The sequence below is a fragment of the Cellulomonas sp. GbtcB1 genome, from assembly GCF_019091725.1.
Lineage (GTDB): Bacteria > Actinomycetota > Actinomycetes > Actinomycetales > Cellulomonadaceae > Cellulomonas.
The window spans coordinates 1-103,556 of sequence record NZ_JAGXJG010000009.1 but is presented as its reverse complement, the minus strand read 5'-3'; the positions used below and the strand labels follow the sequence as shown (position 1 = coordinate 103,556).

At 70.8% G+C, this 103,556-nt stretch carries 81 protein-coding genes and 1 pseudogene; 46 read left to right on the top strand and 36 right to left on the bottom strand.

All coding sequences use genetic code 11. The annotated features are described in order from the left end of the window. A pseudogene (locus KVT14_RS05420) lies at positions 1-420 on the bottom strand (alpha-glucosidase/alpha-galactosidase); the annotation flags it as partial. Between the two features lie 173 nt (positions 421-593). Here KVT14_RS05420 and KVT14_RS05415 point away from each other — a divergent pair. The 5 genes from KVT14_RS05415 to KVT14_RS05395 all read left to right on the top strand — a co-directional run bounded on the left by KVT14_RS05415 (position 594) and on the right by KVT14_RS05395 (position 7,773). After that, positions 594-2,384, top strand: a complete 1,791-nt coding sequence (locus tag KVT14_RS05415; protein WP_217614736.1) for an ATP-binding protein — start codon at positions 594-596, stop codon at positions 2,382-2,384. Between the two features lie 175 nt (positions 2,385-2,559). Beyond that, complete coding sequence (gene uxuA, locus KVT14_RS05410) at positions 2,560-3,741, top strand: mannonate dehydratase (protein ID WP_217614735.1); 1,182 nt, start codon at positions 2,560-2,562, stop codon at positions 3,739-3,741. A 20-nt stretch (positions 3,742-3,761) separates the two neighbouring features. After that, entirely contained in the window at positions 3,762-4,793 is a 1,032-nt protein-coding gene (locus tag KVT14_RS05405) for a LacI family DNA-binding transcriptional regulator (RefSeq protein WP_217614734.1), read from the top strand. 128 nt (positions 4,794-4,921) lie between these two features. Further along, positions 4,922-6,358: a glucuronate isomerase gene (gene uxaC, locus KVT14_RS05400; protein ID WP_217614733.1), complete on the top strand. Its 1,437-nt coding sequence runs from the start codon at positions 4,922-4,924 to the stop codon at positions 6,356-6,358. Then, complete coding sequence (locus KVT14_RS05395) at positions 6,355-7,773, top strand: mannitol dehydrogenase family protein (RefSeq protein ID WP_217614732.1); 1,419 nt, start codon at positions 6,355-6,357, stop codon at positions 7,771-7,773. Before uxaC ends, KVT14_RS05395 begins: the two co-directional genes overlap by 4 nt. A 172-nt stretch (positions 7,774-7,945) precedes the next feature. Here the strand turns inward: KVT14_RS05395 and KVT14_RS05390 are convergent, their stop codons facing one another. The 6 genes from KVT14_RS05390 to KVT14_RS05365 all read right to left on the bottom strand — a co-directional run bounded on the left by KVT14_RS05390 (position 7,946) and on the right by KVT14_RS05365 (position 16,052). Then, a complete protein-coding gene (locus tag KVT14_RS05390) occupies positions 7,946-10,054 on the bottom strand; it encodes a beta-galactosidase (protein WP_217614731.1) in 2,109 nt (702 codons plus the stop codon). After that, complete coding sequence (locus KVT14_RS05385) at positions 10,047-10,742, bottom strand: DUF624 domain-containing protein (RefSeq protein ID WP_217614730.1); 696 nt, start codon at positions 10,740-10,742, stop codon at positions 10,047-10,049. The genes KVT14_RS05390 and KVT14_RS05385 overlap by 8 nt, the downstream gene beginning before the upstream one ends. Next, the gene (locus KVT14_RS05380; RefSeq protein ID WP_217614729.1) at positions 10,739-12,295 is read right to left on the bottom strand and encodes a xylan 1,4-beta-xylosidase; all 1,557 of its coding nucleotides are present in this window, start codon (positions 12,293-12,295) and stop codon (positions 10,739-10,741) included. Before KVT14_RS05380 ends, KVT14_RS05385 begins: the two co-directional genes overlap by 4 nt. Positions 12,296-12,379: 84 nt before the next feature. Further along, positions 12,380-14,020: an extracellular solute-binding protein gene (locus KVT14_RS05375; protein ID WP_217614728.1), complete on the bottom strand. Its 1,641-nt coding sequence runs from the start codon at positions 14,018-14,020 to the stop codon at positions 12,380-12,382. A 56-nt stretch (positions 14,021-14,076) separates the two neighbouring features. After that, positions 14,077-15,000: a carbohydrate ABC transporter permease gene (locus KVT14_RS05370; RefSeq protein ID WP_262348154.1), complete on the bottom strand. Its 924-nt coding sequence runs from the start codon at positions 14,998-15,000 to the stop codon at positions 14,077-14,079. Continuing rightward, complete coding sequence (locus KVT14_RS05365) at positions 14,997-16,052, bottom strand: sugar ABC transporter permease (RefSeq protein ID WP_217614727.1); 1,056 nt, start codon at positions 16,050-16,052, stop codon at positions 14,997-14,999. The genes KVT14_RS05370 and KVT14_RS05365 overlap by 4 nt, the downstream gene beginning before the upstream one ends. 267 nt (positions 16,053-16,319) lie before the next feature. Here KVT14_RS05365 and KVT14_RS05360 point away from each other — a divergent pair, with 267 nt between their 5' ends. The 3 genes from KVT14_RS05360 to KVT14_RS05350 are packed head-to-tail and all read left to right on the top strand — an operon-like array spanning position 16,320 to position 20,867. Then, entirely contained in the window at positions 16,320-17,348 is a 1,029-nt protein-coding gene (locus KVT14_RS05360) for a LacI family DNA-binding transcriptional regulator (RefSeq protein WP_217614726.1), read from the top strand. Next, positions 17,345-18,793: a serine hydrolase gene (locus KVT14_RS05355; protein WP_217614725.1), complete on the top strand. Its 1,449-nt coding sequence runs from the start codon at positions 17,345-17,347 to the stop codon at positions 18,791-18,793. Before KVT14_RS05360 ends, KVT14_RS05355 begins: the two co-directional genes overlap by 4 nt. A gap of 22 nt (positions 18,794-18,815) precedes the next feature. After that, on the top strand, positions 18,816-20,867 hold the full coding sequence (locus tag KVT14_RS05350; RefSeq protein ID WP_217614724.1) for an alpha-glucuronidase: 2,052 nt from the start codon (positions 18,816-18,818) through the stop codon (positions 20,865-20,867). Positions 20,868-21,225: 358 nt separating this feature from the next. Here the strand turns inward: KVT14_RS05350 and KVT14_RS05345 are convergent, their stop codons facing one another. Next, entirely contained in the window at positions 21,226-21,585 is a 360-nt protein-coding gene (locus KVT14_RS05345; protein ID WP_217614723.1) for an SseB family protein, read from the bottom strand. A gap of 221 nt (positions 21,586-21,806) precedes the next feature. Between KVT14_RS05345 and KVT14_RS05340 the strand changes: the two genes are divergently transcribed. Together KVT14_RS05340 and KVT14_RS05335 are read left to right on the top strand one after the other, a co-directional pair. Further along, positions 21,807-22,418 carry a hypothetical protein gene (locus tag KVT14_RS05340; protein WP_217614722.1) on the top strand — a complete coding sequence of 204 codons (612 nt, stop codon included), beginning with the start codon at positions 21,807-21,809 and terminating at the stop codon, positions 22,416-22,418. Between the two features lie 210 nt (positions 22,419-22,628). Further along, a complete protein-coding gene (locus KVT14_RS05335) occupies positions 22,629-22,994 on the top strand; it encodes a hypothetical protein (RefSeq protein WP_217614721.1) in 366 nt (121 codons plus the stop codon). A 21-nt stretch (positions 22,995-23,015) separates the two neighbouring features. Here KVT14_RS05335 and KVT14_RS05330 read toward each other — a convergent pair whose 3' ends face one another. Genes KVT14_RS05330 through KVT14_RS05320 form a run of 3 tightly spaced genes read right to left on the bottom strand, consistent with a single transcriptional unit; the run spans position 23,016 to position 24,899 of the window. Beyond that, positions 23,016-23,426, bottom strand: coding sequence for a hypothetical protein (locus tag KVT14_RS05330; RefSeq protein ID WP_217614720.1), 411 nt, complete (start codon positions 23,424-23,426; stop codon positions 23,016-23,018). A gap of 1 nt (position 23,427) precedes the next feature. After that, positions 23,428-24,609 (bottom strand): putative T7SS-secreted protein, encoded by a 1,182-nt coding sequence (locus tag KVT14_RS05325; RefSeq protein WP_217614719.1) that lies wholly within the window; start codon positions 24,607-24,609, stop codon positions 23,428-23,430. Beyond that, positions 24,606-24,899, bottom strand: coding sequence for a hypothetical protein (locus KVT14_RS05320; protein ID WP_217614718.1), 294 nt, complete (start codon positions 24,897-24,899; stop codon positions 24,606-24,608). The genes KVT14_RS05325 and KVT14_RS05320 overlap by 4 nt, the downstream gene beginning before the upstream one ends. A 272-nt stretch (positions 24,900-25,171) precedes the next feature. On the opposite strand from KVT14_RS05320, the gene KVT14_RS05315 reads away from it, so the two are divergent. Next, complete coding sequence (locus tag KVT14_RS05315) at positions 25,172-25,558, top strand: hypothetical protein (protein ID WP_217614717.1); 387 nt, start codon at positions 25,172-25,174, stop codon at positions 25,556-25,558. Positions 25,559-25,619: 61 nt separating this feature from the next. Here the strand turns inward: KVT14_RS05315 and KVT14_RS05310 are convergent, their stop codons facing one another. Next, positions 25,620-27,038: a glycoside hydrolase family 1 protein gene (locus KVT14_RS05310; protein ID WP_217614716.1), complete on the bottom strand. Its 1,419-nt coding sequence runs from the start codon at positions 27,036-27,038 to the stop codon at positions 25,620-25,622. 445 nt (positions 27,039-27,483) lie between these two features. On the opposite strand from KVT14_RS05310, the gene KVT14_RS05305 reads away from it, so the two are divergent. Together KVT14_RS05305 and KVT14_RS05300 are read left to right on the top strand one after the other, a co-directional pair. Further along, positions 27,484-29,382: a beta-glucoside-specific PTS transporter subunit IIABC gene (locus tag KVT14_RS05305; RefSeq protein WP_217614715.1), complete on the top strand. Its 1,899-nt coding sequence runs from the start codon at positions 27,484-27,486 to the stop codon at positions 29,380-29,382. Positions 29,383-29,462: 80 nt separating this feature from the next. After that, positions 29,463-30,317, top strand: a complete 855-nt coding sequence (locus KVT14_RS05300) for a CAT RNA binding domain-containing protein (protein WP_217614714.1) — start codon at positions 29,463-29,465, stop codon at positions 30,315-30,317. Positions 30,318-30,416: 99 nt separating this feature from the next. On the opposite strand, the gene KVT14_RS05295 is transcribed toward KVT14_RS05300, so the two are convergent. From KVT14_RS05295 to KVT14_RS05275, 5 genes are all read right to left on the bottom strand, one after another. After that, positions 30,417-31,271: a hypothetical protein gene (locus KVT14_RS05295; protein ID WP_217614713.1), complete on the bottom strand. Its 855-nt coding sequence runs from the start codon at positions 31,269-31,271 to the stop codon at positions 30,417-30,419. Positions 31,272-31,294: 23 nt separating this feature from the next. Further along, positions 31,295-31,489 carry a hypothetical protein gene (locus KVT14_RS05290; RefSeq protein WP_217614712.1) on the bottom strand — a complete coding sequence of 65 codons (195 nt, stop codon included), beginning with the start codon at positions 31,487-31,489 and terminating at the stop codon, positions 31,295-31,297. A 173-nt stretch (positions 31,490-31,662) separates the two neighbouring features. Continuing rightward, the gene (locus KVT14_RS05285) at positions 31,663-34,077 is read right to left on the bottom strand and encodes a hypothetical protein (protein ID WP_217614711.1); all 2,415 of its coding nucleotides are present in this window, start codon (positions 34,075-34,077) and stop codon (positions 31,663-31,665) included. Positions 34,078-34,304: 227 nt separating this feature from the next. Continuing rightward, positions 34,305-34,928: a DUF47 family protein gene (locus tag KVT14_RS05280; RefSeq protein ID WP_217614710.1), complete on the bottom strand. Its 624-nt coding sequence runs from the start codon at positions 34,926-34,928 to the stop codon at positions 34,305-34,307. After that, complete coding sequence (locus KVT14_RS05275; protein ID WP_217614709.1) at positions 34,925-35,884, bottom strand: inorganic phosphate transporter; 960 nt, start codon at positions 35,882-35,884, stop codon at positions 34,925-34,927. Before KVT14_RS05275 ends, KVT14_RS05280 begins: the two co-directional genes overlap by 4 nt. Positions 35,885-36,109: 225 nt before the next feature. Here KVT14_RS05275 and KVT14_RS05270 point away from each other — a divergent pair, with 225 nt between their 5' ends. From KVT14_RS05270 to KVT14_RS05250, 5 genes are all read left to right on the top strand, one after another. Further along, entirely contained in the window at positions 36,110-37,027 is a 918-nt protein-coding gene (locus KVT14_RS05270) for a carbohydrate ABC transporter permease (RefSeq protein WP_217614708.1), read from the top strand. Continuing rightward, a complete protein-coding gene (locus KVT14_RS05265; protein ID WP_147795638.1) occupies positions 37,027-37,845 on the top strand; it encodes a carbohydrate ABC transporter permease in 819 nt (272 codons plus the stop codon). Before KVT14_RS05270 ends, KVT14_RS05265 begins: the two co-directional genes overlap by 1 nt. Beyond that, positions 37,842-39,206 (top strand): ABC transporter substrate-binding protein, encoded by a 1,365-nt coding sequence (locus tag KVT14_RS05260; protein WP_217614707.1) that lies wholly within the window; start codon positions 37,842-37,844, stop codon positions 39,204-39,206. The genes KVT14_RS05265 and KVT14_RS05260 overlap by 4 nt, the downstream gene beginning before the upstream one ends. Positions 39,207-39,299: 93 nt before the next feature. After that, positions 39,300-39,926: a 2'-5' RNA ligase family protein gene (locus KVT14_RS05255; protein WP_217614706.1), complete on the top strand. Its 627-nt coding sequence runs from the start codon at positions 39,300-39,302 to the stop codon at positions 39,924-39,926. A 52-nt stretch (positions 39,927-39,978) separates the two neighbouring features. After that, positions 39,979-41,001, top strand: coding sequence for a LacI family DNA-binding transcriptional regulator (locus tag KVT14_RS05250; RefSeq protein ID WP_217614705.1), 1,023 nt, complete (start codon positions 39,979-39,981; stop codon positions 40,999-41,001). A 40-nt stretch (positions 41,002-41,041) separates the two neighbouring features. Here the strand turns inward: KVT14_RS05250 and KVT14_RS05245 are convergent, their stop codons facing one another. Continuing rightward, positions 41,042-43,474, bottom strand: coding sequence for a glycerophosphodiester phosphodiesterase family protein (locus tag KVT14_RS05245; protein WP_217614704.1), 2,433 nt, complete (start codon positions 43,472-43,474; stop codon positions 41,042-41,044). A 402-nt stretch (positions 43,475-43,876) separates the two neighbouring features. On the opposite strand from KVT14_RS05245, the gene KVT14_RS05240 reads away from it, so the two are divergent. Together KVT14_RS05240 and KVT14_RS05235 are read left to right on the top strand one after the other, a co-directional pair. Further along, on the top strand, positions 43,877-44,488 hold the full coding sequence (locus tag KVT14_RS05240; protein ID WP_217614703.1) for a hypothetical protein: 612 nt from the start codon (positions 43,877-43,879) through the stop codon (positions 44,486-44,488). Between the two features lie 86 nt (positions 44,489-44,574). Further along, positions 44,575-45,252, top strand: a complete 678-nt coding sequence (locus KVT14_RS05235; protein WP_217614702.1) for a hypothetical protein — start codon at positions 44,575-44,577, stop codon at positions 45,250-45,252. Between the two features lie 46 nt (positions 45,253-45,298). Here the strand turns inward: KVT14_RS05235 and KVT14_RS05230 are convergent, their stop codons facing one another. The 8 genes from KVT14_RS05230 to KVT14_RS05195 form a co-directional block, all read right to left on the bottom strand. Beyond that, complete coding sequence (locus KVT14_RS05230) at positions 45,299-47,377, bottom strand: DEAD/DEAH box helicase (protein ID WP_256447955.1); 2,079 nt, start codon at positions 47,375-47,377, stop codon at positions 45,299-45,301. A 3-nt stretch (positions 47,378-47,380) separates the two neighbouring features. Beyond that, positions 47,381-48,715, bottom strand: coding sequence for a BREX system ATP-binding protein BrxD (gene brxD, locus KVT14_RS05225; RefSeq protein WP_217614700.1), 1,335 nt, complete (start codon positions 48,713-48,715; stop codon positions 47,381-47,383). Then, complete coding sequence (locus KVT14_RS05220; protein ID WP_217614699.1) at positions 48,712-49,704, bottom strand: hypothetical protein; 993 nt, start codon at positions 49,702-49,704, stop codon at positions 48,712-48,714. Before KVT14_RS05220 ends, brxD begins: the two co-directional genes overlap by 4 nt. A gap of 19 nt (positions 49,705-49,723) precedes the next feature. Further along, positions 49,724-52,432: a BREX-2 system phosphatase PglZ gene (gene pglZ / locus KVT14_RS05215; RefSeq protein ID WP_217614698.1), complete on the bottom strand. Its 2,709-nt coding sequence runs from the start codon at positions 52,430-52,432 to the stop codon at positions 49,724-49,726. Next, positions 52,429-56,271, bottom strand: a complete 3,843-nt coding sequence (locus tag KVT14_RS05210; RefSeq protein WP_217614697.1) for a hypothetical protein — start codon at positions 56,269-56,271, stop codon at positions 52,429-52,431. Before KVT14_RS05210 ends, pglZ begins: the two co-directional genes overlap by 4 nt. 60 nt (positions 56,272-56,331) lie before the next feature. Continuing rightward, positions 56,332-59,937 (bottom strand): BREX-2 system adenine-specific DNA-methyltransferase PglX, encoded by a 3,606-nt coding sequence (gene pglX / locus KVT14_RS05205; protein ID WP_217614696.1) that lies wholly within the window; start codon positions 59,935-59,937, stop codon positions 56,332-56,334. Beyond that, positions 59,934-64,115 (bottom strand): BREX system serine/threonine kinase PglW, encoded by a 4,182-nt coding sequence (gene pglW, locus KVT14_RS05200; protein WP_217614695.1) that lies wholly within the window; start codon positions 64,113-64,115, stop codon positions 59,934-59,936. Before pglW ends, pglX begins: the two co-directional genes overlap by 4 nt. 300 nt (positions 64,116-64,415) lie before the next feature. Further along, positions 64,416-65,612, bottom strand: a complete 1,197-nt coding sequence (locus KVT14_RS05195; RefSeq protein WP_217614694.1) for an aldose epimerase family protein — start codon at positions 65,610-65,612, stop codon at positions 64,416-64,418. A gap of 224 nt (positions 65,613-65,836) precedes the next feature. Between KVT14_RS05195 and KVT14_RS05190 the strand changes: the two genes are divergently transcribed. Beyond that, positions 65,837-66,889, top strand: coding sequence for a hypothetical protein (locus KVT14_RS05190; RefSeq protein WP_217614693.1), 1,053 nt, complete (start codon positions 65,837-65,839; stop codon positions 66,887-66,889). A 44-nt stretch (positions 66,890-66,933) separates the two neighbouring features. Here the strand turns inward: KVT14_RS05190 and KVT14_RS05185 are convergent, their stop codons facing one another. Next, a complete protein-coding gene (locus tag KVT14_RS05185) occupies positions 66,934-67,824 on the bottom strand; it encodes a hypothetical protein (RefSeq protein ID WP_217614692.1) in 891 nt (296 codons plus the stop codon). Between the two features lie 228 nt (positions 67,825-68,052). Between KVT14_RS05185 and KVT14_RS05180 the strand changes: the two genes are divergently transcribed. From KVT14_RS05180 to KVT14_RS05115, 14 genes are all read left to right on the top strand, one after another. After that, on the top strand, positions 68,053-68,805 hold the full coding sequence (locus KVT14_RS05180) for an EcsC family protein (RefSeq protein ID WP_217614691.1): 753 nt from the start codon (positions 68,053-68,055) through the stop codon (positions 68,803-68,805). 192 nt (positions 68,806-68,997) lie between these two features. Further along, positions 68,998-69,882 carry a nuclease-related domain-containing protein gene (locus KVT14_RS05175; protein ID WP_254630433.1) on the top strand — a complete coding sequence of 295 codons (885 nt, stop codon included), beginning with the start codon at positions 68,998-69,000 and terminating at the stop codon, positions 69,880-69,882. A gap of 96 nt (positions 69,883-69,978) precedes the next feature. Then, a complete protein-coding gene (locus KVT14_RS05170; protein WP_217614690.1) occupies positions 69,979-70,299 on the top strand; it encodes a hypothetical protein in 321 nt (106 codons plus the stop codon). After that, positions 70,296-71,666, top strand: coding sequence for a putative T7SS-secreted protein (locus KVT14_RS05165; protein WP_217614689.1), 1,371 nt, complete (start codon positions 70,296-70,298; stop codon positions 71,664-71,666). The genes KVT14_RS05170 and KVT14_RS05165 overlap by 4 nt, the downstream gene beginning before the upstream one ends. Beyond that, positions 71,663-72,199: an SMI1/KNR4 family protein gene (locus KVT14_RS05160; RefSeq protein ID WP_217614688.1), complete on the top strand. Its 537-nt coding sequence runs from the start codon at positions 71,663-71,665 to the stop codon at positions 72,197-72,199. Before KVT14_RS05165 ends, KVT14_RS05160 begins: the two co-directional genes overlap by 4 nt. After that, the gene (locus tag KVT14_RS05155) at positions 72,196-72,348 is read left to right on the top strand and encodes a hypothetical protein (protein ID WP_217614687.1); all 153 of its coding nucleotides are present in this window, start codon (positions 72,196-72,198) and stop codon (positions 72,346-72,348) included. The genes KVT14_RS05160 and KVT14_RS05155 overlap by 4 nt, the downstream gene beginning before the upstream one ends. Next, complete coding sequence (locus tag KVT14_RS05150; protein ID WP_217614686.1) at positions 72,345-72,929, top strand: hypothetical protein; 585 nt, start codon at positions 72,345-72,347, stop codon at positions 72,927-72,929. Before KVT14_RS05155 ends, KVT14_RS05150 begins: the two co-directional genes overlap by 4 nt. A 781-nt stretch (positions 72,930-73,710) precedes the next feature. Then, positions 73,711-74,772: an ATP/GTP-binding protein gene (locus tag KVT14_RS05145; protein ID WP_217614685.1), complete on the top strand. Its 1,062-nt coding sequence runs from the start codon at positions 73,711-73,713 to the stop codon at positions 74,770-74,772. An 11-nt stretch (positions 74,773-74,783) separates the two neighbouring features. Beyond that, positions 74,784-75,296, top strand: coding sequence for a hypothetical protein (locus tag KVT14_RS05140; protein WP_217614684.1), 513 nt, complete (start codon positions 74,784-74,786; stop codon positions 75,294-75,296). A 113-nt stretch (positions 75,297-75,409) separates the two neighbouring features. After that, on the top strand, positions 75,410-76,585 hold the full coding sequence (locus KVT14_RS05135; protein WP_217614683.1) for an ROK family transcriptional regulator: 1,176 nt from the start codon (positions 75,410-75,412) through the stop codon (positions 76,583-76,585). A 16-nt stretch (positions 76,586-76,601) separates the two neighbouring features. Continuing rightward, positions 76,602-77,408 (top strand): ATP-binding cassette domain-containing protein, encoded by an 807-nt coding sequence (locus KVT14_RS05130; RefSeq protein WP_217614738.1) that lies wholly within the window; start codon positions 76,602-76,604, stop codon positions 77,406-77,408. Between the two features lie 259 nt (positions 77,409-77,667). Then, complete coding sequence (mmsA, locus tag KVT14_RS05125) at positions 77,668-79,215, top strand: multiple monosaccharide ABC transporter ATP-binding protein (protein WP_217614682.1); 1,548 nt, start codon at positions 77,668-77,670, stop codon at positions 79,213-79,215. 32 nt (positions 79,216-79,247) lie between these two features. Further along, on the top strand, positions 79,248-80,543 hold the full coding sequence (gene mmsB, locus KVT14_RS05120) for a multiple monosaccharide ABC transporter permease (protein WP_217614681.1): 1,296 nt from the start codon (positions 79,248-79,250) through the stop codon (positions 80,541-80,543). A gap of 119 nt (positions 80,544-80,662) precedes the next feature. Further along, the gene (locus KVT14_RS05115) at positions 80,663-81,775 is read left to right on the top strand and encodes a sugar-binding protein (protein WP_217614680.1); all 1,113 of its coding nucleotides are present in this window, start codon (positions 80,663-80,665) and stop codon (positions 81,773-81,775) included. Between the two features lie 101 nt (positions 81,776-81,876). On the opposite strand, the gene KVT14_RS05110 is transcribed toward KVT14_RS05115, so the two are convergent. After that, complete coding sequence (locus tag KVT14_RS05110) at positions 81,877-82,599, bottom strand: hypothetical protein (RefSeq protein ID WP_217614679.1); 723 nt, start codon at positions 82,597-82,599, stop codon at positions 81,877-81,879. After that, positions 82,596-83,228, bottom strand: coding sequence for a helix-turn-helix domain-containing protein (locus tag KVT14_RS05105; protein WP_217614678.1), 633 nt, complete (start codon positions 83,226-83,228; stop codon positions 82,596-82,598). The genes KVT14_RS05110 and KVT14_RS05105 overlap by 4 nt, the downstream gene beginning before the upstream one ends. Positions 83,229-83,429: 201 nt before the next feature. On the opposite strand from KVT14_RS05105, the gene KVT14_RS05100 reads away from it, so the two are divergent. The 3 genes from KVT14_RS05100 (at position 83,430) to KVT14_RS05090 (ending at position 87,970) form a co-directional block, all read left to right on the top strand. Next, positions 83,430-84,062, top strand: coding sequence for a hypothetical protein (locus tag KVT14_RS05100; protein ID WP_217614677.1), 633 nt, complete (start codon positions 83,430-83,432; stop codon positions 84,060-84,062). Positions 84,063-85,166: 1,104 nt separating this feature from the next. Then, positions 85,167-87,032, top strand: a complete 1,866-nt coding sequence (locus tag KVT14_RS05095) for a hypothetical protein (protein ID WP_217614676.1) — start codon at positions 85,167-85,169, stop codon at positions 87,030-87,032. Positions 87,033-87,385: 353 nt separating this feature from the next. Further along, a complete protein-coding gene (locus KVT14_RS05090; protein WP_217614675.1) occupies positions 87,386-87,970 on the top strand; it encodes a hypothetical protein in 585 nt (194 codons plus the stop codon). Positions 87,971-87,982: 12 nt separating this feature from the next. Here KVT14_RS05090 and KVT14_RS05085 read toward each other — a convergent pair whose 3' ends face one another. Then, on the bottom strand, positions 87,983-89,251 hold the full coding sequence (locus KVT14_RS05085; RefSeq protein ID WP_308160900.1) for a low temperature requirement protein A: 1,269 nt from the start codon (positions 89,249-89,251) through the stop codon (positions 87,983-87,985). Between the two features lie 165 nt (positions 89,252-89,416). Here KVT14_RS05085 and KVT14_RS05080 point away from each other — a divergent pair, with 165 nt between their 5' ends. Then, the gene (locus KVT14_RS05080) at positions 89,417-90,166 is read left to right on the top strand and encodes a hypothetical protein (protein ID WP_217614674.1); all 750 of its coding nucleotides are present in this window, start codon (positions 89,417-89,419) and stop codon (positions 90,164-90,166) included. A 48-nt stretch (positions 90,167-90,214) separates the two neighbouring features. Here KVT14_RS05080 and uxuA (KVT14_RS05075) read toward each other — a convergent pair whose 3' ends face one another. From uxuA (KVT14_RS05075) to KVT14_RS05060, 4 genes are all read right to left on the bottom strand, one after another. After that, on the bottom strand, positions 90,215-91,414 hold the full coding sequence (gene uxuA / locus KVT14_RS05075) for a mannonate dehydratase (protein ID WP_217614673.1): 1,200 nt from the start codon (positions 91,412-91,414) through the stop codon (positions 90,215-90,217). Positions 91,415-91,509: 95 nt separating this feature from the next. Further along, positions 91,510-92,814 (bottom strand): ABC transporter substrate-binding protein, encoded by a 1,305-nt coding sequence (locus tag KVT14_RS05070; RefSeq protein WP_217614672.1) that lies wholly within the window; start codon positions 92,812-92,814, stop codon positions 91,510-91,512. A 77-nt stretch (positions 92,815-92,891) separates the two neighbouring features. After that, positions 92,892-93,692, bottom strand: a complete 801-nt coding sequence (locus KVT14_RS05065; RefSeq protein WP_217614671.1) for a carbohydrate ABC transporter permease — start codon at positions 93,690-93,692, stop codon at positions 92,892-92,894. Positions 93,693-93,695: 3 nt separating this feature from the next. Continuing rightward, the gene (locus KVT14_RS05060; RefSeq protein ID WP_217614670.1) at positions 93,696-94,565 is read right to left on the bottom strand and encodes a carbohydrate ABC transporter permease; all 870 of its coding nucleotides are present in this window, start codon (positions 94,563-94,565) and stop codon (positions 93,696-93,698) included. A gap of 214 nt (positions 94,566-94,779) precedes the next feature. Here KVT14_RS05060 and KVT14_RS05055 point away from each other — a divergent pair, with 214 nt between their 5' ends. Genes KVT14_RS05055 through KVT14_RS05045 form a run of 3 tightly spaced genes read left to right on the top strand, consistent with a single transcriptional unit; the run spans position 94,780 to position 96,879 of the window. Beyond that, entirely contained in the window at positions 94,780-95,772 is a 993-nt protein-coding gene (locus tag KVT14_RS05055) for a LacI family DNA-binding transcriptional regulator (RefSeq protein ID WP_217614669.1), read from the top strand. Positions 95,773-95,827: 55 nt separating this feature from the next. Beyond that, a complete protein-coding gene (locus tag KVT14_RS05050; RefSeq protein ID WP_217614668.1) occupies positions 95,828-96,142 on the top strand; it encodes a hypothetical protein in 315 nt (104 codons plus the stop codon). Further along, on the top strand, positions 96,139-96,879 hold the full coding sequence (locus tag KVT14_RS05045; RefSeq protein WP_217614667.1) for a type II toxin-antitoxin system RelE/ParE family toxin: 741 nt from the start codon (positions 96,139-96,141) through the stop codon (positions 96,877-96,879). Before KVT14_RS05050 ends, KVT14_RS05045 begins: the two co-directional genes overlap by 4 nt. 84 nt (positions 96,880-96,963) lie before the next feature. Here KVT14_RS05045 and KVT14_RS05040 read toward each other — a convergent pair whose 3' ends face one another. Then, positions 96,964-99,936 carry a glycoside hydrolase family 2 TIM barrel-domain containing protein gene (locus tag KVT14_RS05040; protein ID WP_217614666.1) on the bottom strand — a complete coding sequence of 991 codons (2,973 nt, stop codon included), beginning with the start codon at positions 99,934-99,936 and terminating at the stop codon, positions 96,964-96,966. Between the two features lie 178 nt (positions 99,937-100,114). On the opposite strand from KVT14_RS05040, the gene KVT14_RS05035 reads away from it, so the two are divergent. Further along, positions 100,115-101,632, top strand: coding sequence for an alpha-N-arabinofuranosidase (locus tag KVT14_RS05035; protein ID WP_217614665.1), 1,518 nt, complete (start codon positions 100,115-100,117; stop codon positions 101,630-101,632). Between the two features lie 143 nt (positions 101,633-101,775). Next, complete coding sequence (locus tag KVT14_RS05030; protein WP_217614664.1) at positions 101,776-101,928, top strand: hypothetical protein; 153 nt, start codon at positions 101,776-101,778, stop codon at positions 101,926-101,928. A gap of 29 nt (positions 101,929-101,957) precedes the next feature. Here the strand turns inward: KVT14_RS05030 and KVT14_RS05025 are convergent, their stop codons facing one another. Next, complete coding sequence (locus KVT14_RS05025) at positions 101,958-102,110, bottom strand: hypothetical protein (RefSeq protein WP_168216978.1); 153 nt, start codon at positions 102,108-102,110, stop codon at positions 101,958-101,960. A gap of 190 nt (positions 102,111-102,300) precedes the next feature. Here KVT14_RS05025 and KVT14_RS05020 point away from each other — a divergent pair, with 190 nt between their 5' ends. After that, a complete protein-coding gene (locus tag KVT14_RS05020) occupies positions 102,301-102,714 on the top strand; it encodes a hypothetical protein (protein ID WP_217614663.1) in 414 nt (137 codons plus the stop codon). A 79-nt stretch (positions 102,715-102,793) separates the two neighbouring features. Further along, positions 102,794-103,132 (top strand): cytotoxic translational repressor of toxin-antitoxin stability system, encoded by a 339-nt coding sequence (locus tag KVT14_RS05015; RefSeq protein ID WP_308160899.1) that lies wholly within the window; start codon positions 102,794-102,796, stop codon positions 103,130-103,132. Positions 103,133-103,556 lie beyond the last annotated feature (424 nt).

Genomic DNA, 103,556 nt, shown 5'->3' with positions numbered 1-103,556 from the left:
GGCGTCGGGGCAGACCTCGCGCACGTCCCGGGCGATCTCGGAGATCACCGGGAAGGTCCGCAGCCCGCGGAACACGCCACCGACGCCGGTGGTGTCGCCGATGGTCTGCCGCAGCCCGTAGCGGGCGGGGATCTCCAGGTCCTTGCGCGTCCCGTCGACGCCGCCGACCTGGATCATGATGACGACCGCGGTCGCACCCTCGAGCATCTCGCGCCGGTCGAGCGACGCCGTCACGCGCACCGGCTTGCCCAGGCGCTGCGCGACGTGCTCCGCGGTGCCGCGGGCGATCGCGAGGCGGTCGGGGTCGATGTCCTGCAGGGCGATCTCCAGCTCGGGGAGGTCGTCGTAGCGCAGGATGTCGACGAGCAGCTGGCGGGTGAACACGGCGGATCCGGCGCCCAGGAACGTGATGCGAGTCATGCGTGCCATCCTCGGGGCGCGACCCGCGTTTATGCAAGGACCTGACGCGATCTGCAGGTTTCGCTCACGATCACGCATCACAAGGACCCGGGTTCGGCGACGACCGCATCGGCGGGACAGAGGTGTTTTGCAGTGTCTTGCACTCGCGCGACAGGTTTGCCAAACTGCAAAACATGGATGAGGACGCCGTCCGGGCGCAGGTCGAGCGGCTCAGACGGCTGGGCGCGGAGCCGACCGGTATCGAAGTGAAGGCCGCTGTCGGCGGGCTCCCGAAGACGACCGGCGAGACGCTGTCGGCGTTCCAGAACGGCTCCGGAGGGGTGCTGCTTCTCGGCCTCTCCGAGTCCGATGGGTTCGTCCCGGCTGCCGGGTTCGACGCCGCGCGCATCAGGGACGCACTGGCCGGTCTGTGCCATGAGGACATGGAACCCCCGATCCGCGCCGACATCGAGATCGTGCCGTTCGAGGACGGTCGGCTCGTCTACCTCGAGGTGCCTGCACTCGATCCGCTGCGTCGTCCCAGTCACATCCGCCGGAGAGGCCCCTACGGCGGGTCCTTCATCCGGAGCGGCGATGGCGACCGGCACCTCACCTCCTACGAGGTGACCCAGCTGCTGTCCAACCGGACACAGCCGGTCGACGACCGTGAGCTCGTCGTCGGAGCGCAGATGGCCGACCTCGACGCGGACGCCGTGGCAGCCTTTCTCCGCAGGCTCCGCCAGCTCCCGAACCGCGCGTTCCGCGATGTGACCGACGAGGTCGCGCTGACGCGGACCGGTGTCGTGGGTCCGGCGGACGACGGCACGATCCGCCCGACGCTTGCCGGCCTGCTCTCGCTGGGCAGCTACCCGCAGCAGTTCCTGCCGCAGCTCTTCGTCTCGTTCGTCGCGCTCCCCGGCCTGTCGCTGGGTGAGACATTGCCCGACGGGACGAGGTTCCTCGACAACGTCACCTGCGACGGCACCATCCCGGAGATGCTGGACGGCGTGATCGCGGCAGCACGGAAGAACATGCGGAAGGCCGCCGTCATCATGGGTGCGGGACGGGAGGACCGTTACGACTACCCCGTCGACGTCATCCGTGAGCTGGTGGTGAACGCGCTGCTGCATCGTGACTACTCCTCCGGCGCGCGCGGTATGCAGGTCCAGGTCGAGCTCTATCCGGACCGCCTCGTCGTGAAGAGTCCGGGTGGTCTCTTCGGTGACGTCGTCCCCAGTCAGCTGGGAGTCGAGGAGGTCTCCTCGACCCGCAACGCGACGCTCGCCCGCATCCTCGCCGACCTGCCTGGAGCCGACGGCATGCCGGTGAGCGAGAACCGCGGGTCCGGGCTGGCCCACGTGCTGCAGCGGCTGCGGCGCGCCGGCATGAGCCCGCCGACGTTCGATGTCACCCCCGGGCACGTCCACGTCACCGTGCCGCAGCATGCCCTGCTCGACCCAGATACCGTCGCGTGGATCAGCGCCCTCGGAGCGGCGAACCTGACGGACGAGCAGCACATCGCGCTCGCTCTGATGCGCAACACGGGATCGGTCTCGAACGAGATGCTGCGCGCATGGGGAGTCGAGTCGCACGCAGCGACGGCAGCCCTCCGAGGCCTGGTGCATCACGGGCTCGCGCTGAAGACCGGCGGACGTCGGTACGCGGCGTACGAGCTGGCGGACGTGGACGACGAGCCCGGGCTCTTCGCGGGACTCGACGACGCCGCTCCACCTCCGTCGTCCTCGTCGGGATCCCGACCTGCCGACGGTGCCCGCCAGGACAGCTCGCTCGAGGCGGTGGTCCAGGCCATCCGGGCGGGAGACGTCACCACGAAGGCGATCGCCGCTCGGCTCCGGATCAGCTACTGGACGGCGACCCGCCGGATCAACACCTTGCTGGAAGCGGGTCGCATCGATCAGACGGCCCCGCCGCACAGCCGGATGCGCACGTTCGTCGTGCGGGAGGGTGCCGACCCGACCTCGTGATCGGCGCCACGCACGCCCGCGAGGTTGTCGGACATGGCCACGTGCGTGCACGCACGCGCTGCCCAGGGCGCCGAGCAACTTCCGGCAACCGGTTGCCCCTCACCCTCCGCCCCGACGACGCTGCTGACCACGCGGGGCGGCACCGGCGCCGCCCCACACCCCGGGAGGGACGGCGATGGAGCACACCTGGCGCTGGTTCGGCGACCGCGACCCGATCACCCTGGCGCAGGTCCGCCAGACCGGCGCGACGGGCGTGGTCACCGCCCTGCACGACGTCCCGAACGGCGAGGTCTGGCCGGTCGAGGCGATCGAGGCGCGGCGCGCGCAGATCGAGGCGGCGGGCCTGGTGTGGTCGGTCGTCGAGAGCGTCCCGGTGCACGAGGACGTCAAGCGCGGCGGCCCGCTGCGGGACCGCGCGGTCGCGGCGTACCAGCAGACGATCCGGAACCTCGCGGCCTGCGGGATCGACCTGGTCTGCTACAACTTCATGCCCGTCCTGGACTGGTCGCGCACGGACCTCGGGTACCCGCTCGAGGACGGGACGTGGGCGCTGCGGTTCGACGCCGACCAGCTCGCCGCGTTCGACCTGTTCCTGCTCCGCCGACCCGGCGCGGCGGCCGAGTACGACGCGGAGCAGACCGCCCGGGCGCGCGCCGTGCTGGACGCGATGGACGACATGGCCCGGGAGCGGCTGGTCGACACGATCCTGCTCGGGCTGCCCGGCTCGGAGGAGCGGTACACGCTCGACGAGTTCCGCACCGCCCTCGCCACCTACGACGACGTGGACGCCGACGCGCTCCGCGCGAACCTGTCGTCGTTCCTGCGCGAGGTCGTGCCGGTGGCCGAGGAGGTAGGCCTGCGGCTGGCGATCCACCCGGACGACCCGCCGCGCCCGCTCTTCGGGCTGCCGCGGGTGGTGTCGACCGCCGAGGACGCGCAGCACCTGCTCGACGCGGCGCCCTCCCCCGCGAACGGGCTGACGATGTGCATCGGCTCCTACGGGTCGCGCGCGGACAACGACGTGGTCGCGATGACCCGGCGGTTCGCGGACCGCATCTACTTCGCGCACCTGCGGTCGGTGCGGCTGCAGGACGGCGGCCGGAGCTTCTACGAGGCCCCGCACGTCGCCGGCGACGCGGACATGGTCGCGGTGATGGCGGCGCTGGTTGCCGAGGAGCGCCGGCGCGAGCGCGAGGGCGGGCCGCGGCTGCCGATGCGGCCGGACCACGGGCAGCGGATGCTCGACGACCAGTTCCGCGAGACCTACCCGGGCTACTCGCTGATCGGCCGGCTCAAGGGGCTGGCGGAGCTGCGCGGGGTCGAGCAGGCGGTCCGCTCGCTGCTCCCGGCGGCGTAGCCGCACCCTACGATCGCGGCATGGTGGAGGCCGACGGGGGCAGCGAGCCGCGGGCGACCCGCGCGCCGACGATCTACGACGTCGCGCAGGCGGCCGGCGTCGCGGCCTCGACGGTGTCCCGGACGTTCGCGCGGCCGGGCCGGGTCAACTCGCAGACCGCGGAGCGGGTGCGCGCAGCCGCCGCGGCGATCGGCTACCGGGCGAACCCCGTCGCCCAGGCGCTGTCGACCGCCCGGACCCGGATGATCGCGGTCCTGGTGTCCGACCTGGCCAACCCCATCTACGCCGAGCTGCTGCGCGGCGCGCAGGTCGCGGCGTCCGCGGCCGGGTACGGGGTGCTGGTCGAGGACACCCGGGAGGACGCCGGGATCGAGCGGGAGACCGCGGAGCGCATCCTGCCGATGGTCGAGGGTGTGCTGCTCACGTCGTCGCGGATGTCGGACGCGGCGATCCGCGGCGTCGCCAAGCAGCGGCCGCTGGTCGTGATGAACCGCGGGCTCGCCGACGTGCCGTGCGTCGTGGCGGACGAGCAGCGGGGCGCGCGGCGCGCCGTCGAGCACCTCGGCGAGGCCGGGCACCGCGACCTCGTCTACGTCGCCGGCCCCGATGCGTCCTGGCCGAACGGCGCGCGGTGGCGGGCGTTCAGCGACGCGTGCCAGGAGCTCGACATCACCGGCCGGCGGCTCGGGCCGTTCGAGCCGACGTTCGCGGGCGGGTTCGAGGCGGCGCTGGCGCTCGGCGGCTCGCGGGCGTCCGGGGTGCTGGTGTTCAACGCGCTCATGGCGGTCGGGGTCATCCGCGGGCTGCAGCAGGCCGGGCTGCGGGTGCCCCAGGACGTGAGCGTGGTCGGGTTCGACGACGTGCTGATCGGCCAGATCGTCTCCCCCGCGCTGACCACGGTGTCGTCGCCGCTGCAGGCGATGGGCGCCACCGGACTGCGGAACCTGCTCGCGCTGGTGAACGGCGCGCGGTCCCGCGGGGAGCCCGTCGTGGTCCCGGCGCGGCTGGTGGTGCGGGAGTCGTCGGGGGCCGTGGCGGCACGCGCGGGCTGACGCCGGCCCGCCGGGCGGGACGGTCGCCGCGGGCGTCGCCGTGCGCCCGCCGCGGGTCGCCGCCCGACACCGGGGCAACTCATGGCAACCGCTTGCAGCCCCGCCCCGCCGCCTCGAACCATGGCCGCATGACAGCGCTGTCGACCCCCGTCGCCCCACCCCGGCTCGCGCCACACCCCGACCGGCTGCTGCCGGCGGACCCGGCGACGCGGTCGGTCGCCCGCGAGCTCTACGCGGCGGTGCGGGACCTGCCGATCGTGTCCCCGCACGGGCACGTGCCGGCCCGGTGGCTGGCCGAGGACACCGCGTTCCCCGACCCGACCGCGCTGCTCATCACGCCCGACCACTACCTGACCCGCCTGCTGCACGCGCGCGGCGTGCCGCTCGAGGACCTCGGCGTCGGGGTGGCCGACCCGACGGCCGCGCAGTCCCGGGCCGCGTTCCGGCTGCTGTGCCGGCACTGGCCGACGTTCCGCGGCACGCCGGTAAAGCTCTGGCTGGAGCAGGTGCTGGTCGAGGTGCTCGGCGTCGACCTGGTGCCGTCCGAGGCCACCGCCGACGACCTGTACGACGCGATCGCCGCCCGGGTCGCCGAGACGCGGTTCCGGCCCCGGGCGCTGTACGACCGGTTCGGGCTCGACGTGCTCGCCACGACGGACGACCCCTGCGACGACCTTGCGCACCACGCCGCGCTGCGCGCCGACCCGACCTGGCACGGCCGGGTCGTCCCGACGTTCCGCCCCGACCGGTACCTGGAGGCCGGCACCCCGGGCTGGGCCGACCGCGTCGACGCGCTGGGCGAGGTCGCCGGGACCGACACCGGCACGCTCGCGGGCTGGGTCGACGCGATGGAGCGGCGGCGCGCGCACTTCGCGGCGCGCGGCGCGGTGTCGTCCGACCACGGCCACCGGGACGCGGCGATGGCCCCCCTCGACCCGGCCGACGGCGAGCGGCTGTACGCCGCGGCCCGGGCCGGGACCGCGACCGCCGTGGAGGCCGAGGCGCTGCGCCGGGGCCTGCTGTTCGAGATGGCGCGGATGTCGAGCGAGGACGGCCTCGTGATGACGCTGCACCCGGGCGTCCGCCGCGACCACCACGCGCCGTCCCGCGAGCGCCTCGGCACCGACATCGGCGCCGACATCCCCGTGACCGTCGAGTTCACCGACGCGCTGCGCCCGGTGCTGCACGCCTTCGGCACGCACCCGCGGTTCCGGCTGGTCGTGTTCACGATCGACGAGACGACGTTCTCCCGCGAGCTCGCGCCGCTGGCCGGCTTCTACCCGTCGCTCTACGTCGGGGCGCCGTGGTGGTTCCTCGACGCGCCCGACGCGATGGAGCGGTACCGGGCGGCCGTCACCGAGACGGCCGGGTTCGCCAAGACCTCCGGGTTCGTCGACGACACCCGCGCCTACCTGTCCATCCCCGCCCGGCACGACGCGAGCCGGCGCGCGGACGCCGCGTACCTGGCGCGGCTCGTCACCGACCACCGGCTGACCCTCGACGAGGCGCACGAGACCGCCGTCGACCTCGTCACCACCATCCCGAGAGAGTCGTTCCGGCTGTGATCACCCTCCCCGAGCACCGCCTGACCACCCCCACCGGCCTGCGGCTGTCCCGCGCCGCCGGCCACGGCCGCCCCGCCGCGCCCGTGCGCGTCGTGCACCTGGGGCTGGGCGGCTTCTTCCGCGCCCACCAGGCCTGGTACACCGACAACGCCCCCGACGCCGCGGGCTGGGGCATCGCCGCCTTCACCGGTCGCTCCCGCACGCTGGCGGAGGCGCTGGCCCCGCAGGACGGGCTGTACACGCTGGTCACGCGGGCCGCCGACGGCGAGCGGTTCCGCGTCGTGTCGAGCGTGTCGGCCGCGCACGGCGGCGACGAGCACGACGCCTGGCTGGGCTACTGGGCGGACCGCGCCGTCGCGGTCGCGACCTTCACCGTGACCGAGGCCGGCTACGTCCGGACCGCGTCCGGCGCGCTCGACACCGACCGCGGCGACGTGCGGGCCGACGTGGCCGCGCTCCGCACCGACCGGCACGGGCCGGTGCGGACGGTCCCGGGCCGGGTGGTCGCAGGTCTGCGGCTGCGCCGGGCGACCGGGGCCGGGCCGATGACGCTGCTGCCCTGCGACAACCTGCCCGAGAACGGCGCCGCGCTGCGCCGGGTGGTGCTGGAGCTCGCCGACCTCGTCGACCCGGCGCTCGCCGAGTGGATCGGGGACCACGTCGCGTTCGGCACCACGATGGTCGACCGGATCACGCCCGCCACGACCGACGCCGGGCGCGAGGCCGTCCGCGCCGCGACCGGGCTCGCCGACGCCGCCCCCGTCGTCACCGAGCCGTTCTCCGAGTGGGTCGTCGCCGGGGAGTTCCCCGGCGGCCGGCCGGCGTGGGACGACGCGGGCGCGCAGCTCGTCGAGGACGTGCTGCCGTTCGAGCAGCGCAAGCTCTGGCTGCTCAACGGCGCCCACTCGCTGCTGGCCTACGCGGGCGGCGCGCTCGGGTACCGGACCGTGGCGGACGCGATCGCCGACCGCCGGCTGCGCGGCTGGGTCGAGACGTGGTGGGACGAGGCCGCCCGGCACCTGGACCTGCCCGCCGACGAGGTCGGCGCGTACCGGCGCGCGCTGCTCGACCGGTTCGGCAACCCGCGGATCGAGCACCTGCTCAGCCAGATCGCCGCCGACGGCTCGGAAAAGCTGCCGGTCCGGGTGGCGCCGGTGCTGGTCGCCGAATGCCGGGCGGGGCGGGTGCCGGCCGGGGCCGCCACGACGGTCGCGGCGTGGGCGCTGCACCTGCGCGGGCAGGGCGGTCCGGTCACGGAGGCGCGCCCGGAGCGGGTGGCGGGCCTGGCGGACGGCGACCTCGCGACGTCGGTCCGCGCGGTCCTGGACCGGCTGGACGCCGGGCTGGGCGGCCACGAGCCCCTGGTCGCGGCGGTCCTGGACCAGGCCCGCGCCCTGGAGTTCCTGGCCGCCTGACGCGCGCGGCTCCCGTCGCGGCGCGTCCCTCGCGCACTCCGCCGCCCTCGCGCGCTGACCCCCCTCGCGCGCTGACCCTCCTCGCCGAAACTGCATCTCGCGTCTGTGCGCGGACGCCGTCGCACAGTCACGAGATGCAGTCTCGGCGGAAGGGGGCCCGGGGCGGCGGGCGTCAGCTCCGGCGGAGGACGACCACGGCCGCCGGGGCGAGCGTCACGCGCTCGCCCGCCGTCCACCTGCGGTCCGTCAGGAGGTCTGTGCCGTCGGCGTGCGCCTCGATCGTCACCGGCTCGGTGCCGTGGTGCAGGAGCAGGTCGACGCGATCGCCGGTCGTCGTGATGCGGGTCGCGAGCTCCAGGCCCGGGACGTCGGCGTACGGGCCGAGCAGGTCGTGCCGGGCCAGCGCCGCTCGGACGACGTGGGCCAGGCCCTCCTGGGCGAGCTCGGTGCCGAGGTACCAGACGTGGCCCTCGGCGCCGCCGGCCGCAGCGCCCAGCACCGGCACCCGGTTCCGGGTCACCGCCGGCTCGCCCGCGTAGAAGTCGGCGCCGTACCGGGCCATGACCTCGGCGCCCTCGGGGACGAGGACCTCGAAGACCATCGACCCGTCGACGGTCGGCGCCCCCGCCCCGACGAACGCCACCGGGTTCACCACCCCCGGCTCCGCCGCGTCCGTCTCCGCGACCCGCACCCCCGCGAGCCCCGCCAGCGGCCCGGGGACGTCGGCGAGGAACCGCCGGTCGTCCTCGTCGACCCGCCCGGACAGGTACCCGGTCAGCACGGTCCCGCCGCGCGCGGCGACCTCCGCGAGCCGCGACGCCAGGTCGCCCTTGACCATGTGCAGCAGCGGCGCCGCCACCACGTCGTACCCCGACAGGTCGGCGGTCACCGGGACGACGTCCACCTGCGCGCCCGCGTCCCAGAACGCCCGACCCCACTCCAGCAGCGTCGGCAGGTACTCCACGAGCCGGTTCGGCCCGTCGGCCATCTCGACCGCCCACCACGAGTCCCAGTCGACCAGCAGCGCCGTCCGCGCCGGCGTCCGCGCACCGAGCAGCACATCACCGAGCCGCGAGAGCTCCTCCCCCAGCCCCGCCACCTCCCGGAACGCCCGGGTGTCGAGCCGGCCGGAGTGGTCGAGGACGGCCCCGTGGGTCATCTCGCACGCACCGCGGGACGCCCGCATCTGGAAGAACAGCACCGAGTCGGCCCCGTGCGCGACGGCCTGCCAGGACCACAGCCGCATGATCCCCGGCCGGCGGACCGGGTTGACGTCCCGGGACGCGGTGACCGTCGGGGTCTGCTCCATCAGCCAGAACGGCGCGCCGTCCTTGAGCCCGCGCATCAGGTCGTGGGTCAGCGCGGTGCGCCAGGGCTCGTCGCTGCGCGGCGGGTAGTTGTCCCAGGACGCGAAGTCGAGGTGCGGGGCCCAGCGGTGGTAGTCGAGCGGCTGGAAGAAGCCCATGAAGTTGGTGGTCACCGGCAGGTCCGAGTGCGCGCGGATGGCGGCCTTCTCCTCGGTGAACTGGCGGATCGCGTTGTCGGTGCTGAACCGGTAGTAGTCGAGCGTGATGCCCTGGAACGCCGTGTACCCGCGACCCTTCCAGTGCTCGGTGAGCGCGCTGGGCGGCTCGATCTCGTCCCAGTCGGTGAACCGGTGCGACCAGAACGTCGCGTTCCACGCCTCGTTCAGCGCGTCGAGCGTGCCGTACCGGGCGCGCAGCCAGAGCCGGAACTCGGCGGCACACAGGTCGCAGTAGCAGGCCCCGCCGTCGCCGCCGTACTCGTTGCCGACGTGCCAGGCGATGACGGCGGGGTGGTCGGCGTACCGCTCGGCGACCCGGCCCGCGATGCCCGCGGCGAGGCGCCGGAACGCCGGGGACGACCAGCACGCGTTGTGCCGCTGGCCGTACCGGTGCTTGCGCCCCTCGAAGTCGACGCGCGTCACCTCCGGGTACGCCCGGGCGATCCACGGCGACAGCGCGCCGGTGCCGGTCGCGAGGCAGACCTGGCGGCCCTCGTCGGCGGCGCGCTGCACGATCTCGTCGAGCACGGTGAAGTCGAAGGTGTCCTCGGCGGGCTGGGTCAGCGACCAGCTGAACACCCCGAGGGTCACGGTGGTGATCCGGGCGGCGTCGAACGCGGCGTAGTCGGCGTCCCAGACGTCCTTGCCCCACTGCTCGGGGTTGTAGTCGCCGCCGTAGGCGATCGACGGGGTGCGCGGCAGCCGCGCCGGGGTCGGTGCGGGCGCGGGGGTGCGCAGCGGCGTGGCGTCAGACATGGACGGTGAACCTCTCGGTGACGTCGGCGACGAGCGGGCGGGCCATGGCGTGCAGCAGCAGCACGCCGGCCCAGGCGAGCAGCACGGTGACCACGTCGAACGCCAGCACGGTGACCGCGGCGCCGACCAGGAGCAGGCACAGCACGCCGAGGCTGAACCGCCACTGCGGCACCATCTCGGCGAGCGCGATCCGCACGGCGTCCCGCAGCCGGAACGCGAACCGCGCCTGCAGCACGGCCAGGTGCCCGCCGACGACGACGAGCAGCGCCGCGAGCACCAGGCCCGCCGGGCGCAGCGCGGCGCCCCCGGGCACGACCTCGGCGTGCGCGGCGTTCACCGCCAGCACGGCGAGGACGGCCAGCAGCGGCGCCCACCAGGCGAGGGTGCCGAGGGCGTCGCGCCGGTACGCCCGCCAGAACCCGCGCGCGGGCGACAGGTCCGGGTCGACCTCCCAGGCGCGCGCGGCGGCGAGCCCGGCGACCACCGCGGGCCCGACGGGCAGCAGCGCGGCGGCGAACAGCGGCAGGTTGGCGGCGGACCGGTCGAGCAGCACGACGAGCACGGCGGTCGGCAGGGTGGTCAGGATGAGCAGCGCCTCGAGGACGAGCACCCGGTAAAGGGCGGCGGCCCCGCGGGACAGCGGGCCGCGCCCGACCTCGTCGTCGGTCCAGACCCGGGCGGCGCTCACCGCGCACCCCCGGCGCCGTCGGCCCCACCCGGCGACGCAGCAGCCCCCAGCAACCGCGCGTCGTCCGTCCACGCCGGCGCCTGGTCCGGCGCCCCGGCCACCTCGACCAGCGCGATCCCGTGCCGCCCGAGCGCCACGTCGACCACCCACCGCCCGGCGGACGCCGACACCCGGCGCACGGCCAGCGCCGGCACCGACGCGTCGTGCAGGTCCGCGAGCGCCCGGTGGTCCGGCGCGAGCGGGCTGCCCATCGCCTGCCAGGCGGTGCGCACGTTCCCCCGCTCGGCGTCGACGTGCCGCTCGGTGACGACCGCGGGGCCGGCGCCGGGCAGGTCGAGCCGGACCCGGTGCCCCGCCTCGGCGGGGGCGGCGCCGTCGAGCGGCTGCCAGAGCAGCGCCGTCACGCGCCCGTCGGGGTGCCGCGTCACGAGGTGGTCGGCCCCCCGGGCCAGCACCGCAGACCCGAGCCGGGCCAGGAAGGCGTACAGGTGGAACACCGGCTTGCGCAGCTGGCGGTGCCCGAGCAGGCCGAACCCGCCGTGCAGCGGCGCGGTCGGGATGCCGACCTCCTCGAACACGTCGCAGAGCGTCCAGTAGGAGAACGAGTCGACCAGGTCGCCGCCGCCGGCGAGCACCGGCGCGAGGTAGGCGGCCTGGTACGCGGTGTCGTGGATCGGGTTGTCCGGCCGGTACGACGAGGAGAACTCCGTGATGTGCACCGGCAGCCCGGCCAGCGCGGTCCCGGCCAGCAGCGACCGCGGCGTGGCGAACTGGTCGAGGAGGTCCTGCGGCGGCCGCAGCGTCTGGTAGGTCCCGAACGGCACGTGCTGCGCCGGCCCCGAGGTGTACGCGTGCTTGCTGACGAAGTCGCACGGCACCCCGGTGTCGGCCACGTGCTCGGCGAACCGCGGCAGCCAGTCGTCGGCGCCGGGCGACACCGCGGGCCCGCCGACGGGGATATCGGCGTCGACGTCCTTCACGGCGCGCGCGGTCGCGTCGTACAGCCGGTGGTAGGCGGCCTCGTCGGCGCCCTGCCAGAAGAACGGCAGGTTCGGCTCGTTCCACACCTCGACGGGCCAGGTGCGGACGGTCTCGATCCCGTACCGGTCGACCAGGTGCCGCAGCAGCGCGCGCACCAAGTCGGCCCACGCGTCGTGGTCCCGCGGCGGCGTCACGTTGCCGCGCCACCAGAACTGCGTCTGGTCGCCGGACGCCAGCGCGGCCGGCATGAACCCGAGCTCGAGGAACGGCGCCATGCCCGCGTCCAGCCAGGTGTCCACCACCAGGTCGAGGTAGGCGAACCCGTACCGGGTCCCCGACCGGCCCTCGTGCGACCAGGGCTGCACCAGCCCCATGTCGTCGTGCAGGATGCCGTGCGCCCGGGTGGCCCCGAACCCGATCTCGTCCTGCACCACCGCGAGCGAGTCGCGGTAGTCGGCGTGCAGCACCTCGCGGGTGCGGCCGGTGCCGACGCAGGCGCGCCAGGCGGGCGGCAGGGTGCCGACGGGCTCGGACGGGACGACGACGGCGGCGGGTGCGCCGGTGCTGGTCATGGTGGCTCTCCGGTCGGGGGTGGGGACGAAGCTCGCCGCCGTCCCGGGCGCGAGGGCAGTGGCGCCCGGGACGACGGCGAGGGCTCAGCCGTTGTCGGCCACGTAGCGGTCGCGCGCGCCGTTGACGACGTCGACGTACTGCGTCGCGCCCTTGCCCTCCAGGTCGGCGACGAACGCGTCCCACTCGGACAGGTCGCGCTGGCCGAGGATGAACTGGATCGTGCCCTGCGAGACCGCGTCCCGGAGCGTGGTGTCGATCAGCGTCAGCTGCTCGTTCTCGGCCTCGTCGAGCGGGGCCGGCGGGGCGAGGTCGATCATGTCGTAGTCGGCGATCGACTCCTGGAACGCGACCTCGGCGTCGGAGAACGTCGACCACAGCAGCTCGGTGGCGCCGCCGTAGGCGAAGTTGCCGCCCGCGAACCCGAAGTCCTTCTGCAGGTGCTTCGTGCCCGACGGGTTGAGGCCCACGTAGTCGACGTCCGCGGCGAGGGTGCGGGTGCCGTCGGCGGCCTTCTCGAAGGTCGTCCCCTCGACGCCCCACTTGGTGAACTCCTGGCCCTCGTCCGAGTAGAACAGCCAGTCGATGAACTGCATCATCGCGACGAAGTTCGGCGAGTCCGCCGCGTCGGCGTTGATCATGATGCCGTTCTCGGTCTGGGTGACCGGGTTCAGCACGCAGCCGACCGGGCCGCACGGGAACGGGATCTTCGCGACGGTCGCGTCGGGGTCGTTGGTCGCGAGCCCGGGCTCGTACTCGTTGACGACGCTCTGCGCGTTGGTGCCGATCGCCACCGACTTCCCGGTGACGAACTTCTGGATCGCGCTGTCGTCGTCCTGGGTGAAGCTCTCGGGGTCCATCAGGCCGTCGGCGACGAGGTCGTGGAAGTACTCGACCATCTCCTTGTACTCGGGCATCGCGGCGGTGGCGACGAACTCCTCGGCGTCGCCGTCCCAGGTCGCGTTGTTGTAGCCCCATCCGGCGGAGGTGCCGAAGCCGAGCGCCGCCATGTTGAGCAGGTTGCCGCCCGGGTAGGTCTCGGAGAACCGGTCGGAGAACGGGTACTCGCCCGGGCGGGCCTCCTTGATCGCCTCCAGGGTGGTGCGGAACTCGTCCCAGGAGGTCGGGGCGTCGAGGCCGAGGTCGGCGAGCACGTCCGTGCGCATCGCGATCGTGTAGTCCTGCCACGGCGCCTCGTGCAGGCCGGGCAGCACGTAGTACTTGCCGTCGGCCTGCCGGAGCTGGTCGATGTTGTCCTCGAGGCCCCAGTCGGCGACCTTCTGCTGGTAGTTCGGCATCAGGTCGACGTAGTCGGACACCGCGAGGATCGCGCCCGAGGACACGAACGCGTCCTCCTGGCCCGGGTAGGTCTTCGCGATGATCGACGGCGCGTCGCCGGCGCCGATCAGCAGGCTGCGCTTCTGCTCGTAGTCGGACATCGGCACGAGCGTCGGGTCGAGCGTGACGTTCGTGCGGTCGGTGATCTCCGACCACAGCAGCCAGTCGTCCTGCGACGGGTAGTTCGGGTGGTCGGAGAACAGCATCGAGAAGGTGAGCGGCTCCGTCGCGGTGAACTGGTCGCCGGCGGCGTAGTCCTCCATCGCCCCCGTGCGGTTGTCGAGGCCCGAGGTCTCCTCGTCGCCGTCGGAGCCGCCGGAGCAGGCGGTCAGGGCCAGGGCGAGGGCGGCTGCGGCGGCGAGGCCGCGCGCCCGCGTGCGCTGGGACATGGCATTCCTTTCGTGACGAACATCGTCGTTGGTCGCGGGAGGGGGAAGAGCGGGGGTCAGCCCTTGACGGAGCCGAGCATCACCCCCGAGACGAAGTACCTCTGGACGAACGGGTAGACGCAGAGGATCGGGAGGACGGTGAGCACCATCGTCACGGACTGGATGTTCGCGGAGACCTGCGCGACGTCGGCGGCCGCGGCGCCCGTGGACTGCGCGGTCGACGACCCGGCGATGAGGTTCCGCAGGTAGACCGTGACCGGGAACAGCTCGGACTTGTCCATGTAGAGGAAGGCCGCGAACCAGGAGTTCCAGAAGCTGACCGCGTAGAACAGCAGCATCGTCGCGATCACCGCCTTGGACAGCGGGATGACGATCTTCCACAGGATCCGGTAGGTGCCGAGGCCGTCGATCTGCGCGGCCTCCTCGAGCTCCAGCGGGAGGTTCTCGAAGAACGCCTTCATCACCAGCAGGTTGAACACGCTGATGGCGTTCGGCAGCACGATCGCCCACAGCGAGTTCTTCAGCCCGAGACTCGTGATGAGCACGTAGTTCGGGATCAGGCCGCCGTTGAAGAACATCGTGAACACCGCGATGCCGATGAGCACCGAGCGCCCGCGCAGGTGGTGCTTCGAGATGACGTAGGCGTAGCAGGTGGTGAGCACCAGGGCGATGGCCGTCGCGACGACGGTGTAGATCACGGTGTTCTTGTAGTTGGTCCAGAACATCGCGTCGTTCATCACGAGCTGGTACGTCGTGAGGTTGAACCCGACCGGCCAGATGTTCACCTGGCCCGACCGGATCGCGGTGTCCGAGCTGAACGACCGCGCGATGATCATGAGGAACGGGTAGAGCGTCACGGCGACGACGCCGAGCAGCGCCACCACGTTGAACGCCCGGAACACCTTGTACCCGCGGGTCTCCCGCAGCAGGCTGCCGGTGCGCGCGGGCAGCGGGCCCGCGGAGGTCTCGACGGTCGTCACCACAGGCTCGCTCCCACCGCTCGCTTCGAGATCGCGTTCGCGGAGAGGATCAGCGTCAGGCCGATGATCGACTCGAACAGCCCGATGGCCGCCGCGTACGAGAAGTTGTTGGACACCAGGCCGACCCGGTACAGGTACGTCGAGATGACGTCGGCCGTGGGATAGGTCAGCGGGTTGTAGAGCAGCAGGACCTTCTCGAACCCGACCGCCATGAAGGTGCCGATGTTGAGGATGAGCAGCGTGACCATCGTCGGCCGGATGCCCGGCAGCGTGATGTGCCAGGTCTGCTTCATACGGTTCGCGCCGTCGATCCGCGCCGCTTCGTAGAGGCTCTCGTCGACCGTGGTCAGCGCCGCGAGGTAGAGGATCGTGCCCCAGCCGACGGTCTGCCAGACCTCGCTCGACACGTACACCGCGCGGAACCACTCGGGGCGTTGCAGGAACGGCACCGCGTCCCCGCCCAGCGCCGTGACGACCTGGTTCACCGTGCCCTCCAGCGAGAGCAGCTGGAACAGCATGCCGGCGATGATCACGATCGACAGGAAGTGCGGCAGGTAGGACACCGACTGCACGAACCGCTTGAACACCCGCGAGCGCAGCTCGTTCAGCAGCAGCGCCAGCACGATCGGCAGCGGGAAGCAGAACAGCAGCGTGAGCGCCCCGATGACGAGCGTGTTCCGGAAGACCATCCAGAACGTCGGGTCGGACAGGAACATCTCGACGTAGCGGAAGCCCACCCACTCCTCGCCGAAGATGTTGCCGCCGGCGCGGAACTTCCGGAACGCGATGACGTTGCCGAGCATCGGCGTGTACCGGAACACCGCGAAGAAGATCAGCGGCAGCACGGCCAGCGAGTAGAGCTGCCAGTCCTTGCGCAGCGCCGTGCGCCAGGGGATCTTGCCGTCCATCCGGCCGCGGCGCGTCCGGCGGCTGGTGCGGCCGCGGCGGGCGCGGGCGTCGGGGTCGGCGGCCGGGGTGATCTCCGCGGCCGGGCCGGCCGGCCCCGCGGGCACGGGTGCCGGCGTGGTGATCTCGGGGCCCTGGACGGTCATGCGCTCACCGCGCCAGGGACCACGACCGGCCGGCGCGGGTGGCGTCGGGCTGGAGGCGGTGCGTCGCTCATGTGGCATCCACTTCGTCGTGGGTTCGGTCGGGCTCGCGTTTCGAAAGTTGCGCTTCGCCGACCGATACCGTTTCACCCGCACCGTAGGGGCGTCGGGCGATGTCCGTCAACCACACCCCTGTTCCTGCCGATGGGTGCGGTCCGTGCGCTACAGTCGGGGCCAGCTGCTCGACAGCGACAGTTTCGAAGGGGAACCATGCCGAGAGGCCGCACGACGATCGCCGACATCGCGAGCGAGGTGGGCGTGTCGATCCCGACCGTGTCGAAGGTGCTGAACGGCCGCACCGACGTCTCGGAGGCGACCCGCGCCCGCGTCGAGGCGGCGCTCGAGCGGCACGACTACCGCAAACCCGTCGCCACACGCGGCTCCGGCCACGGCGTCCGGCTGCTCGACCTCGTGTTCCACGCCGCCGACAACCTGTGGGCGCAGGAGATCATCAAGGGCGTCGAGCAGGTCTGCGGCCCCGAGCGGGTCGGCGTCGTGCTGTCCGAGCTCGGCGGCTCGCACCGCCCGCCGCAGGAGTGGATCGACGACGTCATGGCCCGCCGGCCGCTCGGCGTGCTGCTCGTGCTGTCCGGGCTCGACGCCAAGCAGCGGCACCAGCTCGAGTCGCGGAACATCCCGTTCGCCGTCGTCGACACCCAGGGCGAGCCGCCCGCCGGCGTGCCCACCGTCGGCTCCAACAACTGGAACGGCGGCCTGTCCGGCACCCGGCACCTGCTCGCGCTCGGGCACCGCCGGATCGCCGCGATCTCCGGGCCGGACGACATGCTGTGCTCCCGCGCCCGGGTCGACGGCTTCCGCAGCGCGCACGACGAGGTCGGCGTGCCGTGGGACCCCGCGCTGATCCGGTGGGGCGCGTTCGACGCCGAGAGCGGCTACCGGCACGGGCTCGACCTGCTCGACCGCCCCGACCGGCCCACCGCCGTGTTCGCCGGGTCGGACTACCAGGCGCTCGGCGTCCTGCGCGCCGCCCGCGAGCTCGGCCTGCGCGTCCCGGAGGACCTGTCCGTCGTCGGGTACGACGACCTGCCGATCAGCCAGTGGATCGACCCCGGGCTGACCACCGTGCACCAGCCGCTGCGGGAGATGGCGTCCATGGCGACCCGGATGCTGCTGACGCTCGCCGCGGGCGGGCAGCCGCCGTCGACGCGGGTGGAGCTGGTGACGGAGCTGGTGATCCGGGCGTCGACCGCGGCGCCTGCTGCGGGGGGTCGGTCGTGATCGGGTTCGGCGAGGCGCTCGACGCGCTGGACGAGCTCGACCCGCACGCGCTCGTCGTCGCCCGGCACGGGACCGTCCTGGCGCGCGCGACGTGGGCGCCGTACGACGCGGAGCACGCCGGGCTCGTGTACTCGGTCTCCAAGTCGGTCACCGCGCTGGCCGTGCTGCTGCTCGAGTCAGAGGGGCGGCTGGCGCTGTCCGACCCGGTCGACCGGCACCTCGACCTGCCGAACCCGCACGGGTTCACGCTGCGGCACCTGCTCACCATGTCCACAGGGCACAGCCGCGAGCAGACGTCCGTGATGCCGGCGGACCCGGCCGTCCTGCTGACGACGCCGCCGGAGTTCCCCGTCGGGACGCGGTTCGCGTACTCCTCCCCCGCGACCTGCACCCTCGGCCGCGTCGTGCACGCCGTCGCCGGGGAGCAGCCGACCGGGTACCTGCGGCCGCGGCTGCTCGACCCGCTCCGCATCGGGCCCCGGTGGTGGCGCCCGCTCGCCGGCGTCGAGCAGGGCTTCTCGGGGCTGCACCTCACCGTCGACGACCAGGCCCGGCTCGGGATGGCGCTGGCGGCCGGGGGCGTCGCGCCGGACGGGACGCGGGTGCTGCCCGCGGACGTGGTCGAGGCGATGGCGACGACGTTCGTGCCGACGGCCGACACGTTCGTCGAGGACCACCAGGGCCCCGAGCCCGACACCGCCCACGACGACTGGGCGCTCGGGTACGGGTACGGGGTCTGGCGCAGCCGGCACGGGTACCGGATGGACGGCGCGTACGGGCAGTTCACGCTCGTCGTGCCGGAGTCCGGGGTCGTCGTGGCGTACCAGGGGTCGGCGATGGACACGCAGCGGGTGCTCGACGTGCTGTGGGGGCTGGTGGCGGCGGCTGCGTCGGGGCCGGCCGAGGCCGCGGGTGCGGGTGCGCGCGACGCGTCGGGCGGGGCGGTCTCGTCGGCCGCGGCGCTGCTCGGCGGCGTCGCGGAGCGCGACTCGTGGGCGGCGCGCGACCGGTACGTCGCGTCGGACGCCCCCGCGCTCGACGTCGCGGGGTGGACGCTGGACGACGCCGGTCCCGACGCCGGGCCCGCCGCGTGGCGGCTGACGATCCCGGCCAGCGACGGCCAGCCCGGCGGCGTCGTCGACCTGCGCCCGGACGCGTGGAGCCGCGGGTCCCTCGCGCTCCGCCCCGGCGACGTCGCGTCGGGCGCCCCGAGCGACCCCGTCCCGGACGGCGTCGTCCCCGTCGCGGCGCGCGCCGAGCGGCTGCCCGACGGGACCGTGCGCGCCCACCTCGTCGCGACCGCGTCCCCGCACCGGCTGCTGGTCACCCGCGCCCCCGACGGCGCGCTCTCCGCCCGCTGGCACACCGCACCGCTGTGGGAGCCCACGCTCGCCACCCTCCTCGTCCCGCCGCTGGTCGCCGCACCGGCGCGGGGACCGTCCTGATCGCTCGACCCCCACCGGAGCCATGACCCCCGACAACGCCGTCGCCGTCACCGTCCACCCCGCCTGGCTGCCCGACGCGGCCCTGGCCCCGCTGCGCGCGCAGCCGTCCGCCGTCCTCGGCGCCGGGCCGTGCCTCGACACGGTCCGCTCGGAGCTGTCGGCCACCGCCTCAGGCACGGCCGCCGCCGAGGCGCGGCTGGTCGTCGCGCCGGTCGAGGCGGTCGCGTCGCCGTCGTCGATCGGCCTCGACGCCCTGCCCCAGGTCCCCGCCGGGGGCCACGCGATCGTCCGGACCGGCGACCGCACGGTGCTGCTCGGCGCCGACGGACCGGCCACCCTGCGCGGGCTGTACGCGCTGGCTCGCGAGGAGGCGGTGGGGCGGATGCTCGGCCGCGACGCGATGCCAGGGGCGACGACGAGCGCACCCGAGCAGCCGCTCCGCATGCTCGACCACTGGGACAACATGACCGTGCACCCGGTGATGGGCCAGATCGAGCGCGGCTACGCCGGAGGCTCGATCTTCTACGCCGACGGCGAGGTCCGCGCGGACCTCAGCCCGGTCCGCGACTACGCCCGGCTGCTCGCCGCGACCGGCGTCGAGGCGGTCGGCATCAACAACGTCAACGTGCACGCCCACGAGGCCCGGTTGCTGACCGACGGCCTGCCGGACGTCGCCCGCATCGCCGACGTCTTCCGGGCGTTCGGGATCCGGATCTTCCTGTCGGTGTCGTTCGGGTCGCCGCAGCGGCTGGGCGGCCTGGCGACGTCGGACCCCCTGGACCCCGGGGTGGCCGCGTGGTGGGCGTCGACCGCGGACCGCGTCTACGCGGCGGTCCCGGACTTCGGCGGCTTCCTCATCAAGGCCGACTCCGAGGGCCAGCCCGGGCCGTTCGCGTACGGCCGCAGCCACGCCGACGGCGCGAACATGCTCGCCGCGGCCCTCCGCCCGCACGGCGGCACCGTTCTGTGGCGGGCGTTCGTCTACAACCACCACCAGGACTGGCGGGACCGCACCACCGACCGCGCGCGGGCGTCGTACGACCACTTCGCGCCGCTCGACGGCACGTTCGCGGACAACGTCGTGCTGCAGGTCAAGCACGGGCCGATGGACTTCCAGGTCCGCGAGCCGCTCTCCCCCGTGCTGGCGGCGATGCCGCGCACCCGGCTGGCGATCGAGCTCCAGGTCACGCAGGAGTACACCGGGCAGCAGCGGCACGTCTGCTACCTCGCGCCTGCCTGGCGGGAGTACCTGCGGTTCCCGCTGGACGGTGCGCGGGCGGTGGCGTCGATCGTCGGCGGATCGGGGGCGTCGTCGCCCGCGGGTGGGGTCGCCGCAGTGTCGAACGTCGGGGACGACGCGTTCTGGACCGGGCACCCGCTGGCCCAGGCGAACCTGTACGCGTTCGGGCGACTGGCGTGGGACTCGACGCTCACGGCCGAGGACGTGCTGGACGAGTGGATCGCGCTGACGTTCGCCTCGGCCGGTGCCGACGACCTGGCGCGGATCCGATCGGTGCTGCACGAGGTCATGGACGGCTCATGGGCGCGGTACGAGGCGTACACCGCGCCGCTGGGCGTCGGGTTCATGGTCGACCCGGGCACCCACGGCGGGCCGTCCGTCGACGGGTACGAGTACTCGCGCTGGGGGACGTACCACTTCGCCGACCGCGACGGGATCGGCGTCGACCGCACCGTCGCGACCGGGACCGGGTTCGCGGGGCAGTTCCCGTCGCCGTGGCGGGAGACGTACGAGTCGGTCGAAACCTGCCCGGACGAGCTGCTGCTGTTCTTCCACCACGTGCCGTACGCGCACGTGCTCCGGTCGGGGAAGACGGTGATCCAGCACATCTACGACTCGCGCTCCGAGGCGGTCGAGGGGCTCGACGCGGTCGAGGCTTCGTGGGACTCGTTGGCGGACCTTGTGGGTGGGGCGGTGCCGGCCGCGTTCGACGCGCGGGTGCGGGAGCGGCTGGAGGTGCAGCGGGCGTCGGCCGTGGAGTGGCGGGACCAGGTGCGGAGCTACTTCTGGCGGAAGTCCGGGGTCAAGGACGCGTCGGGGCGGGTCGTGTACTGAGCCCGGGGTACGCGGCGTAGCTCGGCGAAGTCGAACGACGTTCTGAGCATGCGTAGACCGTGGACGCAGCGGCCGGAGCATGAGCGGAGCCGCCGGGCCCGGTCGCGGCGGCCGCCCGATCCGCGGCGTCGCGGGGGGGCTACGACCTCACCGAGCACCGCCGGACACCCGGTGCGTCGGCGGCGCCGCACGCGCACGGAGCCAGTCGGGCACGTGCTCCGGATCCCGCGGGAACCGGCGCAGGTCCTCCCGCCACGCCTCCGGCGCGGGCTCCATCGGGGGCGGGTTCTCGTAGTCGGCCTCGATGCTGTCCGTACGCGCTCCGGCGACAGCTCGAACCCGGGCTCCTGACCCGGGTTCACCCCGAGGCCGAAGCCTCCGGCACCAGCGGGAGCAGCCCGCGCCCGGGAACCGCCAGGGCGCCCGTCACCAGGTCGGTCGCGGACCGTGCCCGGTCCAGCGACGTGAACACCGCGACCATCTGCACCTGGTCGCGCGCGTAGAGCAACGGGGCGAAGTCCTGAAGATCCACGACGACGGGCCCGCTCGTGGGCATGACGAGCGTGGCCTCGAGCAGCGCACCCGCGAGGTCGACGGGCTCGCCCTGCGCGCCGCGCGCCATCAGCGACTCGAGCGCGGGGTTCGTGACGGTCTCCGGCAGCGGCGGCAGTTCCGGCTGCCGTGGGCTCCGCGGGCGCAGGCGGCCCCACATCCCCATGCCCTCAGCGCCTTGCCGGCAGAGCGAGAGCGCAGGGGGCTGCCGTGACCAGGGACGACGCGCGGGCGGAAACGGCCGTGGCGGGTCGTCGTGTCATGCGCGGCAGTCTGGCACCATCGCTGACGGCGGCAGAGCGGAGGAGTCATGTGTCACCCGGACGGACACCCCTCGTGGGACATGCTCGTCGCCGACGCGCGCCCGATGCAGGCGACCCCGGGGCTGTGACCGAGTTCGTCGGGCAGGAGATCCGCGCCAGCGATAGCCCGACCGGCCCGCTCGGCACCCCCGCGCACCTGCGGGTCCCGTCGGCCTTCGGCGACGTGTTCGCCGCGTGGTCGCTCCGGGACCGCGGCACCGTCACCTGGGGTGACGGCGTCCCGACAGTCACGGTCCTCGACGTGGTCGGCCGTGAGCGCACGAGCGCCCCGCAGTCGAGCACCGGGTTCGAGGCGTTCCCGTGGCACGGCTTCGCCCTCACGGTTGGGACGGAGCGGGGCGTCGTGGACCAGCCCGCCCTGCGCCGACCGCTGCTCGACCTGCCTCGCAGCCTCACGCGGGCGGGCAAGGTCGTCAGCGCTCGCGTCGGCGGCGGGGAGGAGCCGCCGCGGTCGCGCGCCGGGGCGGCCCGGACCGCCCCCGACGCCCGGCCGAGCACGGAGTGGACGATGGCGGCCACGGGCCGGCGCGGCGTGGTGTTCCGGCGCGACGGCTCGCCCGTCGTGACCCTGCGGCCGCGTCTGCGGTTCCGTCTGGAACCCGGCGGCGACGCGCGTGACCTCGCGGTTGCCGTCGCGCTCGAGGCCACGGTGTCGTCGCACGTGTTCGTGCTCTGACCGAGGACGTCGGAACGTCCGCTGCCGCTTCCCGCGTCGCCGGGACCCTTGGAGACCCACGCTGCCGGAGCGGCCGCGGCGCGGGCCGACGACCGCGGTCGATAGCCTGCTGGCGTTCCGTCCGACGACCCGGGAGCGAAGTTGACCTGCTACGAGCTCGAACCCGAGGTCGCCGGCGGTTTCGGGCACACGACCGTGATCGAAACCTCGGTGACCCCGAACGTCGTCACGCGGCTGGAGTACGAGTTCGACGGTTGGCTGGGTGACGAGCTCGTCGAGTCCATCAGCGTGCACCTGGTCACCACGCGCGTCCGAGAGGCACTGGTGGACGCGGAGATCACCGGAATCCGGTTCGCCCCGGTGACGGTCTCCCGCAGCGACCAGTTCGACGAGGTGCACCGCGGCGGCCTGCCCGAGTGGGCGTGGATGCAGGTCGTCGGAGCGCCGGCTCGCGACGACGCGTGGATCGGCGACGGTCAGATCCTCACCGTCAGCGGGCGGATGCTCGCCGTGCTGCAGCGGTTCCCCCTGAGCCACTGCCGAATCGTGCGCCGTGACCCGTCGCCGTCGTCGTGAGTCGGCCTGGAGGACGACCCGCTAGACCGGCGTGACGATGCAGTGCTCCAGGGTGAATTGCTGCAGCACCGCGAGCATGCGTTCGCTCACCGTCAGGCGGCCTCGGTTGCCCGCCCACGCGTCGTCGCTCCCGAGACGGCCGACAGGTCGCAGCCAGACCCACTCGGGCAGGTCGCCGCCGTTGAGCTCGTCGAACATGTCCGACCTGCTCACGATCAGCGGAGCGAACTCCACGCCGGTGAGACCGGCGGCGAGCACCGCGTCGCGCACGCGCGCGGTTGCCAGGGTCACCGGGGTCGACGTCACGAGGTCGTCACCGAGCCAGTCGTCGAACTCGTAGTCCAGACGCGTGATCTCCCCACGTCCGGGCCCCCACTCGGTGCCAGGGCCCAGGTTGCCGGCGACTTCCGGCTCCAGCTCGTACGAGGACATATCACTCCACGGGAGGTAGGAATCGCTGCCCGACCTGCAGGTCGATGCTAGTGGCGTAGTCGAGAAGATCGTCCGTTGTTGGCGCCGCACCCCCGCTCGGGAAGTCCTCGTAGAACCTGTTCCACAGACGTCGGATCTCGCTCAGGTGCACACGAGGGTTCGCATCGTTGGGGATACCCCGCAGGTTCTCCAGCGAGTGCATCTGCGACTCGGTGACGACTCCTGGATACCGGCGGAGAACGCTCTGCTCGACGGCGTGGTGCACGACAACCTGGCCCTGAAGATCGGGGTAGGCCTCGAAGAACGTCTTCCGGTAGTTCGTGGTCGCGGACTCGCCGAGCGACGCGCGGCGGGCGGCCCACGCCGCGCCGTCCTCGGCGATGTCCGTGCCTTTGCGAGCAGCCGTGGTGGCTGCCTTGCCGAGGATCCCGCCGACGCCACCCGTGAGGATGTTCGTCAAACCGTCGGGCGCCATGTGTCCGACAGCTCGCGGTGGGCTGTTGGCCCAGGTGTCCCAGTCGACGCTGTCCTTCGCGAGCTGCTTCGGGTCGTTGAGCGACTGCTTGAACCCCACCACCATCGCTGCGGTGTCGTTCATCCAGCCCTGCGGGTCGACGATCTTCCGGACAGCGTTTTGCTGCTCGACCAGCGACCAGAGATCACCGAAGGCGTCGGCTGCACCACCCACCAGTTCCGACCAGAACGTCGGTGCAGGGGGAACAAGCTCGTTCAGAGATCGCAGAGCTCGCGCGAGCTGGTCACCGCTCGTTGCGACCTGGGCGCGCACCTCGGAGAGCGCGAGGTCGATGCTTCTCTTGCGGCCCGTTCCCGGGTCGCCGAGCGCGTCGGCTCGCTGCCACGACTCCACGAGTCCGTCCGCCACTCCTTGGCCCCAGGTGAGCATCTCCCCGTGCGCGCGAAGTGCCGCCGCCGCGCTGGAATAGGCATCGGCGATGTTCAGCAGCTGCTTCCGAGTGGAGTCCCGGGCCTCGTCGAACGCGTCCGCCGCGTCTCCCGCCCAGTGGCCGGTGCTCACCGACCGCAATCGGCCGGCGTTTTGCTCGAGCGCCTCTGCCCGCGCGACCAGCGCGTCCGCGTCCGCGAACAACGCCGCGGGGCTTCCTGGGATCAGATCGGCACCGCTCGACGCATAAGCGATGCCGAGGAGCGTCGCGTTGCTCACGACTCGGGCCGGAACACGCATACGGCGTGCCCATCGACCTCGGCGTAGCTGGAGGAGCTCGCGTCCAGGTCGTCTCCATGCGCTCCTACGACCTTCGCCATGACACCGACGGCGTAGGAGTAACGGGAGGCGAAGTCGTCTGCGGCGGTGATCGCAGCGACAGAACCGTACTCGCCCCGTCCGGCCAGAAGCGGTTCGCCGGCGATGTCGGTGACGTCGTCCATGATCGACCTGCACGCGTTCGCCGCTTGATGAAGAACGTCTGTATCGACGCCGAACCACTGTGTCATGACAACCCCCTGCAGCTGATGTCGCGTCGCAGCCTAACCGCGCAACGGCGACGTCAGAGGCCAAACGGAGCACGACCTGATCGCGCTTGATGGGATACGCGAACACGCCGACACATCACACCGCCGCCCTCACAGCGCACGTCCAGTGCTCTCCTCGCGTGGTTGCGAGACCGTAGCCGGAACACCGACATTCGGCCGATGGCGCTCTCGATCGTCGGAGCCTGGGTCGACGTCGAGGTGTACTACCAACCCGAGAACCTATGAGGAGAGCCGTGCTCCAGGACCTGATCATCGGGTGCGAGGACGACGCACTCCCGCTGCCGCTGACCGCCGACGCGCTGCTCGAGGCAGCACAGGTGCGCTGGCCGGACGGCGTTCGTGTGGTGGACGAGGACCCGCGCAAGATCGCGCTGCGCCTGGACGTGGTCGCGGAGGGGCCGGGCTTCTCCGTCACCGCCACGCACGCCCTGTCGTCCATCGACCTGGACGGGACGCCGGAGCAGAACGCCGACGTCGCCGTCTGGCTGCGCACGCTCATGCCGGCGAACGGTCCTCGGATCGTGGCGTTCGACTCCGGCCTCACCGCTGAGATCGAGCTGACTCCCGGGATGACCGTCGCCGACTTCGATCGCGAGGTCCGAAGCGCACTCGAAGGCTGACGCCGAGGAGCGGACCCTCCTCGCACGAAGTGGCCCGCTCCCCCGCACAGCCCCCGGCGCGCTACCGCTCCAGGCTCCCCCCGTTCGTCCGGATCACCTCGGCGTACCAGTCGAACGACTTCTTCCGGTACCGCTCCAGCGTCCCCGACCCGTCGTCGTGCCGGTCGACGTAGACGAACCCGTACCGCTTGCTCATCTGCGCCGTCCCCGCCGACACCAGGTCGATGCAGCCCCACGTCGTGTAGCCGAGCACGTCGACCCCGTCGCGCAGCGCCTCCTCCACCTGCACGAGGTGCTCGTTGAGGTACGCGATCCGGTAGTCGTCGACCACGGTCCGCACCCCGTCCACCTCGACCAGCTCGTCGACGGCCCCGAGCCCGTTCTCGACGATGAACAGCGGCTTGCGCCACCGGTCCCAGAACTGGTTCATCACGATGCGGAGGCCGACGGGGTCGATCTGCCAGCCCCACTCGCTGGCCACCAGCGTCGGGTTCGGCACGCCGCCCATCATGTTGCTCTGCCCTTCGAGCGCCCCGGGATCGGCCGTCTCGCAGATGCTCGAGTAGTAGGAGAACGACACGAAGTCGACCGTGTGCTTCAGCGTCTCGCGGTCGTCGTCGGTGATGTCGAGCTCGACGCCGAGCTCACGGAGGTGCCGCAGGAGGTACCCGGGGTACTCGCCCCGGCAGTGCACGTCGCCGAACGCCAGCGTCTGGTGCTGCGTCCGCATCACGGCGAGCGCGTCGGCCGGCGACGGCGTCAGCGGGTACGCCGGCACCGCGATGAGCATGCAGCCGACCTGCGCGTCCGGGGCGACCTCGCGGGCGATCTTCGTGGCGAGCGCGCTGGCCACGAGCTCGTGGTGGATCGCCTGGTAGAGGTCGGCCGGCGACAGCTCGTCCTTCGGCGTGAGGATCGCGCCGCTCAGCAGCGGGGCGTGCAGCACGGCGTTGATCTCGTTGAACGTCAGCCAGTACGTCACGCGCGACCCGTACCGCTCGAACAGCGTCCGCGCGTACGTCGCGAAGTGGCCGATCATCTCCCGGCTGACCCAGCCGTCGTACGTCCGCGCGAGCGCCAGCGGGGTCTCGTAGTGGGAGATGGTGACCAGCGGCTCCATGCCGTGCTTCTCGCACTCGTCGAGCACCCGGTCGTAGAACGCCAGCCCCTCCTCGTTCGGCTCGGTCTCGTCACCGTTCGGGAAGATCCGCGCCCACGCGATCGAGAACCGGAACGTCCGGAAGCCCATCTCCGCCAGCAGCGCGATGTCCTCGGCGTACCGGTGGTAGAAGTCGATGCCCTGCAGCTTGAGGTTGTCCGGGGTCGGCTCGTCGGTCGGCGGACCCATGATGCCGCGGGGCATGACGTCCTGGATGGACAGGCCCTTGCCGCCCTCGTCGTACGCGCCCTCGCACTGGTTGGCGGCGGTGGCCCCGCCCCAGAGGAACCCGGGCGGGAAGTGGGTGTCGGTGGTGGTCACGGTGGCGCCTCTCTGCGATGGGGGAAGGGGGCGCGGCTGACGTCGCGGACGGACCGTCCCGGGGCATGAAAAAAGACCTGCGCGAACCGGGCGCAGAAGGCCTCGGACGCGGCAGGTCTTGCCTGATCTGGTCAGTCACAATCCTGGTCGACGTCGCCATTCCTACCGTCGCCCCGAGGGGCCGTCAAGCCCCTCTTCGCCCTGCCGCCGGCGCTACTCATCAGTCTGTGGACACCCGGTGTTGACAGGCGCTCAAGCGGCGCTGCTAGGTTCGCCGCAGTCGCCGCTCGACGGCGGCTCGTGCAGGTCCGGGGTTGTTACTGGCGACAGGCAAAACCCGAGCCGAGGCTGACCGGAGCATTCTTCCCGCCTGCCACCGGCTCGGGTTTTTTCGTGCCCGAAATCGCCCCGACGTTGCGCGCTGCGACCGGTTCGAGGAGGAATCGTGGCAACGGCCAGCAAGTACCAGACGATCGCGGACGACGTCCTGCGCGCCGTCGGCGGAGTCGAGAACGTCGTCTCCGTGACGCACTGCGCCACCCGGCTGAGGTTCCGCCTCAGAGACCGCGAGCGCGCCGACAAGGCCGCGGTCGAGGCGACCCGCGGCGTCATCACCGTCGTCGAGGCCGGCGGGCAGTTCCAGGTGGTCATCGGCAACACGGTCAACAGCGTGTTCGAGGCCGTCGCCGCCAGCGGCGTCGCGACGGAGGCGGCCTCGTCCGGCGGGTTCCTCGCGCGGGCCATCGACCTCGTGACGAGCATCTTCACGCCGTTCCTCTGGGTGCTCGCCGGGACGGGCCTGATCAAGGCGTTCCTCGCCGTCGGCGCGCGGATCTCCCCCGAGTGGGGCGAGTCCTCCACCTACGCGATCTGGTTCACCGCGGCCGACGCGATCTTCCAGTTCCTGCCGATCCTGCTCGCGATGACCGCGGCCAAGCGGTTCAAGGCGAACCTCTACACGTCGGTGGCGATCGCCTGCGCGCTCATCTACTCGGCGACGCTCCCGGTGATCCCCGGCGCGGACGGCGCCGAGGTGACGCTCGACGCCTTCGCGGCGGGTGGCGGCGAGCTCACGTTCCTCGGCATCCCGGTCGTCATGATCAGCTACCTGTCCGCGGTGATCCCGACGATCCTCGCGGTCTACGCCCAGTCCCACCTGGAGCGGCTGCTCGCCCGGTTCGTGCCCGACGCGCTGCGGAACTTCGTCACCCCGATGATCACGCTGGCCGTCATCGTCCCGGTCACGTTCCTCGCGATCGGACCGGTGTCCGACATCGTCGGCCGCGGGCTGTCGAGCGGCATCAACACGATGTGGGACCTGAGCCCGGCGGTCGGCGGCGCGCTCATGGGTGCGCTGTGGCAGGTGTTCGTCATCTTCGGCGTCCACTGGGGCCTGACGCCGGTGATGCTGCAGGACATGGTCACGCAGGGGTACTCGCTGCTGACCGGACCCCTGTTCCCCGCCGTCCTCGCCCAGGCCGGTGCCGCGGCCGCCGTGCTGATCAAGACGCGCAACCGCGACCTCAAGGGCGTGGCCGGACCCGCGACGATCTCGGCGTTCCTCGCCGGCATCACCGAGCCCGCGATCTACGGCGTCACGCTCCGGCTGAAGAAGCCGTTCATCTACGCGTGCATCGGCGGCGCCGTCGGCGGCTCGATCGCCGCGGCGGGCGGGTCCGCGGCCGAGGGCTTCATCCTGCCGGGCGCGATCACGGTGACCGCGACGATGGGCATCGGCAACTTCACGATGCAGCTGATCGGCACGGGGCTGGCGATCGTCATCGCGTTCGCGCTGACGATGACGCTCGGGTTCACCGACATCCCGAACCCGCCCTCCGCCGAGTCCCCGAAGCCGTCGGACGCGGCCGGCACCGGTCGCGGGGTCGCGACCGCGCTCCGGACGCGGGTCGTGCTGGCACCGGTCGCCGGGCGGGCGATCGCGCTCGACGCGGTGCCGGACGCGGTGTTCTCGTCCGGCGCGCTCGGGGCGGGCGCCGCCGTGGTGCCGACGTCGGGACGCGTGGTCGCACCGGTCGACGGCGAGGTGCTCACCGTCCTCCCGCACGCGTACGGGCTGCGGACCGTCGACGGTGTCGAGGTGCTCGTGCACGTCGGCCTCGACACCGTCCGGATGGCGGGTGAGGGGTTCGCCCCGGCGGTCACGCCCGGGTCGCAGGTGGTCGCCGGTGAGCTGCTGGGCGAGTTCGACCTCGCCGCCGTCGTGGCTGCCGGCTACGACCCCAGCACGGTCGTCGTGGTCACGCAGTCGCCGGACGGGGTCGCCGTGACGGCGGCCGGCCACGGCTCGGTCAGCGAGGCCGACGCGCTGCTGCGGATCGGATGAGCCGACGAGCCGACGGCCCGGGTGGCGATGGTGACCCGCCACCCGGGCTTCCCGGGAACGGACCGCGTCGAGGGGAACGCATGCGCGTGGTGCGGGTCTTCAACAACAACGTCCTGCTCGCCCACGACGGCGCCGGAGCGGAGGTCGTGCTGATGGGCCGAGGCCTCGGGTTCCAGGCCCGGCCCGGCGACGCCGTCCGGGAGGACGACGTCGAGCGCACGTTCGTCGCCGGCGGGTCGACCACGCCCGAGCACATCGCGGCGCTGCTCGAGGACATCCCCCCGTCGGACCTCGACCTGGCGCAGCGGATCGTCGACGAGGCGCGGGTCGAGCTCGGGCCGCACATCACCGCGCACGTGCTGATGCCGCTCGCGGACCACCTCTCGTACGCACTGCGCAGAGCGCGCGCGGGGACGGAGATCGCGTACCCGCTGCAGTGGGAGGTGCTGCACCTGTACCCGCGGGAGGTGGCGTTCGCGCGGCGGTGCCTCGCGATGGTGGCGTCTTCGACCGGGGTCCGGCCGCCCGACCTGGAGGCGGTGCCGTTGGCGCTGCACTTCGTGAACGCGCAGCTCGGGGGCGGGGACGGCGGGGAGATGGCGCGGACCTTCGAGATGACCGAGTCGTTCGCGGCGGCGCTCGGGATCGTGCGGGCGCTGCACGGGTGCGTGCTGGACGAGGAGTCGCTGGAGGTGGCGCGGTTCGTGACGCACCTGCGGTACCTGTTCGTGCGGCAGGCGCGGGGGGAGGCGGTGCCCGGCCGGGGTTCGGGGGTGGCGCTGCGGGAGGCGGTGCGGGGGGAGCATCCGCGGGCTCTCGACTCGGCGGTGGCCATCGCCGGGCTGCTGCGGGGGCGGTTCGGGTGGGAGGTGGGTGGGGAGGAGGAGGTGTATCTGGCGCTGCACGTGGCGCGGTTGGCGGGTGGGGTGGGGTGAGCGGGCCAGGGCGCGCGTGAGGTTCATGGTCGGCCCGAGCTCGCACGGCGGGGCGTCCGTCGGGGGTGACGGGCCGCGAACGCTCGAGCGGCGGAGGCTCTACGCGCCGTCCGCGGTGCGATCGTCCGCATCCCTGAGTGCCGGTTCGAGGGCCGCCAGCAGTGCAGTGGCCTGCTCCTCCCGCACCGCGCCGGGATCAGGCCCGAGCTCGATCCACCACCGACCACCGGGAACCTGGTAGACGGTGCCCCGCACGGTCTCCAGCGACCCAGGCCCGCCGATCGCCGCCACATGCCCGGGACCGAGGAGGGTGCCCCAGCCGACGCCCCAGAGCCAGCGCGAGAAGTCGCGGTGGGCCGCCAGCAAGTCGCGTTCGCGCTCGATCCGGCTACGGTCGTCCGTCGGGCTGCTGTCCTCGGCCGCCACGTACCCCGTGTCCGCGCCGATCGTCTCGGCGGCGAACGCCAACCACCCGCGCAGCGGACCGGCCAGCCAGTCGAGCCGGTCTCCCCCGCCGTACAGCGCCCACCTCGACATCGTCGTGCGCACCCGCAGCCCACCGGACGGTTCGGCACCACCCGGGATCCGCGAGGGGAAGGTGGCCCGGACCTCGGCGACGTACATGCGGGGGTCGTACCGCTCGGGGTCCGGGTCCGCGAGATAGGCCTCGCGCATCACGGTCGACTGCGCCGTCAGCGTCACCGACTCGGGGTCGCCGGCGGCGAATCGGGCGGCGACGCGTTCCCAGTTCAGGCCGTCCGTCGTCAGGTGCGCCCGGCCGGACTCCAGGTCGTCGCCGCGGACCACCACGGTGGTGCTCCACGACAGCTCGATCCCGACGGCTCGGCTCACCAGCTCGTCGACGCCCCTGCGGAGCGTCTCGAGGACGCGGCCCCAGTCGGGTGCCGCTCGCACGCCGACGCCGGCCACGACCGTCTCGTGCGTCGACGTCACGTTCACACCTCTCCTCGGTCGGGTCAGAACCCGAGCGCCACGGTTCCGGTGAGGATGCCCCACCCCCAGCTGATCGAGCCAGCACCCCCGCCGATCGTGACGGGGTCGTCGGCGATCCCCGCTCCCCCGGTGACGACGTCTTCGGCCAGGGTCGCGATGATCAGGGCAGCACCACCGATGATCGGGCCGAGCCAGCCAGGCAGCTCCCACCCGGGCACAGGAGCCCGCTCAGGAGCCTGGAGGCGAACCTCGTGGGCGGTGCGGTGCCGGCAGGGTTCGACGTGCGGGCGCGGGCGCACGCTCACACCTGCATCGCGGCTCAGTGTGGCAGCGATGTCCCGTCCCTCGTGATCTAGGCGACCCGAGCACCCGCGACCGGGCTAGTCGACCCTCACGCCTTTCCCGCCCGGTCATGCTTACCGCTGAAGGTGTCACTCTCGTCCATCGACTTAACTCGAGTCCGACGGCGCCGGTCCGGGAATCCCGCCCACATGTCAAGGTAGCGACTCCGAAGCCTACGAGTGAAACGTAGAACTTCGGTCGGCTCACCCACCGCTGCCGAACGAATCAAATAGGCAGGTTCATGAATCGAAGGCAGACCCATCCAGTCGAATCGCGTCGGCCTAGAGAACGTGTGTTCAAAGCTCCGCGGGCCCGCGAAGTCATGCAGACTCCTACCCCACTCGTCTCGACTTACACCAGTAGGCCAGAAAAGGATACGGCAGAAACCCAACGCTTCGATCCGGGTGACCGCGCGACGGGTCGCCTCCAATGCAGCCTCCAGCTTGGCAATATCGGGGGGCGTTCTGCGGTAGTGGGCGTAGTCATTGCGAACCAGGTTGACGTCAGCGGCCGTCATCGTAGTAGTGATGTCACGCAAACCCTCGAGTATCCGCGCCTGGCTCGGTGGCGTGAGGTCGAGAAAAGCGGCCGTGGACCTCAATCGAAACTCCTTTATGCGCGTCTTGCCGTCAAACTCCGGGATCTCCGCGGCAGGCCGGCGATAGGAATCCGAATCTCGAACCACTTCCTCGAGTCGGCGGGCCAGCGCACTGAACCCGCCGATGAGGTTTCCGAGATCGACGCGGTCGGACTCGTAATTCGCGGTTCCCGCGGGGCTTGCGGCGAAAGAACCTAGGAGTTGCAGCCCTCCTCGGCGATCGAGGTCGTCGTCGTAGCTGAACGGCGCGTTCGCCATGACGTGATCCGAAAGCAGAGCCCACGACGTGAAAGCCAGAGAGTCCAAGAGGAGACCCTCGAGGCTGTTGAAATAGGGGCTCGCCGCCTCAAGAAACCGGTCTGACGCGCCAATTTCGGAGGACTGCGCTAGCGCCCAAAGGCGCTCGTGGTACGCCCAGAAGTTGCGGTGCGGATCCTCGTCAACGAGCACCGGGAAGCCCAGCTTCCATAGCAGCGTGTCAACAAGGACGTCGTCCGGCATCGATTCGCCACCCTCAATACCCACTTCCTCACAGGCTGCGACCATGTTTGTCTTGCGCGCCAGCACGAGCCGCTCTAGGACCGCCTTAGGGGATCGCTCCTGGAAGAAGTGCTCGAGGCGCTCGTCGATGTCGGTAACGTCGATTCCGCGAAGCTGCCACTCGAGCTCCTCGACATCCGTGCTCAGGTCGCGTACGTACAGGGCGTCGAGCAGGCGCCGCTCACGCAGCAACGCGAACCCCGGCTCATCGGAAACAAAGCGAACACCGTGGCTGGACAACTCCGCTCGAAGCCCGAACGCGCCGGAACGCATGCCCGCCGTCGTGATAGGGCGACGCACCTCTCCGGGCGGCACCAGAATCGCTCTCCGCTGCACGAGTCGGTCGAGGGCGGTCGCAATACTTCTCTCGGAGGAAAAGAGGATCAACTGTAGGATCTGCGCTCGATCTAGCCCGGAGACCGCTTCTTCCGCCGAGGCCACACGGACGAAGCCACTAATCGCCTTCCTCAGACTCCCGCCTTTCTCGTTGAGCAGCTCAGTTAGGAGTGTTTGCAACTCCTCCAGGTCTAGCGCATCGCCCACGAGCGGGATGTGGCAGCCGGAAGCCTGATCTCCGTAGTAAGCCCGAGCGCTACCGCTCGCCTCTCCAGCAAATGCCCACCACTCTGCGGGGTCTCCTTCGAAGGTGCGGAGCAACTGCTCGAGCTTGTCGCGGTCTCGATTCACTGGTGCGCTGGAACTTGTTTCCAGTTGCACGGGGTGGAGCGTCCGGCATCCAGCGCGGGAGCAATGAAAAGCGGGCACGCGACGCGTCGCCTGCAGGTTTCGCGACGTTGGGGCCCGCCGCAAGCCGTATGGACCAGTGGTGAAGAACCCGTACTGGAAGACCCCTACCGGGAGATCGTCTAGCACAGTTAGTGTCTCGTCGGTGGACAGCAGGTCCTTCTCGTCTTCGAACAATTGGGCGTACCGGTCGTAGAACTGACGTCCGAAGATCATCGGGAGTCGAATGCGTCCGTCGAGGATCTCGGCGTCGATCGCCGCCGCGAGCGCGTCGGGGTCAGTCTTTTCGACGTCGATGAACAACTCGTCGTGACCGAGCGCCAACGCGCACATCAGCTTGGCTTCCTTCGGACCGACACTGTTCTTGCGAGCCAGCCTTGTGCGCACGGCCGTTCCAGCATCACTCAACACGATCGCGTTGCCGAGTGCATCGGAGATCGTGTACTTGTCTCCGATGATGCAAGTGGCGAGCAGCTCGACGAGATCACAGATCTCGGCGTACCTCTCTCTCCATGCAGCATCCGGGTATGCGGTCTTGAGATCTTCCGCCGTTCGGTGCGCCATTGCTCCCAGCTCGCTCACTAGACCGGCGATGTCATGCTGCGAAGCGGGCTGGCATATGCGGCATCGCTCAGCCCGCCGGTGCTCGGATGCTAGCTCGCGAGCGCTGACCGTAGGTAGGCCTCTCGTTCGAGTCACCCAAGCGGACGAGCCTCTGGCGCCGGTCTCGACTCCTGGAGATATCCGCCCCGCTCGCGGTCAAAGCGACGCGACACGCACACCGCGCGGACCATGGGTCGTGGGTGCCCTCACGTCCCCCGCTTGATCGCCGCGGTCGCGAGGTGGTCCGCAGCCTCCGACAACCGCAGCCCCACGATGTCCAGCCGCCGCAGCACCTCCCGCCGCCGCAGCGTCGACGCGGTGAGCGGCTCGGCGAGCAGCGCCGCCATCGCCAGCTGGTACTGCCCCCGCACCGGCGCCTTCTTCGCCGCGAGCGCCGCCACCGACACCCGCCGCACGTCCCGCCGCAGGCACTCCGTCGCCGCCCGCAGTGCCCGGACCCCGACCCGGATCTCCTCCAGCACACCCACCCACGACGGCGCCGGCCGCACCCCGTACAGGTCGACCTCCCGCACGAAGTCCCGCAGGTTGTCGAGCACGTCGTCGACCGCCCGCGAGTACGTGAACAGGTCCTCCCTGTCGAGGTACGACGTCAGCGCGCGGGTCAGCGACTCGACGACGTGCGCCCGCCACGCGTCGCCCTCGTGCTCGACGGCCGCCACCTCCTCGCGCGCGGCGCTCGCCGGCACCGATCCCCGCGCCAGCCGCAGCGCCACGTCGCAGGCCTGCTCGGTCGCGCGCAGCTGCCCGACGAGCCCGTCGACCAGGTCGTCCCGCGCCGCGCCCGAGATGCCGCGCGCCAACCGCCTCATCCGGCGACGAGCCCGGCGCCCCACGCGACGCAGCCCGCCACCACGACGCTCGCGGGCACCGTCAGCGCCCAGGCCAGTGCGACCCTCCCGGCGTACTCCCATCGGACCTTCCCTCTCCCTCGTGCGAGACCGGCGCCCACGAGGGAGCCGGAGAGCGTCTGCGCCATGCCGACGGGGCTGCCGACCCCGGAGCTGGCGAGCATGACGACGGCCGTCGTCGTCTGCGTGGTCACGGCGTCGAGACCGCGGACGGCGAGGATGCCGCGGTTGACGGTGCGCTCCATCCGTCCGAGCCCGACAGCCGCGCCGAGCGTGAACAGCCCGCCGCAGAGCAGCAGCTGCCAGAGCACCGGGTCGACCGCGGCCGCGCCCGGAGCGGACGCCACCGCCACGATCGCGAGCAGCTTCTGCGCGTCGTTCGACCCGAAGGCGAGGCACAGCAGGCCGTAGGACCCGACGTGCCAGCGCCGCACGGCGCCGGGCGACACCCGCCACGCGGCCGACAGCCGATGCAGCGCGGCCGCGAGCGCCAGCCCGACGAACGGCGCGACCGCCACCAGCGCCAGCACCCGCCCGATCGCGGACCACCCCATCGCCTGCCCGGCACCGAGCCCGCCGCCGGCGATCCCGGCGATCAGCGCGAGCGTCAGGCTGGTCGGCTGGCCCCAGCGGCTCAGCGCCCCGGTCACCACCAGCGCGGCGACGACGGCGGCCAGGAACACGACCCGGTCGGCGCGCGGGTCGCCGCCGGACGGCACGAGCTCGTGCGCGACGGTGCTCGCCACCGCGGTGCCCAGCACCAGGGGTGCGACGGCGACCGCCGACCCCAGCGCGACGAGCGCCAGCCAGGGCCGGCCGCCGTGCACGCGCAGGCTCGTCGCCGCGATCGTCGCGCCCGCGTTGGAGCCGTAGACGAGCGCGAGCACGCCCGCGGCGACCAGCAGCGCTGCCTGCACCGTGACCTCCTCGTGACATTTGCGTACGCGCTCTCGCAAACGTCAGCGGAGCGCTATCGGATGTTGTCACATGCTACTCATCAGTGTACGGTCCGGAGCAAGCCGATCCGAATGCACCGGCGTTTACCGCCGATTGCCCGGATGTCCGCTTCGACCCTGTTTGGGTGGACCGCAAAGCATTTGTGACTCCGCATTGCCGCGGAGACGGGACGACTCGGAGGATCCATGCAGCACGTCGTCGCGACCCGGTCCCCCAGGGGGCGCTCCGGGTCACGCAGCAGACCGCGGGCCTGGGCGTACTGGGCGCTCGCGCCCACCGTCGTGGCGCTGCTCGCGTTCAACTACTGGCCGCTCCTGCGGACGACCGTGCTGTCGTTCCAGAGCTCCGACCTGTTCGGCCGGCCGTCGGGCTTCGTCGGCGCGGACAACTACGCGAGCATGCTCGGCTCGCCGGACTTCCGGCGCACGCTGCTCGTCACGTCGCTGTTCGTCGTGCTGACGGTCGCGGGCAAGCTGCTGGTCGGGCTGGCGCTCGCCGTGCCCCTGTCCCGGCGGCTGCGCGGCACCGCGTTCTCCCGCGCGACGGTGCTGATCCCGATGGCCGTGTCCGCGGCCGTCGCCGGCCTCGCGTTCCGCGCGCTGATGAGCCCGACGTACGGGCTGCTCGACCAGATCGCCATCGCCCTGACCGGCCGGCCCGCGGGCTGGCTCACCGAGCCGACGATGGCCCTGGTGTCGATCGTGGTCGTCGACGTGTGGATCTCGATCGGGTTCGTGACCCTGCTGCTCATCGCCGCGATCGACGCGATCCCGGTCGACGTCGAGGAGGCGGCCGCGCTCGACGGGGCCGGCCGGATGCGGCTGCTGCGGTCCGTCACCGTCCCGCTGATCACGCCGACGCTGTTCTTCATCGTCGTCACGCAGTCGGTCCAGGCGATGCGCGAGTTCACGATCATCCAGGTGGTCACGGGCGGCGGTCCCGCGCGGGCCACGCAGACGCTGGTCTTCGACATCTGGGCCAAGGCGTTCGGCGGCACCGCCGACTACGGCGCGGCGTCAGCCCGCGGGATCATCCTGCTGCTCGTCATCGCGGTCCTCACCGCCGTGCAGTTCGGGGTCCTCGAGCGGCGGGTGAACTACTGATGCGCGCCCACCTGGCCCGCGGGGCCGTCATCGCCTACCTCGCCGTCGCCGCCCTGCTCGTGGCGCTGCCCGTCCTCTACGTCGTGTTCGCCGCGCTCCGCCCGGGGCAGGCGCTCACCGGGACGTTCCGGGACGTGCTGCCGACCGGGTTCTCGCTGGAGAACTTCACGGCCGCGCTCGGCCGGGCGCCGATCCTGCGGCAGATGGTGAACTCCGGCGTCGTCACGCTCGCGCAGACGGCCGCGCAGGTGCTCACCGCGCTGCTCGCGGCGTACGCGCTGGTGTTCGGCCGGCTGCGCCGACCCAACCTCGTGTTCGCGTTCATCCTGCTCACGATGATGATCCCGGGCGAGACCATCCTCGTCGCGAACTACCTGACCATCCGGTCGCTCGGGCTGTTCGACACCGTCGTCGCCGTCTTCCTGCCGTTCCTGGTCTCCGCCTACAACGTCTTCCTGCTCCGGCAGACGTTCCTGTCGTTCCCGAAGGAGATCGAGGAGGCGGCCGTCGTCGACGGCGTCCGCCCGATGCGGTTCCTGTTCGGGTTCCTCGTGCCGCTCTGCCGGCCGACGGTCGTCACCGTGACGCTCATGGCCGCGATCGCGGCGTGGAACGGCTACCTGTGGCCGCTCGTGGTGTCCGAGACCCCGGCGTCGAGAACCGTCCAGGTCGGCATCAAGATCCTCACCGACGAATCCGGCACCGACCTCGGTGCTTCGCTCGCCGGTGTGACCATCGCCGCCATTCCCACCATCGTCCTCGTGCTCCTCGGACAGCGATTCCTGGCCAAGGGCCTCACGCAGGGCGCCGTCAAATGAGGAAGGGATTCACCACCATGCGAGAAATCAGGAAGCGCGGGGTCGTCGGTGCCCTCGCAGTGGGCGCCCTGGCGCTGTCCGCGTGCGGGTCGTCCGACGAGCCGTCCACGTCCGACCCGACCGGGGACACCGGCAGCGGCGGGGCGGTGACCCTCGACTTCTGGTACTCGGTGTCGGGCGTGCCGGCCGACACCCTGACCGCGCTCGTCGACGAGTTCAACGACGCCCACGACGACATCACGGTGAACGCCGTCTTCCAGGGCAGCTACGTCGACTCGATGGCCAAGCTGACCAACGCGGTGCAGTCCGGCGACCTGCCGGACGTCATCCAGGGCGGCGACACGTTCTCGACCTACCTGCACGACACCGGGCTCACGATCGCGCCCGGCGAGGTCGCGGCCGTCGACGGGACCGTGTTCGACGGCGAGGACCTGGTGCCGGTGCTCGCGAACTACTACACGTTCGACGGCGTGCTGTCCTCGGTGCCGATCATGGTGTCCCAGCCGGTCGTGCTCTACAACGCCGCCCTGCTGGAGGAGGCGGGCGTCGACCCGGCGCAGGTGCCGTCGAGCATCACCGACCTGTTCGACGTCGCCGCCGAGGTGCACGCCGCGACCGGCACCGCCGGGCTCACGGTGTTCCTCGACCCGTGGTGGTCCGAGCAGTTCAGCGCCTCGGAGGGGCTGACGTACTGCACGCCCGACAACGGTGTGGGCTCCGACCCGGCGGACGCGTTCGTCCTCACCAGCGACACCCAGATCGGCATCTGGGAGCACCTGCAGTCCCTGGTCGGCAGCGGCGCGATGCTCAACACCGGCACGGACGGCAGCGCGTCGCTCACCGCGTTCGCCTCCGAGCAGGCCGCGATCATGATCCAGTCCTCGCGGATCTTCGGCGACGCCGAGCGGGCCGCCGAGTTCGAGTTCGGCACCTGGCCGCTCCCGGTCGGCAGCCCCGACGGCGGGGCCGTCCCCGGCGGCAACTCCGTGTGGCTGATCGACGAGGGCCGGTCCGCCGACCAGCTCGCCGCCGCGGCGACGTTCGTCCAGTACCTGGCGTCGCCCGAGATCCAGGCGCGGATCTTCGTCGAGACCGGCTACCTGCCGACCTCGCAGGAGGCGCTCGACTCGCTGCAGGGCGAGGTGACGGACGTGCAGCAGGTCGCGCTCGACCAGCTCGCCCGCACCACCGACTCCGTCCCCAGCGCCGGCTGCCACACCGGCGCGATGAACGAGGCCCGGGAGGCGGTGAAGAGCGCCGTCGAGGCCGTCGTCGGCGGCGCCGACGTCCGGGCGACCTGGGAGGACGCGGAGGCCCGCGGCAACGCGGCCATCGCCGACTACCTCGACCGGCTCGGCTGACCACCCGAGTACCTGACCGCCGTGGGCCCGGGCGTCCGACTCCCCCGGCCCGGGCCCACGGCCCCACTCCCTGCGAGAGCGAAGCGAGCACCCATGAGCGAGCCCGTCTACGGCGTCTTCCTGATCCCCGACCCGGCGACCTCCGCGGCCGTCACCAGCATCACCCTGAGCGTCGAGCGGCAGTTCGGGTTCGTGTCCGCCGGCCGGTTCCCGCCGCACGCGACGCTCGCCGGGTCCGTGCCGATCCGGGCCGCGGTGCCGGACATCGTCGCCGCGCTCGACCCGGTGCTGCGCGACCGGCCCGGGTTCGCGGTGCACCACTCCGGGATCGTCCGGCACGGCGCGGCCGTCACCTACGACGTCGACCGGCTGCCCGACGGCACCCGGAATCTCGCGCTCGCCGAGCTCGCGGCGGACGTCAACGCCGCGCTGGCGCCGCTCGCGCACGCCATCGACGCGCTTCTCGTCTCGCCGTTCCGGCCCGGCCTGTTCCGCGCGCACATCTCGCTCGCCTCGCACGAGATGAATACCCAGCCGGAGCTCGCCGACCAGGTCGAGGCCTTCGTCCGCGCCGTCCCGGCGCCGGCCGTGCCGGCGTCGTTCCCGGCCTCGCTCGTCGGGCTGTACGAGTTCCGCTCCGCCGGCTGGACCGGGCACTGGTGGGAGACGCTGACCTGGCGCCACCTGCGCACCTGGCGGCTCGCCGACCCGCGGCGCTGAGTGCCGGCCCGCGCGGGTCCCCCGCCGGCGACCTCGCCCTAGCATGGGCGCCGTGAGCAGCACCTCGGGCGGGCCGGCCGCGCGCCGCCCGTTCACCGAGGCCGACCTCGCGGTTCGGCTCGGCGTCTCCCGGGCGACGGTGTCCCGGGCCCTGCACGGCACCGGCCGCGTCTCGCTCCCCACCCGCCGGCGAGTGCTCGAGATGGCCGAGCGCATGGGGTACGTGCCCAACGTGATGGCCAGCGAGCTCGCCGCCGGCCGTACCCGCACCGTCGGGCTGCTGCTTCGCGACTCGTACAACCCCGCCTACGGCCTGCTGCACGCGCGGCTGCAGTCCGAGGCGCACCGCGTCGGCATCGAGGTCCTCACCGTCACCGCGACCGGCGACGTCGGCGCGTCCCGGCAGATCGCCGGGCTGACCCGGCTGCTCGGGATGCGGGTGAGCGGGCTGATCGTCGCGACCGGCGACGTGCCGTCGGAGCGGCTGCTGCCGTTCCGGGAGGCGGTGCCGATGATCCGCGCCGGGCGGCCGGAGTCCGACCCGGAGATCCACGCCGTCACCTACGACGAGGAGCACCACGCGGCTCTGATCGTGTCGCACGTGCTCGAGCGGGGGCACCGGAGCGTGGCCGTGCTGACGCCGTCGCGGGAGGTGTCGCTGCCGGAGTCCGTGCGGGCGACGGCGATGGCGCGGCTCGCGCTGGCCGGCGGGGCGTCGGTGTCGGCGGTGTCGGTGCACCGGAACTCGGACGGGATCGCCGAGGCGCTCGGGCTCGTCGAGGCCGGCGAGGTGTCGGCGGTGCTGTGCCCGACCGACCTGCGAGCGCTGGAGGTGCTGCGGGCGGCGCGCTCGCGCGGGCTGTCGGTGCCCGGGGACGTGTCGGTGACCGGGTGCGACGGGGTACTGCCGGGGCTGGACCTGATCGGGCTGACCTCGGTGCGGCTGCCCGTGGAGGAGCTGGCGACGCGGGTCGTGGGGCATCTCGTCGGGCTGATGCGGGAGGCGCCGGCGGACCCGGTCCACGAGTCGCTGCGCGGCGAGCTCGTGGACCGGGGGTCGGTGGGGTCGGTCTAGGACGGCGCCCCGGGGCCGGGGCGCGCGTGGCCCGTCGGGCTCAGGGAGCGGCGCGGTTGCTGCCCGCGTCGAGGACGTAGCCGATGCGCACCGAGTGCGGGCTGGTCCCGCCGATCGTCCTGGTCTGCCGGACGCCGAACTCGGACCCCCAGTCGTCGAGCGGCAGGGTCCCGGCCGACAGCGACATGTCGGGCAGGACCCGGCGGCCCCAGACGTCGGTGCGGATGGCCAGCGGGCGGGCGCCGGCGATGATGTCGTTCGACAGCGGGATGGTCGCGTTGGGGGCCACCTGCACCCGGTCCGAGCGGCCGAGGGCGAAGATCCGCCGGGTCTCGGTCAGGTCGCCGGTGTCGCAGCTCGTCCCCGCCGCGGGCGGCCCGGACGAGAACCCGCAGATGCCGCCGTACAGCTGCCAGGTGTCGTTGCTGAGCAGCGTCGCGGTGAGGTCGCGGGCCACGGCCCACTGCCGGGACACCGTGTACAGCACGTTCAGCCGGGTGCCGTCGGCCAGGCGCATCTCCCGCACGTGCCGGCCGTCGCGGACATGCTCGGGCAGCTCGATGAGCAGGTCCGCGCCGTCGAAGTTGCCGCTCGGGCCCAGGCTCCACCGCCACGACGCCTGGATGTAGACGTGCGCCGTGCCGTAGACGGCGGCCCCGGCGCGCTGCGGCATCGACCGGGAGTCGAACGAGATCGTGTGATCGCGCATCGTCGCCGGGACCCCGCTGCTGCGGCGCTCCGTGTAGGCCAAGGTGCCGGAGACGTGCCACCGGCTGCTCTCGCTCACCGGCCGGATCGTCACCTGCACGTACTTGAGCAGCGACGGGATCCGCCGCGACTCCGGGTGGATGAGGGAGTTCATCTCCAGGTCGGGGCGGTTCGGCCGGACCCGGTTGTCGCCGGTGTCGAGCTTCTTGCCGCGGGTCGAGAAGTAGGAGTCGATGCTGTCGGTGTCGTCGGCCGTCAGGAACGTGGCGCCGATGTCCTCCAGCCAGGGCAGCAGGATCCGCTGGTCGTTCTGCTCGGGGTCGCGGTCCTGCGTCGTCGAGCCGTCGATCCGGTCGCGCAGCGCGTAGCAGCAGCGGGAGTCGTTGTTGAAGTACGCCTCCCGCGGCGTCACCGGCACCGTGCTCTTCCCGGCGTCGGCGTTGGGCAGCACCTGGTTCCACGTGAACGTCCGAGGGTCGCGGAACATGACCCAGTCCGGGATCGGGACGAACTGGCCGAGCGGCTTGCCGTGCCGCTTCACGATCTCGGCCGCGGCGGCCATCGTCCCCGGCGGCGCCGTCGCGTTCCCCGCCGGCGCGTAGTACTGGACGTTGCTGAACGTCGGTGCCTGCGCCGGGCCCTGCTTCAGGGTGAGGTGGCTGTAGGCGGTGGAGTCCTTCATCGTCACCTCGACGGAGAGGACGCGCTGCGCGGCGGTCGTCTGCGCCCAGGTCGCCACGATGCCGTCCTGGTACGTGCCGCTGCCGCCGATCTGCCGGGCGATCTGCCGGGACGTCATCACCTGGCTCAGCGGGAGCTTGGGGATCCCGGTGACGCGGAGGGCGCGGGTCTGCCAGTCGTTGAAGGACGCCCACGCCGACATCCGGAACTTGAACACCACCCGGTCGAACATGTTCGCCTCGGGGTACCGGTGGTGGAAGCTGGTCAGCGCCTCGACGGCGGCGAGGATCTCGTTCTGCGACTGGGCCACGTTGGTCGAGGTGTTCTTGATCTCGACGTACAGCAGCGACCGGCCGCCGACGCGGCGGTAGTGGTCGAGGAACTGCTCGAAGCTCGGGACCTTGACGCCGGCCTGCGGCTGGCGCGCGATGTTGAGCAGGTCCTTCTGCTGGAGCTGGGCCCAGGTCGTGCTCGCGAGGGCCGGGTTGGGGCCGGTGTTCTGCTCGGGGTTGTAGGTCGGCTCGAGCATCTTGCCGAGGTGGGTGTCGTGGAACATCACCAGGACGCCGTCCGAGGTGCGGCGCAGGTCGGTCTCGACCCCGGCGCGGCAGCGGAGGTACGACTGCTCGAACGCCGGGAGGCTGTTCTCCGGGGTGCGGGCGTCGAAGTCGCCGCGGTGGCGGACCGTCGTGAACTGCTGGCGGCCGCCGAGGTTCTGGAGGGTGCTGAGGATCTCGGCGGAGGTCTTGGTGCACTCGCGGTCGATCTGGTTCGCGACGTCGGTGGCGGAGCGGCCGGACTGCTCGAGTGCGATGGGCTGGGCCGGTTCCGCGGCTCCCTCGGTGAGCGGAGAAGGGACGACGTCCGGGTCCGCGGGCGGGGCCGGGTCGACGATCGGGTCGTCGGGGGCCGTGGCGGGCGGCAGGACGCCATCGGCCTCCTGCTCGACCGTGGTGCTGGTTGAGGCGCTGGGGTCCGGAGCCGGTGGGGCGGTCGCGGCGACCGCGCCGGTGCTCAGGAGTGCGAGGACGACCGCGAGTGCGAGCGGTGACCGCGGGCGTCGGCGGGCGGGGTGCGGGTGCATGGCGTGCTCCTCGGGTGGGAGACGTCTGCCCGTCCGGTGCGCCGGGCGCGCGAGGCGCCGCGGTGTGGCGGACGGTCCACGCCATACCGATCGGGCTCCGTGACCCCTCGAACCGGGTCGCTTCGCCGTTCTCCCGAGGCCCCCCATGGCCGCGGAACCGCGGCGCCCCGCTGCGGCGGGCGGGGTGCTGCGGTGCAGGGACGCGCGGGTGCGCGTCCTCTGTCGACGCTAGCGGTGGGTGGGTGCTGTGAGAAGGCTGTGGCGCGAGGTGCTACTCATTCGGCGCGGGTCCGCAGCCTGCCGGAGCACGCAATCCGGCCTTGGGTGGTCCGCGCGGCGTCGATCCTGGGTCGGGCAGGCTCGAAGAGCCGAGGCGCCGAGCGACGCGTGGAGGTGCGATCCGTGGCAGAGGTGACCGCTCCCCCACCCCGGGGGCTGCCCGCCGCCCGCGTCGTCAGCGTGGTCCTCGGCCCCGTGCCCACGGCGGTGCTGACGTTCGTGGTGGCTCTTCGCCTGTTCGGCGTCCCCCACCCCGGCGTGGCGGCGCCGGCGGCCGCGTGCGTCGGGGCCGCGCTCGGCGTCGTGCTCGCGGTGCGCGCGCTCCGCGGGCCCGGGTCCGTCGCGCGCCGCGAGACCCTCGTGCTCGTCCTGGTCGCCCAAGTGGTGTGCTTCGCCGTCCTCTGGTGGACGGACATCCCGCCGACCGTGGTCATGGGGTTCGTCCACCTCGGGCTCGCCGGGGTGACCGTCCTGATCGCGCCGTTCATCCGGCTGTGGGGGCACGGGTTCGTCCTCGGTGCGCTCGTCGGGGTCGGACGCATGCTCGACCTGGCGCCGGCCCCGGTGTGGCTGGTCGCGTCGCTCGCGGTCATCGCGCTCGCCTTCGCGCACCTCGCGCTCGGCAAGCAGTCACCGGGGCGCGCGATCATCAGCCCGCTACTCGGGTTCGTCGCCGGGTGCGTCGGAGGGATCGTCGGCCTGCTCGTCGCGATGGTCATCTGGAGCGCCGGGTGACCGGCGTCGGGTCCGTTCCGGACCGGCCTGCCGGGCGCCGCCTGCCCGGGGGTCGTCGCTCGCCGCGGCGGCGGACGTTGCTGCGCGTGGCCGCGGCCGTCATCGTGCTGGCGGTGACCGCCGCGGTGTGGTCCGCGGTCGCCCGGGCCGAGAAGGACCGGACCGAGCGGCAGATCGCCACCGTCCACGACCTGCTGCGCGGGGACGACTACACGATGTACGAGCAGCGGCCCGGTCCAGAGAGCTGGCTGTCGATGTTCCGGCCCAACGTCGGGCGGTGGGGGTGGTTCGCCACGTCCCGGTCGGTCGACGACCTGCTGCGCGACATCCGTTCGGCGGCCGGGGCGGCGTCGCTCGACGAGCCGTACTGCGTCGGTCCTGAGCAGACACGACGCGAGGACGGGACCGCCGTCGTCCGGGTCCCGGAGTACATCCACGCCTGCGACCTCACCCTCGGCGGCAAGCCGTTCGGCTCGATCGAGCTCGACCCGTACGACGAGTTCAACACCACCTACGTGACGTTCGGTATGGGGCCTGATGCCGACGTCTTGTACCTGCGTGAACAGGTGGAGCACGAGGGCGACGAACCGTGGACGCCAGAACCCGTCGGGGCGGTCACGGCTGCCGACGTCGTGCGGGGGTCTCTCCGCGCCGACGTGCTCCTGGCGTTCGTGGTGGCGGTCGGGTCCAGCACTGCGATGGCCGGTGCGGTCATCCTGGTCCGCCGACGTTGGGGCCGGGCGACGGCCGCGGCTGGGGACTAGGGGCCATGGACGGCGCCGTCCGGCGCTGGGGTCCTCGCGGCGGCGATCAGCGGCTCCTCTCGGGCACCCGCGCGCCGGAAGCCACCGCCGCGGCCCCAACGCGATCTGCGAACCGCTCTGCGAGAGTGGCCGCCGCGAGCGGCTTGGGTAGCGCCGCGGAGAACTTCAGCCGATCGACCATCTCCACGGGTACATCGGGCGCGACACCGTCGAAGGCGACGCTGCCTAGCCGTCCGAGATCCGCCGCCGCTGGCAAGACGACGACGTCGTTGCTGGAGCGCCCGCCGACCTCGCCCATGCCCGCACGCAAGGTCTCGTTCGCCTTGAGCCCGGCCCAGGTCCACAGGGAAAGGTCCTTCCCGGACCGCGCGACGACTAGTCCGTCGACGCGCACCTGATCCGCCCGCGTCTCGCGGACCAGCCTCAGTTGATCAACCGCTCGCCGGGACAGCGGCACGTCCGGTGTCTCGCCAAGCAGCACGTCGCGCTGCGCCCGCATCATCTCGAACGACAGCGCCACGGCGTCGCTGTGCCAACGGACATCACCTTTGTGTCCGGCCGGACTCACTAGGACCTCGAACCGATCCCAGTTGATCCGCTCCACGTGCCAGGCACGACCGTTCATGAGGATCGGCTTGGCGTCGAGCTTCTCCTCACCCTCGCGGGGGAGTGCGAGCGGCGAGATGAACCCGACCTCCTTGTTGCCCGCGACGACCCGGAGCTCCTTCTCGGCGTCGAACGAGCTCAACAGATCCATGAAGTGACGGCGTCCGAACGCCTTCTCGGCAGCCGGGCCGATCATGAGCAGCCCGCCGTCCTCCACGAGGAAGTGCTCGGCACGGAGGAACTCGAGCACCTCGTCACCGTCGTCCATCAGCGCGAGGTCACCCCACCAGTCTCTCCAGGTGCTCGCACCGTATGCGCCTTCCTGAAGAGCGAGCGCAAGCAGTTGTTGGGCGGTCAGGTGTCGAGGATGACGCGGAGGCACGATGGGCTCGACGAAGCCGCGTCGCCAGAGCACCAGCAAGCCGGCCGCCTCGAGGAACGTCTCCGGGCTTGTGGCCAGGAACAGCGCGTTTCGCCGGGAACTCAGCCTGCGTCCGGTCCGTCCCAGTCGTTGGAGGAACGATGCGACGGTGCGGGGCGCGTCGATCTGGATGACCCGGTCGAGGTCACCGATGTCGATGCCGAGCTCCAACGTCGACGTGGCGACGATGACGGTGTTCTGTGCTTCTGCGAAAGCCTCCTCGGACCGCCGCCGTTCCTCGGCCGAGAGCGAGGAGTGAGACACGAAGGTCTGGACCCCGAGGTCGCGCAGCTCGAACGCCAGTTGTTCGCTGACGCGCCGCGACTCGCAGAACACGAGTCGCTTCTCGCCTCGATGAAGCGACGAGATCACCTTCGCAGCGTTGGCGACTGACCCGACATAGTCCAGCAGCACCTCTGGCTCGGCTGCCGCGCCGCCGGCCTCTTCCGAGACCACCCTCAGCTCACGGGTGGTGGTCTCGCCGCCCTGCAGCCACCGACCTATCTCCTCGGGGTTGCCGACCGTTGCGGACAAGCCAATCCGCTGGATCGGCCGCTTCGCGAGTCGCTCGAGCCGGGCGAGCACGCCCAGTAGGTGCCACCCACGGTCGGAGGCGGCGAAGGCGTGCAACTCGTCGACGACGATCGCGCGCAGCCCCGAGAAGAGACGGACGTGGTCAACCCGCCGCGAGACCAGCATCGCCTCGAGCGACTCAGGCGTGGTCAGCAGGACATCGGGCGGGTCGGCGAGGATGCGCGTGCGTTCGGTGTCTCCGACGTCTCCGTGCCAAAGCCCCACCCGCCGGCCGAGCCAGTCCCCGTACTTCGTAACCCGTGGGTACAGGTTGTTCAGCAACGCCCGCAGGGGCGTGACGTAGAGGACCGACAGCCCCTTCCACTCCTCCTGGACCATCGAGGACAGCAGAGGAAAGAGCGCAGCTTCGGTCTTCCCACCGGCGGTCGGCGCGATCAGCACGCAATCTGCACCCATACGCACCGGCGCCACCGCGTCAGCTTGCAGCGGGCGCAGGCTTGCCCAACCCAGCGAGTTCACAACGTGGTACTCGATGGCCTCATCGAGCCCAGAGGGGTTAGTCATCGTTCAGAAGCCGAGGTCGACGTCGTCGACGCTGGATGCAGCACGAAGGTCCCCGCGGGACCGCGCCTCGCGTTCGACGTCGGTCAGCTCCGACACGCTCACCGTCAGCCGGTAGTCCCGACGCGGATCGAAGTCGGGAAACTGGTCCACGCGATCCAGCACATCAGCCACGAGCTTCTTGAGGAAGACGCGCGGGGCCACTCCGGTCTTGCCTCCGAGCTCCCCGCCGACCGCTGCCGCGAGGTCGGCGACGTAGCGGTCATCGGCGACCTCATGGATGCGCACGCCGTTCGGCGAGTTGTCTGCGTAGATGTCGCGGACGCGCGAGCCCAGCTCGACCAGCGACTCGGGGGTGAAACCAGTCAGGCGGATCTGCGTCGCCCGAGGGTTGTCGAACCGCGGGTCGGCCGTGAAGTCGGTCTGCAGTCGCTGAGCGAGCGGGGGCAGCCGCTGGACCCCCTGCTGCCCGTCGTAGAATGCCGGCGGGCCCGTCATGACGAGATACAGCCCGGGGAAGCGACCGGCGTCGGCCTCGTCCATGAGCTGGCGCTGGGCGGAGAGCGACTTCTCGCGCACGTCAGATCGCATGCGCTGCAGCGTCTCGCCCTCGTCGAGCACGAGCACGAGTCCGGCGAAGTCGGAGTCGCGCAGCACGGTGAGCAGACCCTGGAGGAACCCCAGGGCTCCGAAGTGGTCGAGCTCCCCCCGGACCCCAGCGGCCCGGCGCGCGGACGCTGCCACGTTGGGTTGACCGCCGAGCCAGGCAAGGAGCGCGTCCGCCTCCGCATGGCGTCCGTCGGCGGTCATCTGCCGGTGCGCGCGCAACGCCATGGCGAACGACGGCGCCTCCTTGGACACCGCGGCGAGCCTCTTCTCCAGCAGCTCGTCGGTGCGCCGGTCGAGGTCGCCGGATGCGCCGGACGCGAGCGCGTCCTGTCCCAGCACGTAGAACCAGCCGTTGACGACATCCCCGAACGCGCCGGACGACACCCCCGGTGCGGACAGACTCTCGATGATCCGCCGGTACACCTTCTCCAGCTTGTAGAGCGGGGTCTCGGTCTCGGAGATCTGCACTTCAGCCGTGGCGAAATTCATCCTCTTCGCCCGCTCCGTCAGCCACCGCGAGAAGAAGGTCTTGCCGGACCCGTACTCGCCGCGGACGGCTTTGAACTGGGCTCCGCCGTCCTTCACCGACTCCAGCTCGGCGTCGATCGCGGTCTCGAACCGTCTGAGCCCTACCGCCATGACATCGAGCCCTTGCTGGGGGACCGTGCCTCGTCGGAGCGCATCGATGATCTCCCGGCGTCGCCGAGGGCTGATCGAAGCGGTGGTGGTCACGGACGATCCCCTTCGGTGACGGCACGGATCACGAGCCCGAACTGCTGCTCGAGCAGATTCTCCTCGAGCGCGACGATCCCTCCGTCACGAACCGCGAGCGTGTCGTAGCCGTCGATGTTCAGCAACCGCCGAAGAGGCGGCAGCATGGGCCTCAGCCCTCCCGGCTGCAGCCGTGCCTCTCGCTCGACGCTCGCGATCGACCCGGTCCCCCCGATGCGGCTGAGGGCATCGAGGACATCGCGCACAACCTCGTCGGGGATGGACGCCCGTCCTGCGCGCGCCTTCTGTTCGAGGTAGACCCCGGACTGGAGCAGCTCGTCGATCCAGGACATGTGGGGAACCTCAGACGGGAGCGACCGTTCGCGCCTCGGGAGGCCGAGGTCAGCGAGGCGAACGACGTCGGCGTGCGACCGGACGAGGAACTGCTCGAGGTCCGCAGAGATGTCGCCCACGATGACTGCCGCACGCTGGTACGCATAGGGCGCGGATCTGAGGTCGCGCTCGACGTCCGCGAACGTCAACGTCTTCTCGTTCGTGAAGTCGACGAGGTACCAGTTCCCGCCTGCGTACGGTCGGTCGTCTCGGGCGAGCACACGCCGCTGGGCAGTCGATCCCTCGATGCTGAGGTCGTCGACCTTCACCAGGTGTGCGCGGGCGATGAAACGATCGATCGGGTCGGTCGACTCAGGTCCCGACGTCGCGAGCGAGTCGTGTCGGGGAGCGGTGCTGGGCTCCGCGACGGTCTCGGACCCCGACGCAGGGAACGTCCTGCCGAGGATCGCGCGAAGTTCTGCCGCCCCCGTTGCTCCGATCTGGAAGGTCTGGCTGACCTTGGGCTGACTCTGACGTTGATCTGAGCCGAGGGTCGAGAGCTGCAGGATCCGCGACCCCTCGGTGTCGACGAAGTCGAAGTACAGGCAGTCCACATCGGTCGAGTGTCGAGTTCCGTGCCCTTTGACCTCGTGGCGAAACGCGCGGATCACCGCCACGGCGCAACCTCCCTGCCGTTCACCCGCTCAGCCCGAACTGCTCCTCGAGGAGCTGGACGTCGAGCCGCAACGTCGCACCGTCGCTGTCGACAGAGAGGATGTCGTAACCCTCGACGTTCAGGACCCGCTTGACCACGGCGAGGCCCTGCACGAACGGAGCGACGGGCATCCCCGCGGCCGCGGCGACAGTCTCCTGGTGCGCCCGCCCGCCCCGCTCGACCAGGGTGCGGAGCACCGTCTCGAGCAGTGCCGCCGAAGCGGCTCGGCCACCGAGGCGGAACTGGTCGGCGTAGACGCTCGATGTCAGCACGCGCCTCACCAGGTCGTCCTCCGGTGCACCCGTCGGCGGCGCCACAGCCTGCGCAACCGAGGCGAGCTCCAGATCGAACAAGGCGGGCTCCGCTCGGTCGACCACCGGCTTCCTGCGTGACCGCCTACCAGTGCCCTTGACCGCCGGCGCCCCGACCTTCACCTCGACGACCGGATCGTGCCACCAGACCGGCGCCTGAGGCGGCGCCGGCTCCCACCCGTCGGGGGCCGTCTGCGCGAGCGACCGCTGGTATACGAGCACCGGCACGGTGAGCTCCGCGAGGGACGCCCCTCCGTGGTAGCCGGCCCGGGCGGCACCGTACCTGGCGTCGTCGCGCCACAGGACGACGACCTGACCGCCGTCGAGCGCGACACGCGGCCCGCTGACCAGCACCTCCCCGTCCAGCGCGGGCCCGGATGACGCCGGCCTCCAGCGCGCGTCACCACCGGCGATCGCGGGGAGCATCTCGGTCTCGCGCTCGACGACGTGGCCGTGGTCGGAGGTCAGGACCACGGTTCGTCCCGCGATCGAGGCCGCGTTCAAGAGCCCGCGGAGCGGCTCCAGGTCCCCGATGCCCCACGGGCGCCCCGAAGTGTCGTTCTTGTGGGTCGCGTCGTCGATCGCGTTGATCACGACACCGACCACCGGAACCGTGGGATCGGCGATAGCGGCCGCGACGCCGTCCGCGAGCTGAGCACCGCCTGGTGCGCGCAACTCGCCCTTGTGGAACGCATGTGCTCCCGGGAACGCGGCAGCAAGACCAGACTTCTCCGTCGCGGAGGCGCCCTGACGGATCTCGCCGCAGAACAGGCTGGTGCGCGAGATCCCGGTCATTGACGGCAGCGCGGCAGCAGCGGCGAGCCGCCGCTTGGTCGCGGACGGCACCCACTCAACGAGGCCGGACCGCCCGACCTCGCCAGCGAGCTCGACAGCGACTGATCCGCTCATACCGTCCAGCACGATGAGCAGCACGCCTCCGTACGCCTTCCACGGGTCCACGACGAAGCGCAGGATGTTTTCGACGCCGAGCGCCGGCCCACCCGTTAGCGCATCCGCCAGCGACTGGACGACGACCGTGTCCCCGAGGTGCGCCGCGGCCACGGCGTCGCGCGACCGGCGGCGAACGCGGACGCGCTCGATGAGTCGGCCGTAGGCGGCGCCGACCTCGGGGTCGGACGAGCCGCTCCACAGCACGCCGAGTGCCGCGTCGACCCACGCACCGTCGGCGAGCTGCCGATGGAGATCCGCCCCGAGACTGTGCGCCTCGGTCTCCGGAGTCGCGAGCCACCGCGACAACCGCACTGCCATGCGGGGCGCGAGGTCGTGGCCTCCGAGCGCTGCTTCGCGGTGCTCGAGGACGCTAGCCAGCGACTCCTCCACGCCATCGCCGGAGTCCAGGGCCGCACCCAGCACCCGCAGGCGGGCGGTGAAGCCCGGGCGCAGGATGGCCGAGCGCTCTGCGCCCTCAGGCCACCCGAGGTTGTCCCGCAGCAAGGCCTCCGCCTGGTCGAGCACCACCCCGAGGCGCCCGTCGGGGTCGCTCTCGCGCGACAGCCGGAGCAGGGCCGAGACCGCCGCGTTCGCGATCTCCCGCGCCTCCACCGGGGTGACAGCGCGTCCTCCGACGTACCTCTCGAGCAGCCGGGTCCGCGCAGCGACCTGCGCTTCGGTGAGGTCTCCGGCCCGGTCCGGCCACAGCACGTCGATCGCCAGGCCGAGCGCGAGCGGCTTGACCAGGCCACCGGGCGCGGCGGTGGTGCGCAGGGCGAACGCGGCCGCGGTCCCGTACTGGTCACCGGCCCATGCGACAAGGTGGTCCTGGAGTCCTGGGTCGACACCTCCCCATGCCGCACGCGAGCCGTTGCTCAGCACGGCCAGGAGGAGGACGCCGTCGAGGTCCCGGGACTCCAGGCCGAGCAGGTAGCCGAGCAGACCACCGATGGCGTGCTCGGCGGTGACCGCGAGGTCGGTGGAGGGTGCCCAGCCCCCGGCAGGCTCGTGATCCAGCAGCGCGGTCGCCGCCCAGTCCAACCGGCGCAGCTCGCGGCTGACCTCCCGCGCGCCTCCGAAGAGCGCGGGGACGCTCGCCCACTCGTCCGGCTCCTCGATGCGCTGACCGTACGCGCGGGCCAGCACAGTGTCCGTCAGGTCCGCGCGGGGCCGATCCGTGAGGACGACGAGATACTCGTCGTCGGCCTGCTGCGTGTACGCGTCGAGGATCGCCAGCTGGGAGACGCCTTCGACGACCCGAACGCGCTGCCCGTCGACGGTCAGGCTTCCGCCGTGCCACCGCGGCTGGGCCCGCAAGACGAGCACGCGCGCGTCACCGCCCCTGGCGACCAGCTCGGCAGCGCGTGACCGCACGAGCGCCTCGGAGACGGCGACAGTGCGCGGCGCCTCGGTGGCGGCGCTGCTCACTCCCACCTCCAGCTCACGCGCAGCGTCTTGCCGGGAACGGGGTGGGTCAGCTCCTCGACGATCTGCTGACCGATCTCCTGGACCTCGAGGGCCCGCGAGACGAGCTGGCTCTTCTCCGCGAGTCGCACCCGTTCGCGCTCCTCGAGCTCGCGCCGCCTGCGGTCGAGCTCCGCCTTCTGGCGGGCCATCTCCGCGTCGCGCTCCGCCTGCTCGCGCCGCTTCGCCTCGAGCTCGGCCTGCTGCCTCGCGTACTCGGCGTCGCGGGCTGCGCGCTCCGCTGCGGCCTCGCGTTCGGCCTCCTCGCGGACACGACGCGCCCTCTCCGCCGCCTCCAGCCGCGCCTCGTCGTCTCGCCGACGCCGCTCGACTTCCTCGGGGTCGGCCGCGATGATCTCAAGCGCCTCGTCCGCCGCGCTGGCCAGGGCGGGCTTGAGCGGTGCGTGAAGCTCCGCCTGCCGCGCGGCTTCGCGAAGCGCGGCGAGCGCCCGTGCGGCCCGGTCACCGCCCAGACCCGGCAGCCGGTTGATGAGGCTCCAGTTCGCTCCTCGGAGCGCGGCGACGACGTCGCCGGAGGCCGCGATCGAGCGGCCGACCGCCTGGGACTCCGCGGGCAGGTCGAACTGTGCCAGCGCCTCGATCCTCGCGACGTCGTTCTCGGCCGTCGCGAGCACGGCGACCAGGTCCCGTGCTCGCGTGACGGACTGCCATCGCGGGCTCGTGTCATCGAGCCCGAGCACGTCGCGACGCGCTGACAGCTCCTCGGCCGCTTCCGCCGTCGTGCTCACCGCGGTCTGCGCCTTGCCGAGGAGCGCGTCGCTGACCCGCCGCACCGCGGCCGTCGAGAGGTGGTACTCGTCCGCGCCCACGCCGAACAAGGCCTTGGCGCGGGTCAGCGCGACCCGCCACTCCTCCTCCGAGGGCAGCACCGGCTCGCGCAGCAGCATGTCTGGGGTCAACGACCCGATCGCCGGCTCACTGGTACGGGCCCCGGCGCGGAACCACTCGCGATCGGTGATCCGGGCCCACGCGAGGACGAGCAGGTCCAGGGCGTCGGTGGTCATGCCGCGGTCCCCGAGGGCCCCGCGCAGCATCCCGACGGTCACGTCCCCCGTGCCGGCGGCGCGCGTGAACTCGTCGAAGAACGCGAAGGTCTGCGCGTCCAGCGCGTAGGTGGTCTCGCGCAGCGCCCCCACGCCGTAGCCAGTGACGACGCGTCGGACCTTGGTACCGGTCGACCGGTCGACATCGGCGAGCCGGCCGCCGGCGTCGACGGCCTTGCGGGCGAGGTCCAGCACGACGTTCAGCTCCGGGCGCCGCACCTCCTCGGTGCCCCGCTCGAGCTCGGGGTGCCGGGGGTACCGGGCGGTCAGCGCGGAGCCGAGGGCGCCGACGACGGCGTCGCGCAGGGTCGCCGCGGACGGCTGGCTGGGCGTGAACCCGTCGGCCAGGGTGACGAAGTTGGTACCCGTGAGCCGGGTGCCGAGGTTGTCGTCGCTCGCCGAGGAGTCGACCCCGTACGCCTGCCGCAAGAGCGCACCGAGCTGGCTGCGCAGGGAGTCCCGCTGGTTGGTCAGCAGGCGGCGGGCGGGCTCACGGTCGTTGACTGGCAGGTTGCTGGCGTACTGGTCGAACCGGTTGCCGGTGAGCAGGTACTCGAGCTGGACGAGCTTGCCGACGTCGTCCATGCGCTGCGCGGTGAGGAAGTGCGGCACCCAGATGATCGTGTCCGAGACGACGCCGTCCTGCTTGAGACCGTAGATGCGCGCGGTGTCGTCGGACGGTCCGCGCCCCTCTTCGTCGTCGAACGGGTAGTCGACGACGAGCTTCCAGCGGGCGTCCGTCGCCTTGAGCGTCTCGACCGGCACGGCCGCCTCATCACGGACGTTGCCGAACACGACGTCGACGGCTCGCTTCTGACCCCGCCACACGTGCTCGAGCGCGTACTCGCCGGCATAGGAACCGGCCGCTACCGCCTCGATCTCGGCGACGAGGGTGTCGCGGATGAGCTTGCGCCGGTTGGCGTGCGAGTCCTCCTGCGCGACGTGGGCGAGGATGGCGTCGAAGTCGACGCCGGTGAGCTGGAGGCTGACGACCGGGTCAGCGGTGGACCCGACGGTGATCTCGGAGAACTTGGCCTGCCACTCGGTCGCGAGGGTGACGACCTGCCCCGAGACGTTGCCGCCGAACATCGACACGACGGACCCGAAGTTCAGCGCCGCCAGCTTCGACGCCGTGAGGTCCTTGAGGGACGTCGCACCGGGGGCGATCGCGGCGACGAGCAGCGTCTTCGCCAGGCGGTCCTCCCGCCGGAACGCGTGGTTGCGGTCAAGCGCCCGGGCCTCGGCGTCGGTGAGGCTGTGCTTGGCCAGCAAGTACGGGCGCATCTTGCCGCGGTAGAACGTCGCGGCGGCCTCGAACACCTTGACCATGTCATCGGTGAGTGGCTTGGCGTCACCGAGCACGACGACGTCAAACAGATCACCGACAGGGATGACGTCGCCGACCGTGAGCTCGTCCCGGCCGCGGTAGAGCAGCTCGCTCATGATCTTGAGGGCGGTGCGCTCGCGCTGCATGATCGCGGAGAGCGCGACCATGGCGTCGACGAGCGCCGGCGAGAACGGGTAGACCTTCTCGAAGTCCACCGCGCTCGAGCCGGCGGAGTCGGTGAGAAGGTGCCTCCAGTCCGTCGGGTTGCCGCGCACGCGCGCGACGGCGGCGGCGAGCGCGTCCTTGCCCGCGTCCGACGTCGGGCTGAGCAGTCGCTTGTGGACGATCTCCGGCAGGTCGGCGGCCGCCAGGGTGATCTTGTCGAAACGGTCCTCCCACCACTGGAAGGAATCCTCGAGCGCCACCTGCTCAGCTCCGACGTTCCCGCCGCCGAGGAACTCCTTGAGTGCCCGCTGGCGAGCGACGAAGGAGATCATCGGGATTGCCATCTGACCCGACCCGGTCTCGACGAGCTTGGCGACCTTGGAGGTCTCGTTCTGGATGAACGCCGAGTCCCGCAGGTGGTTGGCCAGCCACAGCACGAGCTCATCGAGGAACAGCACCAGCCCGTCGTAGCCGAGCTCCTTGGCGTGGGCCGTCATGGTCCGCAGCCCCTGGTCGATCGGCAGCCACGCCGACGTCGACGTGTATCCCGGGAAATACGTCTCGACCAGCTTCGCCGCGACCGCCTGCCGGTCGCGCTCGCTCGCGGAGCCGCTCGCCGCCGCGTCGAGGTCCCCTGCGGTGAGGCCGCCGTCGCTGAGGGCGCCGAGCACGGGGTCGACATCGCCCGCGAACTGGGAGAAGAACGCCTCGTCACCCATCTTGGCGCGCAGGTTCTGAGCATCCTGGAAGAGCAGGTCGCTCCGGTGCAGGACCGGCGGAGCCGCGTCCGGGTGCTTCTGCTTGACGGTGTTGATGTACCCCTGGAACAAGGCACCTTCGAACGACTCGGCTCCGATGAGGTGGTAGTCCACTGCGAGGAGCCTGCGCGACAGCACGTCCGTGTGGTCAGCGACAGTCTGCTGCAGTCCCGGCAGAGCTCGCGCGTGCGGGTTGCCGGTGAGCAGCAGGTGCATCACCGCCATGTAGTGCGACTTACCGGAGCCGAACGAGCCGTGGATGAAGGCGCCCTTCGCGTTGCCCCGCGCGAGGGCGGATCTGACCAGAGTGAGGCCATCCCCGAACGCCTCAGCGATCTTCTCGGTGACGACGTAGTCCCGCAGCGTCCGATCGGCTGCGGGCACGCCCTCGTGGATCCGCATGACGAAGTCGTCGTCGTGCACGGCCTCGGGCACGTGGATCGCATCGCGCAGCAGCATCGACAGTGCGCCAGCGGTGGGGGTGCTCATCGATCGACTCTTCCGTTCCTCGTGTACATCGCTCCGTCGTCACTCATCCAGTCGATCGCGCTATGTCCGGCGCCGACGACCGCGCGTCGCGGCCGGTGGCCGCCAGTCGTTGACGTCGTCGCGCGTCATCTGAAGGTGCGCGAGGAGCTGGTCGATCTGGCTCGTCACCGCCTGGGCGGCGCTCGACCCGAACTCCGGCTCCAGATCGGTGTGCCACTGGTGCAGCCACGGCTCGAGCTCGACGAGCCCAGCGACCATCGGCACCAGCGCCTCGTCGGACGCGCCGAGCGCCTGCTGAGTCAGGATCTCGCGAACGAGTGCGACCGCCTGGTCTCGGTGGTTCCACCCGGCCCAGCCCAACACCGGACTCGTGTCGCCCTCACGGCCGACGCCCGGGTAGAGAACGAAGCGCTCCTTCGGCACGTCGAGCTTGCCTCGAGCCTTCCAGCACTCGACCCGCTGGAAGTCGGCGATCGCGTACTTCGGCGGCACCGGGATCGTTACCTTTTCACCGGCGTCTTCACGCCGTTGAAGGTCCCAAACCGACTGCCACTCACGGAACTTCTCCAGCCCGGATGGCTTGTAGCGGTGGGCAGCGAGGTACGGCACCGCTTCCCTCAAAGCCAGGCTTTCGACGACAGCCGTAAGTTCCGGTTCGACGTTGCCCGTGAGGGCACACGCGAGGTCCCGCATGACTTGGTCGCTGCGCAGCAGGTCAGCCAGCTGCGCCACCGAACGAGCCGTCGGCCCCTGGGAATCGACCCAGAGGCTCTGCTCCTCGAGCCGGTCGAGTATCGCTGATTCCAGCGCGTCCTCGAGCTGCCGCTCCCAAGGCACCGTGGCCCACCTACGCTTGTACTCAGGACGTTCGAGAAGTCGGATGTTCCCGTCGGACGCCATGACGGCGAGACGCTTCTCCACCAGCTCCCGATAGTCAGCCGGCCACACCGTGGGGAGATCACAAAGGGGTGTCGAGCCGTGCCGGTCGAACCACGCCGTCTCCTCCCCACCCGCCTGGACGTGCCGTGCGAGAGCGACCTCGAACGACCGCTCCCCCAGACCGATCTGGTCGACGGCCTCACCGTGGTATGTCAGGTCCTCGTCCAGCAGTCCATAGAGGCGGTAGGTCTCCCAGTCTAGTTCCTCCTGCTCGAAAACTAGGCGACCCCGCAGGATGGACCAGCGCACGCTCGCGGCCTGAATTGCGCGCGAGAGCGACCCACTAGAACCTGTCGAGAAGCACTCTGCCAAAACGGCCTCAGGGGTTGCCGCACTCAGATCGCGCGACAGTGCATCGAGCACGGCTCCGCGCTTACTCATGACGGACATGTCCCGTGGCAATGGAAACCGACCGATATTTGAGCTATTGAACTGATACCGGGTCGCCCACGCCGCCGAATTTTTGTCCTTAGCATAACTTACTTCTTTGAGCCAGAAGCATGCGGTTGAACTATTGAGAACCGCCAGAAGTGCAGTGAAGCTTTCTTCACTAGCCTCGGCCGGCATCTTGACGATCGGCGCGGTTTGCTTGAAAGCACTCTGCCCGCGGGTCAAGACGAAGTGATTGTGAGTCGCAACTTCGGCGAACGTAAGCGCCCACGGGTGGGCGCCGTCGTCCTTTGGCATCTGGTGCCACTCGTACCAGGGTCGCCCCTCGGAGAAATAAGTTCGCTTCGCGAAAGTCGCACGATTCCCGAGTTCGGTGCGAAGCGGCCAGATTCGACGAGCCGACTCCGGGAAATCGCTAAGTGGCCTCAGCTCATTCGCAGGAGTGTACGGCACGAAGGCCGGTTCTGCACCGCTGATCACGTAGTCCCGGACCTGGTCACCGACGACTAGCGGCCGGTACGCATCACCCTCACCGGTTTGCAGTACGACGCTCGAGCTCACCAGAAATGCGTCGTCAGCTCCCGGTACCCCGAAGAAGCCGATGCGATGGGCGCGACCGTTTACCCGACTCGACGTCGCCGATTCTATGCGGTCGACCACCTTGTCTGCGCCACCCCCGCTGAGTGAAACAGGGTGAGACGTCAACGCGGCGCGCTCGATGTCGCTCACCGAGACATACGAACCAATGAACCCCGGGTCGTCAACGTGCTCGACTATCTCAGTCCAGACAGGTCCCCTTGCCGGCTCCTCCGGACGGGCCGCGTCACCAACGATCCCGAGCACCGCCCGTACGGTTTCCCCGATCGGAAGTCGACGACGACCGAAAATGAGGACTGTTGTCGTCCCCTCGAAATTGTGGCCTGGCATCCACGCGCCCGAAGAATCGACGATCAGACTGAGGTCGACGGGGTTACCAGCGATCCGAGAGGCGAACAGGTCTTCAACGACGGGCTTCCCAAACATTCGGGTCAGGAACGATTTAGATGTGATCTGTCCAATATATCCCGCCCCGCGACCTCGCTCGCCGCGAAGTGCCAGCCTGAAGAAGAGCTCCATAAAGGGCGCCGCAAGAGTGTATTTTCGGTAGATTGTCGAATATGCCCCTCTGTATTGCTCACTCGCCTTCGGGTCGGCCGCTGCAATGTAAGGGGGGTTTCCGACCACGACGTGATATCCGCCGCCTGCAAGGATTCCTTGATACTCGGAGACGTCCTCGGTGTGGTACGTGAACCGTTCGGCAGTGGCTTCGACGGCCATTGCCAATTCGCCTTGGACGCCCTGCTCCCCCAGCAAGGAGTCGCCGATTGCAAGGTGGAACCCAAGCGGGGCTACGCCTACGAGAGACTTCGCCCCCTGAGCGACCACACCTGCAACCGTCAGTCGAAACCGCGCGATCGCGATCGCGAAAGGGTTGAGGTCAACGCCATGGATGGAATCCATGGCACGTCGGACTCGCTGCTTAGCATTCATCGCGGGAGCTTCAGAGGCCCATTGTCGATTCAGGCGCTCGAAAGCCCCCAACAGAAAATGCCCAGAGCCACATGCGGGATCAATTAAGCGCAGGCCCTCGATCCCAAACTCGGCAATTGCCGGAGTCAGCGTGCGATCAAGAATAAACTGCTCTACAAACTCGGGTGTTTGCAGCAGCGCGTATGTCTTCTTCGCGTGCTCTGACAGGTCCTGATATAGGTCGCCGAGGAAGCGAGTGTCGAGGTCGGGGTCTGTGAAGTCGTGGATCAGAGTCCCATCGTCATGGGCCCGTCGCCAGAAAGTGAGCAGTTCTTTCGCAGCCTCGGCGCTGATCTCCGCGGTCCACACCGGGTTGTGCTTCGGGTCGACCAGTGCCGCGCCCGCGGGCTGGGCCGCGAGTACGCGGAACGCCTGCTGGAGCCAGTCGCGGTCGTGATGGCTGGTGTGGACGCGGAAGTACGCCGTCTGATTCTCCCGAGCCCGCGCGGTGCGGTCGCCTGGGCCGGCGATCCAGCCCACGGGGACAGGCATGCCGTCGAGCGTCGCACCCACGAGCAGGTCGTTGTCCTCGCAGAACCGGATGAACGTCGTCGCCACGATCCACGCGACCGCGGCCTGGTCGACCTCGTTGTCCCGCCACGCCGACCAGGAGAGCCCAGTGCGCTCACGTCGCAGCGCCTCGGCGTGCTCCCGCTGGAGCGCCGCACCCCACTCAGTCGTGGCGTCGTCGGCGCGCGCCTTCAGGTCGGCCTGCAGGACCCGGAGCTGGGCCTTGAGGTCGGCGAGGAGGGCGGAAGAGTGGATCATGAACGGTCTCCGGTCGAGGTCGTGCTGCAGGGCGCGTGCTTGTCGTCGTCGGCAAGCTGCGCAAGGTCGCGGGGCAGGTCGATCCAGCCGCTCGGTCCGAGCGGCACGGACCGCCCGTCCAGCAGCGGCGCGCGGGCGTCACCAGGCTTGGCGACGAGGAGCCACCGCGCGGCCGGTCTGCTGGTACCGGTGTCCAGCAAGGCAGCCAGCAACGACGTCATGCAATACCGCACGAGCGGGCCGGCATTGGTCAGCAGCAGAGGGCGTGGTGACGCGAGACGGTCCGCCCACGCTGGCTCGACGGATCGCTGGACGACGCCCTGCAGTGCCTTCCACTGTTTGCTGTCCCGGTCCAGGGCGTCGTAGCCGAGCAGTCCGTGCCATCTGCCACCTGCCTTCTCGATCTGCTCCTTCGTGGCTGTCACAACGAGCCCCGCGACGTCGAGGACGTCGATGTCGAACGTCGCCGTCAGTGCACGGACCGCGGCGGTGTACCGCCGCGGCGGCACCGTCAGCGTGAGAGCCGAGTGCCGGGCGAGCGCGTCGTGGAGCTTGCGCGTGGTCTCCGCGGCCGGCGTCGGTGCGTACTGCGTGGTCTGGACCGACCCCGTGGTGAAAAGCGCCGTGGTCTTGGACTCGTAGACGCCGTTGCGGTTGACCAGGTCCGGGTACAGGTCACGCATGAGCGCGTCGAGCTTCTCGGGACCGGCCGGCAACGCCTCCGCGAGGTGGGGGAAGCGAGCGCTGAGCGTGCGCCGCACCGACGCCTGGCTGATGGCGCGGCCCGGCTTGCCTCGCATCGCGTGCTCGAGGGCCGTCGTGATCGGCAGCGCCCTGGGATACAGCTCCTGGAAACCCGAGAGCGCGGCGGTCTGGCTGGCTGCGGCGGCGAGCCGCAGCACCCGGGTGTCAGCGACCTGCCACTGGCCCGCGCCGTCGAGCTGCTCCACCACGCCGCGCAATGAGCCGATCGCGGTGCTCGCGGTGATGACACCACCTGTGGCCACCAGATCGTCAGCCTTGGCACCCAGCTCAGCCGCGAGCTCCGTGAGCAGGTCCGCCGGCGGACTCACGTCACCCGCGTCCGCCGCGGCAGCGGTCTCGCTCAGTGCCAGCAGGTCCGCCTTGGCGTCTGCCCGGCGACGGAGCACAAACACGGAGTCGGTGTCTCGGGCGTCGAACTCGACGATCGCGCGCACCAGGGCCGTCCCGTGCCTCGTGCGTCCGTCGCCATCGAGTGTGGACCCGCGCAGGGTGACCAGCGCGGCCGCAGCCTCGGGGACCGTCATGACGCGGCCGGCATCCTGCACGATGCTCGTCAGCTCGTCGCATGCCGCGAGGAACTGCGGGTGCTTGGACCACGCGGCGGCGGCCTCGTCGATGATCGCGGTGATGCGTTCACGCGCCATCTGCGCGTCGGTAGCAACCTTGGCGGCCGTCGGCCATGCAGAAGCGCCATCAAGACCGAGCAAGGCACGGGCGATCGGCTGATCGGCGGGCGGCAGCATCTCCAGCAAGTTGCGTACCAGGCGATCCACCCCGAGCGCCACGGCGACTCCGTCGACGGGCTCCGTCGGACGCAACGCCGTGCGCCACTGCCCGATGCGCGCCTGGATCTCCTTGCGGTATGTCTCCCCCAGCCCGCGGATGCCGTTGATCTTCACCGGGTGCACGCCGAGGATGTCTCCGACGGTGACGACGCCGTCGAGCTTACGCAGCGCTGACAGCGCCTGCGCCGAGAGGCCGGACTGCTCCAGCGGCGTCTCGAGCGCGGCTTGGGAAGCAAGCTCGTCATCCTTCTTCCGCGCGTCCTCACCGAGCGCGAGGCCGGCGAACGCCTCGGTCCAGGCACGCAGCAAGTCCTCAACGTTGCCGAAGCGGTCCTTCGCGTCCGGAGCCAGTGCCTTACGGAACAGCGCCGCCAGCGGTGCCGCCACGGCCGGATCGAACGACGTCGGCTCGACGACCGCCCGCTCGGTCGCTGTGGCCGGCGTGCTCGCGCCGTTGGGCCACCACGGCAGCACACCGGTCGCCATCTCGAAGAGGGTCACCGAGACCGCCCAGAGCTCCGCCGCACGGTCGTAGCGGTTGCGCCGACCCCTGCCCAGGTACGGGTCGAGATATCCCGGCGTGCCCGAGCCGATGGCCTCCAGGGGCTCGCGCGCGAGGGAGAAGTCGAACAAGGTTAGGTGTGGCCTGCGGTAGCGAGGGTCCGGAGCGATGCCGAGGTTCGCCGGCTTGCTGTCGCGGTGGAAGACGCCTTCGACGTCGACGAGGTAGGCCATCGCCTCGAGCAGGTCGGTGCCCCACCGCTGCAGCTGCTCGAGCGTTGACTGACCCTCCTTGGTCAACCGGGTCGCAAGGGTCTCCTTGCCCGCATCGGACATCAGCAGCACGCGACGGCCGCCGAGCTCGAGCGACTCGACCAGGCGGACGACCCGAGGGTGCTCGATCCCGGCGAGGACCTCGGCCTCGACATCGAGCCGGCGGCCGGCCGCGTCGTCCCGAGCGATCTTGAGGATGAACTCCCGTTCGTCACCCGCGTCGTCGTCGAGGACGGCAACAGCAACACCCGACGAGCCTTCGCCACGCTTGCCTGTGACGAGGAAGCGGCTGCCGATCATGTCGCCGGTCTGGGCGTCGAGCGGGTCCTCGACCTCGTCGGGAGCTTCCTCGGTGTCCGGGCGTCGCACGTCGTCCCACGCGATGCGGACGAAGGTGAGGGCGTCCTCCATCGACGCGGGGCGCGCCGACTCGTCGACGGCCGTGAGTTCGCTGATCACGTCGGCGAGGGAGTCCGGCAGTGCCGCGGTGACGGCGCGCGGGTCGAACCGACCAGCCTGCTGCTGAACCTCCTGCACTTCCGCGATGGTGGTGGCCGGCGCCTTCCCCGTGAGGATCAAGAACGACAGGGCACCGAAGCCGAAGATGTCCAGCGGGGCGCCGGGGACGTCCGAGACAGACTGCCGCGCCTCGGGGGCGAGCCACACCAGGTCCTGGTGGCCGGCGACGCCCGTCAGGTCTGTGACACCGCGACTGATGACGGTCCACCCGGTCGTGGACGCTGTCTCGCGATCCTTCTGCGCCGAGTACCAGTCCCGCACCTCGAGGCGGGGACCGTCGGACGTCGGTCGGACCCACACGCGCTGCGGCGACAACGCTCGGTGGAACAGGTGACGGTTGTGGGCATACCGCAGGATGTCCCCGAGCTGCTCGACCATCGCCACACGCGCGTCGAGGGTGAGCGTTGCCCCCTCGTCGACGAGGAACGCATCGAGCGGCCGCTCAGCGTCCTGGTACTCGAAGAGCAGAGCCGGGCCGTCATCCGTGGTGAGCAGCTGCTGCGGGACGGCGATGCCGTCGTGCCTAATTCCGTACGTGAGCTGGAACTCACGCTGGGCGAGCTGCTCGATCCGCTTGCGCTCCGACGCCGCCGCCTTCGGCGGCACGTCATACAGGCGCAGCCGCTGCTTGATCTTCGGCAGGTTCGGGTGCGTCACCACCACGTCCTGCCAGTCGACGCCCTCCGCTACCGGGTCGGACTCCGCGACTGCGTAGTCGCCGACCATGCGCGTCTTCGGTGTGGGACGGAAGTCCGCCTTCTGGCACAGGTGCCGAACGAGCTGTGCGCGCTGCGGATCGATGCTGTCGCGCGGGTTGACCGGCGGCGTGGCCAGGAACTCGCTCAACCGCTGGAGCGGCGGCTTCGAGGCGACGTCGTAGCCGTCGAGCTTGATGACGCCCGCGCGCCCGGACTGGTCGACCTTGAACTCTGATCCTTGACCGTGGAGGACGACCAGAGCGTTGACCCACGGGAGGTTGCGCTCCATCTGCGGACTCGTCGCGTAGGACTTGAGCAGCGTCGCCAAACGCTTGCCCTTGCGGTCAGTCACCACGAACGGGTTGGGGTGCGTCTTACCCGGCTGGTACCAGCGCTGCGAGGTACCGGTGATGGTGCCGTGCCAGCCCTTGAGCTCGACGCAGAACAGCCCCACAGGGGTGAGGAGGAGAACGTCGACCTCGGCCGTGCGGTTGTTCGGGTCGATGAAGGTGAGGTTCACCCACGCGGTGGTACGGCCGTCGTCTGGCAGGACCTCCCGGAAAGCCTCGAGCGCGGCGGCCTCCTCAGCAGTCGCCGGCGGCCCCATGACCTTCCAGTTCGGCGAGTCAGCCTTCATCAGCGGATGGTGCTCCGGTCATCGTTGTTGCTCTGCGGGAGGCGCGATCGCCTACCCCTAGAGCGTAGTGAGCCTGGCGACCCCCCGGGTGACAGCTCCTTGGTGATCCGGAGACCGGTGAGCACACGGGCGGCAGACAAGAGTCTGCCTGCATCTCCAGGACCTGCGGGCGGTCCTGGGACCTGCAGCTCGCGCGCCACCCGTTCGGAGCATCCGCGCACGCTCGACCGCGCGGCAGGCGCAGAACGTGCAGCGGGAGTCGGACGACTCCTCGCCCGACTCCCGCTCCACGTTCGTTCGTCACCGCCGCCCGCGCGACAGGTCGAACACCGTCATCGTGTCGTACGTCTCCCCCGGCCGCAGCGTCGTGCTCGGGAACTGCGGCTGGTTCGGCGAGTCCGGGAAGTGCTGCGTCTCGAGCGCCAGCCCGTCGGACTGCCGGTACACGTGCCCGCCGGTGCCGACGAGCGTCGCGTCCAGGAAGTTGCCCGAGTAGAACTGGATGCCCGGCTCGGTTGTCCACATCTTCAGCGTCCGCCCGGAGTCCGGGTCACGGAGCTTCGCCGCCAGCTGGAGGCTGCCGTCGTCGGGCCGGTCGAGCACCCAGTTGTGGTCGTAGCCCTGCCCGAACAGCAGCTGCTCGAACGGCTCGCGGATGCGTTCGCCGATCGGCGTCGCCGACCGGAAGTCCATCGGCGTGCCCGACACGTCGGCGATCTCGCCGGTCGGGATCAGCGTCGAGTCGACCGGCGTGTAGCCGCTGGCCGGCAACGTGAGCTCGTGGTCGAGGATCGACGACGTGCCCTCGCCCTGGAGGTTCCAGTAGGTGTGGTTCGTCAAGTTCACGACCGTCGGCGCGTCCGTCGTCGCCGTGTAGTGGATCTCGAGCTTCTGGTCCCGGGTCAGTGTGTAGGTGACCTGGACGTCGAGGTTCCCCGGGTAGCCCTCCTCGCCGTCGGGGCTCAGGTAGGCGAGCTGCAGGCCGACGGTGCCGTTGTTCTGGATCGGCGTCGCGGTCCACACCTTGGTGTCGAAGCCGTTGAAGCCGCCGTGCAGGCTGTTCGGGTCGTTGTTGATCGGCAGCTGGTAGGTGGTGCCGTCGAGCTCGAACTCGCCGTTCGCGATGCGGTTGCCGTACCGGCCGATGAGTGCGCCGAAGTAGGGGCCCGGGTTGTTGTTGTCGAGGTAGCCCTGCAGGTCGGCGAAGCCGAGGACGACGTTCACCGGGTCCTTGCGGCCGTTCGGGACCTCGAGCGACTGGATGATGCCGCCGTAGGTGAGGATCCGGACGGTCATGCCGCGGTTGCTCAGCGTGTACCGCTCGACGGCCGTGCCGTCCTCGGTGGCGCCCCACGGCTCGGACGTGATGGTTGCGGTGTCGTGGTGGCCGCCGCCCTTGTCACCGCCCCAGCGGTCGGTGGTGTCGTCGGCACCTAGGGCGGCGGGACCGCCCGAGACGAGCACTGCGGCGACCGCGAGCGGGGCGACGACGCTCACGAGGCCGCGACGGAGTTGACGCATGCGCATGTGACTCCCCCTGTCCACGTCGGCCGGCGCCGCCCCCTGGGACGTCGGTGTCCCGCGGCGCGGCGACCCTGGCGCGTGACGTGGAGGGGTCGGGTGCCCGGAGGGGCGGTGCGGTCGTGGTCGACGCTAGGACTGTTGAACGCGAGTGGTCAATGCCCGCACGCCGCACGCCGAACCCATGCATGATGACGACCATGGCCCTGTTCGAGCTCACGCCGGAACGTTCCCTCGAGGTCGTGCGCAAGACGACCTTCGCCGCGGAGGGCGTCCTCGAGCGAAGCGACCTCCAGGCGGCACTGCGCGACAACATCGGCGTCATCGACCCGGACCTGCTGGTCGTGGCCGAGGAGTTCGGTGACTTTCAGGACGTCAAGCGCCGCATCGACCTTCTCGCTGTGGACCGGGGTGGCCAGCTCGTCGTCATCGAGCTCAAGCGGACGGACGACGGCGGGCACATGGAGCTCCAAGCGCTGCGCTACGCAGCGATGGTGTCCACCATGACCTTCGAGCAGCTCGCCGATACCTATGAGCGCCACCTCCGCGCTCTCGGCGCTCTGGATGCGGACGGAGCCCGGGTTCACCTCGCCCACTTTCTCGAGGAGGTGGGTGGTGAAGATGCCGTCCTCGAGCGCCGGGTGCGGATCATCCTCGTCTCCGCTGGCTTCGACACCCAGATCACGACGACCGTTCTGTGGCTCAACGACCTGTATCAGCTCGACATCACGTGCATCCGACTGGTCCCGTACCGGGTCGACGGCCGACTGCTGCTCGACATCCAGCAGGTGATCCCGCTGCCTGAGGCCCGCGAGCTCACGGTGCGTCTCCGTGAGCGGGAGTCCGCTGCGCGCGTCGCGTCGACACGGACCGAGGGCGCCGACTGGACGCCCTATGTGATAACGACGCCCACAGGTCAGACCGAGCCTCTTCGCAAGCGTCGCGCGGTCCTCGCCATGGTGACCGCTCTGGCGGCGGCGGGCGTGGACCCCCACGACATTGAAGAGGTCATCCCGGGGCCGCGCTTCCTCGCGATCGACGCCGAGGTGACCGGCTCTGATCTCGTGGAGTCGTTTGTCTCGGACTACCCGGGTGCGCATGGGAACGAGCGCCGCTGGTTCTTCGAGGCGCCGGTGCACGCCGGAGGGCGGACGTGGGTCCTCTCGAAGATGTGGGGAGCCAACACTGAGCCGACCCTCGCAGCCCTGCAACGTCTCGCCGACGGCTTCGGCTTTCATGCTGCCAGGGACTGAGCGCTGGCTCGCGCCACCCGTGGGCGCGTCTCCAGCCCCCTCGGCTACGGATCGAGACGCACGAACGTCTTGCCTTCCTCCCACGCCACCGAGCAGCTGTAGCTGGCGAGCAGCTCGACGAGGTCGTCGCTCGGCCGCACGGGGACGAGGAGCGCGCGGGAGTCATGTGCGAGGAACCGGCCATAGTCCAGGACCTGACCGAGCCCGGCTCGGATGAAGGTGCGTGCTGCAGACGCCTTCGCCTCGACGAGTTCGTTGGTCGCCTTGTTGTAGACGTCGGTGAAGAGATAGCCACCGCCCGGGACCGGGATGCGGTGCCGGCACGTCTGCTGTCCCTGGCTCGACAGCCACGCTGTGTATCGGGCGACTAGCTTCGCTTCGCGCCGCACCGCCTCGCGCGGCTCGTCCGGTCGCTCCGCGGCGTACCGGTCGACATCGCTCGCTTCGACCGGTAGCTCCTCGGGGACCGAGGTATCCGCGTCAGCATCGTCCTCGTGATCCCGAACCACGCTTCCGTCCGGGATCAGCCGAAACACGAGCACGGAACGAGTCTCCTTGTTCCGGTCGAGGGCGTCTGCCCGGTAGTAGGGCAGCTGGGCGAGCTCAAACTCCCCGAGATACGTGGTGTACCGACCGGCGCTTCGGAACAGCCGCACGGAGCGCCCCAGCGCGGGCGCGTCCAATAGGGACTTGTTGCCACCGAGCGCGATGGACTGGTCACCGACCTGACCGTCGCCCGTGTAGTGGAACGTGCCGTCGTCGTGCCAGCCGTCGTACCGGTAGCCGAACGCTCGGCCCGCGGCAGGGTTGCTGAAGAGAAAGACGCTCTTTGCCTTAACCGACGGCTCCATGCCGCCGTAACGACCGCCGCCCCACCGATCGTGCAGCTCCTTGCGAAGCAGCGTTTCGCCGATCGCGAGGTCAAAGTCAGCCATGTCACGAAGGACAACACGCAGGGCGCCGCGCTACGGGCACTTTGGCGTGGCGACACCCACATGCCGACGTCGGCTACGCCGAACGAAGGGCTCGCCACTCGAACGAGTGATGGCGTGACTAGAAGACGCCGACCTATGGCCGGCTCGAGTTGGGGGATCGTCCGGCGGCGACGGGAAGTCACCCGCGTCGTCGATCTGGAACGAATGCGCTGCCGCTAGGTTCCTCGCATGGCTCAGAACCAGGACTCGGTCGCGATCGACCAGCCGCCGCTCACGACCGCCGACGGCCAGCTGCCGCCGGACCCGGACTCCGAGGACAGAGGCGACGGGTCGCGGCTCGACCAGCTGGGCCGCAAAGCTCGAGAGCTCAGCGAGAAGCTATCCACCGTGGGCATCGGCGGCCGCGGCCCTTGGAAGGGCTCCATCGAAGTGGCCGAGGAGCACCTCGCCAAGCACGGCGATGTGGACAAGGCGATCGAACGACTGATCGCCACGCATGTTCGGGTGACGACGGGAACCGGCTTCCTCGCTGGCGTCGGCGGACTCATCACGCTTCCCGTGACCGTTCCGGCCGACTTCGCGACGCTCTGGGTCACGCAGGCGCGTCTCGCCGGGGCGATCGCCCACCTCCGCGGATACGACGTTCACTCCGATGAGGTTCGCTCGATCGTCCTCATCTCGTTGATCGGTTCCTCGGCGACGGAGGCTCTCTCGCAGGCTGGGATCCAGATCGGTACGAAGTCGGCGGTCAGCGCCATCAAGCTCCTGCCGGTCCGGATGGTGCGAGAGATTAACAAGATCGTCGGCTACCGGCTGCTGACCAAGGCCGGCACGAAGGGGGTCGTGAACCTGACCAAGCTCGCACCACTTGTCGGCGGAGCTGTGGGTGGCGGCATCAACTTCGCCAGCACTCGCGCCGTCGGCACCTGGGCGAAGCGCAACTTCCCGGCTTCGGATGGCGGCGGAACGGCGAGCGAGTAGCGATCAAGACGGAGCCGCCGCACTCAACTCCGGGAGCGACGACGCTCCACGTGCAGCGACGAGTGCGGTCCACATCAGCGCGAGGCCAACGACCGTGCGAGTTGAAGTGCTCTGCCCCTCAACTGGTCGCAGACTGTTCGCGAGTCTTCATCCGCCGCACTGGATCAGGTGGTGGGCGCTGCCGATAAGTTCATGGTGATGACCGCCTCAGGCAACGACGCCACACCCCAGGCCAAGCTCATGCGCCTGCGCTATGCCGGCACGTGCGCCGGGTGCCGTACTGCGCTCGCCGCCGGGACGCACGCGGCGTACTTCCGCGACAGCCGTACCGTTCGCTGCCTCGCGTGCCACACCGGCGTTGCTCCGTCTACGGCGACCGCACCTACGACGCTCGAGGTTCAGGCGGCTCCGCGCTCTGTATCCGCCGGAACTGCCGGCACCTCCGCCCGTCGCGAGTATGAGCGCCGTTCCGCGAAGCGAGAGACACGCATCCGCGAGGCTCACCCGCGCCTCGGCGGCCTGATCCTCGCCATCTCCGAAGAACCCCGCAGCACCACCGCATGGGCACGCGGTGCTCGCGGCGAGGAGATCCTCGGGCGCAACCTCGACGGCCTCGAACCGCGCGGAGTGCGCGTCCTGCACGACCGCCGCATCCCGCGGACGCGCGCCAACATCGATCACATCGCGGTCGCCCCGACCGGCGTCCACGTGATCGACGCGAAGCGCTACAAGGGCCGTCCCGCGCTGCGTGTCGAGGGCGGGATCATCCGGCCGCGCGTCCACAAGCTGATGGTCGGCTCGCGGGACTGCACCCGCCTGGTCGACGGGATGCACAAGCAGCTCGACGTCGTACAGGAAGTCCTCGGTCGAGCAGGTTTGGAGGAGGTTCCGGTTCAGGGCGCGCTGTGCTTCGTCGACGCCGATTGGCCCCTGATCGGGGGCTCGTTCGTCATTCGCGACGTAGCCGTCCTGTGGCCGAAGAAGCTCTCGGAACGGCTGACCGCTCCGGGCGAGATGAGCCCCGCCAGGATCGCCACCGTGCACGACGCCCTGGCCCGAGCCCTGCCCCCCGCCTGATCGGCCGGCGCTGCGAGCGGTTGAATCTCACTGCGATCGCAGTTCAGGGACCCGCACGCGCTGTTAACGTACCTCCGCCGGGCAGGAGGGGGCACCATGACCAGCGACGCGGACGCCGCGCCATTTCTTCTCGTCGATACCGACGAGATGCGCAGTGCAGGCAACGCGACCTTGGCAGACTCCGATCTCGTTGAGACCGCGAGCAAGCACGTCCTGATGCCTTCCTCGTCGGAGTACGGCGCTGGCGACGTGAAAGCAGCCGCCCGACGCTTCTCGGACAGGTTCTCTTACGCTCTTCAGCAGCTCAGCGCCGAGGTCGAGCAGGCCGGCCGCACGCTGCGTGGGACCGCCGAGGCATACGAGTACATGGACACCTCGGCCGCGGACACCCTCGACCAGATCGGCCGGGCCTGGTGAGCGTCTGGTCGCTGGCGACGACCACCGACCCCGAGGCCTTGGTGAGTGGATCCGCAAGCGCCGTTCGGCGCGACGCGGACGACTTAGGCGCTCAGGCGGCGGACCTCGAGGCGATCGCGGGCACGGTGAGCGCGCGGACAATCAGCAAGTGGCAGGGTATGGCCGCCGACGAGTACGCACGCCGACGGGGCGAGCTGCGCAACCAGCTCGACGCCGTCGCCTGGGTGTATCGGTTCGCGGCCGACGCCCTCCGCTCGTATGCAGAAGTTCTCTCCTGGGGACAGGATCGGGCCCAGGTAGCGGTAGACCTGTGGGCTCGCGGGACCGCACGGACGCAGCAGCACGTCCGCGACACCGGCGCCTTCGTCCCGATACTCCCGTCGAGTGCGACACGGACCGCCATGACGTCGCTTCCCGACCCTGGCCTGGCTCTGAGGGAGCAAGCCGAAGCGGTGCTCGACGATGCTCGCTCGGTGGTGGCTGCCACATCGCGATCGGTGGCGGCCCTGCTCGACCAGCTGAGCGACGGCATGCCGGATGGCCGTTGGCACGCGGGGTCGTTCGCGGCTGGCATCTGGTCCTGGTTGACCGGCCTCGTCACGTCGGTGTGGGACTTCAGCGTGCTCCGCGTCGTGATCGACCCGGACGGCGCTGCCAGGTCGGCCGTGGCGGTCTGGGACTCGACGAGCTCCACTTACCGACTTCTCACCACGGACCCGCTCGGGGCCCCCGACATCCTGCTCGGTGGTCAATCCCGCCGGGATGACCCCGGCCGTTGGTGGGGCGAGCTCGCACCGGACATCGCTCTGACTGCCGTGGCAGGTGCGGGCGCGGCGACTCGGATCGTGTCGGGAATGCGGGCCGGAATGCGGACAGCAACGGCGGCCGAGCGTGTGACGATCGGGCGAACGGGGTTCACAGCGGAGGACCTCGCCCGCCGGACCCCGGGCGACGGGCCTGTGACGTTCGACCTCCCGGAGCGCTGGACCGCTCTCCAGGTACAGAACGCGCTGGAGCACGTCGACATCGCAAATGCGGCGCGGCTGGAGGGCTTCCTGTCGCCTGAAGGTCGAGTGTCCACGATGGGCACGCTGCGCGACGAGGCCAGCCTGGCCGCGAGGCTCGAGCGTGAGCGAGCGGCCGCGGCGGGCGAGCCATACGGTCAGCAGGTCGCGGGCCACGGGCCGGACACCACGTGGTCCGGGCAGCCCGAGCCCTGGCAGTGGCAACGGCAGGACGGCTCCGTCAACTCGTCGTTCGGCCGCCAAGCGCAGAACTACCCGATCGGCTGGAGGCCCACGGTCTTCGAGGGACGACTGCCTGATGGGACAATCGTCCGCGGAAGCTGGGATTGGAGCCCACAATGACCACTCACCCGCGCTGGGACGTCCTGATGGGCGAGATGATCCTCCGGCGGAACGCGCTCGCCGAGGCCTCGGCGGGTCGAGTCTTCGGCCCGTCGATCCCTGGACCTCGAGCCACCGAGAGCGACATCGCGGGCGCCGAGTCTCGGCTCGGGCACCCGCTCGACGCGCACCACGCCGCCCTCCTGAGGGAGGGCAATGGGTACGTCGACGTCTTCGGGTTCGGGGACTTGCTCAGCACGGACGACCTCGGGCAGGGCGACCGCTGGGCACAGGCGCAGGAGTTCCTCCTTAACTTCTACGAGTTCGGCCCGCTCGATGGGTGCCCTCCGCGTGAGGGCCTCTACCCGTTCCACGTGGGCGATGAGGACGTGTACGTCATCGACATGGGGGGTGCGCTAACCGGCGGCGGGCACCCCGTGCTCCGCCTCGCAGATCAGATCGTGGACCAGTGGCCGAACGCCTACGAGTACTGGCTGGCCGGGCTCACCACCGTCGACCGCTTCACGGCTCGCATGGCCGCAGAACCTCGGTGAGTGCGCCGACGGTGGCCCGGTTCTGGTCCGAGGTCGTCGAGGAGCCGGTGCAGACGTCTGGCGTGCCGCAGTCAGTCCTCCGGCGGGCGGACGAGTTCGACACCCTGACCCCCGACCCGCAGGGCACGATCTGTCGTCTGGACCCGTGAGCAGCGACGTGGGCACGTCGAACGTCCTGTACACCGGCCGCTGGAGCGACCAGACGCGCCTGCCCTTCCCCGGCGTCGGCTGGTACGACGAAGAACGAGCACGCCGTGACTACGACGACCCGCGTGCTTTCCTGCTGGTCGTTGACGCTGCCGAACGCCTTGACGACGACCGGCCGCGACAGCGGTGGACCATCGGATGTTCGGCCGGAGCGTTCCGCTGTGAGTTCTATACCCGGGCGGGGACCCTCTACCGGGCGATCGACTACCTGCCGCGCGACGGTCGGCTCTGGCGTGACACGACGATCGACTACCAGTATCCGGACCAGGAGAACTACTACCTCAGCGGTGTCGAATCCCTCGGGCACACCACCGCGCGCTTTTCTCCAGACGGCAGCGGCACGGTCCGGTACGTCGAGAGCTGGAACCCGGTCGGCGAGGAGGTGCAGCTGCGAGACGTTCCCGTCTCGGGGTTCTGGCTCGATCGGCCGGAATTCGGCGACTGGTCCCGGCTGTCCGACCCGATGTACGGCGTCCCCACGGAGGGCGAGGTCGACGACCATCTCACCCGCCGCCTCTCCTGACCAACGTCCCAACGGCGACGTGGTGACAGACATGACGAATGTCCTCTACACCGGCCGCTGGAGCAGCAAGACGCGACGGCCCGTCCCCGGTGTCGATCGGTACGACGAGGCCAAGCCCGCGCGATCTACGACGACCAGCGGGAGTTCCTCTGCGTCGTGAACGCAGAGGAGCGTCTGGACGATGACCGCCCTCGGCAGCGGTGGATCATCGGCGTATCCGCGACCGCTGGCTTCCGTTGCGCCTTCTTCACCCGACGACGGGAACTCTCTACCGCCAGATCGACTACACATCCCGACAGGAACGTCTGTGGCGCGAGACGCGCCATCGACTACCGCTACCCGGACGGCAGCCGCTTCTATGCGCGCGGCGTCGAGTCCCTCGGCCATACCGTGGCCCGCTTCGAACCCGACGGCAGTGGCATCGTCCGGTACGTCGAGCCTGACATCCCGGTCGGGACGCAGGTCGAGCTCCGCAACACATCCGTCTCGGGGCTCTGGCTCGATCGCCCGGAGTTCGGCGACTGGTCCCAGTTGTCCGACCCGATGTACGGCGTCCCGACCCACGACGCAGACGGTCAGCGTTCATGTCGCCCGCCGACGTGCCCAGGAGCGGCAGCACTCAGCCGCAGGAACGGCGCTTCATCCACCCCTGTCGTCGGATGCGTCGACCAGGGACGATGCCGTGCCCCCCTTCGTTAGGGCGCACCCGATCGAGATCCCCGTGATCTGCCGCGTTCCCGATAGCCTGCTGTCTGAGCCCGTGGTCCGGAGAGGTTGACACATGACCGCACATCCCATCGCCCGCCTATCGGCGGACAGTTTCGGAACGTTCTCCAAAATCGACGTTAAGTTCGCTCCCGGGCTGAATGTCATTGTGGGGGAAAACAGCGCAGGAAAGTCTCAACTACTCAAGCTGCTGTATTCGGCCACGGCGGTGCTCAGTGAGCGCGACCGACTCTCCCCCTCCGAGCCGCGACGAACCAGCACGAACACAAGCCTTGCGGCGAAACTGGTAGGCGTCTTTCGCCCGGAATCGTTGGGGCGGCTGGTAAACCGTCGGCGTGGACGAAACCGATGCGAAGTCTCGGTCGATTTCAAGAGGATGGAGAGCGCCCTCACATTCGACTTTGCGTCGTCAGCGCGAACGGAGGTAAAGGTATCCAGCGTCCCTCGGGGCTGGATCGAGGACACCCCGGTGTATTTCCCGACGCGTGAACTCCTGTCTATTTACCCGGGCTTCGCGTCGCTCTACGACGAGCGTGAGCTCGAATTCGAGGAGACCTGGCGCGACACTGCAACACTGCTCGGACGCCCGTCGCTTCGCGGGCCGCGCGAAGCTCGAGCCGCCGGGATCCTGGCGCCGATTGAAGAAGCCATGGGAGGCACAATCGCGGAGGAGAACGGGCGATTCTACTTGCGCCAACCGGGTGTCGGGACTTTTGAGATGCACCTAGTAGCGGAAGGACTACGCAAACTGGGAATGCTGGTTCGGCTCGTCACATCGGGCACGCTGCTGACGAGCGGCTATCTTTTCTGGGACGAGCCTGAAGCAAATCTGAATCCTCGCACGCTTCGCCACGTCGCCCGCACCGTCATCGAGCTGTCGCGCGCTGGCGTCCAAGTGTTCGTTGCGACACACAGCATGTTCCTCCTCCGCGAGTTCGAGATTTTGCTGTCTTCTGACAACGAGGGCCCCCGCGTGCCGACCCAGTTCATCGGTCTGAGTCGCGCTAGCGGTGGCATCGAGGTGCACTCGGGCCCGAGCACAGCGGACCTGGGCGACATCACCGCGCTCGACGAGGAACTCAATCAGAGCGACCGCTACTTTCGGCACGTCTCATGACGGTTGACGCGGTGGTCGACGGTCGCCGTTTCTCATTCCCGCCCGGTTGGCTCGTAAGCAAATACGACGAGTGGGACTACTACCGCACGAAGTTCCAAGCTTTGGCGAACTCTAAAGCTGTCGATCTCGTCGCTGTCGAGGGCGCGTCGGCGACACACCTCATCGAAGTCAAGGACTACACGCACCCCGAATCGCAGCCCGTCCCGCTTGATGAGCTGCCTTGGACCGTCGCGGCGAAATGCCGCGACACTCTGGCGGGACTCGGAGCCGCGCGGACCCAGGCGCAGCCGCCGGAGTCCACGATTGCTGACGCTGCTCTCAAAGCCGCGTCAATACGCGTAGTTCTTCACATCGAGTTGTCCACCCGTCGTGGCGGACGGCTGAGCAACCCCCGCAAGACTCTTGCCGATCTGCAGACCGCGCTCCGGCTCAAATTGAAGGCAATCGACCCGCACGCCACAGTTCAGCACGATCACACCCAGAACGCCTCGTGGAGCAGCCGTCCGGAGCCGCCAGCGCCCTGAGCGCTGAGCGCGCGGTGCTGGTCGGTCTGCCTCTTTCCTCGACCTCTAGTTCGCCGGAGTATCCTCCCGAGCACACCGCAACGGCGCAGGCAGAACGGGAGGCCCCACCCCACATGGCCGGCTCCCAGACAGCCCTGCGCGAAGCCAACCGCGCCACCGTCGTCGACACCATCCGCCGCTACGGCGGCCTCACCCAGGTCGAGCTCGCCTCCACCACGGGCCTGAGCGCCGCGACGGTCAGCAACATCGTCCGCGAGCTCCAGCAAGCGGGCGAGGTCGACGTCCGCGCCACGATCCACAACGGCCGCCGCGCCATGCTCGTCACGATGGTCCACCGCACGGGCCTGGCCGCGGGCGTCCACGTCGGCACGCGCCACATGAGCATCACCCTCACCGACTCGGCCCACCAGGTCCTCGTCGAGCAGGCCCTCCCCCTCCCCCACGAGCACCGCGCCGACACCAGCCTCGACCGCGCCGCCCTCCTCATCGTCGAGATCCTCGAGCGCGTCGGCTCCGGCCTCGACGAGCTGCTCGGCATCGGCATCGGCCTGCCCGCCCCGGTCGACGCCGCGACCGGCACCGTCTCGGTCCCCGGCATCCTGCGCGGCTGGGACGACGCCCCCGTCGCCCAGGTCATGTCGAAGCGCCTGGGCGTCCCGGTGTTCGTCGACAACGACGCCAACCTCGGCGCCCTCGCCGAGAGCCGCCTCGGTGCCTCCCGGCACTTCCAGGACTCCGTCTACGTCCGCGCCTCCCACGGCACCGGCGCCGGTATCTCCCTGCACCAGAACCTGCATCGCGGCTTCGCCGGCACCGCGGGCGAGATCGGCCACGTCCAGGTCGACGCCCAGGGCCACGTCTGCCTGTGCGGGAGCCGCGGCTGCCTCAACACCGTCGTGGGCGCCCCCGCCCTCATCGAGGTCCTCCGCGCCTCCCGCGGAAGCCTCACGCTCAGAGACATCGTCGCCCTCGCCAACGACGGCGACCCCGGCTGCCGCCAGGTCGTCGAGGACGCCGGCGCCACCATCGGCGCCGTCGTCGCGGGCCTGGCGATCGCCGTGAACCCGCAGTGCGTGGTGGTCGGCGGCGAGCTCGCGGAGACCGGCGAGCTGCTGATCGGCCCCATGCGCGAGGCGATCCGCCGCCGGGTGCCGCTCAACCACATCGCGCCGCTCGAGGTGGTCGCCGCGGAGCTCGGCCCGAACGCCGAGGTCATGGGCGCGGTGCTGCTCGCGCTGGAAAACACCCGCACCACCCTCCCCACATACGCCCGGCCGGACGGAGACTGAGACCGTGGCACTCGACGTGGAGTGGACGACGACGCAGCAGCAGGGCCGATCGAAGCCCGGCGGCCCGCCCCTGCTCGCCCTGCGCAAGGTCACCAAGCGGTTCGGCGCCGTCGAGGCGCTGACCGACGCGGACCTCACCGTGCACGCGCACGAGGTCGTCGCGCTGGTCGGCGACAACGGGGCCGGGAAGTCGACGCTCGCCAAGATCATCTCCGGCGTGCTCCAGCCCGACAGCGGCACCATCGAGATCGACGGCGACCCCGTCGCCATCCCCAACCCCGCCGGCGCGCACGCCCTCGGCATCTCGACGGTGTTCCAGGACCTCGCACTGTGCGAGAACCTCAGCGTCGCGGCGAACATCTTCCTCGGCCGCGAGCTGCGCGCGTCGAAGCGCAGCCCGATGGACATCGACGGCATGGAGCTGGCGTCCGCGCAGATCCTCCGGGACCTGACGATCACGGTGCCGTCGGTCCGGACGCCGGTGCGCGAGCTGTCGGGCGGGCAGCGGCAGGCCGTCGCCATCGCCCGGACGCTCACGACGCGGCCGCGGATCCTCGTGCTCGACGAGCCCACCGCCGCGCTGTCCGTCGTGCAGACCGCCGAGGTGCTGATGCTGGTCGAGCGGCTGCGCGAGATGGGCCTCGGCGTCGTCATCATCAGCCACAACCTGGCCGACCTGCGGGCGGTGTCCGACCGGATCGAGGTGCTGCGGCACGGCCGGAACAACGGCTCGTTCGACGCGGCGACGTCGGCGCCGGAGGAGATCATCGGCGCCATCGCCGGGGCCACCCGGGCCGTCCGCCCGGCGTGGGCGACGCGCTAGCCCGGCTTCGACCACCGCACGCGATTGCCTTCAGAAGTTGTGGGCAATGCCGTTGCCGGGCCCGAGCAAGCGCCCGCCTCGCCCCGGTTCGCCCAGATCCCTACCGCTTGACCCGCGTCCGGTTGCGATTCAGTAACGCGCTGTCTCTCGGTTGCCTTCAGAGGTTGACGGGAAGGTCCGGCCGGTCCTAGCGTCCACCGCGAGCTCGACAGACCGGCACCGACGCCGGCCGTGCAGCGCGGCACAGAGAGCAGGCACGATGCTGGACACCCCCGTCGTCCTCGAGATGAGGTCGATCACCAAGACCTTCCCCGGCGTGAAGGCGCTGGACCAGGTCCGGATGACGGTGCGCGAGCGCGAGATCCACGCGATCTGCGGCGAGAACGGCGCCGGCAAGTCGACGCTGATGAAGATCCTGTCCGGGGTGTACCCGCACGGCACGTACGAAGGCGAGATCGTCTACCAGGGCGAGGAGGTCCGGTTCAAGGACATCAAGTCCAGCGAGCGGGCCGGCATCGTGATCATCCACCAGGAGCTGGCGCTCATCCCCGAGCTGTCGATCGCGGAGAACATCTTCCTCGGCAACGAGGTCGCCGGGCCGCTCGGCATCGACTGGGACGCCACCCGCGAGAGGGCGGCGGAGCTGCTCGCCCGGGTCGACCTGAACATCTCCCCCGACGAGCAGGTCAAGAACATCGGCGTCGGCCAGCAGCAGCTCGTGGAGATCGCCCGGGCGCTGGCCAAGGACGTGAAGCTGCTCATCCTCGACGAGCCCACGTCGGCGCTGAACGAGGAGGACTCCGCGCACCTGCTGGACCTGCTGCGCGACCTCCGCGCGAAGGGCATGACCAGCATCATGATCAGCCACAAGCTCAACGAGATCGCCGCCATCTCCGACTCGATCACGATCATCCGGGACGGCAAGACCGTCGAGACGCTGGACGCCGGCGCGGGCGAGGTCGACGAGGACCGGATCATCCGCGGCATGGTCGGCCGGTCGCTCGACCACCGGTTCCCGGACCACACGCCGACCATCGGCGAGACGTTCTTCGAGGTGCGGGACTGGTGGGTCGAGCACCCGACGGTCGCGGACCGGATGGTCTGCAAGGGGTCGGCGTTCGAGGTCCGGCACGGCGAGATCGTCGGCTTCGCCGGGATCATGGGCGCCGGCCGCACCGAGCTCGCGCGGTCGATCTTCGGCCGGTCGTACGGGCGGTTCCGCGGCGGCGAGATCCTCATCGACGGCGAGCCGGTCGAGCTGCACACCGTCCAGCAGGCCATCGACCACAAGATCGCGTACGTCCCGGAGGACCGGAAGGTCCAGGGCCTCAACCTGCTGGACAGCATCCTCGACACCATCGTGTCGGCCGACCTGCGGCGGATCACCAAGCGCCGGGTCCTCGACACCGACCTGGCGTTCCTGGCCTCCGAGCACTACCGGAAGTCGCTGAACATCCGGACGCCGTCGGTCCGGCAGGGCGTCGCCAAGCTGTCGGGCGGCAACCAGCAGAAGGCGCTGCTCGGGAAGTGGATGTTCCCGGAGCCGGACCTGCTCATCCTCGACGAGCCGACCCGCGGCGTCGACGTCGGCGCGAAGTACGAGATCTACGGCCTCGTGCAGCGCCTCGCCGACGCGGGCAAGGGCGTCGTCGTCATCTCCTCCGAGCTGCCCGAGCTGCTCGGCCTGTGCGACCGGATCTACACGATCTTCGAGGGCCGGGTCACCGGCGTCCTCGACCGGGAGCAGGCCGACCAGGAGTCGCTGATGCGGCTGATGACCGGCACCAGCCCGGCGCTCACGAACTGATCCAGCGGAACCCGACGAAGGACTACCGGACGATGACGTCTCTCAAGCAGCTGTTCGGCGGCGGCGCCCGCCAGTTCGGCATGGTGTTCGCGCTGATCGCGCTGGTGATCATCTTCCAGATCGCGACCGGCGGGAAGGTGCTCACGCCGACCAACGCGCAGAACATCATCAACGGCAACTCGTACGTGCTGATCCTGGCGATCGGCATGGTGCTGGTGATCATCGCCGGGCACATCGACCTGTCGGTCGGGTCCGTGGCCGCGGTGGTCGGCATCATCGTGGCGCTGGCGATCCGCGACTGGGGCATCCCCTGGTGGGCGGGCATCCTGCTCGGCCTGGCCGTCGGCGCGGCGATCGGCGCCTGGCAGGGGTTCTGGGTCGCCTACGTCGGCATCCCGGGCTTCATCACCACGCTCGCCGGGATGATGTTCTTCCGCGGCGCGAACCAGTACATCGGCAAGTCGAACACCGTCCCGGTCCCCGAGGAGATCCAGACGCTCGGCGCCGGCTACCTGCCCGAGTGGGGCCCGAACACCGGCCTGAACAACTGGACGCTGCTGCTCGGCATCCTCGCGATCGCGGGCGTCGTCTACGGCGAGCTCCGCAAGCGCCGCTCCGCCCGCCGCCTCGGCGGCACCCCGGTCCCGCTGTGGGTGTCGATCACGCGGATGGTCGCCCTCGGCGCCGTCATCGCCTACGCCACGGTGCTGTTCGGCAGCGGCCGCGTCGGCACGTCGTTCCCGGTCTCCGGCGTCATCCTCGGGGTCCTGGTCCTGCTGTACGGCTTCGTCTCGAGCCGCACGATCACCGGCCGGCACGTGTACGCGGTCGGCGGCAACAAGGTCGCGGCGGCGCTGTCCGGCGTCAACATCCGCCGCACCAACTTCTTCGTCATGATGAACATGTCCGTGCTGGCGGCGCTGGCCGGCATCGTCTTCATCGGCCGGTCGACCGCCTCCGGGCCGTTCGACGGCACGAACTGGGAGCTCGACGCGATCGCCGCGGTGTTCATCGGCGGCGCGGCGGTCTCCGGCGGCGTCGGCACCGTCGTCGGGTCGCTCATCGGCGGCCTGGTGATGGCGGTGCTGAACAACGGCCTGCAGCTCATGGGCGTCGGCTCCGACAGCACCCAGATGATCAAGGGCCTGGTGCTGCTCGCCGCGGTCGCCTTCGACGTCTACAACAAGGTCCAGGGCCGGCCGTCGATCGTCGGGCTGCTGATGAAGGGCGCCCGGCGCGGCCGACCCACGGACCCCGGCCCGGACGACAGCACCGCCGGGACCGGCGCGGTGCCGGTGTCGCAGAACGAGACGCTGGCGCGGAGCTGAGCGGGCGCCGCCGGCGCCGACCCCCTGAACCCACACCTGTCCTCCATCGTGCCGACCCCCGGTACGACGCTCGACCGCACCCGACGACGGGTGCCCAACCAGGAAGAGTGACACCACCCATGAAGAAGCTGACTGCGGCGCTGGTCGCCGCCGGGGCCGCCGGAGCACTGCTCCTGTCCGGCTGCTCGTCCGAGCGTGGCGGGTCGTCCACCGAGGAGACCGCCGGGTCGTCCGAGAGCGGCGGCGGCGGCTTCGCGGCCGACGCCACCATCGGCGTCGCCCTGCCGCAGAAGACGTCGGAGAACTGGGTGCTCGCCGAGCAGCTGTTCAAGGACGGGCTGACCGAGGCCGGGTACAACCCGATCGTGCAGTTCGCGAACAGCGGCGTCACCGAGCAGCAGAACCAGATCCAGGCGATGACCGAGCAGGGCGCCAGCGTGATCGTCGTCGGCGCGATCGACGGCTCGCAGCTGGGCTCCCAGCTCGAGGCGGCGGTCGACTCCGGCGCCCACGTCATCGCCTACGACCGCCTGGTGAAGAACACCGACGCCGTCGACATGTACGTGGCGTTCGACAACTACCAGGTCGGCGTCCTGCAGGGGCAGGCGCTGCTCGAGGGCCTCGCCGAGCGCAAGGGCGAGGGCCCGTACAACATCGAGCTCATCGCCGGCTCCCCCGACGACGCCAACTCCACGCCGTTCTTCGAGGGCGCCATGAGCGTCCTGCAGCCGAAGATCGACGACGGCACCCTGGTCGTCGTCTCCGGCCAGACCTCGTTCGAGCAGGTCGCGACGCAGGGCTGGAAGGCCGAGAACGCGCAGAAGCGCATGGACACGATCCTCGCCGGCTCGTACGGCTCCGAGGAGCTCGACGGCGTCCTGTCGCCGAACGACACCCTCGGCCGCGCGGCGCTCACGTCCGTGTCGCAGGCCGGCAAGGAGACCCCGGTCGTCACGGGCCAGGACTCCGAGGTCGAGTCGGTGAAGTCGATCATGGCCGGCGAGCAGTACTCGACGATCTACAAGGACACCCGCGAGCTCGTGGCGCAGACGATCAAGGAGATCCAGGCGCTGCAGAAGGGCGAGGACCCGGAGATCAACGACACCGAGTCCTACGACAACGGGGTCAAGGTCGTGCCCTCGTTCCTGCTGACGCCCGTGATCGTGACGAAGGAGAACGCGGCCGACGTGTACAAGGACGACGACACCCTGGCGCCGCTGACGCAGGGGTGACGGCGAGCGGCGTCCGGTAGGGCGGCGGTCGAGGCGAGGGGCGGGCCCGTGCGGTGGGTCCGCCCCTCGCGGCGTGCGGGGGGTGCGGGGCGCGCGGGGGGTCAGGCGTCGAGGAGGTCCTGCAGCGTCGCGACGCCCTCCGCCGCGCCGTCCACCCGGAGCACCGTCCGCCGGTCGTCCGCGAGCGCCGCGAGCATGCCGCGGAGGTAGCGGCGGTCCCGCGGGCCTGCCTCGTCGATCCGGTCGGACGGCGCGATCAGGGTCGTGAGGACCGCGAAGTCCGCGCGGTGCCGTGCCCGGGCCTGGTCGAGGACCACGGTGTGCGCCGCCGCCTTCGCGACGAGGGCGCCGAGCAGGTTCGGCCTCCGGACCCGCCCGGCGACGCCGGCCACCTCTACCGCGACGGCGGCGCTCCGGTCCAGCGCCTGCTGCGCGGCCGGCGTCTCGAGCGTCGTCCCGCCGCGCACCCCGCGGCGTGTGGCCGCGCGCTCCCCCACCCGGCGCGGGATGAGGACGTCGATCTGCGCCGGCCCGCGCGTCCAGCGGTGCTGGTGCCCGGCCGGGCTCGTCCCCGCCGACGTGAACCCCAGCGCGACGAGCACGCTGGTGAACCGGTGCAGGATCCGGCCGTCGGCCCGGACGTCCAGCACGGCGTCCAGGTCGTCGGTGGGCCGCGCCGGGGCGGCGCCCCGCTCGGCGCAGTGCAGGTGCACCATCTGGCCGCCGACGAGCGTCCAGCAGCCGGGCAGCCGGTCGTGCACCTCGAGGAGCGCGTGCCACCCGGCCGTCTGCGCGACGGTCATGGGCGGCAGCGCGATGGTCACGCGGCCCGCACCACCTGGGCGATCAGCTCGCTCGCGCGAGCCAGCTCGCGCGGGCCGTCGTGCTCGGCGAGGTCGGCGGCGAGCACCAGCGGCGGGACCGGGTCGGCGGGGAGCACCTCGACGACGTGCAGGACGACGTCGGGGCGGCCGGTCGCGGGGCGCAGCAGGTGTCGCCGGCGGACCGCGTCGAGGTCGTCGCGGAGGACGTAGCCCTCGGCGAGGTCGGCGGCGCTGATGCCCGCGCGGGGGTCGGAGAGGCCGGAGCGGACGACGGCCGGGTCGTCGAGCACGCCGCCGGGCTCGCGGGTGGCGAACAGGAGCCGATCGCCGCGCGCCGCCGCCCACGACGCGAGGAGGGTCTCCGGGGACGGATCGGACCGGAGCCGGTCGCGGCGGTCGCGCCACCTGCCAGGCCGTGCACCGGGCGCCTGGTCCGCGGCGAGCAGGAGCCACGCCTCGGTCGGGCTGAGCGGTCGGCTGCGGCGCGGCGCGATCGGGAGCGAGGCGCCGTCGACGAGCCACTGCGACCCCACGCGGCGGGCGCGGATCCGCCCCGAGGCGACGAGCTGGCGCACGCGGCGGTCACTGACGCCGAGCGCGTCGGCTGCCTCCCGGACGGACACCTCCATGACCACATGTCTACCGGGTGCGGAAGGGAAGTGGCAACGCCTCTTCGGCGGCGCTCGGTGGGGCTGCTCGGGCGGTAAGGGCTCCCGCCCCGGTTGCACCCACCCCTGGTCTCGTTACGTTCGAGGTGAGGGGCGTGCCGAGCGCCCCTCGCGGCTACCACCGATCGAGCAGCGGTCGGGCCGACCCGCTGGAGGACCACCGTGATCACGACCCCCACCCGCCGCCCGCGCACCCACGCCCGGACGTTCGCGCTCGCCCTGGCGGCCGGCGCCCTCGTCGTCGGGACGTCGGCGTGCACCGGCGGCACCGCGGAGGCCGAGGACACCACCGACACCACGCCCGCGCCGGACCCGGTCGCGACGACGTCCGACACGGGGTCCGACGACGACGCCACGGCCCCGGCGGGCGGCGACCTGCTGGACGGCACCCACCAGGTCGACATCCAGACCTACGGCGGCGAGTGGGTGACCACGACCGTCGAGGGCGGCGTCACCACCGTCGCCGACCCCGCTGAGGCCGGCGGCGTCCCGACGACGTGGGTGTTCCAGCCCACCGGCACGACGTTCCAGGTGCGCACGACGGCCACCACCGACGGCCAGCCGTCGTGCCTGAGCCTGCCCGGCGACGACGTCATCACCGTGGCGCCGTGCGACCCGGCCGCGCCGGACCAGCAGCTCGACGTCGCGGCGCTGGACCAGCCGGAGCAGGTGAACATCTCGTCGGCCGCGGGCGTCGTGGTGGCGGACCAGGAGGGCGGGCTCGCGCTCGACCCGGACCCGTCGAGCCCGGCGAGCGTGTTCACGCTCGTCGACCGGGGCACGGCGGAGGGGTGAACGACGGGAACCGCGTGGGCGTCGATGCCCGCGGATCCCGCCAGGCTCAGGACGGCGGAACCGCGAACGCCGCAACGCCCTCCCCCCCCCCCCCCCCCCCCCCCGCGACCCGACGCGCTCGAACAACGAAACCCGAGCGGCTCTCGACGCCGCTACTTCCGCGGTTGACCCATTCGAGGGAGTTGCGGCCCGGAAACGCAGGCTTCGACCCCCGCCATGCGATGCTCTGCGTCAGCATCCCAGGGAGTCGACTTGTCGAGACACGATCTGTCCGAGACTGAAGCGCGGTTGGTTGCAGCGGTGGCAAGCGGGAGCTCGTTCGCACCGAGAGGATTCGCCACACCCGAGATATGCATCGAACCGTCGGAGCGAACTTGGGGCGCAGATCGCACCGTTCGCGGGGAAGTCGTGCGGGATCTCATCGAAGGCGACCTGCGCAATCTCGGGCTAGGGCGCAAGACAGTTGCGCCTCGCGTAATAACGATCGTCGCCACTCGGATCACAGGTTCCCTCCAGCTCCATTCGATAGCCCGCGCGGTCGACCTGCGGCTCTTTGGGTGTTGGCTTGACCTCGAACAGGACCTAGACCTTCAGTCCGCGAGCCTCGCGAGCATTCATCTCTACGGGTGCTGGTCAGATCGTGGAGTCAAGGCTCGACGCCTACAGCTTGAACATGACTTCAGTCTCGCGCGGTCCACATTCCGCAGCGAAGTTGCACTCCAAAGTGCCCGAATTGGGGGGCAATTCAACGCCGCTGGTGCGGTCTTCCGACCCACGCCAGGAGACCCTGCGATCCAGGCCGATGGACTGCGTGCCGACGGGGGTGTCTATCTTGATAGGACCACCTGCCTAGGGGAGGTGCGCTTTCTGCGAGCAGAGATCGGCAGCGAGCTGTCACTCTCTTCCGCTTCTCTCAGCAATCCAGGGGCCGACGCATTAAGCGCTGACGGAGCCGAAGTCAAGGGAGGAATATACGCAAACACCGGACTGTCTGTTCAAGGTGCTGTCCGCCTTCACGGCGCGCACATCGATGGCCAAGTGTCCCTGACTGGTGCGCACCTTGCGAATCCAGGAGGCGACTGCCTCCTCGGGCAGAGAATGGTCGTGGCTGGAGATGTATTTCTCGACCAGATCTCGACCACTGGCCTACTGGATTTCACAGCATCGCGAATCGCGGGCGACATGACACTTTCTGGCGCTCATTTGAACGGCGGGACCGACGGCGCGCTCCAGGCGACCTCTACGCGGATCGAAGGAGATCTTCAACTAGATCAGGGTTTCACCGCACGAGGGGAAGTCAGAATCTCCGATTGCGACCTCGACGGAAGCCTCCATCTCAATGACGCGTTATTCACGAACGGTTCTGGACCCACACTTACTGCGATCAATTCTCGCATCCGCGGAGACATAAGGGCGACATCCGGGCTTCTCGTCCGCGGCGAGATGATACTACAGGCAGCCGCGATCGGTGGGAACATCGTCCTAAGCGGTGCGACCTTGCAGAACCCTGGCGCGACCGCGCTACATGCGGACAGGCTCAAGGTCGGCGGCGGGATATACGCAGGTCCAGGGTTTTCCGCCGAGGGCAGTGTTCGTCTTCTCGGCGCTGCGATCGAGGGCCAACTGATTCTCACGGGAGCCCGGTTAAGCAACGCGGGCGGAATGTCCGTCCAGATGGACGGGGCGCACTTGAACAGCGATCTTGCCGCCGCGGCCGGCACCGAGTCATTCGGCGAGTTTCGTCTCGCCGGAACTCGCGTCAACGGCCAGGTCATCTTGAGTGGGGCAACCCTGCAAAATGAGGGCGGATCCGCCCTGACATTGGACGGCGCAGACGTTTCCGAAAATGTCTACATCAACAACGGTTTCATCGCGCATGGGATGACCCGTGCAATCGGGGCGACAATTGGCGGACAATTGCATCTCAGTCGAGCAATGCTCAACAATCCTCGAAGATGTGCCTTTACCGCGGATGGCGCTACCATCGGGGCCGGCCTAATCGCTAGCGACGGCCTCCATGTCAGGGGCGAGATGCGCCTAATCGAAGCGGAGATCGAAGGTCAGGCCATCTTTTCTGGAGCCACCATCGTCAATCCGGAAGGTGCGACACTTATTGGTGACGGCCTAAAGGTGCACGGGAACCTTGTCCTCTCGAAAGGATTTACGTCTCGAGGCACGGTCCGACTCCTCGGAGCCACGGTCTCGGCGCAGTGCCAGATGCAAGGGGCGCGTTTTCTTGCACATCCGACTCGCACCGCCCTCCTGGCGGAGCACCTGCGTGTGATCGGATCTCTTTTTTGGAGACCGAGCGAAGTGATCGGTGCCGCGTCTTTCGCGTACGGACACATCGGAATTTGGGTCGACGACCAGTCGGCGGCGCTTGTTCCTTGCTCCCTTATTGGGTTAACGTACGACCAGCTGTCAACTGGTTCGGACGTCGTATCTGTCGACGAGCGCCTGGCATGGATCGGGCGCGACCCGTTCGGCTACTCGCCCGGCGTGTATAAGCATCTTGCAGATACCCTGCGACGGGTGGGCGACGACAGCGGGTCCAAGAGGGTGCAAATCGCGTCCGAAAGGATGCGGCGGCGCCGCCCTCGCGCCAACAGGATGTCGAGAGTGGCGGCGGCCACAATCAGCGGTGCTATGAGGTGGACGGTCGGATACGGCTATCGCCCCTGGTTGGCTATCGCGTGGCTCGTAGCGCTCATCGGGGCTGCCTCAACGGTACTTTGGAAGCTCCCGGGTCGACCTGCCGATTACTTCGTAAAGACGTCGGGGGCGCCCGAGCCGTTCAATCCGCTTCTTTATGCCGTCGACACGGTGCTCCCGTTTATCGATTTCGGCTATGCGAGGTGGGTCCCAACCGGCAACGCTCAGGTGATCGCCGTGTCGCTCGTCGCCCTAGGCTGGGTGCTCGCGACGGCCGTTGTCGCCGCACTCGCGGGTCTTCTGCGGCGCGGTGATTAGCCGGCCATGCGACCCTCACACCTCGTCGCCGGGCAGAGCGTATGCGCAAATTGGTGGCCAGTGATTGGAGCTGGGCGCTTTCGATGACGCGCCAAGGTCGCACTCACGCACTCGGACTGGAGGGCCGCGCGTCACCGCACCGCCCGCTCCATCCACCCCCGCAGCTCCGCCAGCCCCCGCACCCGCCCGTAGAACGGCAACCGCGTCGGCCACAAGGTTCCCCGCTACGACGCACCCGTGTCCGGGTTCTGGCTCGACCGTCCCGAGTTCGGGGACTGGTCGCGGCTGTCGAATCCGATGTACAGCGTGCCGACGGACGCGGACATCGACCGGCACATCGCGAGGCGGCTGTCGTGACCGCGCCGGACCTCGGCGGGGCGGTGCCGACAGGCGGGGCGGTGCCGACCGGCGACGCGCCGCCGGCCACGGCTGACCCGCTCGTCGTCCGGTTCCGGCCCGAGGCACGGCAGGACTTCGAGCGCCGCGCGGCCCGAGATCCCGCGCGCCGTGGTCGAGCAGCGATCGCGCTCGCGCTGCTGCTCGCGCTCCTCGTCCTCGTGCCGTGGGTCGCCGTCACCGCGACGCAGGGCTTCGAGCCGAGGGGCCTGGTGCTTCTCGTGCTGTTCGCCGTTCCGGCGGCGCTCGTCGTGTGGGGTCGGCGCAGTCTCCGCACCGGTACGGCCGTGCTGAGCCCGGTCGCCTTCGTGGTGACGGCGGACGAGATCCGGTTCGAGCCGCTCCCGTCCGCGAACTCGGCGCTGGCGGACGCCCCCGCGGCGGTGTGGCCGGTCCCCGGCACCACGGTCGAGGTCCGACCGTCCTGGGCAGTCGGCGACCGCCTGGTGCTCCGGCGCCCCGGCGCGCGGCGGCGGGTCTACCTCGCGGCGACGCTCGACGTCCCGGCCGCGACGATCGCGTCGAGGATCAGCGGCGGATAGCCGCCGGCCGTCTCACGAGTCGACCTCGCCACCAGTCACGGTCGCAGCCGACGCCGTCCGCCCCGCCCACGCGTGCCCGACGACGGTCACCCACGGCGTCGCCGCGAGCACGAGCAGGCACCACACCAGCGCCACCCCGGCCGCCGCCAGCGCCACGCTCGCCAGCACCACCACCGCCGACACCCCGACGAGCAGCACGTGGAACCGGTCGTGCGCCCGGCTCAGCACGGCGAATAGCGCGTAGAACGTCCCCACGTACACGGCGACCGGCACCGCGACGGTGAGCGCCGTCCCCACGGCGGACAGCGAGCTCTCCCCCTGCAGGTAGAACGCCCCCGCGTGCAGCCCGCCGCCGATCGCGATGATCGCCCCGAACAGCACGATGTGCCCGTACCCCCAGGTGAACGACCGCCGGCTGCGCGCAGCCAGCAGCTCACCGCTCGGCATCACGTCGTACGCCCACCACAGCCCGAACGTCAGCGCCACGCCCGCCAGCCCGAGCAGCGCCGTCTCGACGGTCCAGCCGGACTCCGCGATGAGCGCCGCCAGCGCGAACGTCGTACCGGTCAGCCCTTCCCCCACGGCGATGATCACGACCAGGCCGTACCGCTCGGCGATGTGGTGCGGGTGCCACGGGGTGCCGCCGTGCACGCGCTCGGCGACCACCGGCCCGATCGCCTCCAGCATCATCAGCGGGACCACGCAGGCGAGGGACACGACCGTCGGCAGGTCGAGCAGCGCGATCGTCACCCACCCGGCCTGCGCGACCAGCAGGGTCGTGATGAACACGGCGACGCTCGGCCGGCGTTCCGGGTCGGCGAGGGCGGCGCGGCTCCACTGCAGCACCATCGGCACGCGCATGACCACGAACCCGAGCACCAGCACCTTGTTGTCCAGGTGCTCCCCCGCGGCCAGCGACTCGAACATCAGCGGCACGCCCAGCGCGAGGATCAGCACGCCGACCATCTGCACCATCGTGGTGAGCCGGAACAGCCAGTCGTCGGTGTCGTAGGCCGAGGCGAACCAGGTGAAGTTGATCCAGGCCCAGGACACGGCGAACGTCGCGAAGGCGAACCCGATGATCGCCGGGCCGACGTGGCCGTCGGCGACCAGGACGGCGAGCTCCTCCGCGGTGCGGCCGAAGGCGATGACGAAGGTGAGGTCGAACAGCAGCTCAAGCGGGGTGGCGCCGCGGCGTTCCTCGCGGGGGTCGCGGCCGGTCATGCGGATGCGCAGGGGGGCGACGCGGGTGTTGGCGATCGGTGTAGCGGGCCTCGTCACTCGACGGATCGTGCCACGCAAAGGACGCAGCCGACGGGTCATCACGCGAAGGTTCTCGCCCTAGGGGGCGCATCCCGTCCGCGACGGGATGAGTCGACGGGGCGCGGGCCGGGTCTTTGCGCGGAGGTTCACCACATCGAACATGCCGCGCCCTACACTCGCTGCGTGTACGTGGATGATCACACGAGTTTCCAGCCGCAACCTGCTCCTGACGCGACCGTGTGGCGATACATGGATCTCGCCCGATACCTCTCCCTGCTGCAGAATCGAGCGCTTCACTTTGCTCGAGCTGACCAGATGCGCGACCGATGGGAGGGCTCGTACACGTATCAAAACATCAAGGCGCGGCCGGCGATGTACGGCGAGAACTACGAGCTAATGGAAGCAAATCGCCTTACCGCGCGGACGCAGCTTCTGCAGATGATACATATGCACTGCTGGCACCTTGCAGAAGCAGAATCGGCAGCCATGTGGGAGATTTATCAGCGAGAAGGGCGAGGCGTCGCCGTTAGGTCCACGTGGGGACGCTTAACCGGGAGCCTGGCGACCGACAGACTTGTGTTTGGAGGGAAGGTTCGCTATATCGACTACACGAAGGAGCTAATTCCGGAAGGCAACGTGTTCGACGCATTCATGCACAAGCGCGACAGCTATGCCCACGAACGCGAGGCTCGGCTCGTGATGCTGACCGGTCAACCTGTGGGGGAAGGCAACGATGAGGCAGACAGCAGGCGGATGGAACCGGAACCGAGCGTAGTCCCGGTTCCGGTCGATCTGAGTATGCTCGTGGAGCGCGTGTACGTCGCACCAGATGCCCCTGCATGGATTCGAGAGTCAGTTGAGGATCTTACGCGAACGTACGGATTCGATTTTGAGGTCAGGCAGTCAGATCTCGACAGCGACCCGATAGCCTGACTCGGCGTCACTCGAGCGGCAGCGCTGGGCACGACCCGCACGCTGCATTCAATTCGTCATCCGCGTCACCTCGCCCGCGGAACGGGACGCCCGCACCGCCCGCTCCACCCCCCGCAGCTCCGCCAGCCCCCGCGTCCGCCCGTACAGCGAGTACCCCGGGTTCGTCACCCGCGCCCGGTCGTCCAGCAGCACGTGCCCGTGGTCCGGCCGCATCGGGATCGGCGCGGCACCCGGCCCCCGCCGAGCCTCCTCGGCCACCAGCTCCGAGATGACCGCCACCATGTCCGCGTCCCCGTCCAGGTGCGGCGCCTCCGTGAACGACGCCCCGTCCGCGTCCAGCGTCACTGACCGCAGGTGCGCGAAGTGGATCCGCGACGCGAACCGCCGCGCCATCTCCACCACGTCGTTGTCCGGCCGCGACCCGTACGACCCCACGCACATCGTCAGCCCGTTGAACTCCGACGGCGCCGCCTCCAGCACCGCAGCAGCATCCGACGCCGTCGACACCACCCGCGGCAGCCCGAACATCGGCCGCGGCGGGTCGTCCGGGTGGATCGCCATCCGCACGCCGACCTCCTCGGCGACCGGGATGACCGCCGAGAGGAACGACCCCAGCCGCGTCCGCAGCACCGACGCCGGCACGTCGTCGTACGTCGCGAGCGCCTCACGGAACCGGCCGAGGTCGTAGTGCTCCTCGGCCCCCGGCAAGCCGGCCAGGATCGTCGACCGCAGCCGCGCCCGCGCCCCATCGTCGAGCCCGTCCCACAGAAGCGCAGCCGCCTCGGTCTGCGCCGTCGTCCAGTCCCCCGCGGCTCCCGGCCGCGCCAGGTCGAACAGGTCGAACGCCGCCAGCGCCACCGCGTCGAACCGCAGCGCCAGCGCCCCGTCCGGCATCTCGTACGACAGGTCGGTCCGCGTCCAGTCCAGGACGGGCATGAAGTTGTAGCAGACGACGTCAAGCCCGCACGCGGCCAGGTTCCGCAGGGTCTCCTGGTACGCCGACACGGCGGCGTCGGCCAGCGGCCCGCCCGTCTTGACGTCCTCGTGCACCGGCACGCTCTCCACCACGTCCCACGACAGCCCGGCCGCCTCGATCTCGGCCTGCCGCGCCCGGATCTCGTCGACCGGCCACACGGCGCCGTTCGGGATGTGGTGCAGCGCGGTCACGATCCCGGTCGCGCCGGTCTGCCGGACCTCGGCCAGGGTGATCGGGTCGGCAGGGCCGAACCATCGCCAGGTGTGCTTCATCGCGGTTCCCTCCACTGGTTCACAGGACACACAACACGACAGCCCGGGGCCCCAGCACGCAGGGACCCCGGGCCGTCGTCACGCACGGAACGCGCTCACATGTTCAGCGTCGCCAGCTCCGTGGCCGGGTCCGCGCCGTTCGCGATGTTCTGCAGCACGACCCCGAGGTCGTTCTCCAGGCCGTCGTTCTCCGAGGTGAGCTTCCGCGGGAACTCCGCGTCGGCCAGCGCGTCGGTCACGATCTGCACGGACTCCAGCGCGACCGGGTTCTCGTCGGCCGACAGCTCGGCGGACACGCCCTCGGCGGCCGGGAAGCCCTGCATGGTGTTGACCCAGATCTGCTGGCCCTCGCCGACGGCCAGGAACTCGGCGAACTTCTTCGCGGCCTCGAGCTTCGGGCCCTCGAGCTCGGCGCTCAGCGCGATGGAGTAGTCGACGCCGGAGACGGCCTTGGCCTCGTTGTCGCCGAGGGTCGGCATCGGCGCCATGCCGAGCACGTCGTTCTCGACGGCCGAACCCGGGGTCTCGGCGTTGCCGGACAGGGTGGCGGACACGTGCCACGAGCCGGTCGGCATGGCGAGCGCCTTGCGGGCGAGCAGGTAGTCGTCGCGGGCCGACGGGTAGATGGTCGTCGACGTCGCGCCCTCCTGGAAGACGCCGTTGTTGAACAGCTCCGCCCATCGCTCGGCCGCGGCGACCAGCGGCTCCGCGTCCCACGAGCCCTCGCCCGACGCGGCCTCGTAGATCGCCTCGCCGTCGCCGAACTGCGTGCTCAGCCAGACGAAGAAGTCGTCCGCGTGCCACGCGTCGGCGGCGCCCATCGCGAACGGGGTGTAGCCGGCGGCACGGGCGGCCTCGGACACGGCGAGCAGCGACTCGTAGTCGGTCGGCAGCTCGAGGCCGAGCTCGTCGAACAGCGTCTGGTTGTACAGGTAGAACTCGGAGCCGGCGGTGAGGATCGGCACCGCGGCGACGACGCCGTCGGAGGTGGTGACCGAGTCGAGGAGCTCGGGCTTGATGCCGTCGATCCAGTCGCTCGCGTACTCCTCGGTGTCGAGCGCGTAGTCGGCGTAGTCGTCGAACGCCGAGCCGACCTGGATGCCGTAGATGTCCGGCACCTCGCCGGCCAGGATCAGGTTGTCGAGCTCGCCCAGGTAGTCCCCGGCGCCCTCGGCACCCTCGTACTGGATGGTGATGTCGGGGTTCTCGGCCTCGAAGGCCTCGATGATGTCGGCGGCCTGGTCGACGGTCGGGATCCACGACCGGTAGACGAGGGTGACGGAGCCGTCGTCGGCCACGCCGTCGTCGCCGCCCGAGCCGCAGCCGGCGAGGAGCAGGGCCGCGGAGGCGGTGGCCGCCCCGGCGAGGAGGAAACGCCGGGAGGTGCGGGTGGTGCGCATCGGTTCTCCTGAGGGGTTCGACGTTGAACTGCAGGTCAGCGCGCCGCGCGGGTGCGGCGCTGGGGAAAGGGAGGGGGTCAGCTCTTCACCGCGCCGGCCGTGAGGCCCGACTGCAGGTAGCGCTGGCTGAACAGGTAGACGATCACGGACGGGATCGTCATGAGGATGAGGCCGGCGTACAGCTGGCCGATCTGCTCCTGGGACATCCGCTCGTACTGCAGGAGCGCGACGGCCGCGGTCACCGGGAACTTCGACTCCGAGGACAGCAGCAGGTTGGGGAGCAGGTACTCGTTCCAGCAGTACACGAACGACAGGACGGAGACGTTCGCGAGCACCGGCCCGGACAGCGGCAGGAAGATCTTCGTGAACACGCCGAACGGCCGGGCGCCGTCGATCGTGGCGGCCTCGACGAGCTCGGCCGGGATGCCGTCGAAGTGGTTCTTCATCAGCAGCAGCATCACGAGCACGTTGAACGCGACCAGCGGGATGATCACGCCCACGTAGGAGTCGCGCAGGCCGAGGTCGTTCATGGTCGCGAACAGCGGGGTCACCACGGACGCGACGGGGATGGCCATGCAGGCGAGCAGCGCGCGGTACAGGAACGTCCGCCCGCGGAACCGCATCCGCGCGAACGCGAACCCGGCGAGCGAGGAGATGATCACGATGATCACCGTCGAGCCGCCGGCCAGCAGGAAGCTGTTCCCGATCGCCGACCAGTAGTCGAACCGCGGGTGGTTCAGCACGGCCTCGTAGTTGCCGGCGCCGCCGACCTTGAACGACTCCACGAACGCGATGACGATCGGGTAGATCCACATCGCGGCGAGGACGCACAGGACGGCGTACATCACCGTCCACATGAGGGTCTTCTGGTTGCGCACGGCTTACTTCTCCCTGCTGCTCAGGCGGGTCTGGACCAGGGACAGGACGAACGCGGCGACGAGGATGAAGATCCCGATGGCCGACGAGTAGCCCGCGTCCCGGTTGAGCCGCTCCTGGTAGAGGAACGTGCTGAGGAAGTGCGTCGAGACGCCGGGGCCGCCCTGGGTGGTGAGCCAGACCGTGTCGAAGGTCTTCAGCGAGCCGACGATGCCGAGCAGGATCAGCACGCCGGTCGTGCCCTTGAGCGACGGGACCGTGATCGAGAACAGCCGCCGCCACCAGCCCGCGCCGTCGAGGGACGAGGCCTCGTAGAGCTCGTCGGGGATCGACATCAGGCCGCTGAAGTAGACCATCATCGAGAAGCCCATCCAGGCGAACACGTTGATGACGACGATCGACCAGACGCCGAGGTCGGCGCCGAGCCACAGGATCGAGTCGTTCTCGCCCAGCAGGCCGAGCGCCCGCAGCGTCTCGTTCAGCGAGCCGTAGTTCGCCTCGAACATGTACTTGAAGACCGTCGCGATGATCGCGGGGGCCATGGCGATCGGCAGGAAGAAGATCGCCTTGAAGAAGTTGGCCCCGGGCATCCGCTCCTTGGCGATGACCGCGATCAGCAGGCCGAGGACGGTCTGCAGGAAGACGGTCGCCACCATGAACACGAGCGTGTTCCGCAGGGCGATGTAGAACGTGCGGTCCTGGAACAGGCGCTCGTAGTTCTCCAGCCCGATGAAGTCCATCCGGGTCAGGCCGTTCCAGTCGGTCAGGCTGGCCCAGACGGCGAAGCCGACCGTGTAGTACAGGAGCGCGCCGGCCAGCACGACGATCGGGGCCACGTACAGGTAGGGGGCCCATCGGCCGCCGAACTGCCGCATCGCGGTTCTCCTAGGTCATCGTTGAACTAAGGCCTCCCGGCCGAGGCGCGGGAGGGTGGGTGGTTCAACGTCGTAGTTCGACGTTGAACGCTGGGACCGTAGCACAGGTACGATCAGCCCGACGAGCCCGCCGCCGGGTGGTTCCACTGGTCGAGCAGACCGGGACGAACCGGCACCGATCGGGCGCAGGGGCACGATGACGAGGGGATTCTCGATGGCGCGAGTGCGGCTCGCCGACGTCGCCGAGCGGGTGGGCGTCAGCACCAAGACGGTGTCGAACGTGGTGAACGGCACCGGCTGGGTGAGCGCGCCCGTGCGCGAGCGGATCCTCGCCACGATCGCCGAGCTCGGCTACCGGCCGAACCTCGCCGCGCGGCAGCTGCGCAGCGGGCACAGCGGGCTGATCGGCCTGTGCGTGCCGAGCCTGCGCGAGCCGTACTTCGCGGAGTTCGCGTCGGAGTTCGTGTCCGCCGCGGAGGCGCGCGGGTCGACGGTCCTCGTCACGCAGTCGAAGGGCAACCGGCAGGTCGAGCTCGCGATGCTCGAGAACGAGGACCTGCCGGCCATCGACGGCCTGGTGTTCAGCCCGCTGACGCTGACCCGCGAGGACACCGAGGCGCGCCGCTCGACGATCCCCCTGGTGCTGATCGGCGAGCACGGCGAGGCGCTCGCGTCCGACGCCATCGCGCACGTCGGGCCGGACAACGCCGCGGCCGCCGAGGTCGCGACCCGGCACCTGATCGAGCAGGGCCGCACGCGGATCGCCGCGGTCGGCCTGCAGTCGGGCGACGAGGACACCACCGGGCACGTGCGGTTCCAGGGGTACCAGCGCGCGCTCGCCGCCGCGGGGATCCCGCTCGACCCGGCGCTGCTGGTCGAGGTCAAGGACTACCACCGGTCCGAGGGCTCCGCCGCGATCGAGCAGCTGCTGGCGGACGGCGTCGACTTCGACGGGGTGTTCTGCTTCAACGACTCGCTGGCGTTCGGGGCGCTCTACACGCTCGGCGTGCACCGGGTCGCGGTGCCGGACAAGGTCGCGGTCGTCGGGTACGACAACATCGAGGAGGGCGGGTTCCTGGTCCCGCCGCTGACGACGATCGACCCCGGCCTGGCGACGTCGACCGGGCTGATCCTCGACCTGCTGATCGGCGCGCGGAAGGGCGAGGGCGGGCACATCGGGACCCCGTTCAGCCTCGTGGAGCGCTGACCGACCCCCTCGCGAAGGGCCTGCAGTACTGCACACCCGTGTGTACTGTTGCAGGATGACCACCTCGGCGCTGCGCATGCCCATCTCGACGGCCGCCCGCAAGGGCGTCTCGGCCGTCGCCGCGTCCGCCGCCGAGCACCGGGTGGTCCTGACGAGCCTGGGCCGCCCGGTCGCCGTCGTCGACTCCGCCGAGCGGCTCGACGAGGACCTCCGCCGGCTTCGCGAGGGCACCCGCGCGGTGGTCGACGCGTACGCGTCGGCAGCCGCGGACCGCGAGCCGCACCGGAGCCTCGCCGAGCTCTGCGACCGGCTCGGCCTGGACGAGCGCGCCGTCCGCGAGCGCGCCGCCGCCCTCCGCGACGGCGCGTGAGGGCCGGCGGCCGCCTGCCCGGCGACCGGGCGGAGATCGCGTTCTCGGACCGGTTCGCCGAGCAGCTCGAGGAGCTGCCGGAGGCCGAGCGCCTCGACGTGCTGGCGCGGGTGGTCGGCCTGTGCGCCGCACCCGACGGGACGCACACGCTGTCCGCCCGGGGCGACGACCGCGCGCTCGTGGGGTGGAACACGCTCGAGGTCAGCGGGCGGGAGCGGCGCATCGTCTTCCACGTCGACGAGGTCGGCTCGTCGATCTTCGTCCTCTGCCTCGGACCGCGCCGGGGGGCAGAGGTCTACGACATGGCCACCGCGCTCGCGAACTCGGGGGCGCTCACGCAGCAGGAGGCGATCCAGCTCTGGGACGCCCTGGCCCTCTTCGACGCGCTCGCGGAGGACCTCGGGCTGGACGGGTGGGACTACGCGCCGCCGCCCGCGCCCCTCGGGCTCCAGCGAGCAGCAGTCGCCGCCGGCGTGCTGGAGGAGGCGTTCGCGGCACTGCTGTCCCACGACGAGGTCACGGCGGCGATGGAGCAGGGGTGGGGGCCGGACGGCCCGGACCCCGCCCGCGCCCTGGAGGCGGCGCTCCGCCGGGCGCGCGGGGGCGTCGGCTTCGACTCGGCGGCCTGGGTCGTGCACCGGCGTGCCGACGACCGGTGCGACGCGCCGATGCCGCGCGCCGGGGTGCGGTGCATCCGGCGGGCAGGGCACCCGGGCCCGCACCGGGCGCGCCCCTGACGCCGAGTGGGCAGTCGATGTCCCCTCCCGGGGTGCGGAAGAGACATCGACTGCCCACTCGGCGCGCGGGGCGGACGCGGGGGGTCAGCCCGCGGTCAGGCGCAAGGTCAGCTCGGCCGGGGCCGGGCGCAGGACCGCGTTCGGCAGGACGCCCGGGCCGCACGCGGCCGAACCCAGGCCGTGCTGGGCCGCGTCCAGGTGCACGTAGAGCTTCCCGTCCGGGGTGAGCTCGTGCGGGTGCGCCGCCACGTCCAGCGCGCGGTCGGACCACGGCCGCAGCGACAGCTCGACACCCGCTCGCGGGACGCCGCCGTAGACGGTCGGGCCCGCGTCGAGCGTCAGGGAGGACCCGTCCGCGAACGCCAGCGCCGCGTGCGTGACGCCCCGGCGCGCGCCGTTCTCCTGCGGGTGCGTGTACCGGGTCTGCAGGTCGCGCACGGTGTGCGACCACGCGCCCGCCACCGCCGCCTTCGTGGAGTCGGCGTACGACTCGTCCGGGCCCAGGCCGAGCCACGAGACCGCGACGTCCTCCGCGGCCGCCTCGTCCAGCGTCAGCAGCAGCCCCAGCCGAGCGATCGACCCGTCCCACCGCCCGTCGGGCACGATCCGCACCCGCAGGTCGACCGACCCGGCAGCCCCCGACGACCACACGTACGTCGTCCGGAACCCGTTCCGGGTCCGCGGGCCGGCCGTGCGCGCCTCGACCACGAGCGCCCCGTCGGCGTCGAGCGCCGCGGAGATCTTGCGCTCGGCGAGCAGGTGCAGGCCGTGCTCCTTCCAGACCGCCTCGTCCGACGGCCCGACCCACATGCCCGACCGGCGGTCGTTGTCGGTCGGCGCGCGCCAGGCGTCGACCCGCAGCTCCGCGACCCGGCGGCCGTGCAGGGCGACCAGGTTGCCGACCTCGTCGAACCGCGCGGGCCCGACGACGTACGAGCCGTCCGCCTCCTGCCGCGCGCCGCCCGGGGCCACGTCCGCGAGCGGGGCCGCCGGGACGACGGCCACCTGCCCGGTCGCGACGGTCCACGGGCCGCCCTCGAACCAGGACGCGTCGAGGTCGTCGGCCGCGTGCTGGACCGCGCGCAGGGTCCAGGAGGTCGGCGTGTGGTCGGCCGCGGGCAGCGGCAGGTCGGCCGGCGGCCGCACCTCGCGCGACTCCCCCGGGGGCAGCGCGCCCAGGTCCAGCACCCCCGTCGCCAGGACGTCGGCCCCGTGCGCCAGCGTCCACTCGAACGCGAGGTGCGCGGTGTCCCGGAACGCGTACCGGTTCCGCACCAGGAGCGCGCCGCCGCCGTCGACGGCGTCGATCCGCAGTGGCGCGAACACCGCCGCGACCTCGCGCAGCGACGGCGACGGCGTCCGGTCCGGCAGGACCAGCCCGTCCGCGACGAACGTGCCGTCGTGGAACAGCTCCCCGAAGTCGCCGCCGTACGCCGCGAACTCGTGGCCCTCGGCGTCGCGCCGGGACAGGCCGTGGTCGATCCACTCCCAGATGAACCCGCCCATGAGCCGCGGGTAGCGGTCGAACAGGTCGTCGTAGTCCGACAGCCCGCCCGGGCCGTTGCCCATCGCGTGCGCGTACTCGCACTGCACGAACGGCATCAGCCGGCGGCGCGCGTCGGCCTCGGGCCGGGCCAGCTGCGGGTCGACGCCGCGGCCGATGAGCTCGGTGTGCTCGCTCGTCGCGTACATCCGCGAGTAGACGTCGACCTCGTCGGACGACCAGTCGCCCTCGTAGTGGATCGGCCGGGTCGGGTCGAGCGCCCGGACGGCGCGGGCCATGGCGCCGACGTTGCAGCCGCCGCCCGCCTCGTTGCCGAGCGACCACAGGATGATGCTCGGGTGGTGCGCGTCGCGGCGGACCATGCGGGTCACGCGGTCCACCAGCACGTCCTCCCACGCCGGGTCGTCCACCGGGTTGCCCGGCCAGCGCCCGTCCTCCTGCTCGAACCCGTGCGTCTCGAGGTCGTTCTCGTCGATGACGTACAGGCCGTGCCGGTCGCACAGGTCGAGGAAGTGCGGGTGCGGCGGGTAGTGGCTGGTCCGCACCGCGTTGACGTGGTGCCGCTTCATCAGCAGCACGTCGGCCTCCATGAGCTCCGCGCCGACGGACCGGCCGCGCAGCGGGTCGAACTCGTGCCGGTTGACGCCGCGCAGCTTCACGGGCGCGCCGTTGACCAGGAAGACGCCGCCCTCGATCGCGATGGTCCGGAAGCCGGTGTGCAGGACGACCCGCTCCCCCGGTGCCTGGACGACGACCTCGTACAGGTGCGGGCGCTCGGCGCTCCACGGCTCGACGGCGGCTATCGCGGTCTCCCCCGGGGCGAGGTCGAGCCCGAGCGCCGGGACGGCGACCCGCGTGCCGGGGGCGGCGTCCTCGACGTCGACGCGCAGCGTGCCGGTGCCGGTCGCGTGGTCGTAGTCCGCCGTGATCCCGACGTGGCCGAGCCCGGCGGTCGGGCGGTGCTCCAGCGTCACGCTGCGGAAGATGCCCGACAGCCACCACTGGTCCTGGTCCTCGACGTACGAGTACGCCGACCACTGGGTGACCCGCACGGCGAGCAGGTTCTGCCCGGGCTGCAGCGCGTCGGTGAGGTCGATCTCGGTCGGCAGGCGCGAGCCGTGCGACGTCGCGACGACCGTGCCGTTCACGGCGACCTCGAACCACGAGTCGACGCCCTCGAACCGCAGGTAGGTGCGGCCGTCGACGGGCCAGTCCTCCGGGAGCTCGATCGTGCGGCGGTACTCGCCCGTCGGGTTCTCGTCCGGCACGAACGGCGGGTCGATCGGGAACGGGAACAGCTTGTTGCTGTAGGCGGGCGTGCCGTACGGCCAGGCGTCCGGCGCCTGCGCGAGCTGCCAGTGGCCGGGCACCGCGATCGTGTCCCAGTCGTCGCCCGGGTCCTTGGGGTCGGCGCCGGTGCGCGCGGTCGGGTGCAGGCGGAACCGCCAGGGGCCGTCCAGGCTCACGCTGCGGGCGTCGGACGCGCCGGCCGGCGGCCGGAACCGCGCGGGGACGACGCCGGTGGGCGGTCGGACGGTGACGTGGTCGGTCACGGGCACTCCTCGTCGGGTGGGGTCGCTGCGGTGCGATCCGCCTCCGCAGTGTGCCAGCGGTCGGCGTCGTCGCGCTGTCTCGGCACCTAGGGTGGCCGGGCTAGTTCAACGATGGACTATAGTCGCCGATGCCGCCGTAGTTCAACGCTGAACGCATCTCGACGAAGGGTCTCTCCCCATGCACTCCGCCACCGTCGTCATCGACCCCGCCTTCACGGTCGCCCCGGTCCGCCGCGGCACCTTCGGCACGTTCGTCGAGCACCTGGGCCGGTGCGTCTACACGGGCATCTTCGAGCCCGGCCACCCCACCGCGGACGCCGACGGGTTCCGCGGCGACGTGCTGGCGCTCGCCCGCGAGATGGGCGTCTCGACCGTGCGCTACCCCGGCGGCAACTTCGTGTCCGGCTACAACTGGGAGGACGGCGTCGGCCCGGTCGAGGACCGCCCGGAGCGGCTCGACCTCGCGTGGCACTCGACCGAGACCAACGCGTTCGGCCTGCACGAGTTCATGAAGTGGACCGCGGCCGCCGGCGTCGAGCCGATGATGGCCGTCAACCTCGGCACCCGCGGGCTGCCCGAGGCGATCGAGCTGCTGGAGTACGCGAACCAGCGCCGCGGCACCGCCCGCGCCGAGCAGCGCCGCGCCAACGGTGCCGACGAGCCGTTCGGCATCTCGTTCTGGTGCCTCGGCAACGAGATGGACGGCCCCTGGCAGCTCGGCCACAAGACCGCCCGCGAGTACGGCCGGCTCGCCGCCGAGACCGCGCGCGGCATGCGGCAGATCTTCCCCGACCTGACCCTGGTCGCCTGCGGCTCGTCATCCTCCGGCATGCCGACGTTCGGCACCTGGGAGCGCGAGGTGCTCGAGGAGTGCTACGACCAGGTCGACCTGATCTCGGCGCACGCGTACTACCGCGAGCAGGACGGCGACCTCGGCTCGTTCCTGGCGTCGGCGCAGGACATGGACCACTTCGTGGCGACCGTCGCGGCGACGGCCGACGCGGTGGGCGCGGCGCGCAAGACCGCCAAGCGGATCAACATCTCGTTCGACGAGTGGAACGTCTGGTACCACGAGGACGAGTCGAAGCTCCCGAAGGGCGAGGACTGGCCGGTCGCCCCGCGGCTGGAGGAGGACGTCTACACCGTCGCCGACGCGGTGGTCGTCGGGAACCTGCTCATCTCGCTGCTGCGGAACTCGGACCGGGTGCACTCGGCGAGCCAGGCGCAGCTCGTCAACGCGCTCGCGCCGATCATGACCGAGCCCGGCGGCGCCGCGTGGCGCCAGACGACGTTCCACCCGTTCGCGCTGACGTCGCGGTACGCGCGCGGCGAGGTGCTGCGGGTCGCCGTGGACGCGCCGACGTACGCCAACGCGCGGTTCGGCGAGTCGGCGCTGGTGGACGCGGTGGCGACGTACGACGCGTCGACCGGGGACGTCGCGGTGTTCGCGGTGAACCGGGCCGTCGACGGGCCGACCACGCTGCGGGTGGACCTGCGGGGCGTCGGGGCGGTCGAGGTCGTGGAGGCGCTGACCTACGCGCACGACGACGTGCACTGGCGCGCGACGCAGGAGGACGCGGAGACGGTCCTGCCGCGGGCGAACGGTTCCGCGGCCCTCGGGGAGGACGGCGTCCTGACGGTCGAGCTGCCGGCGGTGTCGTGGTCGGTCCTGCGCCTGCGCGGCGCGGGCGCCTGACGCCGAGTGCCTATCGGACACGTCGAGGGCCTATCCGCTGGATAGGCGCTCGACGTGTCTCATGCGCACTCGCCGCCGAGCGCGGGCTGCGGTGGCTCGCGGAGCGGTGGTCGCTGACCCTCGACGACGGGACCGAGCAGCGGGTGCGGTTCGCGGAGGTCAGCCCGGAGCGGGTGGTGGTCGTCGCGGAGCAGTGGGGCGCCGTGCTGCCGGGCGCGCCGACCTGGACGCTGCCGTTCCCGGCGCCGGACACGCTGCGCCCGTTCGAGGGCGACGCGCACGTGTACGACGCCTGACTTCGCGGGCGCTGCGCCCGGTCGGCCCGTCAGGCGCGGCCGGCCGCACCGCCCCGCTTCGTGACCCGGCCCAGCAGCTCCTTGGCCTTGCGCTGGTTCTCGGGCTTGGACATCTCCCGGATCGCGACCTGCGCCGCCTTGGCCACGACCGCGCTCTTCAGCAGCTTGCCGACGTATCCCATGTCGTGCCTCCGATCGTTCGAGGGAGCGGCGACCGTAACCCGCCCTGCGCCGGAGCGCGCGGCGGGCCCCTGCACCGGGGCGTTCGCGAACGGGGCAGGTCGCTCTGGACGACGCGCACCCCCGCCTCGTACGCTCTGAACACGATGTACATCGCGTACACGCAGCCGCCGAGATCCGCCGAGGTGCCCCATGTCCGTCGTCGACCTTCCCGTCGCCCGAGCCCGCGAGCAGCTCAAGTCGGTGCTCGACGCCGCTGACGCCGGCGTGCCCACGACGATCGTCCGCGCCGGCCGACGCGTGGCGGTGGTCGACGCCGTGCTCCTGCGCGCGACGCTCGCGCACACGCTCCGTCCCGACGTCCAGCTCGCGCACGAGGCCGGCGAATGGGCCGCCTTCATGCCGGGCACCCCGCTCTCGGGTGCGGGCCGGACCACGGACGAGGCGGTCGACGACCTGATCGCGGCGCTGCAGGAGTACGCCGAGGACTGGACCGACCACCTCCGGCACGCGCCGAACCACCGGGACGCGTGGGCGCTGGTGCAGCTCGTCGAGCTGTCGACGGACGAGGAGCTGCGCGACTGGCTCACGGGCGCCCATGGCTAGACCGGCGACGCGGGACGACCACGAGCAGTTCTGCACCACAGAGGGCTGGTCCCCGGCGCGGAGCGCCCGTGGGGGCCGCGTGCGGCACCACGCCACGTACGAGCTGCCGCTTCCGGACGGGCGGATCCTCCGGACCCGGATCTCACGCCCGGTCGACGCCACTGCGTACGGGCCGTCGCTGTGGTCGCACATCCTCCGGGACCAGCTCGAGGTGACCCCCGCCGAGCTCTGGGCGTGCGTGCGGGACCGTGTCGTCCCCCACCGAGGCGCACCGACCCGGCCAGCTGCGACGTTGCCGGCGCAGCTGGTGTTCCTCGCGAGGCGCGAGCTCGGGGTCACGGACGCCGAACTTGCCGGGATGCCCCGGGACCTCCTCCTCGCGAGGCTCGACGAGTACTGGGCGAACCCGCCCGGCTGAGTCCGGCCGAGCGCCGCTGGTGGTCCACGACCCGACGGAAGCCTCGCCGAAGTCATCTGAGACGACCTCGGGCATCCGCAGCCGCGACCTCCCTCCTTCCTCCGGCGCAGCGTTGCGTCCAAAGGCGCAACCTGCGGACCCCGCCCCGCGCCCGATGTGCCGCGCCGGCCCGCTCACGAGGCTGGAGGTGCAGGCCAGGGGTGCCGCAGCCGGGACCTCCCGGACACCGCCCGGCCGCGAGGAGGCCGCCGTGCGCACCATCGACCGCGCGACCACACCCGGCGACGAGACCGCCGCACCGTCCGATCGTCGGCGCCCGGCCCGCCGCCGCACCGCCGCCGCCGCTCTCGCCGGCGCCGCCCTGCTCGCGGGGCTCACCGCGTGCGCACCGGCCGCCCCGGCGCCGGCCCCGGCGCCTGCGCCC

Bases quoted from the DNA above. Each gene is read 5' to 3' on its own strand.
- KVT14_RS05415 (WP_217614736.1), top strand. From the start codon at position 594: ATGGATGAGGACGCCGTCCGGGCGCAGGTCGAGCGGCTCAGACGGCTG.
- uxuA (WP_217614735.1), top strand. From the start codon at position 2,560: ATGGAGCACACCTGGCGCTGGTTCGGCGACCGCGACCCGATCACCCTG.
- KVT14_RS05405 (WP_217614734.1), top strand. From the start codon at position 3,762: ATGGTGGAGGCCGACGGGGGCAGCGAGCCGCGGGCGACCCGCGCGCCG.
- uxaC (WP_217614733.1), top strand. From the start codon at position 4,922: ATGACAGCGCTGTCGACCCCCGTCGCCCCACCCCGGCTCGCGCCACAC.
- KVT14_RS05390 (WP_217614731.1), bottom strand. From the start codon at position 10,054: ATGTCTGACGCCACGCCGCTGCGCACCCCCGCGCCCGCACCGACCCCG.
- KVT14_RS05380 (WP_217614729.1), bottom strand. From the start codon at position 12,295: ATGACCAGCACCGGCGCACCCGCCGCCGTCGTCGTCCCGTCCGAGCCC.
- KVT14_RS05375 (WP_217614728.1), bottom strand. From the start codon at position 14,020: ATGTCCCAGCGCACGCGGGCGCGCGGCCTCGCCGCCGCAGCCGCCCTC.
- KVT14_RS05365 (WP_217614727.1), bottom strand. From the start codon at position 16,052: ATGACCGTCCAGGGCCCCGAGATCACCACGCCGGCACCCGTGCCCGCG.
- KVT14_RS05360 (WP_217614726.1), top strand. From the start codon at position 16,320: ATGCCGAGAGGCCGCACGACGATCGCCGACATCGCGAGCGAGGTGGGC.
- KVT14_RS05350 (WP_217614724.1), top strand. From the start codon at position 18,816: ATGACCCCCGACAACGCCGTCGCCGTCACCGTCCACCCCGCCTGGCTG.
- KVT14_RS05345 (WP_217614723.1), bottom strand. From the start codon at position 21,585: ATGGGGATGTGGGGCCGCCTGCGCCCGCGGAGCCCACGGCAGCCGGAA.
- KVT14_RS05330 (WP_217614720.1), bottom strand. From the start codon at position 23,426: ATGTCCTCGTACGAGCTGGAGCCGGAAGTCGCCGGCAACCTGGGCCCT.
- KVT14_RS05320 (WP_217614718.1), bottom strand. From the start codon at position 24,899: ATGACACAGTGGTTCGGCGTCGATACAGACGTTCTTCATCAAGCGGCG.
- KVT14_RS05300 (WP_217614714.1), top strand. From the start codon at position 29,463: ATGCGCGTGGTGCGGGTCTTCAACAACAACGTCCTGCTCGCCCACGAC.
- KVT14_RS05280 (WP_217614710.1), bottom strand. From the start codon at position 34,928: ATGAGGCGGTTGGCGCGCGGCATCTCGGGCGCGGCGCGGGACGACCTG.
- KVT14_RS05270 (WP_217614708.1), top strand. From the start codon at position 36,110: ATGCAGCACGTCGTCGCGACCCGGTCCCCCAGGGGGCGCTCCGGGTCA.
- KVT14_RS05265 (WP_147795638.1), top strand. From the start codon at position 37,027: ATGCGCGCCCACCTGGCCCGCGGGGCCGTCATCGCCTACCTCGCCGTC.
- KVT14_RS05260 (WP_217614707.1), top strand. From the start codon at position 37,842: ATGAGGAAGGGATTCACCACCATGCGAGAAATCAGGAAGCGCGGGGTC.
- KVT14_RS05255 (WP_217614706.1), top strand. From the start codon at position 39,300: ATGAGCGAGCCCGTCTACGGCGTCTTCCTGATCCCCGACCCGGCGACC.
- KVT14_RS05245 (WP_217614704.1), bottom strand. From the start codon at position 43,474: ATGCACCCGCACCCCGCCCGCCGACGCCCGCGGTCACCGCTCGCACTC.
- KVT14_RS05230 (WP_256447955.1), bottom strand. From the start codon at position 47,377: ATGACTAACCCCTCTGGGCTCGATGAGGCCATCGAGTACCACGTTGTG.
- KVT14_RS05210 (WP_217614697.1), bottom strand. From the start codon at position 56,271: ATGAGCACCCCCACCGCTGGCGCACTGTCGATGCTGCTGCGCGATGCG.
- pglX (WP_217614696.1), bottom strand. From the start codon at position 59,937: ATGATCCACTCTTCCGCCCTCCTCGCCGACCTCAAGGCCCAGCTCCGG.
- pglW (WP_217614695.1), bottom strand. From the start codon at position 64,115: ATGAAGGCTGACTCGCCGAACTGGAAGGTCATGGGGCCGCCGGCGACT.
- KVT14_RS05190 (WP_217614693.1), top strand. From the start codon at position 65,837: ATGGCCCTGTTCGAGCTCACGCCGGAACGTTCCCTCGAGGTCGTGCGC.
- KVT14_RS05185 (WP_217614692.1), bottom strand. From the start codon at position 67,824: ATGGCTGACTTTGACCTCGCGATCGGCGAAACGCTGCTTCGCAAGGAG.
- KVT14_RS05180 (WP_217614691.1), top strand. From the start codon at position 68,053: ATGGCTCAGAACCAGGACTCGGTCGCGATCGACCAGCCGCCGCTCACG.
- KVT14_RS05175 (WP_254630433.1), top strand. From the start codon at position 68,998: ATGGTGATGACCGCCTCAGGCAACGACGCCACACCCCAGGCCAAGCTC.
- KVT14_RS05170 (WP_217614690.1), top strand. From the start codon at position 69,979: ATGACCAGCGACGCGGACGCCGCGCCATTTCTTCTCGTCGATACCGAC.
- KVT14_RS05160 (WP_217614688.1), top strand. From the start codon at position 71,663: ATGACCACTCACCCGCGCTGGGACGTCCTGATGGGCGAGATGATCCTC.
- KVT14_RS05145 (WP_217614685.1), top strand. From the start codon at position 73,711: ATGACCGCACATCCCATCGCCCGCCTATCGGCGGACAGTTTCGGAACG.
- KVT14_RS05135 (WP_217614683.1), top strand. From the start codon at position 75,410: ATGGCCGGCTCCCAGACAGCCCTGCGCGAAGCCAACCGCGCCACCGTC.
- mmsA (WP_217614682.1), top strand. From the start codon at position 77,668: ATGCTGGACACCCCCGTCGTCCTCGAGATGAGGTCGATCACCAAGACC.
- mmsB (WP_217614681.1), top strand. From the start codon at position 79,248: ATGACGTCTCTCAAGCAGCTGTTCGGCGGCGGCGCCCGCCAGTTCGGC.
- KVT14_RS05115 (WP_217614680.1), top strand. From the start codon at position 80,663: ATGAAGAAGCTGACTGCGGCGCTGGTCGCCGCCGGGGCCGCCGGAGCA.
- KVT14_RS05105 (WP_217614678.1), bottom strand. From the start codon at position 83,228: ATGGAGGTGTCCGTCCGGGAGGCAGCCGACGCGCTCGGCGTCAGTGAC.
- uxuA (WP_217614673.1), bottom strand. From the start codon at position 91,414: ATGAAGCACACCTGGCGATGGTTCGGCCCTGCCGACCCGATCACCCTG.
- KVT14_RS05070 (WP_217614672.1), bottom strand. From the start codon at position 92,814: ATGCGCACCACCCGCACCTCCCGGCGTTTCCTCCTCGCCGGGGCGGCC.
- KVT14_RS05060 (WP_217614670.1), bottom strand. From the start codon at position 94,565: ATGCGGCAGTTCGGCGGCCGATGGGCCCCCTACCTGTACGTGGCCCCG.
- KVT14_RS05055 (WP_217614669.1), top strand. From the start codon at position 94,780: ATGGCGCGAGTGCGGCTCGCCGACGTCGCCGAGCGGGTGGGCGTCAGC.
- KVT14_RS05050 (WP_217614668.1), top strand. From the start codon at position 95,828: ATGACCACCTCGGCGCTGCGCATGCCCATCTCGACGGCCGCCCGCAAG.
- KVT14_RS05035 (WP_217614665.1), top strand. From the start codon at position 100,115: ATGCACTCCGCCACCGTCGTCATCGACCCCGCCTTCACGGTCGCCCCG.
- KVT14_RS05025 (WP_168216978.1), bottom strand. From the start codon at position 102,110: ATGGGATACGTCGGCAAGCTGCTGAAGAGCGCGGTCGTGGCCAAGGCG.
- KVT14_RS05020 (WP_217614663.1), top strand. From the start codon at position 102,301: ATGTCCGTCGTCGACCTTCCCGTCGCCCGAGCCCGCGAGCAGCTCAAG.